Genomic DNA, 112481 nt, shown 5'->3' with positions numbered 1-112481 from the left:
GTCGCCGAGGAAGCCGAGGGCGTGGAGGGCCCAGCTGTCCTTGGCCGGCATGCCGTGGAACCGCCACGTCTCGAAGAGGGCCCAGGCGAACTCGGCGAGGGAGCCGGCGTCGCAGTGCTCGGTGACGGTGGCGAGGCCGGGGTAGACGTCACCGGGTTTGGCGATCTGCAGCATGGTCGTCACGTGGCGGACGGCGTCGGCGGGCAGGGCGCCGCGGCCGCCGGTGAGCCGGATCTGCGGGAACAGGGCGGGGTCGGCCCAGGTGCAGGGGGACGGCATCCTCGCCGGGAGGGCGGCCTCCAGCGGATCGCCGGCGAGGAGGTCGGCGACGATCTCCTCGGCCTCGGCGCCGCAGCCGGCGGCGATCTCCCGCACGGCCTCGGCGCCCACCTCCGCGGCGAGTTGCCGCAGGGCGTGTTCGGCGTGGGTGCGGGGCATGCCCGCCGGGCCGACGGCGTCGGGAACGAGGAAGGCGGCCGCGGCCCGGCCGTGGCGGCGGAGCCAGGCAAGAACCGTGGGCCTCAGCGACTGGCGGCGCACCAGCCACTCGGCCATCTGCCGGGCCACCTCGACGCTGCGGTAGGGCAGCAGCAGGCCGCAGGCGGTGGCCGGGTAGCGGGCGGCGAGCCGGCTCAGCGTCGGCAGGGCGTGCAGGCCGTGGCGGGCGGCGACGGGCCTGAGGTAGCTCTCGGTGTCCCAGACGTGCGCGGGTGCGAAGGCGTCGAGCAGGGGGCGTACGACGTCCTCGGGGCCGGTGACGAAGAGGCGGGCGGCTCGGATGTCGCCCCGCCACGTCCCCTGCTGCATCTGCCGGATCTCGCGGGACCAGTCGTGCTCACGCCACCAGGGGGTTTCGGCGACGGCGGTGGCCGCCCAGGCCTCCTGCTCCCCGGGCTTCCAGGCCATCTCGGCCTGCGGCGCCCCGGGGACGTCGCGGGCCACACGGGCCTTGCGGCTGGTGCGTTTCCGGGTCCACGGCGGGGCGGCCAGCAGGGCGGGGAGCGTCTCAGCAGGCGCCTCCGTGTCCCGTTCGCCTCGCTTCAGCAGCGGGGCGACGACGGCTGCGGACGCCTCGGGCAGGGCGGGCAACGTCTCCTTCGTGAGCTCCGGGTGGGTCACCACGTGCAGGGGCAGCAGCATCCGGGAGAGGGACGCCTGTTCGCTGTCGCCCGCCGCGGCGGCGGAGAGCAGCCGCAGGGCCCGCCGGGGGTAGCGGTTCATGGCGTTGAGCAGGGCGGGGCGGACATTGCGGTCGCCGCCCTTCTTCAGCAGCAGGCGGAAGGAGTCGTCGGTGGGCAGTTCGGCGGCCCAGCCCGCGACGTCCCGGTGTCCGTCGGATCCGTAGGCTCCGTCGAACGCGTCCTCCAGCAGGGACCCGACGTCGGGACCGAGCCGGTTCGCGAGGGTGGCGAGCAGTGGGAGGTTCCAGCCGTTCCAGCCGAGTCGTGCTCCTTCGCCGATGCGGGCGATCTGCTCCGGCCGGTACAGAGAGAGGAGGAGCATGCGCCGCAGGACGGGGTCGTTCGGTATCGGGCCGTCGCAGCACTCGTCGACCCAGGCATGCTCCTCGGGCACCAGGTAGGAGACCACGATGCGGCGCTCGGCGCTGTCCCGGAGGCCGGCGAGGGCCTCGACGGCCCGCCGTCGGGTCTCCTCGTCGACCCCCGCGAGCAGGTCCCGGATACGGGCGGCGGTCTCCCGCACGTAGTAGGTCTGGTAACCGGTCGTCCTCCGCAGCGCCGCATCGTACCGTCGGGAACCTGCCTGCATGTAATGGGGGTTGACGCATCCCAGCTCCACGACGGCACGAGCGGCGAACGGCAGGCCGTGTTCGCTCACGCAGGCGTCGACGAGCACGTCCACCATCGCGTAGTGCCAGCCGACGGCGATCTGCACGGCGGCTCCGAGCGGAGAGGGACTGCCCTCCCGGTGGGCCCGGCCCTCCTTCACCAGCTCCGGGTCGCTGCCGGAGGAGGAGAACATCTCCTCGAACCAGGCCGCCTCCTGCGCGTAGCGGCCAGCGGCCTTCTGCACCGCGTCCTCGGCCGGCTTCGCGGCGGCCCGGAGCGCGGGCAGGGCCCGCAGCCAGGTGGCCGGCATCTCGAACCGGTCCTCGTCGGCACGTTCCTGGTGCATGGCGCTGTTCCTCCCCGTCACCCGTTGCACGGGGACCTCATGAGCAGTTGTCGATCACGTTAGACCTCGGCACTGACAACGGTCGGGCCCGTGCACGCCTGGCGGCGGCACATCCGCATCGCAGGCTCCCCTGGCCCTCACGATCAACTTTCTTGTGCTGCTCGCGCTTTCGACCTGCGTCAGGTGTACGGGGCGCCGTTTTCCCGCAGATCGCCTCCTGCACCGATCGCTGCACCGGCGAGGTGCTGTGCGACTGGAAGGCCAACGGGGCTCCGGCACGGCTGTACGAGGCACGTCCACGGGCCGACGACAGGTGGGCCGCCGATGTGCCTTCATCGGCGAGGATGAAGCCCGCCGGCCAGGGGACGGGGCCGGGGCCGGAGCGGTCGGAAGTTCACGTAAGGGCGTGCGGCACCTCGTGGGACGCCAGTCTCCGTACCCGGAGGAGTTCCGAAGGGACGCCGTCGCGCTGTATCGCGCGGGCGGCGGCAAGCGCACGTACGCGGCCGTGGCCGCCGAGCTCGGGATCACCGGGGAGGCACTGCGCACATGGGTCCGCAAGGACACCGGGGCGAACGTGTCGGGCGTCCGGGACGGGAGCGGCCCGGAAAGTCAGGCCGATGAGTCGGCCCGGCTGCGGGCCGAGAAGGCCAGGATCCTGCGCCGGGCGGCCGCCTGTGGTCGCGTCCCGCGAGGTGGTGTAAGCGATCAGGCGCTTCGCCCTCCGGTACCCGGCTCGCGATGATCTCCACGTCGGCGCGGCACGTGAAGTGGCCCGGTCAGGCGCCGGGAGTGCCCCAGCCGGTCGACGTACCCGGCGTGACCTGCGAGTCCGGTCCGTTGATCGGCTACACCACCCGGCGGGACGCCATCCCGCCTGTTTCGCCAGGGAGGCGAAGTGAGGACCCGCCGCCGGGACTTCAGCTCCGACCACCGCGCCGACTTCGGCGTCAAGCGGCTGTGCCAGGTCCTGGGGGTCACCCGTCGTCACACGAGGCAGGGGAGAAGTCGTTGGGTACCAAGAACTTCCGGCACCCGGTGATCAGCCACGTGAGTCCCTCATTCCGCGCCGACACGTGGAGGTGGTGCGGAACCTCCGGGCCATTGGGCCGCCTTCCGTCAACCGACGCGGTGGATGGGCGGGCATTGCCATCGCGCGTCGATGACCTCGGGGCGCGGGAGGTACATGCGCAGCGCGACGAACCAGATGCCCTGCTGCGGCGTGGGCAGCCAGTTGGCCTCCCGCTCCGGCCCTGGCGAGTCCGGCTGCAGATAGAGGGTCAAAGCCCCGTCATCGTCTGTGCCCAACCCTCCGGTGCGGTCTCCGACGGAGTACCGGTCGATCGGATTCGGGATCAGGTTTCGGTCCTCGTCGTAGGCGGTCAGCGACCAGAACGCGTCGACCGGGGGCAGCGTCCCCGCGTCGAAGCGCAGCTCGTAGCGGCCGGTGGTCAGCGTCTCGCCGGCGTCGTCGGTGAAGGCCGTCAGATAGAACGCTTCCTCGGGATCGTTGACGGCGATGCCTACCAGGGACTGCTCCGCGGCCCGCCTGAGAAAGTCGTCCCCGTAATGCCCGACCTCCCCGGGAGGGTAGCGCCAGCCATTGACCAGATCGGCCCACTGGCCGCTGAACAGCTGCTGTTCGAGCATGGGCGAAGCGGTGGCGGCGGCCCGGATCAGGCCCTCCTTCACCGGCTCCGGCTGTGCCTCGACGTCCAGCCCCGGGCCGATGCCGATCTCGGCGAACTGCCGGAGCAGGACATCGTGGTGCTTCGGCGGAGGGTTCTCGGCCAGCGCCGCGTTGAGTGTCTTCCACGGACCGAGCGGATCCTCGGCGGGGTCGACCGGTACCGGTACGTCGCGGCGTTCCGGGACCGTGGCGTCCTCCTTGCCGAACAGGTGGAGCGGCGTCAGCCGGTACTGCTGCTGCAGCGCGTGGACGGCCGGGAGGTCCTCATCGCCCTCGACGAGGGTTCGCCCGACTATCAGGACCCACGGGGTGGGGGCGGGCGCCGTGCGGCGTACGCCCTCCGGAAGGTCCCCGCTCCAGCCCGGGCCGATGAGGGCGAAGTCACCGGCCTGCGATCCGGTTGCCCGCATGCCCACGTAGTCGTAGTTGTCGGAGGTGAAAGCGACCAGTTCGAAGGTGAAGTAGCGGGCGTCCATGTCCGGGTGCGAGAGGATGAGGGGCTCCTCGCGCAGGTCCACCCATGCCCAGGAATACAGCGTGTCGATGTTGGGTGACACGCCCTCCCGATCCGAGACGTCCCAGAGTTTGCGTGCATGCCAGAAGTGGTTGACGGCCATGTAGGGCGTCGTTTCCGTCTCGGGCTTCTGGGTCACCCACCGGTGGCGGAGCTCTGCGTTGTAGATGTAGGGGAAGCCGTAGATGAAGGCCTGCTCCCCCAACGTGTACGCGTACTCGCGGCGCCAGTCGTCCACCCGGCCGGTCAGCGCCGGCTTCACCGAGTGCCATGCCACGGGCAGGGCCCGCGTCACCTTCCTGGCACGGTCGATGGTGTCCCCCGGGTGACGTACGGCCGCCGCGGTGGCCTTTCCGGTTGCGGCCGCCACTTGGCCGATGCCGGCTGCCGCCACGGCGAGATCGTGGCGCAGACCTCGCCCGGGGTGGTTACTTTTGGCTGAGGATGCCATCACCGCGTCCTCTCCTGAGGCTGAACGGCACAGCGTGCAGCCACCACGCGAACTGGGGAAACCGGCGACCGTCGACGACGCGTCCCGCCTCCTCCCGGTCCGCCGCGCGGCGGCATTCTGCGCCCTGCTTCGTGGGGTTACCGGGCCGGTGTTCGAACAAGCACCTACTCTTCGAGTAGATCACCGCCTCCACACCCCGGCAAATGGGGCTCGTAGGTCACGACGGCCCCGATCCGTCACTCAGCGTGTTCACGGGTCGGTCGCGTGGTGTGAAGGCGATCCGGGCGGAGGGTCACGTGCCGGGGGTGCCGGGACAACGAGCGCGCGGGCCGACCCCGGACGCGAGCCGCGTGCAGCCCGACCATTCGCCCCGCTCGCCGCGCCCGCGACGCGAACGAGCCCGCGGCGACGGCCACCGCGGACGGGTCACGCACCAGCGCCAGATCCACCAGCGACACGCCGTCCTGGGACGAAGAGGACGGGCACGGCGCACCCCTGCCTGCGGCTTCATCGTCACCGCATGCAGTCGGCACCCTCGTCACGCGAGGAACGACAACCGCACCTGGCGGCGGGGGTTGTCCTTGTTCGTGTCGACCAGGCACACCGACTGCCAGGTGCCCAGCTCCAGTTGTCCGTTCACCACCGGCAGCGTCGCGTGGGGCGGCACGAAGGCGGGCAGGACGTGGTCGCGGCCGTGGCCGGGGGTGCCGTGCCGGTGCTGCCAGCGGTCGTCCGCGGGCAGCAGGGTGTGCAGGGCGGACAGGAGGTCGTCGTCGCTGCCGGCGCCGGTCTCGATGACGGCGATCCCGGCCGTGGCGTGCGGCACGAAGATGTTCAGCAGGCCGTCGCGGCCGGCCGCCGCCTCCCGCAGGAAGGCCGCGCAGTCGCCGGTGAGGTCCACGACCCGCTCGTCGGAGCCGGTGGCGATGTTCAGGACTCGGGTGGTGAAGGCATCGGACATCCCCCCATCCTGACCGACGCGGCGGGCTTCGCGCGCGAAGGCCCGGGAAGATCCGCGGCCTCGGCACTGTTGGTGGAACCGTGAACACGGTGCGCGAGGTCGAGGTGGTCGTCACAGGCGCCGGTCAGGCCGGTCTGTCGAGCGCCTATCACCTGCGGCGGACCGGCTTCGAGCCGGACCGCGACTTCGTGGTGCTGGACCACTCCCCCGGCCCCGGCGGCGCCTGGCAGTCCAGGTGGCCCTCACTGACGTACGGCACGGTGCACGGGATGCACGCGCTGCCCGGCATGGAACTCGTCGGCGCCGATCCGGCGCGGGCCTCCTCCGAGGTGATCAGCGAGTACTTCGACCGCTACGAGCGGACGTTCGACCTGCGGGTACGGCGACCGGTGGACGTGCGGGCGGTACGTGAGGGGCCCGGCGGGCGGCTGCGGGTGGAGACCTCGGACGGCGACTGGACGACACGGGCGCTGATCAACGCCACCGGTACCTGGGACCGGCCCTTCTGGCCTCGCTACCCGGGTCAGGAGACGTTTTGGGGACGGCAGTTGCACACCGCGCGATACCCGGGGCCGGAGGCGTTCGCCGGGCAGCGGGTGGTCGTGGTGGGGGGTGGTGCCTCGGGCACCCAGCACCTGCTGGAGATCGCCCCGTTCGCGGCGGCCACGACGTGGGTGACCCGGCGGCCCCCGGTCTTCCGTGAGGGCCCCTTCGACGCGGAGGCCGGGCGGGCGGCGGTGGCTCTGGTCGAGGAGCGGGTGCGCCAGGGACTGCCGCCGCGCAGTGTGGTCTCCGTGACGGGGCTGCCGCTCAACGACGCGATCCGCCGGGGCATCGCGGACGGCGTGCTCGACCGGCAGCCGATGTTCGAGCGGATCACGCCGGACGGTGTGGAGTGGGGCGACGGGCGACGGGTGGCGGCCGACGTCATCCTGTGGGCCACCGGATTCCGGCCCGCCGTCGATCATCTCGCGCCGCTGCGACTGCGGGAGCCCGGAGGCGGGGTCCGGATCGAGGGCACGCGGGCGGCCGCCGACCCGCGCGTCCACCTGGTCGGTTACGGCCCCTCGGCGAGCACCGTCGGGGCCAACCGGGCGGGACGCGCGGCGGTACGGGACATCAGGCGGCTGCTGGCACGGGAGGAGCCGGTCGCGGCGTGACGGGCGGGGTCGCGCGGCTCACTTCCTCGCCGCTTCGTCCGCCTTCTTCCGCTCGGCGTCGGACTCCGCCACATTGCGCTCGTGCTCCGCGAAGTCGGCGGTGAAGCGGGTGTCGCCCGGCTTGACCGTCACGAAGTAGAGCCAGTCACCCGGAGTCGGGCTGATGGCGGCGCGCACGGCGTCCTCGCCGGGGTTGTCGATGGGAGTCGGCGGCAGTCCCATGCGCTGGTAGGAGTTGTAGGGGCTGTCGATCTCGGTGTCGGCCTGCGTCGTGCGCGGTGTCGAGCGGTTCAGGGCGTAGGTGACGGTCGAATCCATCTGGAGCGGCATTCCGCGCTCCAGCCGGTTGAAGATCACCCGGGCCACCTTGCCCATGTCGGCCTTGGTGGCGGCCTCGGCCTGGACGATGCTCGCGACGGTGACCGCCTGATAGACGTTCATCGCGTTGCGCTGCGCGCCGGCGGCGATCGGGGCCCCGTTGAACTTCTTGTTGGCCGTGTCGACCATCCGCGCCAGCAGTTTCTGCGGGGTCGGCTTGTCCTGAAGCGGATAGGTGGCCGGGAAGAGATAGCCCTCGGGATTGCCCTCGGCCTCGTTCGGCAGCTTCAGCTCCGCCTTGGCGAGGGACTTCTTCGTCGAGCCCGGCGGCAGATCGAGGGTCTTGTCGATGGCGGTGTACACCTGGCTCGCCCGCCAGCCCTCAGGGACGATCAGGGCCGTGGGGCGGGGCTCGTCGTCGGCGTTCATCAGCAGCAGCGGCACCGCCACGGCGGTGCCGGCCACGACGGCCCCGAGCGCGGCGAGGGCGAGACGGCCCCGGCGCGTCAGTCGGATCGTGCTCCGTGACGGAGTGTTCGTCTGCATGCGGGCACGGTAACCCGCATATCGTCATAAACCCGGCATATCTTCATCTTGTCGGCTCCAGTCGGGCGTCTCTGCGCACCAGCGCCGCATAGCGCCCGTCCCGCTCGAGCAGCTCTTCATGAGTGCCGCGCTCGACCGCCCGGCCGGAGTCGAGGACCACGATCTGGTCGGCGCCTCGAACGGTGGACAGCCGGTGGGCGATGGTGATCGTGGTGCGGTTGGCCGACAGCGCGTCGATGGCCTGCTGGACGGCGGCCTCGGTACGGGTGTCCAGGGCGCTGGTGGCCTCGTCGAGCACCAGGACCGGCGGATCGCGCAGGATGGTGCGGGCGATCGCCAGGCGCTGCTTCTCGCCTCCGGAGAACCGGTGACCGCGCTCGCCGACCACCGTGTCGTACCCCTCGGGCAGTGCGGCGATGTGGTCGTGGATCTGGGCGGCCCCGGCCGCCGCACGCAGTTCCTCGTCGGTGGCGTCGGGCTTGGCGAACCGCAGGTTGTCCGCGATCGAGGCGTGGAAGAGGTAGGTCTCCTGGGAGACGACACCGACCGCGCGGGCCAGCGTGTCGAAGTCGAGGTCGCGCACGTCGACCCCGTCGAGAGTGACCCGGCCGCCCGTGACGTCGTACAGCCGCGGCACCAGATGACCGAGCGAGGACTTGCCGGCGCCGGTCGGGCCGACGACGGCGAGAGCGCCTCCCGGCGGGACGGTGATGTCGATGTCGTCGAGCACGGGCCCGCTCGTGTCGTCGTAGGCGAAGGTGACGTTCTCGAAGCGGACCTCGCCCTTGATCCGGTCCAGACGCACCGGGTCCTCGCGCTCGGTGATGTCCACGGGGAGGTCCAGATACTCGAAGATGCGCTGGAAGAGCGCGAGCGAGGTCTGGATCTGGACCCCGGTGGACAGCAGGCTCACGGCCGGCCGGAACAGGCCCTGCTGGAGCGAGACGAAGGCGACGATCGTGCCGATGGAGACCTCAGGACCGCCCGTCCGCATGGCGATGCCGGCCGTCCAGTAGATGACGGCCGGCATCGCGGCCATCACGATCGTGATGACGGCCATCCGCCAGCGGCCGGCCATGTTCGACCGGACCTCCAGGTCGACCAGTCGCTCGGACTCGTCCGAGAAGGCGCGGGTCAGTGAGTCGGAGCGGCCCATGGTGCGACCGAGCAGGATGCCACTGACCGAGAGGGACTCGGTGACCGTGGCGGCCATCACCGCCATCTGCTTCTGGCGCTGGGTGGTGATCTTCTTGCGTTCGTTGCCGACACGGCGGCTGATCCAGACGAAGACCGGCAGCAGCACCAGCGACACGACGGTCAGCCGCCAGTCGAGTGCGAGCATCGCGACGACGGTGGCGACCACGCTGGTGAGATTGGAGACCAGGGAGGTCGCCGTGGAGGTCACGGTGGCCTGCATACCGCCGATGTCGTTGGCGATGCGGGACTGGACCTCACCGGTGCGGGTGCGGGTGAAGAACGCGAGCGACATGCGCTGGAGCCGCCCGTAGACGGCGGTGCGCAGGTCGTGCATGACGCGCTGGCCGACGGTCGTCGAGATCAGGGTCTGCAGTACGCCGAAGACGCTGGTGAGGACCGCACTGAGGATCATGCCCAGCGCGAGCAGGCTGAGCAGCCCGGTGCGGCCTTCGGGGAGGGCGACGTCGAGGATCGCCTTCAGCAGGAATGGGGTGGCGACCGAGACCAGCGAGGCGGCGCCGACCAGCAGGCCGACGATCGCCAGGCGGCCCCGGTAGGGGTGGAAGAGCCGCAGGATGCGCCGCACCTGCCGGGGCCGCTCGGCACCGGCCGGCGGGGTCCAGCCGGTTTCGTGGTCGGGGTGCATGGTCTCCTTCGGGACGGACGCCCGGAGGACGTGCCCCCGGTCGGGTGGAACCCAGCTCATTGTTACCTGGATTCATAATGAACGTCATCCTGATAATGTTCCCGCATGACCGCCCCCGATCCCGACGGCCTGCTGGCCGAGCAGTTGCTTCGGCTCACCCGCCGGGTGCACCGCATCCAGAAGCGGCATCTGGAGCGGCGTGAACTCGGAGTCACCCCTGCCCAGTCCCGGCTGCTGCGCACCCTCGCGCACTACGGTTCACCGCCGCGCATGACCGATCTGGCCGAACGGCTCGAGGTGGTCCCGCGGGCCGTCACCGCACTGGTCGACGGGCTGGAGGCGAACGGCAAGGTGCGACGGGTGCCGGATCCGGCCAACCGGCGCGTGATCCGGATCGAGCTCACCGACGACGGGCGCGCGGCACTGCGGGAACTGCGGGTGGCACGCCGGTCCGCGGCGGAGGAGATCCTGGCCCCGCTCGACGGGGAACAGCGCGAGGCACTGGGCCGGCTGCTGGACACCCTGATCGACGGGAAGACCGCCCCTCCGTGCGGCGAGACGTCCCTCTGATGCCCGTCGGGTGACGGCCCGGCCGGCCGGGCCGCCGCCGGTTCTGTGCGGTGGCGCGGAAAACCGTTTGCCTCCCCGTCCCTGACGGCGTCAACCTGTCACGGTTTGCTGCGCGCCGTCCACGGACGGCGCGCGGGCGTGCCGGGAGACCCCTCACGGCACCGTTCCACCCCTCCGTCACCCCTCCCCCCTTCCGCCGCATCCTGATCCGAGCCGCTGGGACGTCATGCAGATCCAAGACCTTCCGTATCCCGACCCGGGTGCACCCGACGCGCGCTCGGGTCCCCGATTCCTGTGGTGGCTCTTCCGCAACCAGCTGTCCGGACAGCTCAGGTCGCTGGCCTGGGGCCTGTTGCACTTCATCTCCGTCGCCTCACTGCCGTTCTGTGTCGGTGCCGCCGTCCAGGCCGCGGTCGACCGCTCCGGCGGCCGGCTCGCGATGGCAGGGGGTCTGATGGCGCTGGCCTGCGCCGGCAACGCGGTCGGCGACACCTTCCTGCACCGGGCCGCCGTCACCAACTGGATCACCGCCGCCGCCCGGGTGCAGCAGCTGCTCGGCCGCAAGGCCGCGACGCTGGGATCAGCACTGACCCGCCGGGTCGCCGCCGGTGAGGTGGTGGCCGTGTCCACCGGTGACGTCGAGAAGATCGGCTGGTTCGTCGAGGCACTGTCGCGGTTCACCGCGGCGGCGGTCACGATCGTGCTGGTCTGCGCCGGTCTGGTGATCTACCAGCCGGCACTCGGGGTCGTCGTCGCCGTGGGACTGCCCGTGCTGGCGATCGCGGTACTGCCGTTGCTGCCCCGCGCCACACGGCGGGCGGACGTCCAGCGGGAGAAGGCGGGGCGGGCCACCGAACTCGCCTCCGACACCGTCGCCGGGCTGCGCGTGCTGCGCGGCATCGGCGGCGAGGACCTCTTCCTTGACCGCTACCGCCGCGCCTCCCAGGAGGTACGGCACGCCGCCGTACGCAGTGCCCGGATGTGGTCGCTGATCGCCGCGATCCAGGTGCTGCTGCCGGGTCTGCTGCTGATCACGGTCGTCTGGTACGGCGTCCGTCTGGCCCGCGAGGGCCGGATCACCGTCGGTGAACTGGTCACCGTCTACAGCTCGGTCATGCTGCTCACCTATCCGATCCGGCACTTCGAGGAGATCGCGATGGCGTACTCCTTCTCGCGCCCGTCGGCCAGGCGGGCCGCGCACGTGCTGTCGCTGGAACGGGCCACGGACTCCGGGGGATCACGTGCCGCCGGGGCTCCGGCGGGTGACCTGTACGACCCGGCGACCGGGCTGCTCGCCCCCGCGGGCCGGCTCACCGCCGTGGTCTGCGGGGATCCCGACGCGGCGGGACGGCTGGCCGAACGGCTCGGCGGGCACGCCTCGCAGCAGGGCACCCCGGTGCTGCTCGGTGGCGTACCCCTGGACGAACTGCCCCTGGACTCCGCCCGCGAGGCCGTGCTCGTGCAGGACAAGGATCCGGTGCTGCTGTCCGGCACGCTGCGCGAACTGCTCGACGTGCCCGCCTCCGGTGCGGTCGGCCCGCGCGAGGCGCTGGACGCCGCGCAGTGCGGGGACGTGCTGGCGGCGCTGGTGCAGGGCTCACTCGGCTCCGACGACCCCATGGACGCCCGGATCACCGAGCGCGGTCGGTCCCTGTCGGGCGGACAGCGCCAGCGGCTCGCACTGGCCCGGTCCCTGGTCACGGACCCGGAGGTCCTGGTCCTGGACGAACCGACCTCGGCCGTCGACTCGCACACCGAGGCGCGGATCGCCCAGGGCCTGCGCGGCCTGCGGGCGGGGCGCACCACCGTGGTGTTCACCTCGTCCCCGCTGCTGCTGGACCGCGCCGACCAGGTGGTGTTCCTGCACGGCGACACGGTCGCGGTGGTCGGCGGCCATCGCGAACTGGTGCGCGGCGAACCCCGGTACCGGGCCGTGGTGACGCGCGAGACCGAGGACGAGGCCGCGCCGGCCGGGGCCCGGGTCCGTCGCGACGAGGGGCTTCTGCCCGACGACGGAGTACTGCCCGACGACGGGGTACTGCGGCGACTGGAAGAGATCGAGGAGACGGCATGATCGGCGTGGCTGCCCCGGCCTACGACCCGGCGGCCCCGACCGCGGCCGCCACCCTGCCCGTGGGCGCGCCCGCCACCGTGCGCGCCTATGTCGCGGAACTGCTGCGCCGGCACCGGCGGGCCTTCCTGCTGCTGATCACCGTGAACACGGTCGCCGTGGTCGCCTCCATGGTGGGTCCGTATCTGCTGGGCGGACTGGTGGAGGGGGTCTCGGACCCCGGGCGGGAGCTGCGTGTGGGGCTCACCGCGGGGATTTTCGTGCTCGCGCTCGCGGTCCAGGCGGCGTTCGTCCGGCAGGTCCGGCTGCGCGGGGCGATGCTCGGTGAACGGATGCTGGCAGATCTGCGCGAGGACTTCCTGGTGCGGTCGGTCGGACTGCCGCCGGGCGTGCTGGAGCGGGCCGGTACGGGTGATCTGCTGTCCCGGATCACGACCGACATCGACCGGCTGGGCAACGCGATGCGCGAGGCCGTGCCGCAGCTGGTCATCGGCGTGGTGTGGGTGGTGCTGCTGCTGGGCGGACTGGTCGTCACGGCGCCCGGGCTGGCACCTGCCGTCCTCGTTGCCGTGCCGCTGCTGGTGGCCGGCTGCCGCTGGTACTTCCGGCGGGCGCCGGCCGCGTACCGCTCGGAGGCCGCGGGGTACGCCGCCGTGGCCGCCGCGCTCGCCGAGACCGTGGACGCGGGACGGACCGTGGAGGCGCACCGCCTCGGCACGCGTCGCATCGCGCTCACCGACCAGCGGGTCAGGGAGTGGACGGCCTGGGAGCGCTACACGCTGTGGCTGCGGTCGGTGCTCTTTCCCGTCGTCAACATCACCCATGTGACCGTACTGGGCTCGGTGCTGATGATCGGCGGGGTGTTCGTCCTGCAGGGCTGGATCGGCGTCGGTCAGCTGACCACGGGCGCGCTGATCGCGCAGATGCTCGTGGACCCCGTGGGGCTCATCCTGCGGTGGTACGACGAGCTGCAGGTGGCGCAGGTGTCGCTGGCCCGGCTGGTCGGGGTCCGGGACATCGAGCCCGAGGCCGGGGACGCCGCTCTGGTCCCGGAGGGGCGCCGGGTGCACGCGGACCGGGTGCGGTTCGGCTACCAGGAGGGCGTGGACGTCCTGCGCGAGGTGTCCCTGGAGGTCGCACCCGGGACCAGGCTGGCGCTGGTCGGCCCCTCGGGAGCGGGCAAGTCCACGCTGGGCCGGCTGCTCGCCGGGATCTACGCGCCCCGGGATGGGCGGGTCACCCTGGGTGACGCCGAGCTGTCGCGGATGACCGCCGAACGGGTCCGGGCACATGTGGCCCTGGTCAACCAGGAGCACCACGTGTTCGTGGGATCCCTGCGCGACAATCTGCGGCTCGCCCGGAGAGACGCCGAGGACGCCGAGTTGTGGGCGGCGCTCGGGGCGGTCGACGCGGACGGCTGGGCGGGCGCCCTCGACGACGGTCTGGACACCGAGGTCGGCTCGGGCGGGTTCTCGCTCACCCCGGCCCAGGCCCAGCAGATCGCGCTGGCCCGGCTGGTGCTGGCCGACCCGCACACCCTGGTCCTGGACGAGGCGACCTCGCTGCTCGACCCGCGCGCGGCACGCCACCTGGAGCGCTCCCTGGCCCGGGTCCTGGACGGCCGGACGGTGGTCGCCATCGCCCACCGGCTGCACACCGCCCACGACGCGGACGTCATCGCCGTCGTGGAGAACGGCCGCATCAGTGAACTGGGCAGCCACGACGAACTCGTCGCGGCGAACGGCGCGTACGCGGCCCTGTGGCGGTCCTGGCACGGATGACCCGGCGCGGTGCCCGCCGGGCCGGGCGGCGCGGTGGGGACGACCCCGTCCTTCCCCCGGCGCCTGCCCAGCGGGCTTCGCCGGCGGCGTCGCGGGTGCGGTGGGCGGAAGGCCTCGGGGCAGCCCCGGGACGTGCTGTCAGGCGCATGCCCGCCGGCACGTACCGCGGGAAGACCGTGGGAAGGGCGTCCCCGTGGGCCGGAGTGGAGTGCCGACGCGGCGGGCGGTTGAGGCACGCATGCGCGGCACGGGGCGGTGCGAGGTGTCACAGGGCAGGGCGGGGCGGACCGGCGCGGGGCGACTGACCAGAGGCCCGGCTCTCCCCCGGGATGCAAGGGAGGGCCGGCGCTCCGACCCGGCGGGAGGGGTCTTCGCGCGCGAGTGCGGAAGGTACCGGCTCCTTTCCTGGCGTCGGCCGACGAGCGACGTGCCTCGGGACGTTCCCGTGCGCGACGGACCACTCCCGCGTGCCGACCACCCGGCAGGGGCGCGGGCAGCCCTCCCGGCCCCGGTCCGATGCCCGAGAGGGTGTCCCGTTGCGCGGTGGGGAGCTCCGGTGGAAGGCTGGAGTCAGGCACCGGCTCGGGGAACGCCCGGATCCCGCGGACCGGGAGCGGGCGGCGCCAGTGCCCCGTTCGGACCACCCGGCGCGGGCCGCGGCGGGAACGGGTCCGTCCCCATGCCCTGGAGGTAGCCGTGAACAGCGCCGACGGTTGGGGAGACGATGTCTACCAGCCCGACGCGTCCGAGGTTCAGGACGACGCCGGACTGCTCGACGCCGAGGACACGCTGGAGAACGACGGCGTCGCCGACCCTCTCGACCGGGGGTGGTCGCCTCCCGAGCGGCCGCTGGCCGTGGAGCACTACGGCGTGACAGCGGCCGAGCGCCATGAGGGGGAGACGCTCGACCAGCGGCTTGCCGAGGAGCTGCCGGATCCGACCGTCGGGGACGGCGACGGACTCGGGGATTCACCTGGAACCGACGGGGAACTTCTGGACAACGAGGTCGGCGCCACGCGCTCCGGCCGGCTCGTGGCCCCTGACGAGGGGGCCCACGAGGACGACGAGGAGGCCCTGGTGGCCCTGGACGTCGGCATCGACGGCGCCGCCGCCTCCGCCGAGGAGGCCGCCGTGCACGTCGTCGACGAGGACACTCTGCCCGGCTGACCCCGTCCCTCCCCCGCCACCGTGCGGGCCCGAGCCGCCCGAGGAGCATTCATGCAGCAGGACAAGCAGCCCGACTACCGTCCGGTCGTCTTCCGTGACCGTTCCGCCGGTTACGCCTTCCTCACGCGGTCCACCGCGACCAGCGACCGGACGATCGAGTGGGACGACGGCGAGACCTACCCGGTGGTGGACGTGGAGATCTCCTCGGAGAGCCACCCGTTCTACACGGGCAAGGCGCGGACCGTGGACGCGGAAGGCCGTGTGGCCCGCTTCGAGCGCCAATACGGCGGTGAGGGCACCGGCTGAGTCCAGGTGGGGGACGCCCCTCAGATCACGTTCAGCGCCGCCACGCAGCCCACTCCGCCCAGCAGCATGAACGCGGGCATCAGCACCTTCAGTTCCACCCAGCTGCCCGCGCGGAAGCGCATGGCCTTGGGCGGGCCTATCGGATACCAGCGCTTGCGGCCCACCGGTATGGGCCACAGGATCGGGCAGCCGGAGACGGTCAGCGCGTCCCCGATGTCGTGCACCAGCGCGCCCAGCACGATCGGCAGTCCCAGCCACAGGTACTCCTGGCCGGGCGCGGTGAACAGCCAGTCCGAGCCGTTGCCGGGCTGGTCCAGGATGTCCGCGATGATCCAGGCGCTGGCCGCCGCCAGCAGCCATACCAGGACGTCGCTGCTGGACCCGCGGGTCGCCCGCCACAGCAGGCCCTCGATGGCGAGCACCATGTGCACGAAGAGGATGGCCAGCACCGCCCAGCGGCCACCGGCGATCGCCAGGGCCGCGGTGCCGCCGCCGATGAGAACGGCCCACAGCCAGGTGTGGGTGAGGGTGCGGTGCCCGCCGGTGCGGCGTGGGTCGCCCGGTTTCCTGGTGGCCTTGTAGACGGCGTACGACAGCTTGTCGACGATCTCGCACATCCAGCGGGACAGGGGACCGAAGGCTCGCGAGATGGTGGCGGCCTTGTGGTCCAGATCCGGGGCGAGCGCGGCGCCGGCGCAGATCAGAGCGCCGGCCAGCAGCACCGGCCAGGGCATCGGGTGCCCGGCCGCGGCCGTCGCCGCACCGACCCCGAGCCAGGCCGCGGCGCCCGACAGTGAGTGTGCTGGTCCCATCATCGTCGTTCCCCGCCCCATTCCTCGTTCGCCACTGCCCCGTTGACCGGTCGCGTGGACGTCCCTCCGGCGACACAGCGTAGCGTTCGCGATCTTCGGGCCCGAAGCCGATTCCCGCATCGAGTGGACGGGCAGGCAAGATGGGGGCGTGACCCTCATCGATCAGCTGCCGCCGACCGCCGACCCCGACGCCCTGTACGAAGCCTTCGAGTCGTGGGCCCGGGAACGCGGTCTCACGCTCTATCCCCACCAGGAGGAGGCGCTGATCGAGGTGGTCTCCGGCGCGAACGTGATCGTGTCGACGCCCACCGGTTCCGGCAAGAGCATGATCGCGGCCGGGGCCCACTTCGCCGCCCTGGCCCGCGACGAGGTGACCTTCTACACCGCACCCATCAAGGCGCTGGTGTCGGAGAAGTTCTTCGAACTGTGCAAGATCTTCGGCACGGAGAACGTCGGCATGCTCACCGGCGACGCGTCCGTCAACGCCGACGCCCCGGTCATCTGCTGCACCGCCGAGGTGCTGGCGTCGATCGCGCTGCGCGACGGCAAGCAGGCCGACGTGGGCCAGGTGGTGATGGACGAGTTCCACTTCTACGCGGAGCCGGACCGCGGCTGGGCCTGGCAGATCCCCCTGCTGGAGCTGCCCCAGGCGCAGTTCGTGCTGATGTCGGCGACTCTCGGCGACGTCTCCTTCTTCGAGCAGGACCTCGCCCGCCGCACGGGCCGCCCCACCACCGTCGTCCGTTCGGCGACCCGGCCCGTTCCGCTGTCCTACGAGTACCGGTACACACCGCTCACCGAGACGCTCACCGATCTGCTCACGGTCCGGCAGGCTCCGGTCTACATCGTGCACTTCACCCAGGCGCAGGCGGTGGAGCGGGCGCAGGCACTGATGAGCATCAACATGTGCACGCGCGAGGAGAAGGAGCGGATCGCCGAACTCATCGGCAACTTCCGCTTCACCACCAAGTTCGGCCGTAACCTGTCCCGTTACGTCCGGCACGGCATCGGTGTGCACCACGCCGGCATGCTGCCGAAGTACCGGCGGCTGGTGGAGAAGCTCGCCCAGGCAGGTCTGCTGAAGGTCATCTGTGGCACGGACACACTCGGTGTGGGGGTCAACGTCCCCATCCGCACAGTGCTGTTCACGGCGCTGACCAAGTACGACGGCAATCGGGTACGCACTCTGCGAGCCCGTGAGTTCCATCAGATCGCGGGCCGTGCCGGACGCGCGGGCTTCGACACCGAGGGCTTCGTGGTGGCGCAGGCCCCCGAGCATGTGATCGAGAACGAGAAGGCGCTGGCGAAGGCCGGCGACGATCCGAAGAAGCGCCGCAAGGTGGTGCGCAAGAAGGCACCCGAGGGGTTCGTCGCCTGGAGCGAGCAGACCTTCGACAAGCTCATCGGCTCGGAGCCGGAGCCGCTGAACTCCCGCTTCCGGGTCACCCACACGATGCTGCTGTCGGTGATCGCCCGGCCCGGCAACGCCTTCGAGGCGATGCGCCGGCTGCTGGAGGACAACCACGAGCCGCGCAAGCAGCAGCTGCGGCACATCCGGCGGGCGATCGCCATCTACCGCTCGCTGCTGGACGGCGGCATCGTCGAGAAGCTGGACCGTCCGGACGCCGAGGGCCGCATCGTCCGGCTCACCGTGGACCTGCAGCAGGACTTCGCGCTGAACCAGCCGCTGTCCACGTTCGCGCTGGCCGCGTTCGAGCTGCTGGATCCCGAGTCGCCGTCGTACGCACTGGACATGGTCTCCGTGGTGGAGTCCACGCTGGACGATCCGCGCCAGATCCTCGCCGCCCAGCAGAACAAGGCGCGCGGTGAGGCCGTCGCCGCGATGAAGGCCGACGGGGTGGAGTACGAGGAGCGCATGGAGCGCCTCCAGGACGTCACCTACCCGAAGCCGCTGGAGGAGCTGCTCTTCCACGCGTACAACACGTACCGCAAGAGCCACCCCTGGGTCGGTGACCATCCGCTGTCGCCGAAGTCCGTGATCCGGGACATGTACGAGCGGGCGATGTCCTTCACGGAGCTGGTGTCCCACTACGAACTGGCCCGCACCGAGGGCATCGTGCTGCGCTACCTCGCGGGTGCGTACAAGGCGCTGGAGCACACCGTTCCCGACGACCTGAAGTCGGAGGACCTGGAGGATCTGATCGCCTGGCTGGGCGAGATGGTGCGCCAGGTCGACTCGAGCCTGCTGGACGAGTGGGAGCAGCTGGCCAATCCGCAGGAGATGACCGCCGAGGAGGCGCAGGAGAAGGCCGACCAGGTCAAGCCCGTCACCGCCAACGCGCGCGCCTTCCGGGTCCTGGTCCGCAACGCCCTGTTCCGCCGGGTCGAACTCGCCGCCCTCGACCAGGTGCGGGAGCTGGGCGAACTGGACGCGGAGGGGGGCTGGGACGCCGGTGCCTGGGGCGAGGCGATGGACAAGTACTGGGACGAGTACGAAGAGCTGGGCACCGGCCCCGACGCTCGCGGCCCGAGGCTGCTGCTGATCGAGGAGGAGCCGGAGAACCGGCTGTGGCGGGTCCGGCAGATCTTCGACGACCCGAACGGGGACCATGACTGGGGCATCAGTGCCGAGGTCGACCTCACCGCCTCCGACGCGGAGGGCCGCGCCGTCGTCCGTGTCACCGACGTCGGCCAGTTGTGAGCACAGGAGCATCCCACCCATGAACAATCCGGCCGAGAGCCTCGTCGCCCTGCTCGACCTGGAGCAGATCGAGGTCGACATCTTCCGTGGCCGCAGCCCGCAGGAGTCGTTGCAGCGGGTGTTCGGCGGGCAGGTGGCCGGGCAGGCGCTGGTCGCCGCCGGCCGCACCACCGACGGCGACCGTCCGGTGCATTCCCTGCACGCGTACTTCCTGCGTCCGGGCCGGCCAGGGGTGCCGATCGTGTACCAGGTCGAACGGGTGCGGGACGGCCGCTCGTTCACCACGCGCCGGGTCACCGCGGTGCAGCAGGGTCGCACGATCTTCAATCTGACCGCCTCCTTTCACCGGCCTGAAGAGGGGAGCTTCGAGCACCAGCTGCCGCCGGCCCGCAAGGTCCCGGACCCGGAGTCGCTGCCGACGGTGTCGGACGAGATCCGTGAGCATCTGGGCGCGCTTCCGGAGCAGCTGGAGCGGATGGCGCGCCGGCAGCCCTTCGACATCCGGTATGTCGACCGGCTGCGCTGGGATCCCGCCGAGGTCGAGGGCGCGGAGCCGCGCAGCGCGGTGTGGATGCGCGCGGTCGGCCCGCTCGGCGACGACCCCCTGGTGCACACCTGCGCCCTGACCTACGCGAGTGACATGACCCTTCTGGACGCGGTACGGATCCCGGTGGAACCGCTGTGGGGGCCGAGGGGCTTCGACATGGCCTCGCTGGACCACGCCATGTGGTTCCACCGCCCGTTCCGGGCGGACGAGTGGTTCCTGTACGACCAGGAGTCGCCGATCGCCACGGGCGGACGGGGTCTGGCCCGTGGACGGATCTACGACGTCGAGGGCCGGATGCTGGTGTCCGTCGTGCAGGAGGGCTTGTTCCGGCCGCTGTAGCTCACCGCTTTCCGCGGCGCCGGCGGGCGAGCAGGCCCCGGCGCGTCCTGCGGGCCGGTGCGACGGCGGGGCCGGTGGCTCGGGTGAGGGTCCGGTGTCCGGGCATGCTGGGCTCCCCCGTGGAGTGTCCGCGGCCGGCGCCGGGTGCGCCCGCCCGGAAGAACCGTAGCCGCTTCGTCACTTTCCGTGGCGATCCTGTGGACAACTCCGCACGGGGACGCGAAGCCCCAGGTCAGATGCCGGATTCGGGTTCCGGTCCGCGGGTGTCCACGTCCAGGTGCTCGCCGACCCGGTTGACCAGCAGGGTCATCTCGTAGGCGATGTGGCCGATGTCGGCCTCGGCGCCGCTGAGCACGCACAGACAGCTGCCGGTGCCGGCGGCGGTGACGAAGAGCACCGCGTCGTCGAACTCGATCATCGTCTGGCGCACCCCGCCCGCGCCGAAGTGCCGTCCCGAGCCCTTGGCGAGGCTGTGCAGTCCGGACGACACGGCGGCGAGGTGCTCCGCGTCCTCACGGCGCAACCCCGTGCTCGCGCCCGTCACCAGCCCGTCGTTGGACAGGACCAGTGCGTGCCGCACGTGGTTGACGCGTTGGGTCAGGTCGTCCAGCAGCCAGTCGAGTCCCTGGTTCTGCCCCATGTCGTGTGTCTCCCCCTGATGTTGCCCGTGGTCTGCCCCGTGTGGCGTCCCCTCCGGTCGGGAGGGTCCCCGCGCCAGCCTTCCCCACGACCGGGCGCCGGGCAAGGAGGATGGAAGCCATGGGACACAAGATGACCGAGGAAGAGTGGCGGCGGTTCGTCTCGTACGGAACCCGCACCGCCAAGCTGTCCACCGTCCGTGCCGACGGCAGCCCGCACGTGGCGCCGATCTGGTTCCTGCTCGACGGGGACGACATCGTGTTCAACACCGGGGAGCGGACCGTCAAGGGACGCAACCTGGCACGTGACGGGCGGGTCGCCCTCTGCGTGGACGACGACCGGCCCCCGTTCGGCTTCGTGGTGCTGTGGGGAAGGGCACGGCTGTCGGAGGACCCCGGGCAACTCCGGTACTGGGCCACCCGGATCGGCGGGCGATACATGGGAGAGGATCGTGCCGAGGAGTTCGGGGAGCGCAACGCCGTGCCCGGCGAACTCGTCGTCCACGTCACCGTCGAGAAGGTCGTGGCGGAGACGGGCGTCGCGGACTGACCCACGGCGGCGGCGCCGCGGACCGACCCACGGGGGCGACGCGGGCTCCCGCTGTCGTCGCAAAGGGTGGAGCAGCCGGGCGGTGTGCGTCCGCCCGGCGTACTCGACGAGCCGGATCCGCCCGTCCCGGTGGGGGATCATGCGGAGCATGAGCGACGACCACACACACGTCCAGGAATTCTTCACCGCGCGTGCCGCCGACTGGGACCGTCGTTTCCCCGACGACGGCCCTGCGTACGCGGCCGCGGTCGCCCGGCTCGGGTTGCGGCAGGGCGACCGGGTACTCGACGCGGGCTGCGGCACCGGGCGGGCGCTGCCTCCGCTGCGGGCGGCCGTGGGACCCACGGGAGTGGTTCTCGGCGCCGATCTGACCCCGGCCATGCTGCGGGCGGCGGCACGGGCCGGGCGGGACCGCGACGGGACGCTGCTGCTGACCGACGTCGCCGCGCTGCCGCTGCGTTCCTCCTCCCTGGACGCCGTCTTCGCGGCGGGGCTGATCGCGCATCTGCCCGACCCTGCGGGGAACCTCCGGGAGATCGCGCGGGTGGTGCGGTCCGGCGGCGTGCTGGCGCTGTTCCATCCGGTCGGCCGGGCGGCGCTCGCCGCCCGTCAGGGCCGCACGATCACACCGGACGACCTCCGCGCGGAACCGAATCTGCGTGCCCTGCTGACGCGTTCGGGCTGGCGCATGACGTCGTACACCGACGAGGACAGCTGCTTCCTGGCGCTGGCCGCGCGCACGGACTGAACACCCGCCGTCCGGCGGTCAGTCCGGATGCCGTACGGGACAGCCCCGCAGGCCGGGTACGGGGCTGGTGCCCAGGTCCGCCGTCCGGTAGCCGTCCGGGTAGCTCTTGATCTCCCGGTTCTGCCGGGCGAAGTGCGGTGCGCGGCGAGGCGGCAGCAGCCGGACCGCGCGGCCCCGCAGCCGCACCGCACGGCGCACCCATGCGCGTGTGGCCGCGCTCGGCGGGGTGTAGCGGAAGGCGCGCAGAAGGGGTTCGTCGAGCAGGGCGAGCGTGGCCGTGCGCAGTACGGGGGCGAGCGGGCGCGGGTACCAGGAGGCCATGAGGTCAAGGGTGGCGTCCGAGACCCGCCGGGCGCCCTCGTCCCAGCCGAAGTGGGCCGCCTCGTAGGCGTCCAGGCAGCGCTCGAACTCCTCGTAGGTCCGGGGGATGTCCTTGATCCCCATGTGCCTGCCCAGGGTCCGGTAGTGAACCGTACTGGCGACGATCTCGTGCCGCGACAGCCTGCGCCATCCGTAGGCGTCGATCCACCGCCTGGGCATCACCACGAACGTGCACAGCACGTACCGCATGTCGTCGTCGGGGATGTCGTAGGCGTGGTGCATCCGGTTGATGCGGCGGATCGCGGTCCTGCCCTGCTCGCTGCCGAATCCGTGCTCCACGACGGCGTCCAGGAGGAGCGCGGTGTCGTCGTAGCGCTTCTGGGAGCGGTCGGTGAGTTCCCCCGTCACGGCGAGCAGCCGGCCGATCCGGGGGACGGCGTAGGTGCGGTAGAGGGCGAGTTCCAGAGCCCGGGTGTGGTCCCAGGGGAACTCGTAGGCCGTGCTGAGCCGGTAGATCTCCGTGGCCTCCCGGTAGGGGTCCATCCGCCGGATGCGTTCCAGCCGTTCGAAGCGCCGCACCGTGCCACCCTTCTCCCGCCGCGAGCGACCACTCTACGGTGGGTGATGAGGCATGCGCGGTCGGCGAGGGAACTTCCGGGGAAGTGGGCCGCATGTGGGGAGGACCCGGAGGATCGCGAGCGGAGTGAAGGCCCCGGCGGCCCTCGCGCGGGCGCCGCTGAGGTCTCCGGCCGTCGGAGCCTCCCGCCCACGCGTGGTCGATTCGCCCCGTCCGACCGGAAAGCTGCAGCTCCGGGCGCGGCTGCGGGGTCGTGACAAGGGGCTCGGGGTCGGCATATGGTGCGCGCCGATGGACGAACCGATGGGGAGGCTGGGATGGCCGGGACGGACGAGGAAGCCGTCGCCGCCGCGGACGACGCGCTCTACGTACTGACGGCGGCGCTGCTCACGCCGGCGAAGTACCCGAGCGTGCTGGGCGACGACTATCCGGAGGCGTGCGCGGCGCTCGGCCTGCCGCCCGTCGCGGACGGGTACGGTCTGGTGCTCGGCCAGGACGGCGAGGGCGCCCGGTGGACCGTCGTCGTCGACGACGTCTCGCTGGTCGCCGTCGCGATCGCCTCCTGGGACTGTGGCATGGACCACGATCTGTCGCCCGACGAGCGCACGGTCGTCACCGCGCTGCCCGGCTGGCCCCTCGCGGTCGCCGTCGCGGCGCCGAACGTGCCCGCGCCGCACGATCCCGGCCCCGACATCACCGACGCCCCCCTGCTGACGCCGCCGGACACCGGTGCCTGGGGTCCGGCCCAGCGACGTCTGGGAGCCGACGAGATCGCGCTCCAGTGGGCGACCTGGCGGGAACAGGTCGACGACTCGGCGTTCGCCGCGACGGGCAGCTCGGCGGAGGCGGCCGAACGCCCCGAGGGCCCCGCGGAGGACGGCCGGAAGGACGACGCGGAGGACGACGCGGAGGACGAACGGAACGGGACGGGCGACGGCCGGGACACGCCGTCGGGCGGCCACAGCGGAATCCGGCGGGTCCTGGCCGAGGCCCGCGCCTATGTCGACTCGCCGCCACCGCTCGGCCGAGTCCGCTCGGCCTTCGCTCCGGGCGGGGCGCGCACGCTGCGCGCCGACGGCCCCGGCTGGTCACTGGTGGCCAGGACGGACGACATCGCCTTCGTGCTGCTCGACGACGAACCCGGCGAGGTCCTGCCGGTGGGCCGGGGAGCGGAGCTGCCGGGCCTCCTCGAAGCGCTCGACCAGATGGCCGTACGACCCCTCTGAGCAGGCGCGGCCTGCGGCAGCGGGACGGGTGCCGGACGTTAGCGTGGGCTGCGTTCCCCGGCGCGGGCGCCGTTCCGCGGGGCGCCGACCCAGCGACGACGGCGAGGTCGGACGCCCACCGCGGGGCAGTTCCGCGATCGACCGCTTGCCCCTTTGCCCGCCTGTCCCTTCGGAGGCCGTCATGCGCCCCTCCCGTGGCTTTCCGCTGCTCACCGCCCTCCTCGCCGCGGCCGCCCTCACCGCTCCGGCTCCGGCCGGTGCGACCGGTGCGACCGGTGCGGCCGGTGCGGCCGGGGACGGTCACTGCGCGCGTCAGGAGCGGGTGCGCGTGCCCGGCGCCGCGCATCAGCGCACTGCCTGCCTGGCCGATCTGACCACCACGGGTCTGGCCGGTACCCCGTACACCGACATGGCGGACCAGGCAGGGCTGACCGCCGCGGCCACCCGGTCGCCGTCCGGCGTGCCCGGGGTGCAGATCGACGGCTACTTCCCGGACTCCTCCCGCTTCAACGACACCCATGGCTGGGCGCACGACGCACAGTTCGTGATCCGGCTGCCCGACCGCTGGAACGGTGGGCTGGTGGTCACCGGCGCGCCCGGCAACCGCAGGCAGTACGCGACCGACGGGGCGATCTCCGACCGGGTGCTGGCACAGGGCTACGCCTACGCGGCGACCGACAAGGGAAACAGCGGCGTCGACTTCTATCGCGACGGCGTGCGGCCCGGTGACGCGGTCGCCGAGTGGAACGCGCGGACCACACAGCTGACCCGGGCGGCGCGACGTGCCGTGGCGCAGCGCTACGGGCACGCCCCGCGCCGTACCTACATGACCGGGGTGTCCAACGGCGGTTACCTCACGCGCTGGCAGCTGGAGAACCACCCGGAGCTGTACGACGGCGGAGTGGACTGGGAGGGCGGCTTGTGGGCCGGCGGAGGCCGGCAGCCGCTGACCTCCCTGCCGGTGGCGGTGGCCAGGACGTTCGGCAGGGCGACCGACGACGACATGTACGCGGCGGGCTTCGCGCGCGGGTCCGAGTTCCTGTGGCCGTACCACGAGAAGGCGTACTGGGGCATCACGCAGAAGATCTACCGGGCCGAGTTCGACCCGGCCTACGACCCGGACTGCCCCGGTTCCTCCGCGGGGTCGACACCTGAGCAGATCCTCGCACCCTGTCCCTCCGACGCCGTCTACGACTACGCCTCGCGCCCCGCCTCCGTGCACCGGGCCGTGAACCGGGTGGCGCTCACCGGGCGGATCGGCCGGCCCCTGATCACCCTCCACGGTGATCTGGACGCGCTGCTGCCCAAGGCCGTCGACTCCGATGTGTACGACGACATGATCGAGTCGAGCGGACGGGGGCGGCTGCACCGCTACTACACGGTGCGGGACGGCACCCACGTCGACGGCCTGTACGACGTCCATCCGGACCGGTTGCGGCCGATCCTGCCCTGTTACCGCTCCGCGTTCGACGCTCTGGTCGCCTGGGTGGAGCGCGGGGTCACGCCGCCCGCGGACCGGACGATCGAAAGGCCCGCGGACGGCGATGTGGTCGACTTCTGCGCGCTGGACGCCGGCGAGGCAGTGACGCGGTAGCGCCTCAGCGGCCCAACTCCTTGCGCGAAACGCGGCGCAGCCTGCGCCGCTGGGCGGGATCGAGGGTGAGATAGGCGGCGGCCGGGACTCCCAGGATGATCAGAAGCGCGGCCCACCAGGGCAGCCAGATGAGCAGGATCAGTCCGGCCGCCACACCCCCTGCGGCAATCTTGGCGTTCTTCGACATGAGTGTCGCCTCCTTCGCGGCCACTGCCGCTCTCTGTCGTGAAAACGGGCCCGCCCTTCCGGCGGTTCCGGACCGCGCCCCTGAGACTTCCCTGAGATCGGACCTCAGGGTCTCCCCGGACCCGTCGGAAGCCGCTGACGACAGGTCCCGCGAAGGCGCACGACGCGTCTTTCATGGTGACTCGGCTCACAGCGCACGCATACCCGGTCGCCGCTGCTCCTGTTGTACCCTCGACGGCTCCGGCTCCACTAGTCAAGTTTGAGGACTCCCGTCATCGCCGCACAGACGACTCCCCGGGCTTCGGCCTCCGCGCTCTCCGAACTGATCCACTGCTCTGCCGTATTCATCCCCGGTGACCCCGCCCGCACCGGCCGGGTCGCCTTCTGGCACCCGGACGGTTCCGTTCCTCCGGCCGTGGATCCGGAGTCGGCCGCGCACCTGACCGTCGTGGTGCCCGGCGACGACGGCGTCGACGCCGTGCGGGTGCCGGCCGCCCTGCTGCCGGTGGACACCGCGCTCGCGGTCCTCGCGCGGGCGCGGGCCGCAGCCGGCGGGCACCGGGCCGCCCGGTTCTGGGGTGTCGCCGCCCTCCACGCCCTCCAGTTGGTGGCGCGCGGTCTGCTGCTGCCCGGGCTGTCCCCCGCCGACCACGACGTCTGGCGTGTCGGCCCGCTGGACGCCGCGGACGTCGAGGCGATCCGGCGGCTCGCCGCCGCGATGCCGCCCGAGGCGCACGCGGTGCCCCTGGAAGGCACCGACAGCACCGGTCCCTGGCGTCTGCCCGATCCCGAACGGCTGCTGCACGCCTTCCTCGACGCCGTGGCCGACACCCTCCCCCGCTCCCCCGCCGCCCGCCTGGTCACCGGAACCGCGGCCTTCGCGGTTCCGGAGCCCCAGCGGCTGCCAGGACTGCGGCCCTGGGCCGCCGGTGTCGCCGCGGGCCACGACGCGGGCGTACGGCTGTCGCTGCGGATCGAGGTGAACGGACTCCCCGACAGGACGGACGACGCGTCCGGCGACCCGCCCGGCAGCACGCCCGAGACCGCGGACGTGTCGTTCCGGGCCGTCCTGCAGATGCACGGTGTGAGCGATCCCGCGCTCGTCGCGGACGCCGCCGACGTGTGGTCCGGGAGGGCGGGTGGGGCCTTCGACTCCTCCGCGCCGATGAACGCCCTGCTCGCGCTGCGTCGCGCGGCGCGGGCCTGGGCACCACTGACGCCCCTGCTGTCGTCGGCCGTGCCGGACGCGGTCGACCTCGTGGAGGAGGAGATCACCGATCTCCTCGGCGAAGGCGGCCGGGCACTCGCCGCCTCGGGCGTCGACGTCCACTGGCCCAGGGAACTCGTCCGCGCACTCACCACCCGCGCGGAGGTCGGTCCCGCCGACGACGACCGGCCGGAGCCCGCGAGGGCCGGCTTCGCGGAAGGATTGTCGTTCCTGTCCGCCGACGCGCTGCTCACGTTCGACTGGTCGTTCGCGCTGGGCGACCGGAGCCTCACGCGCGAGGAGCTCGACCGGCTGGCCGAGCTGAACCGTCCTCTCGTACGGCTCCGCGACCAGTGGATGCTGATCGACCCCCGGGAACTGGCCAGGGCCCGCGCCCGCCGGAAACACCGGATCACCCCCGTCGACGCGCTCGGCGCGGCACTCACGGGATCCGTGGAGGCGGACGGGGACCGGATCGAGGTGCGGCCCACCGGGTGGCTGGCGGCTCTGCGGGACGAGCTGGCGGACCCAGAGGCCCAGGAACCGGTAGCGCAGCCCGCCGCCCTCGCCGCCACCCTGCGCGACTACCAGCGGCTCGGCCTCGACTGGCTGGTCCGGATGACGTCCCTGGGCCTGGGCTGCTGCCTCGCCGACGACATGGGCCTGGGCAAGACCGTCACCCTGATCGCGCTCCATCTGCACCGCCAGACCGATCCCGCGTCGGCGGGGCCCACCCTAGTGGTGTGCCCCACCTCCCTGATGGCCAACTGGCAGCGTGAGATCGAACGCTTCGCGCCCGGCACCGCCGTACGCCGCTTCCACGGCGCCCGCCGGTCGCTGGACGATCTCCTCGGCGGCGAGGTCGTGCTCACCACGTACGGCACCATGCGGCTGGACGCCGCCCGGCTGGGCGGCGTCCCCTGGGGCATGGTCGTCGCCGACGAGGCCCAGCACGTGAAGAACCCGTACGCGTCGACGGCCCGGCAGCTGCGTTCCATCGGCGCACCCGCGCGCGTGGCGCTCACCGGCACACCGGTGGAGAACAACCTGTCGGAGCTGTGGGCGATCCTGGACTGGACGACGCCCGGACTGCTGGGCCGGCTCGGCACCTTCCGGACACGGTACGCGGCCGCCGTCGAGAGCGGACGGGATCCGGCCGCCGCGGACCGGCTGGCCCGCCTGGTACGCCCGTTCCTGCTGCGTCGCCGGAAGTCGGATCCGGGAATCGCGCCCGAGCTGCCGCCGAAGACGGAGACCGATCACGCGGTGTCGCTCACCCCGGAGCAGACGGCGCTGTACGAGGCCGTGGTGCGCGAGGCGCTGGCAGAGATCCCGGGCGCCGACAGCATGGCGCGGCGCGGCATGATCGTGAAGCTGCTCACCGGCCTGAAGCAGATCTGCAACCACCCGGCGCAGTTCCTCAAGGAGGAGCGGCCGGTGATCGCCGGACGGTCCGGGAAGCTGGAGCTGCTGGACGAACTCCTCGACACGGTCCTCACCGGAGGGACCGGCGTCCTGGTGTTCACCCAGTACGTGCGGATGGCCCGGCTGCTCAAACGGCATCTGGCCGCGCGGGGCGTCCCGGCCCAGTTGCTGCACGGCGGCACGACGGTCCCCGCACGCGAGGCGATGGTGCGCCGCTTCCAGGACGGCGAGGTGCCGGTGTTCCTGCTGTCGTTGAAGGCGGCGGGCACCGGGCTGAACCTCACCCGCGCGGAGCATGTCGTGCACTACGACCGCTGGTGGAACCCGGCCGTCGAGGCGCAGGCGACGGACCGGGCGTACCGCATCGGCCAGACACGGCCGGTTCAGGTGCACCGCATCATCGCCGAGGGGACCGTCGAGGACCGCATCGCCGAGCTGCTGGTGCGCAAGCGCAAGCTGGCCGACGCCGTGCTCGGCTCCGGCGAGGCGGCGCTCACCGAGCTGACGGACGCCGAGCTGGCGGAGCTGGTCGCACTGCGAGGGGGATCGCGATGAACGCGTACGACGGTGACGAGGCCGGCGGGGAACGCACCTTCGCCGCGCTGCCGCCCTCCCAGGGCCGTGGTTTCGCGCGGACCTGGTGGGGCCGGGCCTGGCTGACCGCGCTGGAGGGCACGGCCCTGGACTCCGGGCAGCTCAAGGCGGGCCGCCGGCTCGCCCGCGCGGGAGCGGTCGGCGCGGTGTCGGTGCGGCCCGGCCGCATCACCGCGGTCGTACAGGACCGGGACAGCACGAGGCACCGCGCGGATGTCCTGTTGCAGGAGCTGTCCGGGGACCAGTGGGACCGGTTCCTGGCCGTGGCCGTGGAGCGGGCCGGGCATGTCGCGGCGCTGCTCGACCGCGACATGCCCACGCATCTGGTCGAGGACGCGGAGTCGGCCGGCGTCGAGCTGCTGCCCGGCCTCGGAGATCTCGAACCGGAGTGCGACTGCGGGGCCTGGGACCACTGCGGTCACACGGCGGCGCTGTGCTACCAGCTGGCCCGGCTGCTGGACCAGGACCCGTTCGTCCTGCTCCTGCTGCGGGGGCGGGGCGAACGCGCCCTGCTGGACGCGCTCCGGGCGCACGGCGACGCGTCCGCCGGGCAGCCCGCGGAGGACGGTGCGCAGGGCGTGGACGCGGCCGAGGCGTATGCGACCGGGGACATCCTGCCGTCGCTTCCCGGCCCTCCGGTGCTTCCCGCGGAGCCCGGGGTTCCGCCGTCGCTCGACACGGAGGACGGACCGGCGGAGGGCATCGACCCGTCCGCGCTGGAGTTCCTGGCCGCCCGGACCGCCGCGCGGGCCCACCGGCTGCTGGCGCGGGTGCTGCGGGACGGGCAGGTGGGGGAGCCGGAGACGACGGTGTCCCGGGACGCCGTACGGCTGGCCGCCGGTGAGCCCGCCGGCGTGGTGGCGGACCGGCTCGCCGAGGGGTCGGGGCGCGGCCGGGACGACCTGGCCGTGGCGGTCCGTGCCTGGCGGCACGGCGGCGCGGCGGCACTGGCCGTGCTCGACGAGGAGTGGACGGTGCGCGGGGACAGCCTCGCACGCGCGCGTGCCGCCCTGGATTCCGCCTGGGACGGGGACGAACGGCCGGCTCTCCGGGCCCGCGCCAACCACTGGACGGTCGTCGACGCTCCCGTGCAGCTGCGTCTTGGGCGCGACGGCCGCTGGTGGCCGTACCGGAAGGAGTGCGGCCGCTGGGTTCCGGCGGGTGGCCCCGCCCAGGACCCGGCGACCGCTCTGGCCTCGGCGGAGCGCGCCGACGGGGAGTGACGCTCCGCCCCCGTCCGCGTCAGGGCAGTGCGGCGGCCCCCAGGGACGGCAGCAGCGACTCCAGGCCGCTCGGGAGGTTGCTGGGCACCCCGCTCGGCAGTCCGGTGGGGAAACCCGAGGGCAGTTCGGTCGGAAGACCGGAGGGGAGCGCGGTGGGGAAGCCCGAGGGCAGAGCGGTGGGAAGAGCGGAGGGCAGCTCACTGGGAAGTCCGCCGGGGCCCGTGGTCGTCCCACTGGGCTCCTTGTCCGGTGAATCGTCGCCCTCCGAGGCCATGAGCACGATGAGGGAGACGGCCGCGACGGCCACCATCACGGCGAGCAGGATCAGCAGGGGCCTGCGTCCGCCGGGGCCGCGTCCGGGACCGCCGCCGTGGTCCGCGGGCGACGGAGGCGCGGGCGGAGGCGCGCCCCCGTACGGGGGCGGGCCGAAGCCGCCGCCCGGGGGCGGCGGTGTGTCCTCCGGCGGGCCGGGCGGCTGCTGAGGCGGTACGGGTGGCATGGCCATACGCACCATGGTCGCCGTGGACACGGTGCCCGCGCGAGGGCGCCGTGCGGAAGTTGAGACGCGGTCGGACCTTCCGTGCCATGAGGGTGGCGTACTCCGCGCGGAGAGCACGCGGCGTGCGCACGGCGCGTGAGAGCGTGAACGGGCGCGTCCGGGGCCGTTTCCGTGTCCGGCGTGCAGGGGCCGAGCCGTGCGCGCGGGGACACGGCCGTGCGGCGGCCGAGCCGTGCGCACGGGGACACGGCCGTGCCGCCCCTGTGCGGGGGCGGCATCCCTTCCGGGGACAGCACGGGGCGCGGCCGTCCCGGACACGCCCGGGTCGGCCGCGCCCCGCGCGGTGGGAGGTTCAGCCCCGGGCGCCCAGCAGGTGGTCCATCGCCAGCTGGTCGAGACGCTCGAACGCCATGCCCCGGGCGGCGGCCGCGTCCGGGTCGAAGTCCTCGAAGGCGGACCGGTCGCCGAGCAGCGACTGGAGGCCGTCGGCCGCCGTGGGCTGCGCCAGCTCGTCCAGACGGGCCGCGCGCAGCGCCTCCTGCACCTCCGGGTCCGCGCGGAAGGCCGCCGCGCGCTCCTTGAGGATCAGGTAGTTGCGCATGCAGCCGGCCGCCGAGGCCCACACTCCGTCGAAGTCCTCGGTCCGCGGCGGCTTGAAGTCGAAGTGCCGCGGGCCCTCGTACCCGGCCGTCTCCAGCAGGTCCACCAGCCAGAACGCGGCACGCAGATCGCCCGCGCCGAAGCGGAGGTCCTGGTCGTACTTGATCCCGGACTGGCCGTTGAGGTCGATGTGGAACAGCTTGCCCGCCCACAGCGCCTGCGCGATGCCGTGCGGGAAGTTGAGCCCGGCCATCTGCTCGTGGCCGACCTCCGGGTTCACGCCGTACAGCTCAGGCCGCTCGAGGCGCTCGATGAACGCCAGGGCGTGGCCGATGGTGGGCAGCAGGATGTCGCCGCGCGGCTCGTTCGGCTTGGGCTCGATGGCGAAGCGGATGTCGTAGCCCTGGGAGGTGACGTACTCGCCGAGCAGGTCGAAGGCCTCCTTCATCCGGTCGAGGGCGACACGGACGTCCTTGGCGGCACCGGACTCGGCGCCCTCACGGCCGCCCCAGGCGACATAGGTCTGCGCGCCGAGCTCGACCGCGAGGTCGATGTTGCGGATGGTCTTGCGCAGCGCGTAGCGGCGCACGTCGCGGTCGTTGGCGGTGAAACCGCCGTCCTTGAACACCGGGTGGGTGAACAGGTTGGTGGTGGCCATCGGCACCTTCATGCCGGTGTCGTCCAGCGCCTGCCGGAACCGCTTGATGTGCTCCTCGCGCTCGCTGTCGCTCGAGCCGAAGGGGATGAGGTCGTCGTCGTGGAAGGTCACGCCGTGAGCGCCCAGCTCGGCCAGGCGCCGGACCGACTCGGCCGGGTCCAGGGCGCTCCGCGTGGCGTCGCCGAAGGGGTCCCGTCCCTGCCAGCCGACGGTCCACAGGCCGAAGGTGAACTTGTCCTCGGGGGTGGGCTGGTAGTTCATGCCGCGGCTCCTTGCTCGCTGAGACTATTTCGTCATGGCGGTTTACAAATTAGTATGCAGGAACATTTCTGGGAAGAGAGACACCCGCCACGGCGCGGAAGAGGGAGAGACCGATGTCAGCAGCCGAGGGTCCGCTCGTGGTCGGCGTGGACACATCCACCCAGTCCACCAAGGCCCTGGTCGTCGATGTGGCGACCGGCAGGGTCGTCGCGAGCGGCCAGGCGCCGCACACGGTGACCTCGGGGCCCGGCCGGGAGAGTGATCCGCGCCAGTGGTGGGACGCTCTGTCCGAGGCGCTGCGCCAGTGCGGCGAGGCGGCGCACGAGGCCGCCGCGGTGTCGATCGGCGGGCAGCAGCACGGCCTGGTGACCCTGGACGGGCAGGGGGATCCGGTCCGTCCGGCGCTGCTGTGGAACGACGTTCGTTCCGCGCCGCAGGCCGCCCGGCTGGTCGAGGAGCTGGGCGGCGCGAAATTCTGGGCCGAGCGCACCGGCAGCGTGCCGACGGCCTCCTTCACGGTCACCAAGTGGGCGTGGCTGGCGGAACACGAGCCGGACGCGGTACGCGCCACCAGAGCGGTCCGGCTCCCCCACGACTACCTCACCGAGCGGCTCACCGGTGAGGGCACGACCGACCGCGGCGACGCCTCCGGGACCGGATGGTGGGCGTCCGGGACGGAGGCGTACGACGAGGAGATCCTCGCGCGTGTGGGCCTCGACCCGGCGCTGCTGCCGCGCGTGGTGCGGCCCGGCGAGGTCGCCGGGACCGTGCGCGACGGCCACGACCTGCCGTTCTCCAAGGGCACCCTGGTGGCCTGCGGCACCGGCGACAACGCCGCCGCCGCACTGGGTCTCGGGGTGCGCCCCGGCACCCCTGTGATGAGCCTCGGCACCTCGGGCACCGTGTACGCCGTCTCCCGGCACCGGCAGGCCGACCCGACCGGTACGGTGGCGGGCTTCGCCGACGCGCGCGGCGACTGGCTGCCCCTGGCCTGCACCCTCAACTGCACACTCGCCGTGGACCGGGTCGCGGCCCTGCTGGGTCTGGACCGCGAGGCCGTCGAAACCGGCCGGGGCGTGACCCTGCTGCCCTTCCTGGACGGCGAACGCACCCCGAATCTCCCCCACTCCTCCGGCCTGCTGCACGGCCTGCGGCACGACACCACCGGGGGCCAGCTGCTCCAGGCCGCCTACGACGGCGCCGTCTACTCCCTGCTGGCCGCGCTGGACCTCGTCCTCGACGAGGACGCCGACCCGTCGGCGCCCCTGCTGCTGATCGGAGGCGGCGCCCGGGGAACGGCCTGGCAGCAGACCGTACGGCGGCTGTCGGGGCGGCCCGTACAGGTGCCCGAGGCCAGGGAACTGGTCGCGCTCGGTGCGGCGGCGCAGGCCGCCGGTCTGCTCACCGGTGAGGACCCGGCGGCGGTCGCCCGGCGCTGGAACACGGCCGCGGGGCCGGTGCTGGAGACGGTGGAGCGGGACGAGGAGACCCTGTCCAGGCTGGCCGGGGTACTCTCCGACGCGGCCCCGCTGCTGGAGCGGGCCCCGGACACCGACTGACGGCACCGGCCGGCGCGTCCGCCGGCTGTCCGTGCCCCGCCCGACGGCCCGACGCCGGCGGGCGGACGCGGACCGGCCGGCGGACGCGGACCGGCAGGTACGGCCCCGCCGGAGCGACCGGCCGGCACCGGACCACGGGCTGCGGCCCACGGAAACGGGCCGGGCGCTTCCGGTCCGCAGGCGCGGGACCGGACGGCGGGGGCGACGGACAGCGCACCGACGACAGCAGAGACCGAGGAACGACGGAGGAATGAGCGCACCGCCGCACAAGACCCGGCCGGCCGGCCCGGGACGCGCACTGCCCGACACCCAGCAGGGCATGCGCCGCCGCAATCTCGCGCGGGTGATGCACACCGTGAGCGCGGAGGGGCCGCTGTCCCGGGCCGCCGTCGCCTCACGCATCGGCCTGACCCGCGCGGCGGTGTCCACACTGGTCGACGAGCTCATCCGTTCCGGTCTGCTGGAGGAACTGGGACCCGAGCGGCCCGGACGCGTGGGCCGTCCCGGTTCGGCCCTCGCCGTCAGCGGGCACGGTCCGGCGGGGATCGGCGCCGAGGTCGGCGTCGACCATCTCGCGGTCTGCGCGGTCGATCTGCGCGGCCGGGTCAGGGCGCGGGCGGTTCGGCACGTGCCGAACCGGGACCGCTCCCCCGAGCCCGTCCTCGGGGAACTCACCGAGCTGATCCACCGGGTCCTCGCCGGGACCGAGGGCGAGGGACTGTGGCCGGCGGGTCTGGCCGTCGCCGTCCCGGGTCTGGTGGCCCGCGACGCCCGGACCGTCGTACGCGCCCCGAACCTCGGCTGGCTCGACAGGGACCTCGGTGATCTGCTTCCCGCGCGGTTCCCGCTCACCGTGGCCAACGAGGCCAACTTCGGCGCGCTGGCGGAACTGTGGCTCGGGGAGGACACCCCGCGCGACTTCCTCCACGTGTCGGCCGAGATCGGTATCGGTGCCGCCATTGTGGTGGACGGACGACTGCTGCACGGAAACCGCGGCTTCGCGGGCGAGTTGGGTCATGTACCGGTGTGGCCCGACGGGCCGGCGTGCGCCTGTGGCGGACGGGGCTGCCTGGAGCAGTACGCCGGCGAGGAGGCGGTGCTGCGCGCCGCCGGGCTGGAGCCGGGCGAGGACCGCGTCGGTCTCCTCGCCGGCCGCGCCGGGCAGGGGGACGCGGGCGTACGACGTGCCCTGCACGACGCGGGGACGGCCCTCGGGATCGCTCTGACCGGGGCGGTGAATCTGCTGGACCCTCAGAGCGTGGTGCTGGGCGGAGCCCTGTCCGGGCTCGCGCCGTGGCTGCTGCCTTCCCTGCGGTCCGAGCTGGCCCGCCGTACCGCGGGACCGGCCTGCCCCGTCTCCGTGTCCGCGCTGGGCCCCGAGGGCCCGCTGCTGGGCGCGGCGCACTCGGTGGTCCGGGGGATCCTGGACGATCCGGCGGCCGTGGCGGAGCGGGTCTGACCCGCGGTCCCCGGGCGCCGCGTCACCCCCGCGCGCCCGGCGGGCAGGCCGACACCACCTGATCTCATGTCAGCAGCCCGCGGCCACCGGGACTTCGGCCGCTCGGCCACCTCACCGCTCGATTACGGAACGTCCAACTCATGGTGTACGGAGGTTGAGCAGGCAACCATGAGGGCATGACACCGGCACAGCGAGCCATGGAGCAACTGCTCACCTGGTCCGACCTTTCGTCCTGTCCGGCCGGATGCGGCACGGGCCAGGCGCTTCGTACCACCCGTGACGAGATCCTCCACTTCCACTCCGCGCGGGACGTGGACCTCCACCTCACCCACCGCGCGATCCAGCGTTTCCACTACGACCTGGGGGGATCGAGCGCGATCAGGCTGATCCCCGGTTCCTGCTGGGTGACGGTGCATCTGGACTGCGCCACGGACGTGGACCTGCTGCTGAGCCTGGTGAGCGTCGCCCTGAAGGCACACCAGAACCGGCCCCCGTCCGCGTCGCCGACGTCGTCCGGGTGCAACTTCCACCGCGTGGCCGTGCTGCCGCGGGACGTGGCGGCCGGCCGCTGAGCGACGGTCGGCACAGTGGCCTCACGGCCGCAGACCGCCGACGATGTCGGCGGTCGCCGTGAGGCCACTGTGGATCGTGGGCGCGATGCTGGTGCCTGCCAGGTAGAACCCGAGCAGCAGACAGACCAGCGCGTGGGAGACCTTCAGCCCGCTGTTGCGCAGGAAGATCACCGCCAGGACCGAGAGCAACAGCACCACAGAGATGGAAACGGCCATCGTCAACCTCCTCCGCCACATCCGTTTCGCGGCGTTCGGCCGCAAGTGTGGCGTAGCGGAGGGTTCGTCCGGGCTGCTGACCTGTCCGCCGAACGTGTGGTGTCACGTCCTGCGACGGACGTCGAGGAAGGACTCCAGCCCCGCGAGGTCGTCGGTGTTGAGGTGGTCGACGTCCGCCGCGAGCAGTTCGCTCCACAGCGCGTCGCGGGCGGGACCGGGCTGGTCGGGGGTGGCCCAGAAGCGCACCCGTTGCCCGCGCGTGTGTGCGGTGCGCACGATGCCGTGCAGTCTCCCGCGCTCGGCGGAGGGAAAGTCCCCGACCCCCCGCCAGGTGAAGTTGAGCGTCCAGTTGTCGCTGATGAGCGGGACGAAGGAAGCCGGTGCGGGGGTGCCGAGGTCGGTGAGCCGGCCGTCGTAGAAGGCGCGGCGGACCCGTTGGGCCTCCATGGGGACGCGGGCGGCGCGGTCGCCGGAGACGACGGCCGTGACGGGGCCGGGGAACACCCTGCCGTGCGCGTAGGTGGTGAACAGGTGGCGGTGGCGGCGCAGTCGGCGTTCGAGTTCGAGGTAGGTGGCCGTGCCCTCGGTCTTGATGTCGATCAGCAGTTGGAACGGCCCGCGGTGCCCGCGGTACACGGATCCGCGGTTCGCGCGGACCCGGGCGGCGAGCGGGTCGAGATAGAGGGATTCGAGGGTGCGGGACGGGTCGAGGTCCTCGGGGTCGTGGGCGACGAGGAGTTGACCGTCGACGAGATAGATGTCCGCCTCGACGCTGCCGAAGCGATGGCCGAGGGCGTCGAGGAGGGGCCGGGGGTGCTCGTAGTCGTTGTGGGCGTGGGCGCGCCACAACGGGCGGGGGCGGTGCCTCTGTTCGCCGGCCGGGGCCGGGGCCGCGGGGAGGGCGACGGTACCGGCGAGGGCGGCGCCGAGGGTGCCGAGGGCTCTGCGACGGGTGGTGAGGGCCATGCTCTGCCTCCCTGGAGATGCCGTACGGGGTCCCCGCGAGTATGGGGTCCCGGCAGAGCAAGGAGGAGTGTCGTGCGGGGAGTTGGCCGATCCGCCGTCGGGGGTTCACCTCATCGGTGCGGGAGGCACGGGAGAAGCCCGCCCCTGGGGGGACGGGCTTCTCCGGTGTGGTCGGGCCGGTCAGGGTGCGCGCAGGTCGACCAGCTCGGCGAGCGCCTCGCGATGGGCGCCCGCCGTCCCGTAGGCGATCGAGTCGGCCTTGGCCCGCTTGAGGTAGAGGTGCACCGGGTGCTCCCAGGTCATGCCGATGCCGCCGTGCAGCTGCAGCGCCTCCTCCGCGGCGCGGACCGCGACGGGCGCGGCGTAGGCCTGGGCGACGGTGACCGCGATGTCGGCGTCCGCACCGGCGGTGAGCGCGTCGGCCGCGTTGCGGGCGGCGGCGCGGAGGCCGGCGACATCCAGCCACAACTGGGCAAGCCGGTGCTTGAGCGCCTGGAAGCCGCCGACGGGCCGGTTGAACTGCTTGCGCTCCTTGAGGTAGCGCACGGTCTCGGTCAGCGTCCAGTCGGCGAGGCCGAGTTGCTCGGAGGCCAGCAGCCCGGCGCCGGCCCGCAGGGCGCGGCGGACGGCGGGTTCCGCGTCGCCCAGCCTGCGGCCCGGGGCACCGTCGAGGGTGACGGCGGCGAGCGGCCGGGTGAGGTCGAGGGACACCTGCGGGGTGATCGTGGCGTGGGCGGCGGCGATCGCGTACAGCCCGCCGTCGTCCGCGGGCACCAGCAGCACGTCGGCGACGGCGGCGTCGGCGATGCCCGTCAGCTCCCCGTGCAGCGCACCGTTCTCGAGGCGTACGGTCCGGAAGGCGGCGTCCGGCGCGGTGTGCAGGCCGACGGCGAGCGCGCCGATCTCCGTGGCGGACGCGAGTCCGGTGAGCAGGTCGTCGGCGCCGCAGGCCAGCAGCGCCTCGGTGGCGACGACCGCGCTCGTCAGATACGGCACCGGCGCGACCGCCCGCCCCAGTTCCTCCAGCACGACGGCGGCTTCCCGGTGCGTAGCGCCCTGCCCGTCCAGTTCCTCCGGCACCAGCAGACCGGCGAGGCCCATGCCGTCGGTGAGCGCCTTCCACAGCTTGATGTCGTGCGGGGCGTCCGACTCGGTGCGCGCGATGACGCCCGCCGCGTCGCAGTGGTCCGCGAGCAGGGCGCGGACGGCGGCGCGCAGCGCCTCTTCCTCCTCCGAGTACAGAAGATCACTCATCGGGCCAGGTCCTTCCAGGCGACGTCCTTGTCGGTGCGCGGCTCGGCCGGCAGGCCCAGGACGCGCTCGGCGACGATGTTCAGCAGCACCTCGCTGGTCCCGCCCTCGATGCTGTTGCCCTTGGAGCGGAGGTACCGGTAGCCGGCGTCCCGGCCGGTGAAGTCGACCAGTTCGGGGCGGCGCATGGTCCAGTCGTCGTACAGCAGGCCCTCCTCGCCCCGGAGTTCCACCTCCAGGCCGCTGATCTCCTGGTTCAGGCGGGCGAAGCCCAGCTTCATTCCCGCGCCCTCGGGTCCTGGCTGCCCGGCGACGAGCTGCTGGCGCAGGCGTTCACCGGCGAGCCGGGCGACCTCGGCCTCGACCCAGAGCCTCAGCAGCCGCTGGTGCAGATCATGGGTGCGCAGCTCGGGGCGTTCGCGCCAGGTCCTCGAGACCGGGCCGATCATGCCGCCCTCACGGGGCAGCCGCATGCCGCCGATGGCGACGCGCTCGTTGTTGAGCGTGGTCCGGGCGACCCGCCAGCCGTCGCCGATCGCACCGAGCCGGTGGGTGTCGGGAATCCGGACGCCGGTCAGGAACACCTCGTTGAACTCGGCCTCGCCGGTGATCTGGCGCAGCGGGCGCACCTCGACACCGGGGTCGGTCATGTCGCAGACGAAGTAGGTGATGCCCCGGTGCTTGGGCACGTCGGAGTCGGTACGGGCGATGAGGATGGCCCAGCGGGCGAGATGGGCGCTGGAGGTCCACACCTTCTGCCCGTCGACCACCCAGTCTCCCCCGTCCTCACGCACGGCGCGGGTGCCGAGCGCCGCCAGGTCGGATCCGGCGCCCGGCTCGCTGAACAGCTGGCACCAGACCTCCTCACCGGTCCACAGGGGCCGCAGGAAACGCCGCTTCTGCTCCTCGGTGCCGTACTGGAGGATCGTCGGCGCGGCCATGCCCAGGCCGATGCCGATGCGGCGCGGATCGTTGTCGGGCGCGCCGGCGGCCGCCAGCTCGGCGTCCACGACGGCCTGGAGGGAGCGGGGGACGCCGAGGCCGCCGAGTCCTTCGGGGAAGTGCACCCAGGCGAGCCCGGCGTCGAAGCGGGCCCGCAGGAAGTCCAGACGGGCGGTCTCGGCGGACGAGTGGGGCGGGCCCGCAAGGCCGTCGGTCGAGGAGGGTGACGGCGGACGTGTGGGCGGGTGCGTGGCCAGCAGCTCCCGGGTGAGGCGGCGCAGTTCGGCGGCGTCCCTCATGCGTCGGCTCCCTTCTCGGGCGAGGGCAGCACCGCGACGCGCCCGGTGGTGACACCGTCGGCCACCCGCTGCACGGCGTCGGCGGCCGCGGCGAGCGGGACGCGCTCACTGACCAGCGGCTTGATCGCGCCCCGGGCGGCGAGATCGGTGAGCCGTTCGTGGCAGTCCCGGACCAGCGCGGGGTTCTTGGTGTTGTACAGGCCCCAGTGCAGGCCGAGGATCGCATAGTTCTTGATGAGGGCGTGGTTCAGGGCGGGGCTGGGAATGGTTCCGCTCGCGAAGCCGACGACCACGATCCGGCCCTCGAAGGCGACGGCCTTGGCGGACTGGGCGTAGGCCTGACCGCCGACCGGGTCGTAGATCACGTCGGCGCCCCGGCCGCCGGTGGCCTCCTTCACGGCGGCCACCACGTCCTGCTCGCGCCGGTCGATCACCACGTCGCAGCCCAGCTCGCGGGCGACGGCCGCCTTCCCGGCACCGCCGACCACCCCGATGACGGTGGCGCCCGCCGCCTTGCCGAGCTGCACGGCCGCGCTGCCGACCCCTCCCGCGGCGGCGTGGACGAGCAGGGTCTCGCCGGCGCGCAGGGCGGCCCGGCGGTGCAGTCCGAACCAGCCGGTCTGATAGCCGATGTGCAGCGCGGCCGCCTCGGCGTCGTCCAGCGCCTCCGGCGCGGGCAGCAGCGCGGCGGTGTCCGCGACGGCGTACTCGGCGAAACCGCCGTACGGCAGTGCGGGGCTGGCGATCACCCTGCGCCCGTCCTCGGTCTCGCCGCAGATCTCGACACCGGGGGTGAACGGCAGCGGGGGCCTGACCTGGTACTGGCCCCGGCACATCAGGGCGTCCGGGAAGTTGATGTTGGCGGCCCGCACCTTCAGCAGGGCCTGCCCCTCGCCGGGGGTCGGCCGCGCCACGTCCGCGAGGCGCATCACCTCGCCCGGCTCGCCGAGCTCGTGCACTTGCCATGCCTGCATGCGGGGCCTCCACGGGACGGTGAACGTCATGTCCGGCTGACCGGTCCACCGCATACTAAGCGGTCGCTTGCCCATCGGGGAACAGTTTCGTCCGTCACGCCCGGCGGTCCTCGCATCACCCCCGCCCGGGCCGCGCCCGTACGTGCATCCGTTCCCCCTGCGGGCCGAACAGGCTGAGGAACTCCACGGGCCCCTCCCCCGTCGACCCGAACCAGTGCGGCACCCGCGTGTCGAACTCCGCCGCCTCCCCCGCCGCGAGCACCACGTCGTGCTCGCCGAGCACCAGCCGCAGCTTCCCCGACATCACGTACAGCCACTCGTAACCCTCGTGCGTGCGCGGGTCGGGTTCCAGCCGCCGCTTCGGTTCGAGCACCTTGTACGCCTGGAGCCCGCCGGGCCGGCGGGTGAGCGGCCAGTGGGTACGGCCGTGACGCACGATCGGCCCGGACGCGCGGATCCGCGGATCACCGACCGGCGGCGCGTCGACGAGTTCGTCCAGCGGCACCTGATGGGCCTGCGCGATCGGCAGCAGCAGCTCCAGGCTGGGCCTGCGCAGCCCGGACTCCAGTCTCGACAGGGTGCTCACGGATATGCCCGTCGTCTCCGAGAGCGCCGCGAGGGTCACCTCCCGCTCCTTCCTGATCCGCCGCAGCCGGGGGCCCACATTCGCGAGAACGTCGTCCGTCGTCATCCCGCTATTGCAGGAACGGCAAGTTTGTTTGTCAATGCCGCATCGTCTCAGGGACGGTGGTCGTGGAGGTGGTCACGATGAACGCATGGGACCGGAACGAGATCTATGACGTGGTCGTCGTCGGCGGCGGCGCGGCGGGGCTCTCCGCCGCTCTGGTACTGGGCAGGGCCCGGCACCGCACACTCGTCGTCGACGCGGGCGAGCCCCGCAACGCGCCCTCGTCGCACATGCAGGGCTATCTGACCCGGGACGGAATGGCACCGGCCGACTTCCTGGCGCGGGGACGGGAGGAGATCGCACGCTACGGCGTCGAGCTCGTCCGGGACCGGGTCACGGACGTCACCGGGGACGGGGACTTCACCGTCACCCTCGGCTCGGGAGGAACCGTGCGCGCCCGGCGGCTGATCGTCGCCACCGGGCTGAAGGACGAGCTGCCCGGGGTCCCCGGGATCGCCGAGCGGTTCGGGCGGGACGTGCTGCACTGTCCGTTCTGCCACGGCTGGGAGGTGCGCGACCGGCCCTTCGGGGTGCTCGCCTCGAGCGCGACGAGTGTGCACCAGGCGCTGATGGTGTCCCAGTGGTCGCAGGACGTCACCTTCTTCCTGCACCGGGTCGCCGAGGCCGAGCTGTCCGACCAGGACCTGCGGCGGCTGGCCGCCGCGGGCGTCGACGTGGTGCCCGGCGAGGTCGCGGAGCTGGTGGTCGAGGACGACCGGCTCACCGGGGTGCGGCTGGCCGACGGCAGCACGCACGCGCGCTCGGTGCTCTTCGTCGGCCCCCGCCCGGTGCCGCGGACGGGTCTGCTGGAGCGGCTGGGCGCCGAGCTGGACGAGACCCCGTTCGGCGCCTACCCGGTCGTCGACCCGACGGGGCTGACGACGGTGCCCGGTGTCTGGGCGGCGGGCAACGCGATCGGCTTCGCCGAGCAGGTGGTGCACGCCGCGAGTGGCGGCTACCGCGCGGCGGCCGCGATCGTCGGGGACCTGCTCATGTCCCGCCTGGACGCCGCCGTGAACACGTAAGCGTTCGGGCGGCCGGGGTGTGGAGCGCCCGCCTCCGTAGCACCATGGCCGCATGTTGCTGTCCCGCCTGGCCCGGGTGTCCCAGGAGGTCGCCGCCACCTCGGCGCGGTCCCGGAAGATCGCTCTGCTCGCCGAGCTGTTCCGGGAGGCGGAGGCGGACGACGTGCCGATCGTCATCCCGTACCTGGCGGGCCGGCTGCCGCAGGGGCGGATCGGCGTGGGCCGGCAGGTGCTGAGCCGTCCGGTCGCCCCCGCCGCCGAGCCGTCCCTGACGGTGCGCGAGGTCGACGCGCTGCTCACCGGACTCGGCAAGGTGTCGGGCCCGGGCTCGCAGGCCGAGCGGGCCCGGCTGGTCGGCGAACTGCTGGGCGCCTGCACCGGGGACGAGCAGCGCTTCCTCTCCGGACTGCTCACCGGTGAGGTCCGGCAGGGCGCCCTGGACGCGGTCGCCGTCGAAGGGCTGGCGCAGGCGACGGGGGCGCCGCCGGCGGATGTACGGCGGGCGGTGATGCTGTCCGGCTCGTTGCAGTCGGTGGCCGGAGCACTGCTGGCGGACGGCGTCGGGGCGTTGGAGCGGTTCCGGCTCACCGTCGGCCGGCCGGTGCTGCCGATGCTGGCGCACAGCGCCTCCTCGGTCGCGGAGGCGGTGGGGAAACTGGGGGCGTGCGTGGTCGAGGAGAAGCTGGACGGCATCCGCGTCCAGGTCCACCGCGACGGCGGCACCGTGCGGGTGCACACCCGTACCCTCGACGACATCACCGACCGGCTGCCGGAAGTGACGGCGGCGGCCCGGGAGTTGCGGAGCGAGCGGTTCATCCTGGACGGGGAGGTGATCTCGTTCGACGAGAACGGCCGCCCCCGCTCGTTCCAGGAGACCGCCGGACGGGTCGGCTCCCGGGTGGACGTGGCCGCGGCCGCCCGGGAGGTCCCGGTCTCCCCGGTCTTCTTCGACGCGCTCTCCGTCGACGGCCGCGACCTGCTGGACCTGCCGTTCACCGGGCGGCACGCGGAGCTGGCCCGGCTGGTCCCGGAGCCGATGCGGGTACGGCGCGCCCTGGTGCCGGGCCCCGAGGACCTGGATACGGCGGAGGAGTTCCTCGCCGAGACACTGAGGCGCGGTCACGAGGGTGTCGTGGTGAAGGGCCTGGACGCCCCCTACAGCGCCGGCCGGCGCGGCGCGTCCTGGCTGAAGGTCAAACCGGTGCACACGCTCGACCTGGTGGTCCTGGCCGCGGAGTGGGGCCACGGCCGCCGCACCGGGAAGCTCTCCAATCTGCATCTGGGCGCACGGACGGCCGACGGCGGATTCGCGATGCTCGGCAAGACCTTCAAGGGAATGACGGACGTGATGCTGGCGTGGCAGACGCGGCGGCTGCGGGAACTGGCGGTCGAGGAGAGCGGGTACGTCGTGACGGTGCGCCCCGAACTCGTCGTCGAGATCGCCTACGACGGTCTCCAGCGCTCCACCCGCTATCCGGCCGGTGTGACCCTGCGGTTCGCCCGGGTGATCCGCTACCGCGAGGACAAGAGGTCCGAGGAGGCCGACACGGTGGAGACCCTGCTCGCCGCGCACCCGGAGGTACGGCCGTGAAGGGCTCCCGGAGCGCCGGACTGCTGCTGTTCCGGCGCACCGGCGACGGCATCGAGGTGCTGCTCGGTCATATGGGCGGTCCGTTCTTCGCCCGGCGGGACACCGGGGCGTGGACCGTACCGAAGGGCGAGTACGACCCCGACGAGCCGGCCTGGGAGGCGGCACGGCGCGAGTTCCAGGAGGAGCTGGGACTGCCGCCGCCGGACGGGGAGGCGCTCCTGCTCGGGGAGGTCCGGCAGTCCGGCGGGAAGACGGTCACGGCGTGGGCGATCGAGGCCGATCTCGACCCGGCGACGGTCGTGCCCGGCACGTTCGAGATGGAGTGGCCGCCGAAGTCGGGGCGGACGCGGGAGTTCCCGGAACTGGACCGGGTCGCGTGGTTCGCCCTGGACCGGGCCCGGGAAGTGATCGTCTCCGCGCAGGCCGCGTTTCTCGACCGCTTGGCGGAGCACTCGCCCTGAGGAGACCTCCCGCGTTGCGCCGCCCACCGCCGCGCGGGAAGGTCGGAATGCACAGCCCGTCCCCAGGGAGGTCAGCGATGCACATCGCCACGGTGAATCCGGCGACCGGCGAGACCCTCAAGACGTACCACCCCATGGACGAGGAGGAGGTCGAACGCCGGCTCCAGCTCGCGGAGGCCACGTTCCGTACGTACCGGACGACGGCGTTCGACGAGCGGGCCCGCCTGCTGCACCGGGCCGCCGAGCTCCTCGACGAGGACCGGCGGACCATCGGCCAGGTGATCACCACGGAGATGGGCAAGCCGGTCAAGCAGGCCCGCGCGGAGGCCGCGAAGTGCGCCAAGGCGATGCACTGGTACGCCGACCACGCGGCAGAGCTCCTCGCCGACGAGGAACCCGAGGCCTCCGATGTGAAGGACTCCGGTGCCTCCCGGGTCCTGGTGCGTTACCGCCCGCTGGGCCCGGTGCTCGCCGTGATGCCGTGGAACTTCCCGCTGTGGCAGGTGGTGCGGTTCGCCGCGCCCGCGCTGATGGCGGGCAATGTGGGACTGCTCAAGCATGCCTCGAACGTGCCGCAGACAGCCCTGTACCTGGAGGACCTCTTCCACCGCGCGGGCTTCACCGAGGGCTGCTTCCAGACACTGCTCATCGGCTCCGCCGCGGTCGACGGCATCCTGCGGGACGAACGGATCAGGGCGGCCACCCTCACCGGGAGCGAGCCCGCGGGCCGCGCGGTCGCCTCCACGGCCGGGGAGATGATCAAGAAGACGGTGCTCGAACTGGGCGGCAGCGACCCGTACATCGTCATGCCCTCGGCCGACCTGGACCGGGCCGCCGAGGTCGCGGTCACCGCGCGGACACAGAACACGGGGCAGTCCTGCATCGCCGCCAAGCGGTTCATCGTGCACACGGATGTCTACGACGCGTTCGCCGAGCGCTTCACCGCGGGCATGAGGGCGCTGAAGGTCGGCGACCCGATGGACGAGGACACGGACGTCGGGCCGCTGTCGAGCGAACGGGGCCGCGACGACCTGGAGGAACTGGTCGACGACGCCGTACGGGCCGGTGCCACCGTGCACTGCGGCGGCGAGCGCCCCGAGGGGCCCGGCTGGTTCTATCCGCCGACGGTGCTGGCCGGGATCGGGCGGGAGATGCGCATCCACCGGGAGGAGGCGTTCGGACCGGTCGCCACGCTGTACCGGGCCGCGGACCTGGACGAGGCGGTGCTGATCGCGAACGACACCGACTTCGGGCTCAGTTCCAACGTCTGGACCCGCGACGCGGCCGAGGTCGACCGGTTCGTCCGGGACCTGGAGGCGGGCAGTGTGTATGTGAACGGGATGACGGCGTCCCACCCGGCGTTTCCGTTCGGCGGGGTGAAGCGGTCCGGGTACGGACGTGAGCTGTCCGGGCACGGAATCCGCGAGTTCTGCAACATCACCACGGTTTGGCAGGGTGCGTGACGCCCGCGCGGTTACGATCCCGACTGTGAACCGCGAAGTGACTCTGCCTCTGATCGTCGACGACCGCGGGACCTTGCAGGTGTCCGCCGCCGATGTCAGCAAACTGCTGCGTACGGTGGGTGGGCGTTGGGTGCGGCTGGTCGAGGCCGGGGAGGACGGGCTCGACGAGGACACGGTCGCCGCGCTGACCATCGAACTGGCCAAACTCGCCGACCGCATCGACGTGGCGTGCATCGCCCACAGCAGTGGGGGTGCGCCGTAGCAGGCGGGGCTCATGGCCGGGTGCGGGCCGTGGGTGGCTCGTCGCGCGGTTCCCCGCGCCCCGGGCCGTGCTCCTCCAACGTCGACCAGAACAGCGCCTCGTAGGTCTGCAGCAGGCGGGCGTACCGGTGTGCGCGGTTCTCGTTCAGGCGCCCCTCCTCCAGACCCGTCCCGGCCGCTTGTACGGCCGCGCGGTCCAGGTCGGGGGACGGTTGTGCGAAGAAGTCGAAGAAGGCGCAGGCTTCGTCCCCGAAGCCGTAGTGGGTGCGCAGGGCCTGCGCGATCGTCGCGCAGTAGCCGCCCCAGGCCGAGAAGTTCGCCGCCAGGGCCAGGACCACGTCCGGCGGTTCGGCGTTGAGGGCCAGCCAGGCGACGTACGCGGGGTAGGCCTGGCAGCCCGGCAGGGGGGTGTACGCGTCCGTCCGCGCCTCGTCCACGCCGCATGCCGCCGTGAAGGTCCTCAGGTGCTCCTGGGCCAGTTCCTCGCCGTCGGCCAGTGCGGTGAAGTACGCGGCCGCGTGCGGGTCGGCGCGGTCCGCCAGGTGGAGGAAGGCGCGGCGGTCCGCGGGGATCACCCAGGTCTGCTCCAGGGCCAGCGTGGCGAGGACGGCGCGGTCCGCCTCGCCCCGGGCGATCAGGGGGACCAGCGGATTGGAGCGCGGGTCAGGGGCGAGTTCCCTGGTGGTCGTCTCCAGCAGTTCCCGGGCGGTGCGTGTCATCGCGTCCTCCGTCGCGTCGGTCCACGCGAGAGCGTTCCCCGGGAATGGGGCGCGGGTAACCCGGCGGTGCCGCCCGCACCGCCGGGTCACGTCCGGGTGGCCGGCCGTCAGCGGATGGGCATGCCCGACAGGGTGCGGGCGATCACCAGGCGCTGGATCTCGCTCGTGCCTTCGAAGATCGTGTAGATCGCGGCGTCGCGGTGCATCCGCTCGACCGGGTACTCGCGCGTGTAGCCGTTGCCGCCGAGGATCTGTATGGCCTGGGCGGTGACCTTCTTGGCCGTCTCGCTGGCGAACAGTTTGGACATCGAGCCCTCGGCCGCCGTGAACGGCTTGCCGTTGATCGCCATCCAGGAGGCGCGCCACACCAGGAGGCGGGCGGCGTCGATCTGGGTGCGCATGTCGGCGAGCTGGAAGGCGACGCCCTGGTTGTCGATGATCGGGCGGCCGAACTGCTCACGCGTGGTGGCGTACTCCAGGGCGACCTCGTAGGCCGCGCGGGCGGTGCCGACCGCCATGGCGCCGACGGCGGGGCGGGACGCCTCGAAGGTGGCCATGGCGGCGTTCTTCACTCGCTCGCCGCCCTTCCTGGCCTTCTCCCGGGCGCGGGCGAGGCGCTCGTCCAGCTTCTCCTTGCCGCCGAGGAGGCAGGAGCCGGGAACGCGCACGTTGTCCAGGATGACCTCGGCGGTGTGCGAGGCGCGGATGCCGTGCTTCTTGAACTTCTGGCCCTGGGAGCAGCCGGGGGTGCCCGGCGGGATGATGAAGGAGGCGTGGCCCTTGGAGCCGAGGTCCGGGTCGACGACCGCGACCACGACGTGGACGTTGGCGATGCCGCCGTTGGTGGCCCAGGTCTTGGTTCCGTTGATCACCCACTCGTCCTTGGCCTCGTCGTACACCGCGCGGGTGCGCATCGAGGCCACGTCGGAGCCGGCGTCGGGCTCGGAGGAGCAGAAGGCGGCGACCTTGACGTCATTGGCGTCGCCGTACATCTGGGGGATCCAGGTGCCGATCTGCTCCTCGGTGCCGTTGGCGAGGACGCCGACCGCGGCGAGACCGGTGCCGACGATCGACAGGGCGATGCCCGCGTCGCCCCAGAAGAGCTCCTCCATCGCCATGGGGATGCCGAGGCCGCTTGCGTCGAAGTACTGCTGGGCGTAGAAGTCCAGGGAGTAGATGCCCACCTTGGCGGCCTCCTGGATGACCGGCCAGGGAGTCTCCTCACGCTCGTCCCATTCGGCGGCCGCGGGGCGGATCACATCGGCGGCGAAGCCGTGCAGCCAGTCACGGACCTCCTTCTGCTCGTCGTTGAGCTCCATGGTGAACTCGGCCATGACTCCTCCAGCGGCGGCGCACGTGCATGTTACTTAAGGTAACCCCGAGTCTGTTACCGGTCGGTAGGGAAAGTCAACTCCCCAGGACCTGTCGGTATCCCGTTCGATGGCCGCAGGTCCTTCAGTGTTAGTTTGCCCAGGCGTCACCGAACCAGCACGGGTGGGGAGAGCTCATGGACACCACACAGCGGACCGGTCAGCAGCGGTCCGCCGACCGACGCCGGCGCGAGCTGCTGGAGGCTGCCGACCGGGTGGTGCTGCGCGACGGCCCGGGGGCCTCGATGAACGCGATCGCCGCCGAGGCCGGTATCACCAAGCCCATCCTCTACCGGCACTTCGGTGACAAGGGAGGACTGTACGCGGCTCTGGCCAAGCGGCACACCGACGCGTTGCTGGATTCCCTGCGGGCCGCCCTGGACGCCCCCGCCGAGCGGCGCCAGCGGGTCGAGGCCACGCTGGACACCTACCTGTCGGCGATCGAGGCGCGCCCCCAGGTGTACCGGTTCCTGATGCATCCTGCGGAGGGAGCGACGAGCGACCAGGGCTTCGACGTCGGCAAGCACTCGGCGCCGCTGCTGCGGCGGATGGGTGAGGAACTGGCCCAGGTGATCGGGGAGCGGCTCGACCTGGGGCCGGACAGCCAGCGGCTGGCCCGGGTGTGGGGGCACGGCATCGTCGGCATGATGCACGCGGCCGGTGACTGGTGGCTCGGCGAACGGCCCTGCTCCCGGGCGGATTTGGTACGCAGCCTGGCGGACCTGCTGTGGGGGCGGCTGGCGGCGGTGGGCGACAGGGTCGGCGGCCCCGGCTTCTGAGCCGCCGGCCCGGCCGGCACTCGGGCCCCCTGACCCAGCCGGTTCCCGCTCCCCGCGGCCTCCCTGCCCGGACGGTTCCCACCCCGCCGGCCGACGGACTTCCGGCCCGAGCACCCACGACCCCGGGCGGCCTCCAGCCCTCTGGCCCAGCCGGTTCCCGGTCGCCGCGGCCCCGTACCCGGGACGTTCCCGCTCCCCGCGGCCTCCCTGCCCGGAAGGTTCCCACCCCGCCGGCCGACGGACTTCCGGCCCGAGCACCCACGACCCCGGGCGGCCTCCAGCCCCCTGGCCCGGAGGACTGCGAACCCGGACCGCTCCCGCCCCACCCCCAGCCCGACCGGCCTGTGGTCCGGGTCATTCCCGCCCTCCGGCCAGGAGAACTCCCCTCGTGGTCCGGGCGCTGCCCGGCGTACGGCCGGGGCCGGGCTCTCAGCTCCGCCGGTTCCAGGAAGCCCGGTTCGCCCGGCGCATGAGTCTGCGGTGCCGCCACCCGGTGAGGCGGTCGGCGTAGATCCGGCCCTCCAGGTGGTCGCACTCGTGCTGCAGACAGCGGGCGAAGAAACCGGTGCCGTGGACGGTGACCGGTTCGCCGGTCACCGTGAAACCCTGGACCACGGCATGGTCGTACCGCTCCGTCCCCGCCTCCAGGCCGGGCAGGGACAGACAGCCCTCCGGGCCGCGCACCACCACCCCGTCCGCCTCGGCCAGCCGCGGGTTCACCACATGCCCCCGGTGCCGGACTTCCTCGTCGTCCGGGCAGTCGTAGACGAAGACCCTCAGTGACTCGCCGACCTGGTTGGCCGCCAGGCCCACGCCCTGGGCCGCGTACATCGTCGCGAACAAGTCCTCCACCAAGCGGGAGAGTTCCGGACCGAAGCCGGTGACCTCCCGGCAGGGCGCGTGCAGCACCGGGTCGCCGAGCAGAGTGAGGGGCCGAACGCGTCCCTGGACGCCGGGGATGGAGCCGTGTCGCATGGCGGCAAGGGTACGGTCCTTCCAGCAACGCCCGTCTCACGATGGTGCCGGGGTTCTGGAGTGCGAACGGATCTCGATAGGCTGAGCTCTCATCACGTGGCCGTCAGGCACAGACGCGGCGCGTACGCAAGGAGGATCGAGAACTGATGGCAGGCAACTCGGACCCGCTCTCGCCGCGGGCCAAGCTGGCCGTGACCGCGGGCAAGGCGGTCGCGGCGGCCTCCCGCGCCGCCGGACGCGGCAGCGGTTCGGTGATCGGCGGCCGGGTGGCACTCAAACTGGACCCCGATCTCCTCGCCCGGCTCGCGCAGAACCTGGACTGCGTCCTGGTCTCGGCGACCAACGGCAAGACCACCACGACCAGGCTCATCGCGGAGGCGCTGCGGGCCGCGGGACCGGTCGTCTCCAACGCGCTCGGCGCCAACATGCCGGCCGGCATCACCTCGGCGCTCGCCGGCGGCTCGGACGCGAAGTTCGGCGTCATAGAGGTCGACGAGAAGTACCTGGCCGGCGTGGCCCGGGACACCGACCCGAAGTGCATCGCGCTGCTCAACCTCTCCCGCGATCAGCTCGACCGCGCCGCCGAGACCCGGATGCTCGCGGAGAACTGGCGCGAGGGACTGGCCGGCTCCAAGGCCGTCATCGTCGCCAACGCCGACGACCCGCTGGTGGTGTGGGCCGCCTCCTCCTCCCCCAACGTGATCTGGGTCGCGGCCGGGCAGATGTGGAAGGACGACGCCTGGTCGTGCCCGTCCTGCGGCGGTGTGATGCAGCGCCCGGGCGACGACTGGTTCTGTGGCGAGTGCGGATTCCGCCGGCCGACCCCGAGCTGGGCGCTCTCCGGCGACCACGTGCTCGACCCGCACGGCTCCGCCTGGCCGATCCACCTCCAGCTGCCGGGCCGCGCCAACAAGGCCAACGCCGCGTCGTCCGCGGCCGTCGCCGCCGTCTTCGGGGTGCCGCCACAGGTCGCCCTGGAGCGCATGTACCAGGTGCAGGCGGTGGCCGGCCGCTATGACGTGGTCCAGTTCGAGGGCCGTGACCTGCGCCTGCTGCTCGCCAAGAACCCCGCGGGCTGGCTGGAGACGTTCTCGCTGATCGACCCGCCGCCGACGCCGGTGATCCTGTCGGTGAACGCGCGCGGCGCCGACGGCACCGACACCTCCTGGCTGTGGGACGTCGACTACACGCGGCTGACCGGCCACCCCATCTGCGTGGTCGGCGACCGGAAGCTGGACCTCGCGGTGCGGCTGGAGGTCGCGAACCAGCAGTTCCAGGTCTGCGAGAACCTCGACCAGGCGGTCCAGCTGTGCCCGCCCGGCCGGATCGAGGTCATCGCCAACTACACCGCGTTCCAGGACCTGCGCCGCCGCGTCGGCAACTGACCACGACACCTCAGGGGACTTGAAGTGAGCGACAACCAGCTGCGGGTCGTCTGGATCTACCCGGACCTGCTCAGCACCTACGGCGACCAGGGCAACGCTCTCGTCGTCGAGCGCCGGGCGCGGCAGCGCGGCCTCGACGTGGCCCGGCTCGACGTGCGCAGCGACCAGCCCATCCCGACCTCCGGCGACATCTATCTGATCGGCGGCGGTGAGGACCGGCCGCAGCGGCTGGCCGCCGAACGGCTGCGCCGGGACGGCGGACTGCACCGCGCGGTGGAGAACGGCGCGATCGTCTTCTCGGTGTGCGCCGGTTACCAGATCCTCGGCCACGAGTTCATCAACGACCTCGGCCAGCGCGAGCCCGGTCTCGGTCTGCTCGACGTGGTCTCGGTACGCGGTGAGGGCGCCCGGTGCGTGGGCGACGTACTGGCGGACATCAACCCGCGGCTGGGACTGCCTCCGCTGACCGGGTTCGAGAACCACCAGGGCGTCACCCACCTGGGTCCCACGGCGCGCCCGCTCGCCCAGGTGCGCTTCGGCAACGGCAACGGCACCGGGGACGGCACCGAGGGCGCGTTCAACGACACCGTCTTCGGCACCTACATGCACGGCCCCGTACTCGCCCGCAACCCGCAGATCGCCGACCTGCTGCTCAAGCTGGCGCTGGACGTCAACGCGCTGCCGCCGACCGACGACCACTGGTACGAGGCGCTGCGGACCGAGCGGATCGCGGCGGCGCAGCAGCCCGCCTGAGGCGTCCGCGGCCCCGGGAGCAACGGGCGTCGGACGGGTCCGGACGGCCCGTCTGACGCCTGCTCCGCACAGGTGAGCGGGGTCGTCCAGCAGGCGGACGTGAGATGCGGCAGAGCCCCCCGTAGCCGCTAGGGTGGCGGAGATCGAGCCGGACAGCGCGGTCCGGTCCCGGCCCACATCGAGAAGGTTGTTTCGGGCTATGCGCATTGGTGTCCTCACGTCCGGCGGCGACTGCCCCGGCCTGAACGCCGTCATCCGGTCCGTCGTGCACCGTGCCGTCGTCGACCACGGCGACGAGGTCATCGGCTTCCGCGACGGCTGGAAGGGCCTCCTGGAGTGCGATTACCTCAAGCTCGACCTCGACGCGGTGAGCGGCATCCTCGCCCGCGGCGGCACCGTCCTCGGCTCCTCCCGGGTCCGTCCCGAGCATCTGCGGGACGGTGTGGAGCGGGCCCGGGGGCATGTCCGGGAACTCGGCCTCGACGCGATCATCCCGATCGGCGGTGAGGGCACACTGAAGGCGGCCCGGCTGCTCTCCGACAACGGCCTGCCGATAGTCGGGGTACCGAAGACCATCGACAACGACATCGCTGTCACCGACGTGACCTTCGGCTTCGACACCGCCGTCGGGGTGGCGACCGAGGCCCTCGACCGGCTGAAGACCACCGCCGAGTCCCATCAGCGCGTGCTGATCGTGGAGGTCATGGGCCGTCACACGGGCTGGATCGCGCTGCACTCCGGCATGGCGGCGGGCGCGCACGCCATCGTCGTACCCGAGCGGCCCTTCGACATCGACGAGCTGACCGCGAAGGTCGGCGAGCGGTTCTCGGCCGGCAAGAGGTTCGCGATCGTGGTCGCCGCGGAAGGGGCCAAGCCGAGGGCCGGCACGATGGACTTCGACGAGGGCGGCAAGGACGTCTACGGCCATGAGCGGTTCGCCGGGATCGCCCGGCAGCTCTCCCTGGAGCTCGAGTCACGGCTCGGCAAGGAGGCGCGGCCGGTGATCCTGGGGCATGTGCAGCGCGGCGGGACGCCCACGGCGTACGACCGGGTGCTGGCGACGCGGTTCGGGTGGCACGCGGTGGAGGCGGTGCACCGCGGGGAGTTCGGGCGGATGACCGCACTGCGGGGGACGGACATCGTAATGGTGTCCCTCGCGGACGCGGTGGAGACCTTGAAAACGGTGCCGGACGCGCGGTACGCGGAAGCGGAGTGCGTGCTGTGACCCTCCGGGTGCGGCTCGGTCCCTGAGGTGGATCCCGGGGTGCGGGCCGTCGCCGGCCGATCGCGCCCACGCGGCGGAGCCGCACACCGATACGGTCCCGTGCCCCTTCAGGACGCGCCTGCCCTCCCCCGGTGACGGAAGTCGCCGGGGGCGGTTCTAGTCTGGTGCGGACGGATCGGGTACAACCTGCACGAAAATGGAGCCGGCGGATGGATCACAGCGGGCACGGCATGACCATGGATCTGCCGCCGTTCACGCTGGGGCGAGGACTCGCCTGGTCGGCGGATTCCTTCTTCCTCATCGCGTGTCTGCTGGGACTCGCGCTGTACGGCTGGGGCGTGGTGCGGCTGGTACGGCGCGGTGACAAGTGGCCGGTGGGGCGGACCGTCGCGTTCGTCACCGGTGTGCTGAGCATCGGGCTCATGATGTGCACCGCACTGAACGACTACGGCATGGTCATGTTCAGTGTGCACATGGTGCAGCACATGGTGATCAGTATGGTGTCGCCGATCCTGATCCTGCTCGGCGCCCCGATCACCCTGGCCCTGCGCGCGCTGCCGCCGGCCGGGCGGGGCCGCAAGGGGCCGCGCGAACTGCTGCTGATGCTGCTGCACAGCCACTACATGCGGATCATCACCCACCCGGTGTTCACCATCCCGATGTTCATCGCGAGCCTGTACGGCCTGTACTTCACTCCGTTGTTCGACTTCCTGATGGGCTCCCAGGTGGGGCACACCGCCATGATGGTGCACTTCCTCGCCGTGGGCCTGGCCTTCTTCTGGCCGATCATGGGCGTGGATCCGGGTCCGCACCGGCCGGGTTACCTGATGCGGATCCTGGAACTGTTCGCGGGCATGCCGTTCCACGCCTTCTTCGGCATCGCCCTGATGATGGCGTCGACGCCGATGGTCACCACCTTCCAGAACCCGGTCGCCTCGCTCGGCATCGACGCGCTGTCCGACCAGAACGCGGCAGGCGGCATCGCCTGGGCGTTCAGCGAGATCCCCTCCGTCATCGTGCTGCTCGCCCTGCTGTTCCAGTGGTACGCCTCGGACCAGCGGCAGGCGAAGCGCCAGGACCGCGCGGCCGACCGGGACGGGGACAAGGAACTCGAGGCGTACAACGCCTATCTGGCCTCTCTGCACACGCCCGGGAACTGAGTTTTCACCCCCGGCTCCCGTCGGCGCGCACCGGGGGAAACGCGGCGTGTGCGCGCGGTCCCGCCGCGTGACCGCGGTCGCACATGTCGTCGTGTGCCCCGCAAAAAGGCGGAACGGGGGCACCATGGAGGGAGCCGAACCATGAGGAGGGTGTCGCGATGCCCGGTACCACGAACGGTTCCACGTCGACGAAGACCATGGGAGTGCTCACCGTAGGCGCACTGGTCGCCGTGACCGCGTACACGGTGGCGCTCGGCAGCAACGGCTGGCTGTGGTTCGGCTGGGTGGTCCTGGGGCTGATCACCTTGGGAATGGTCGCCACCCGCAGCGCCTGAGAAGTCCGGGGGGGCGGGGCCTCACCTCGGAGTGAGCCGCCCCGCCAGGTGCACGCCCGGCTGGTACTTCGGCAGCCGGACGGTGATCTTCATGCCCGCGCCCACGGCGGTCTCGATGACGAGGCCGTGGTCGTCCCCGTAGACCTGGCGGAGCCGGTCGTCGACGTTGGACAGTCCGATACCGCCGGTGGGGCTGACCTCGCGGGCGAGGATGCGGCGCAGCAGGACGGGGTCCATGCCCGCGCCGTCGTCCTCGATGACGACGAGGGCTTCGGCTCCCGCGTCCTGCGCGGTGATCTGGATGTGGCACCGGTCGGCCTTGCCCTCCAGACCGTGTTTGACGGCGTTCTCCACCAGCGGCTGGAGGCAGAGGAAGGGCAGCGCGACCGGCAGCACCTCGGGGGCGATCTGCAGGGTGACGGCGAGGCGGTCGCCGAAGCGTGCCCGGACCAGCGCCAGGTAGTGGTCGATGGCATGGAGCTCGTCGGCGAGGGTGGTGAAGTCGCCGTGCCGGCGGAACGAGTAGCGGGTGAAGTCGGCGAACTCCAGCAGCAGCTCCCGGGCGCGCTCGGGGTCGGTGCGCACGAAGGAGGCGATCACGGCGAGCGAGTTGAAGATGAAGTGCGGGGAGATCTGCGCCCGCAGCGCCCTGATCTCGGCTTCGATGAGGCGGGTGCGTGACTGGTCGAGGTCGGCCAGCTCCAGTTGGACGGAGACCCAGCGGGCGACCTCCCCGGCGGCCCGGACCAGGACCGCGGACTCGCGGGGCGCGCAGGCGACGAGGGCGCCGTGCACCCGGTCGTCGACGGTGAGCGGGGCGACGACGGCCCAGCGCACCGAGCAGTCGGGGGTGTCGCAGGTGAGCGGGAAGGCCTCGCCCCGGCCGGTGTCGAGGGGGCCGGTGAGGCGTTCCATGATCTCGGTGCGGTGGTGGGCGCCGACACCGTCCCAGACGAGAACCTGATCACGGTCGGTGAGACACAGGGCGTCCGTGCCCAGCAGGGAGCGTAGTTTGCGGGCGGATTTCCGGGCGGTCTCCTCGGTCAGACCGGCCCGGAGCGGGGGTGTGGCCAGCGAGGCGGTGTGCAGGGTCTCGAAGGTGGCGTGCTCGACGGGAGTGCCGAGTCCGGCGAGGCTGGTGGGCCGGGCGGTGCGCCGGCCCAGCCAGAATCCGGCGGCCAGCAGGGGCAGGACGGCCACGAGCAGACCGGCGAGGAAGCCACTCATGAGGACACCTCCGTACGCAGTTCCTCCGGGAGGTGGAAGCGGGCCAGCACCGCCGCCGTGCCCGGCGGCACCCGGCCGGGGGTGGCCAGGGACACCAGGATCATCGTGAGGAAGCCCAGCGGCACCGACCACAGCGCGGGCCAGGCGAGCAGCGCGTGCCAGGGCCCCTCGCCCGGGTAGCCGGTCATGGTCGCGGCGACGGCGAGGAAGGCGGCGCCGCCGCCCACCAGCATCCCGGCCGCGGCACCCGGCGGGGTCAGCCGGCGCCACCAGATGCCGAGGACGAGCAGCGGGCAGAACGAGGAGGCCGAGACCGCGAAGGCGAGACCCACGGCGTCGGCCACCGGCAGTCCGCCGACCGCGACGCTCGCCCCGAGCGGCACGGCCATCGCGAGCACGGTGCCGAGCCGGAAATGCCGTACTCCGCGCGAGGGCAGCACGTCCTGGGTGAGCACCCCGGCGACGGCCATGGTGAGCCCGGAGGCCGTCGACAGGAACGCGGCGAAGGCGCCCCCGGCGACCAGCGCGCCGAGAAGTTCGCCGCCCACTCCCCCGATCATCCGGCCGGGCAGCAGCAGGACGGCGGCGTCCGCGCTCCCGGTGAGGGTGAGGTCGGGGGCGTACAGCCGGCCCAGGGCACCGTAGACGGGCGGCAGGAGGTAGAAGGCGCCGAGCAGGCCGAGGACGGCGACGGTGGTGCGACGGGCGGCGACTCCGTGCGGGCTGGTGTAGAAGCGGACGACGACATGGGGCAGGCCCATGGTGCCGAAGAAGGTGGCGAGCATCAGCCCGTACGTGGCGTACAGCGGGCGTTCCTCGCGGGATTCGGCGCTGGAGGGCGAGAGCGCGTCGACGGCGACGCGTCCGGCGGCGGGGACCTCGGCGCCCTCGGCGAAGGTGAGCCGGGTGCCGCCGTCGATACGGTGGGTGCCGGCGGACAGGCCGACCTCGGTGCCGGCGTGGTCGCGGCCGTCGACGGTGCCGTCCACGGTCACGGTGAGCGGCCGGTCGAGCCGTAGGTCGAGGGTGTCCTCGATGCGGACCACCCGCTGCTCGCGGAAGGTGGCGGGCTCGTCGAAGGCGTGGCTGGGGGCGCCGTCGCTCTGCCAGGCGAGGATCAGGAAGAGCGCGGGGACGAACAGGGCCGTGAGTTTCAGCCAGTACTGGAAGGCCTGCACGAAGGTGATGCTGCGCATGCCGCCGGCGGCGACGATGACGGTCACGACGACGGCCACGATGACCCCGCCGAGCCAGTCGGGCGTGCCGGTGAGCACGGTCAGGGTGAGCCCGGCGCCCTGGAGCTGGGGCAGCAGGTACAGCCAGCCGACGCCGACGACGAAGGCTCCCGCGAGCCGTCGTACGGTCTGCGAGGCGAGCCGGGCCTCCGCGAAGTCGGGCAGCGTGTAGGCGCCGGAGCGGCGCAGCGGGGCGGCGACGAACAGCAGCAGGACCAGATAGCCGGCGGTGTAGCCGACCGGGTACCAGAGCATGTCCGGGCCCTGCACGAGGACGAGGCCGGCGATGCCGAGGAAGGAGGCTGCGGAGAGGTACTCGCCGCTGATGGCGGCGGCGTTGAGGCGGGGGCCGACGGTGCGGGAGGCGACGTAGAAGTCGGAGGTGGTGCGGGATACGCGCAGGCCGAAGGCGCCGACGAGGACGGTCGAGACGACGACGAGCGCGACGGCGGTGACGCCGTAGGTGTAGTTCACGGTGCCGGGGTCCCCGGGTCTCAGCGGTCCTCGACGAGCCGGACGAAATCGCGTTCGTTGCGTTCGGCGCGGCGTACGTACCAGCGGGCGAGCAGGACCAGCGGGGGGTAGAGACCGAAGCCGAGCACCACCCACTCCAGACGGCGGACGTCCGGGGCGGCCGCGAAGACCAGCGGGAGCGGGCCGATGAGCAGGGCGAGGACGGCGAAGACGGCGAGCCCTTCGCGCAGCTGGATACGCATCAGGGAGCGGACGTAGGTGTGTCCGAGCGTGGTCTGCTCGTCGATCTCGGTGCGCGGCCGGTAGTAGCCGGAGGTGCGGCGGGCACGGCGGGGCGGGCCGGTGACGACCACACGGCGTTCGGACGGGTCCTGGGGCATGTGTGCCTCCCCTGTCTAGCTCGTGGTCCGGCGCATCAGCAGGTCCCTCAGTTCGCGGGCGTGCCGCCTGCTGACCTGGAGTTCCTCGGAGCCGATGAGGACACTCACGGTACCCGCGTCCAGACGGAGCTCGCCGATGTGGCGCAGGGCGGCCAGATGACGGCGGTGGATGCGGACGAAGCCCCGGGAGCGCCAGCGTTCCTCCAGGGTGGACAGGGGGATCCGGACGAGGTGGCTGCCGCGGTCGGTGTGGAGCCGGGCGTAGTCGCCCTGGGCCTCGACATGGGTGATGTCGTCGACGGCGACGAAGCGGGTGACGCCGCCGAGCTCGACGGCTATGTGGTCGGGATCGGGTTCGTGCACGGGGATGCGCGGGGTGGTCTCGCGCTGCGCGGTGGCGCGCGGGGTGGTCTCGCGCTGCGCGGCGACACGGCGGACGGCTTCGGCCAGCCGTTCCTTGCGGACGGGCTTGAGCACGTAGTCGACGGCTTTGAGGTCGAAGGCCTGGACGGCGAAGTCCTCGTGGGCGGTGACGAACACCACGAGCGGTGGCCGGGCGAAGCCGCTGAGCAGCCGGGCGAGGTCGAGGCCGTCGAGTCCGGGCATCTGGATGTCGAGGAAGACGACGTCGATGGCCTCGGGCCCGTCGGGGCCGGATTCCAGTGCGCGGTTGATGCGGCGCAGTGCCTCGGTGGCGTCACCAGCGCCCTCGGCGCTGCCGATGCGCGGGTCCGCGTTCAGCAGGTACAGCAGTTCCTCCAGTGAGGGACGTTCGTCGTCGACGGCGAGGGCGCGCAGCATGAAGGTGGAGTGTAGGGGTGATTTCCACATCTGGACATTGCCGGGTATCGGCGGCTTCGCCGGGGACCGGGTCCGGCCGCGGTACGCGGGGCGGCCGGGCGCCCCTGGATACAGTGCCCGCATGAGCAGCAGGCCCACGCCGTTCGACGAGCTCGACCGGAAGATCGTCACGGCTCTGATGGCGAACGCCAGGACGTCCTTCGCCGAGATCGGCGCGGCCGTCGGGCTGTCGTCGACGGCGGTCAAGCGCCGGGTGGACCGGCTGCGCGAGACCGGGGTGATCACCGGGTTCACCGCGACGGTGCGGCCGTCGGCACTGGGCTGGCGCACGGAGGCGTATGTCGAGGTGTACTGCGAGGGGGCGGCGCCGCCCCGGCGGCTGGCGGAGGTGGTGCGCAACCATCCGGAGATCGCCGCAGCGATGACGGTGACCGGGGGCGCGGACGCGCTGCTGCACGTGCGGGCGCGGGACGTGGAGCACTTCGAGGAGGTGCTGGAGCGGATCCGCCAGGAGCCGTTCATCCGCAAGACGATCAGCGTGATGGTGCTGTCCCACCTGCTGCCCGACAGTCCTGAGGCGGGAGTGAGTCAGCCCGCCCCGGACGGCGCATCGGACGTGCGTCGAACGGTGTGAACACGCAGCGATCCTGCGTCGACACGCAACTGTCGTCGCTTGTCGTCCGTCCCGGTGGCTTCCTACCGTGGAGGGGACCCCCTTCGGCACCGCGTGGAAGCGGAGGAACCCCTCTGTGCCCGGATCCCGTGTGGCGAGCCGGCGGCGCTATCTCGTCTGCGAACCCAGACATTTCGCCGTCCGGTACGCGATCAATCCCTGGATGCGTCCCGACCGTCCCGGCCATTCCGTCGATGTATCCCTCGCCCGACGCCAGTGGCGGACGCTGGTCGACACGTACCGCGACCACGGCCATACCGTGGAGTCCGTGGAACCGGAGCCCGGACTGCCCGACATGGTGTTCGCCGCGAACGCGGCGGTCGTCGTGGAGGGCCGTGTCTTCGGCTCCCGCTACCTCGCGCCCGAGCGGCGCCCGGAGTCCGTCCCGTACGAGGCCTGGTTCAAGGCCCAGGGCTACGACGTCCAGCACCCCGAGTCGGTGTGCGAGGGCGAGGGCGACCTGGTGCCCGCGGGGCGCTGGATCCTCGCCGGCACCGGGTTCCGCACCACCCGGGAGGCGCATCGCGAGGTGCAGGAGTTCTTCGGCGTACCGGTGATCGGCCTGACGCTGGTGGACCCGTACTTCTACCACCTGGACACGGCGCTGTTCGTGCTGGACGAGCAGAACGTCGCGTACTACCCGGACGCCTTTTCGCCGGGCAGCCGCGAGGTGCTCGCCCGGCTGTACCCGGACGCGGTGACCGCCACCCGTGAGGACGCGATGGCGTTCGGTCTGAACTCCGTCTCCGACGGACGCCATGTGTTCGTCTCACCGGGGGCGACGCACCTCGCCGGCCGGCTCGCCGACCGCGGTTATGTTCCCGTCCCCGTCGACCTGTCCGAGTTCCACAAGGCGGGCGGGGGCATCAAGTGCTGCACTCAGGAGATCCGCTCATGACCTCTGTCGTCCCCACGCGCACGTCCGCCGAGCTGATCGGCGCGGAGGAGCCGGTCCTCGCGCACAACTACCATCCACTGCCCGTGGTCGTCTCCCGCGCGGAGGGCACCTGGGTCGAGGACGTGGAGGGCAGGCGGTATCTCGACATGCTGGCCGGCTACTCGGCGCTCAACTTCGGCCACCGGCACCCCGCGCTGGTCGAGGTCGCGCACCGCCAGCTGGACCGGCTCACACTGACCTCCCGCGCCTTCCACAACGACCGGCTCGCGGAGTTCGCGGAGCGGCTGGCCGCCCTGACCGGGCTGGACATGGTGCTGCCGATGAACACCGGCGCGGAGGCGGTGGAGAGCGCCGTGAAGGTGGCCCGCAAGTGGGCCTACGACGTGAAGGGCGTCCCGGCCGACCGGGCGACGATCGTGGTGGCCGCGGACAACTTCCACGGCCGTACGACGACGATCGTGAGTTTCTCCACGGACGAGGTCGCGCGCGCCGGGTTCGGCCCCTTCACCCCCGGCTTCCGCGTGGTCCCGTACAACGATCTCGCGGCGCTGGAGGCGGCGGTCGACGAGACCACGGCGGCGGTGCTGATCGAGCCGATCCAGGGCGAGGCAGGGGTGATCATTCCCGACGACGGCTATCTGGCCGGGGTGCGGGAGCTGACCCGCCGCGCCGGGTGTCTGTTCGTCGCGGACGAGATCCAGTCCGGTCTCGGCCGTACCGGCCGCACACTCGCCGTGGAGCACGAGTCGGTGGTCCCGGACGTGGTCCTGCTCGGCAAGGCGCTGGGCGGCGGCATCGTCCCGGTGTCGGCGGTGGTGGCCCGGCGTGAGGTGCTTCAGGTGCTGCACCCCGGTGAGCACGGGTCGACCTTCGGCGGCAATCCGCTGGCGGCGGCGGTCGGCACGGCCGTGGTGGAGCTGCTGGAGACCGGTGAGTTCCAGCGCCGGGCCGCGGAACTGGGCGGCGTGCTGCACGAAGGCCTGCGGGCGCTGACCGGCCGGGGTGTCGTCGGCTTCCGCGCCCGTGGCCTGTGGGCGGGCGTGGACATCGACCCGGAGATCGGCACCGGCCGCGAGATCAGTGAGCGGCTCATGCGGGAGGGCATCCTGGTCAAGGACACCCACGGCTCCACCATCCGGCTGGCCCCGCCCCTGACCATCACCGCGCAGGAGCTCCGGGGCGCCCTCGGCACCCTGGAGAAGGTACTGACCGGCAACGCGTGAACCGCCGCGCCGTCCCCCGCCGGCCGCGGTGGGGGACGGCACCGTCCTGCCACGCCCGGGGAGCCCCCGCCCCGCTCCCAGGGTGAAGATGGGGACAAGAGGTGGTGGACCACTCCACAGACAGAGAGGTCGCCGTGGGCGGACACAAGCAGCAGGACGGTGCCCGGCAGGGGTTCGACGTGGCCGACGCCGCTCCCCTGCTGCTCGATCCGCACGGCGTCGTGTCGCACTGGACCGGTCGCGCCGAGCGGCTGCTGGGGTACGGCGCGCCCGAGGTGGTGGGCCGGAAGTTCGGCGAGCTGCTCACCCCCGACGACGCCGCGCGGATGCCGGACCTGCTCGAACGGTGCCGTTCCGACGACGGCTGGGCGGGACTGATGACCGCCCTGCACCGGGACGGGCGTCAGGTCCCGGTGATGGTGCGGATCACGCCGGCCACGGCACCCCGGAGCGGTACGTCGCTGCTGGTTCTGCTGTCCGGGCTGGCCGGTTCCGCGGGCTGGGACATGAGCCGCTCCGTGCTGGAGCAGATGGTCGCCGGGACACCGATCGGCATCGCGATCGTCGACACGGACCTGCGCTACGTGTGGTCCAACGCGGCGCTGGAGCAGTTCGGCGGCGGCCCGGCCGAGCGGCGGCTGGGCCTGCGGTTCGGCGACGTCCAGCCCGGTCTGAACGCCGACCCCGTCGAGGCGCAGATGCGCCACGTGCTCGAGACCGGCGAACAGGTGGTCGGCTACGAGCATGTCGGCCGCGTACGGTCCGCGCCGCTGCGCGAGACCGCGCACATGCTGTCGTTCACCCGCCTCGACGACGAGCGGGGCAGGGCGATGGGCGTGTACTACACCGTCGTGGACGTCACGGAGCGGCACCGTGCCCGACAGCGGCTCGCCCTGCTCGACCGGGCCGGTCAGTACATCGGCCGCACCCTGGACATCATGAACACCGCGCAGGAGCTGGCGGACGTCGCCGTGCCGGGGCTCGCGGACTTCGTCACCGTGGACCTGCTGGAAACGGTGCTGAGGGGCGCCGAGCTGCCGCCGGGCCCACTCGGCGACGCGGAGCGGGTGCCCCTGCGCCGGGCGGGACACCGCTCGCGGTACGAGGACCTGCCGCGGACGGTCGTGGACACCGGCGCCGAGGTGACCTACCTGGCGGATTCGCCGCCCGTGCGCTGTCTGACCACGGGCCGGTCCTGGCGTCAGGAGCGGCTCGACCCGCTCGCCCCGGAATGGCTCGTCAGGGCGCCGGGTGACCGGGAGTCCACCTTTCTGGAGCTGGGACTGCAGAGCGTGATGATCGTCCCGATCCAGGCCCGGGGCGTCACCCTGGGCGTCACCCTGTTCTTCCGCCGCCGCCCCGAGGACCCCTTCGACACGGACGACCTGGCGCTGGCCGAGGATCTCGTGTCCCGGGCCGCCGTCAGCGTGGACAACGCCCGGCGCTACAGCCGCGAGCGGGACGCCGCGCTGGTCCTCCAGCGCAGCCTGCTCCCCCGCCGGCTGCCCGAGCAGGAGGCCGTGGAGGCATCCGCGTGCTACCGCCCCGCCGACGAGCTGAGCGGCCTGGGCGGCGACTGGTACGACCTGATCCCGCTGTCCGGGTCCCGCGTCGCCCTGGTCATCGGCGAGGTGCCGGGGCACGGCATCGACGCCGCGGCGGGCATGGGACGGCTGCGCACGGCCGTACAGACGCTGGCCGCGATCGATCTGCCACCCGAGGAGGTACTCGCCCATCTGGACGACCTGGCCTCCCGTACGGCGCGGGACGAGGGCGAGGGGGAGGGGGAGCCCGGGGAGCACCCGCCCGCACGGTCCCTCGGGGCCGGCTGTCTGTACGTCGTCTACGACCCGGTGGACGGCCGGTGCACGATGGCCGCCGCCGGGCACCCCGCGCCCGCCGTGGTCGCACCCGACGGCACGGTCACCTTCGTGGACCTTCCGCAGGGCCCGGCGCTCGGTGTGGGCGGTCCGCCGTTCGAGGCGGTGGAGCTGACCCTGGCCGAGGGCAGCACGCTCGCCCTGCACACGGACGGTCTGCTGGCCCGTGAAGGGGCCCGGCACACCGCTACGGACCGGGAACGGCTGCGGCGGGTGCTCGCCGAGGCCCCGAGGGCGCTCGAGCCGACGTGCCGGGCCGTCGTCGACGCACTGGTGCCTGCCCACCCGGACGACGACGTGGCGCTGCTGATGGCCCGTACCAGGCGTCTCGCCCCGGAGCAGGTCGCGGTCTGGGACCTGCCGTCGGATCCGGCCCTGGTGGCCGAGGCCCGCCGGAACGCCGCGGGGCAGCTGGCCCGCTGGGGGCTGGACGAGCTGGTGTTCACCACGGAGCTGATCGTCAGCGAACTGGTCACCAACGCCATTCTGTACGCCTCGGGACCCGTCCGGCTGCGGCTGATCCGTGAGCGCGCGCTGGTGTGCGAGGTACTCGACAGCGGCGCCACGGCACCCCATGTGCGCCACCCCCGTGCGATGGACGAGGGCGGGCGCGGACTGCTGCTGGTCTCCCAGCTGGCGCAGCGGTGGGGTACCCGGTTCGTTCCCGAAGGGAAGATCATCTGGGCGGAGCAGCCGTTGACCTGATCCGGTGACCGACGCGCGCGGTCAGCGGTGTCCCGACGTCAGGTGCCGGTGCGCGTGCGGTCGAGGCGTGCCGTACGTTCCACGTTCCGCCGGTCCTCGGGGTCGTCGCTGGGCGAGGCCGCGAACCAGGCGTCGAGGATCTCCTTCAGCAGCGGAGCGGACGTCAGCCGCAGACTGAGGGCCAGGACGTTGGCGTCGTTCCAGCGGCGCGCGCCGTCCGCCGTGTAGGCGTCCGCGCACAGCGCGGCCCGTACGCCGGGCACCTTGTTCGCGGCGATCGAGGCACCCGTGCCGGTCCAGCAGCAGACCACCGCCTGGTCGGCCTCCCCGTCGGCGACCTCACGGGCCGCTGCCTCGGAGCAGACCGCCCACTGCGGGTCGTCCCCGGGGCTGAGGGCGCCGTGCGCGCGTACCTCGTGGCCGCGCTCGCGCAGCTCGGCGAGGAGGACGTGGGCCACGGGTTCGTCCATGTCGGAGGAGACGGAGATCCGCATACGGGCGAGCCTACTCCGGACCGTGGACACGCTGACGGGCGCTCAGCCGTCGTCCGGCTCAGGCGGCTCCCGGTGGCGTCGAACGTGGTGCCGGGCCGCGCCGCCCAGTTCTAGACTGGCACTTCGTGACGTGCCGGATGACCTGCTGGAACGCGGCGGCACTGCCCGTTCGTCAGAGTCGAGGAGCGTGCTTTTGTTCTACTACCTGCTCAAATATGTGCTGCTGGGCCCGCTGCTGAGACTGGTCTTCCGGCCGCGAATAGAGGGCCTGGAGCATGTTCCGTCGTCCGGCGCCGCCATCGTCGCGGGGAATCATCTGTCGTTCTCGGACCACTTTCTGATGCCGGCCGTACTCAAACGGCGTATCACCTTCCTCGCCAAGGCCGAGTACTTCACCGGCCCCGGCCTCAAGGGCCGGCTGACGGCGTTCTTCTTCCACAGCGCCGGCCAGATACCCGTCGACCGCTCCGGCAAGGACGCCGGGCAGGCCGCCATCCGGGAAGGGCTGGGGGTGCTGGGCAAGGAGGAACTGCTCGGCATCTATCCGGAGGGCACGCGCTCGCACGACGGCCGCCTGTACAAGGGCAAGGTCGGTGTGGCGGTGATGGCCCTCAAGGCCGGCGTCCCGGTGATCCCCTGCGCGATGATCGGCACGTTCGAGGCGCAGCCGCCCGGCAAGGTGATCCCCCGGATCCACCCCGTGGTGATCCGCTTCGGCGAACCGCTGGACTTCTCGCGCTATGCCGGGATGGAGAACGAGAAGGCGATCCTGCGTGCCGTCACGGACGAGATCATGTACGCCATCCTCTCCCTCTCCGAGCAGGAGTACGTCGACCGGTACGCGGCGGTCGCCAAGGCGGAGGACGCCGAGCGCAAGGCGGAGGAGAAGCGCCGCTTCCCGCGTCTGCCCGGCGGCTGAACCCGCGTGAGGGGCGGGCCGGAGCGCTCCCGACCCGCCCCTGGTCAGCCGGACGCCGGGGTGAGGGAGGACAGTGCCTCGTCGAGAAGGCCCCGCAGCCGTAGGGCGTCCGGCGCCACGGCGGTCACGAGCACCGCGGGGCCGGGCAGCGGCAGGACCGCGGCGTCCTGCCCCAGCGCTCGCGCGGCGACCGGCTTCTCCTCGAACTCCGGTCGCGCGACGACGATCTGGCCGATGGCCCGGTGTCCGCCGAGCACCGCGGGACCGTCCCATCCGCCGGGTGCTCCGGGGCCGCAGGCCAGTTCCTGGTCAAGGACGGTTCGCCCCGCGATCCGTACGGTCAGACGGGAGCTGAGCCTTCCTGGTGACTCCCCCACCCGCCCCAGCACCTGTTCCTCACGGAGCACGAGCCGGGCCCCCCGGGCCAGGCGGACCTCCGTGGTGAGACGCAGGCCGCTTCCCCTGACGGAGATCAACTGCTGGGGAAGCCAGTGCAGTTCGCCCCCGGCCGCGACGGTCAGGCGAACGTCGTAGCGCGCCTCGTCCGAGTGCCGGCCCGGGAGCGCGAGGGTGGCGGCGGCCGACCCCAGCCGGAGCCGGGCCCCCGGCTCCACGTCCGCCCGTACGGCGAGACGGTCCCCGCCGAGAGGGCCGCTCATCGCACCGACCAGCAGGACGTGCGCCTCGTCCGGGCTCCCCCGGGTCCGCCTCAGGGCCAGCGGCCCGTCGCTCTCCAGCACCGGCAGGCAGGTACCGCCCCGGCCGTCGGCGCGGGCGCGGACCCGGGCGGCGGCCCGTACTCCGTCCGTGTTCACGCGGTCCATGCGGCGAGCCGCTGCCGCACCCAGCCGGCCACGGCGCTCACCCCGGCCTCGCCGCGCAGCGACTGGAAGACCACGGGCAGGTGACCCCGCTGGTCCCTGGCGTCGGCGGCCATCCGGGCGAGGTCGGAGCCGACGTACGGGGCGAGGTCGGTCTTGTTGACGACCAGGAGGTCCGCGGTGGTGACCCCGGGGCCGCCCTTGCGCGGGATGTCGTCCCCTCCGGCCACGTCGATCACGAAGATCTGCGCGTCGACGAGCCCGCGCGAGAAGGTGGCGGTGAGGTTGTCCCCACCGGACTCGACGAGGATCAGGTCCAGCGGGCCGGTCTCCTCCTCCAGGTCCTCCACCGCTTCAAGGTTGGCGGAGATGTCGTCCCGGATCGCGGTGTGCGGGCACGCCCCGGTCTCCACGGCGCTGATCCGCTCGGGCGGCAGCACTGCCTCGCGGAGCAGGAACTCGGCGTCCTGGCGGGTGTAGATGTCATTGGTGACGACGGCCAGGGACACCTCGCCGCGCAGCGCCCGGCACAGCGCGGCGACGGTGGCGGTCTTCCCTGACCCGACGGGCCCGCCGAGCCCGATCCGCAGCGCCCGCCGCGAACCGTCGGGCCGCCGGGCATCGGCCCCGATGGCGCCGGGTCCGTCGTACGGAAGAACATGGTCACGATGCACAGTGCCTCCAACTCGCGGCCCGTCCGGCGATGAGGGACGGGGCCGTTCTCAGGCCGGTCGGGGTCCGAGGGCGGCGCCCCCGGAGACGGGACGGGAAGGGCGACGCGCTCCGGCCGCGTTCTCCTCGCCGGGCCGTGGAGGAGGACACCCTCGGCACCTGCGCCCCGCTACGTCGCGAACAGCCGTACCTCCCGCCCCGCGTGCGCCTCCGCGAACACCTCCAGCAACGGAGCCGACGCCGCGGGCAACGCGTCCACCCCCTCCGCGGCCGTTCTCGCCGCCGCGTCCACCGCGGCCCGCACCACCCCGTCCATCTCCGGCGCCAGCCGCGCCAGCACCCCCGTCGCGTCGAACGGATCGAGTCCAAGCAACCGCACCACCGCCGTCGCCGGCCCGCTCACGCTCTCGTAGGCGGCGCAGTACGCCGCGTCGGCCGCCCCCAGCCCTGCCGCCCGCGCCGTCACTCCCAGCACCACCGGCTGATGCGCCCCCTTGGGGAACGACCTTGCGAGAGCGTCGAGTTCACCGGATGGCCAGACCACGCGCGCCGCCCGCGTCAACTGCCGCCCCAGTCTGCGGCCGGCGACGCGCAGGGCGGGTGAGGGCGTACGCGCGTCCGCCGCCGCGTCGAGCGCCCCCGGGTCCGCGCCCGCCGCCGTGGCCGCGGCCAGCGCGGCCGCGACCAGGCCCGTCGTGTGCAGCCGGCCCCGGCAGAAGTCCTCCAGGCTCGCGGCCCCCGTCACGCGTCCGGCTCGGACGGCCGCCTCCGCGCCGCCGGAGTGCGCGTGCCCACCGGCGGGGAACCGGCCGTCGGCCAGGACGAGAAGCGCGGCCCTGGACATCAGAAGAGGAAGTACCGCTGGGCCATCGGAAGTTCGGCGGCCGGTGTCGCCTCGACCGGTTCCCCGTCGATCCGCACCGCGAAACTGTCGGGGTCGACCCGCACCTCCGGCAGGGCGTCGTTCTCACGCATGTCCGTCTTGGTCACCCCGCGTGTGGAGTCGATGGTCACGAACCGCTTGCCCAGAGCGAGCCGCTCCGGCAGCCCGGCCTCGACCGCCGGTTCCGCCACGAAGTTGACCGAGTTCGCGGCGGGCGCCCGGCCGGCCGCCCCGAACATGGGGCGCGGCAGGACCGGCTGCGGGGTCGGGATGGAGGCGTTGGCGTCCCCCATCTGCGCGTACGCGATCTGGCCGCCCTTGATGACGAGGAGGGGCCTGACTCCGAAGAACGCCGGTTCCCACAGCACGAGATCGGCGAGTTTGCCGCTCTCCACCGAACCGATCTCGCGGGCCAGCCCCTGGGCGAGCGCCGGGTTGATGGTGTATTTGGCGACATAGCGACGCACCCGGTGGTTGTCGGCACGGCCGTCCCCCGCGAGAGCACCGCGCCGGCGCTTCATCACATGGGCCGTCTGCCAGGTCCGCATGATCACTTCGCCGACCCGTCCCATGGCCTGGGAGTCGGAGGAGATGATCGAGATGGCCCCCATGTCGTGCAGCACGTCCTCGGCCCCGATGGTGGACGGCCGGATCCGCGACTCGGCGAACGCCAGGTCCTCCGGCACCGCCGGGTTCAGGTGATGGCACACCATCAGCATGTCGAGGTGTTCCTCGACGGTGTTGACGGTGAACGGCCGGGTGGGGTTGGTGGAACTGGGCAGCACATGCGGTTCACCGACCACGGTCATGATGTCCGGTGCGTGCCCGCCGCCCGCGCCCTCGGCGTGATAGGCGTGGATGCCGCGCCCGGCGATCGCGGCGAGTGTGTCGCCCACGAATCCGGCCTCGTTGAGCGTGTCGGTGTGGAGGGCGACCTGGACACCCGTGCGTTCGGCGACGGTCAGCGCGGCGTCGATGACAGCCGGGGTCGATCCCCAGTCCTCGTGCAGTTTCAGCCCGACCGCGCCGCCCCTGATCTGGGAGAGCATCGCCTCGTGGGAAACGGTGTTGCCCTTGCCGAGCAGCCCGATGTTGAGCGGGTACGCCTCCATCGCCTCCAGCATCCGCGCCAGGTGCCAGGGGCCGGGTGTGACGGTGGTCGCCTTGGAACCCTCGGCGGGGCCGGTGCCGCCGCCGACCAGGGTGGTGATGCCGGACGCCAGCGCCTCGTCGGCGAGTTGCGGGCAGATGAAGTGGACGTGCGCGTCGATGGCGCCGGCGGTCAGGATCCGTCCGTTGCCGGCGATGATCTCGGTCTCGGGACCGATGACGAGGCCGGGGTGGACGCCGTCCATGGTGTCGGGGTTGCCGGCCTTGCCGATGCCGGTGATACGGCCGTCCCGGATGCCGATGTCGGCCTTGACGACGCCCCAGTGGTCGACCACGACCGCTCCGGTGACGACGGTGTCGGGGGTGCCCTCCGCCCGGGTGGCGCGGGACTGGCCCATGGACTCCCGGATGACCTTGCCGCCGCCGAACACGGCCTCGTCGCCCGCGCGTCCGGGGCCGCCGGAGCGGTCCTCCTCGATCTCGATCAGCAGGTCCGTGTCGGCGAGCCGGATGCGGTCGCCGGTCGTCGGGCCGAACAGGTCGGCGTAGGCGGCTCGGGAGATCTCAGGCATCGAGGGCACCTCCGGTCTCCCCGCGCAGTCCGGGCACCACCCGGGCTCCGGCGAGTGGGACGAGTTCCACCTCGACCGGGATACCGGGTTCGAACCGCACGGCGGTGCCGGCGGCGACGTTCAGCCGTTTGCCGCAGGCCGGCGCCCGGTCGAACGCGAGGCCCGGATTGGCTTCGGCGAAGTGGTAGTGGGAGCCGACCTGGACGGGCCGGTCGGCGGTGTTGAGGACGGTCAGCCGGGTGACCTCGCGGCCCGGGTTGTAGGCAATCGGGTCGTCGTCGAGCAGGATCTCTCCCGGGATCACGGCGGGCCTCCCCGTCAGACGATCGGGTCGTGGACGGTGACCAGCTTGGTGCCGTCCGGGAAGGTGGCCTCCACCTGGACGTCGTGGACCATCTCCGCGATGCCCTCCATGACGTCGTCCCGGGTGAGCACGCTGCGTCCGGAGGCCATGAGTTCGGCGACGGTGCGGCCGTCCCGGGCACCTTCGAGGACGTGCGAGGTGATGAGGGCGACGGCCTCGGGGTGGTTCAGCCTGAGCCCCCGGGCCCGGCGCTTCTCGGCAACGTCGGCCGCCACATGGATCAGCAGCCTCTCCTGCTCGTGCGGGGTCAGTCGCACCGCGCCCACCTCACAGTCCTCGCTCCGGGCCGTGCGGGGCCCGGTGGCCGCACCCTCGGGCAGGTCCCGGTGGCGTGGACCCGGAGGCTAGCCTGATGGCGTTTCAGGGACGTTAACCGCGCGGCGAGCCGGTGCCGGCAGGCGGGACCGTCGGCTCCACGCCCATCAGGGTCCGCAGCCCCTCCCGCAGCGGCACTCCGGAGATCCCCCCGGACAGTGCCGTCCGGGCCTAGGAGCCGGCCGTCCCCCGGTGCTCCGCGGCGATGCCGAAGCGCTGCCGTTCGCGGGGAGCGGACGCGACGTCACGCACCCCGGACACCGTGCTGATCACCTGCTCCTCGGCAGGCTGCCTCGGCTCCTGGAGTTCTTCGAGTCGTCGCAGGTCATCGGCGGACACAAGGGCGACGAGGGGCTTGCCGTGCCGGGTCACCACGACGCGCTCACCGCCGTAGACCACGCGGTTGATCAGGTCGGCGAGCTCAGCCCTGGCTTGGGTCACCGGAATCTCGTAAGCCATGTGCCCATCATAACGTCACGTACGTCCTGTACATTTTCTACAGAGACAACCTGACAGGAGGGGCCCTCATGATCCGACCGTCCGCCCGCTACGTCCTGCCCGGGTTCACCGAACGCACGGCGTCCGGGCACCGGACGTCGGACCCGTACGCGAAGCTCCTCCAGGAGCGGATCGTCGTTCTCGGGACGGAGATCGACGAGTCGGCCGCCAACGACGTCATGGCTCAGCTCCTGTATCTGGAGCACCACTCCCCCGACCGGGACCTCTCGCTCCACATCAACTCCCCCGGAGGTTCCTTCCACGCGGTGTCGGCGATCCACGACACGCTGCGCTTCATCTCCTGCGACGTGCAGACGGTCTGTCTGGGCCGGGCGGAGGGTGCGGCCGCGCTGCTGCCGGCCGCCGGCACCCCGGGCAAGCGGCTCATGCTGCCCGGCTCCCGTCTGGTGCTCCGTCAGCCTGCCTTCCCGGCGCCGGTCGAGGGGCGAACGAGTGATCTGGCGATCCGGGCCGCGGAGCTGACCCGGGAGCGGGGCCTCATGGAGGAGATGCTCGCCCGGTATTCGGGGCGCACCCCGGAGCAGGTCCGGGCGGATGTCGAGCGGGACCTCGTCCTCGACGCGAGGGCCGCGGTGGACTACGGACTGGCGGACCGGATCCTGCCCCACCGCGGGAGCGCGTACCCCGCCGCCGGTGCGAGGTGAGCCACGGATGCTGCCACCGGAACTGCCTCCGCTGCCGGCGCTGACCCGCGCGGAGGCCGAGTTGATCGATCGTTATCTCGAGGTCGTCGATCTGCTCGGCCGGGTCAACCCGGCGCTGGGCGGCGACACCTACAGCGGTCTGCGCGCGGCCCAGGCGCTGGTCGGCAAGGCCGTCGCCCTGCGTGACGCGCTGACCCTGATGCACCGGCGCGGCGAAAGCGATCTGCACTCCGCCACGCTGGCCAGGGCCCTGCGGGTGCTGGACGGCGAGCGGCGTACCGCCAGGGTCACACTCCCGCCGGATCCGGGCAGTTGACACCCACGATGTTCACGCCCGCACTCCCGTCGGCGGTGTGCGGCGGCCGGCGTTGAAACGGACCAAACGGCGTACCACCATCCGGCGTAGACGAACCTCCTGTTTTGGGGCCGTTCAAGTTGCGCAACACGCGTGACCCGAAGGCGGAACGTGACATTCCGTCGCTGGTCCGGGGCTCACCCGAGCCCTGGGCCGCAGTTCGAACAGCCCGGCGTCCACCCGAACGGATGAGTGGTGAGTAACAACACAAACCCCCCGTTCCGTTGGGATTTCGATCGCGTCATGAGCCAAGATCCCTGACTGACGACAAGACCCCGCCGCCGCGGCGGGGCGATCCGGGCGGACGCCGAGTCCTGCCGCCGCCCGGATGACCGGTCGACAGGAGTGGATCGGCAGGAGTGGAGGACCCAGGCACGACGGGTCGCCGGAACCCCGGTTCCGAGCAGCCCTTGGGGTGAAGCCGCACGCGTGCGGCCGGGCAACTTCGCCAGCCCGAATCCGACAGGTCATCCTTCACAGGCGGCTGACGAAGGGTTGCGCATGACTGCGCTCAATCGTGTCCCGTCTCTCATGGCCCGTGCCGGCACGGCCTCCGCCCTCACCCTGGCCGCCGTGGGAAGTTCCCTCGTGGTCCCCGGAGCCGCCTCGGAGGCGGCTGCCGCCACCCACGCCACCCAGGCACTGCGTATCGCCGCGTCCAAAAAGGGCTCGCCGTACCAGTGGGGGGCCACCGGACCGAACCGGTTCGACTGCTCGGGCCTGACGCTGTACTCGTTCAAGAAGGCGGGCAAGAAGCTGCCGCGCACCGCCGCGCAGCAGTACAACAAGACGCGCCACATCTCCGCCGGCAGCCGCAAGGCCGGAGACCTGGTGTTCTTCCATTCGGGCGGCTACGTCTACCACGTCGGCATCTACGCGGGTAAGGGCAAGATCTGGCACGCCCCGAAGACCGGGGACGTGGTGCGTCTGCAGAAGATCTGGACCCGGAGCGTCTCGTACGGCCGCGTGAGGTGATCGGCGGGGGCGGCGGCGCCCATGAGGGCCGCCGCCCCGTCGCCTCGGCCGGAGGCGGCCGCTACGGCTCCTGCTGTCCCGCCGTGACCGCTTCGGCGGCCTGGACGGCCCCTGTCCACGGAAGGTCGACCGAGACGGTCTTGCCGCCCTCACGCGTGGGGCGGATTCTGAGTCTGCCCCCGCATTCCGCGGCCAGCCAGCGGATGATGACCAGCCCCCGCCCGTTGTCCTGCTGGACCGCGGCGGGCAGCCGCTTGGGGAACCGGGGGTGACTGTCCGTCACCCCGATGTGCACCCGTTCGTCGCGGACCAGAACGACGTCCACCGTGAAGCTGGGTGACTGGCCGAATGTGTGCTGCACCGCGTTGGTGGCGAGTTCGGAGACGATCAGCCGGACGGTGTCGGACAGCTCCGCGTCCGCCGGCATGCCCCATTCCACGAGTGTGCCCACCACATGGGCCCGTGCGGCGGAGACCGAGGCGGGATCGCTCGGCAGAGTGACGGATGCTTCCAGATGGTCTGCCATGGCGATGTCGTCCCTTTCCCACGGGGCCCGCGGTCCGACACGGAGCGGTTGGTTCGAGTACGGTCCCGCACTGGTGCTTCGTCGCCAGACTGCCATCACCGCACGGCTCCGGGCGGCGATCCACCAAGATATGCATATATCTGTCGCTCAAAGCGGTGAACTCTGCCACGGGAGACCGTATCCGGGCGGCCCGGAAGGAGTAAGGAGAGCCCATGCAGCACGGGCCCGCGGTGCGCCGCCGCAAACTGGGCGCCGAATTGCGCGCGCTGCGCAACTCGGCGGGACTCACCAGCGGTGAGGCGGCCAGGCTGGCGGGCTGGCACCAGTCGAAGGTGAGCCGGATCGAGACGGGCACGAGCGGGGTGAAACCGGCCGATGTGCGGTTACTGCTCGATGTCTACGGCGTGGCCGATCCACAGTTGCGGGAGTTGCTGCTGGTGCTGTCGGGCACTGGTGACCGCGACGGCCGGCATCACTGGTGGCACGCCTACCGCGGCGTCCTGCCGCCGACCTACCGGGACTTCATCAGCCTGGAGTCACAGGCGAGCACGATGCGCACCCTGGAGACCACGGTCATCCCCGGGCTGCTGCAGACCCCGGAGTACGCGCGGGCGGTGACCGCGGCGGCGACGGAGGGCGCGTCCGAGGAACGGCTGGACGCTCTGGTGGAGGTACGGCTGGCCCGGCAGGACGTGCTGCGGACGGAGCCTCCCCTGGAACTGAGCGCGGTCCTGGACGAGGCGGTGCTGCGCCGGGAGGTCGGTGGGCCCGGGGTGATGTCCCGTCAGCTGACCCGGTTGGTCGAGGCGGCCCGGTTGCCCCAAGTGCGGTTGCAGGTCATGCCGTTCACCGCCGGGGCGCACATCGGGGTCACCGGCCCTTTCGTCATCTTTTCGTTTTCACGCAGGTCTGATCTCGATGTCGTTGTTCTCGACCACTTGACGAGTAGCCTCTATCTGGAGGGGAAGGAAGACCTCCGGGCGTATGTGGATGCCTTCGACACTCTGTCCCGTCACGCCCTTTCACCCGAGGACTCGCTGGATCTCATCGCCGGCGCAGCAGCCGGCGCGTAAGGAGGCACGATGCCCGTACCGCCTCGGACCATCCCTTCCAGCCTCGCACTGCACGGTGTGCCGTGGCTGCGCAGCAGCTACAGCACGGGGGCGAACAACTGCGTCGAGACGACCAGGCCGCCCGCCGGTCCGCTGGCCGGACTCCTCGCCGTGCGCGACTCCAAGGCCCCCGAAGGACCCGCGCTGCTCTTCTCCCCCGGGAGCTGGGCGGAGTTCGTGACCGCGGTCCGCTGACGGGGCCTCACATCGAGGGACCGAACCGGCAACCCGTCGTCGAGCGACACACGGCCGTGCCCCGCCGACTCATGGCCGCGTCTCGCCAATCACTCGTACAGCGCGTTCGATCTCTGCCCCGGACAGGTCCGCGCGGGCGGTCAGCCTGAGCCGTGAGACGCCGTCGGGCACGGAAGGAGGACGGAAGCAGCCCACGGACAGGCCGGCCGCCCGGCAGTCGGCCGCCCATCGCACGGCCTGCTCCGGGGAAGGGGCACGCACGGAGACGACCGCGGCGTCCGGGCGTACCGCCTCCAGACCCGCGGCCGTCAGCCGGTCGTGCAACTCGCGCGCCACCGTTCCCGCCCGCGTCGCGCGCCCGGGTTCGCGGCGCAGCAGCCGGAGCGCCGCCAGGGCCGCACCCGCCGCCGCCGGGGCGAGTCCCGTGTCGAAGATGAACGTTCGTGCCGCGTTGACCAGGTGCCCGATCACCCGGGCAGGACCGAGCACCGCCCCGCCCTGGCTGCCGAGCGACTTGGACAGCGTCACCGTGACGACGACGTCGTCGGCGCCCGCGATACCCGCCGCGTACGGGGCGCCCCGGCCGCCGTCGCCGAGGACACCGAGGCCGTGGGCGTCGTCGAGGACCAGACCGGCACCGTACTCCCGGCACGCCTCGGCCAGCCCACCGAGCGGGGCGGCGTCGCCGTCCACCGAGAAGACGGTGTCGGACACGGCAACGGCGGGCCCCTCGTGCCCGTCCAGCGCCTTGCGCACGGCATCGGGGTCACGGTGCGTCACGACCCGCGTCGTACCGCGGGCCAGCCGGCAACCGTCGATCAGGGACGCGTGGTTGCCCGCGTCGGAGACGATGGTGGAGCCGTGCGGGGCCAGCGCGGTGACGGCGGCCAGGTTGGCCGCGTAGCCGGAGGAGAAGACCAGGGCCGCCTCGAAGCCGCAGAACCCGGCCAGCTCACGTTCCAGCTCGGCGTGGAGTTCGGTGGTCCCGGTGACGAGCCGGGAACCGGTCGCACCACCGCCCCAGGTCCGGGCCGCCCGCACGGCGCCCTCGGTGACCTCGGGGTGCCGGGCCAGACCCAGATAGTCGTTGCTCGCCAGATCGAGCAGCGGCGTGTCGGCGGCCCGTGGACGCAGGGTCCGTACGAGTCCGGCCCGGCGGCGCAGTTCCGCCTGCTCGTCGATCCAGCCGAACACCATGGGTCCTCCGGGGATTTTGTAGGCAGTGCACAGACAGTAGCGGGAGGCCCGTCGGGCCACTGTGTGGCGATACCCACACCCCCGAGCACCTCTGTTGTACGAACGCTCCTTGGCCCGAGCGGGTCGGGTAGGACAGGATCGGCTCCCATGGACCTGCTGAACACGCTGGTGGACAAGGGGCTTCGGCGCGAGACGCCGACCCGCGCGGAAGCACTGGCCGTCCTCGCGACGTCCGACGACGACCTGCTCGATGTGGTGGCCGCGGCCGGAAAGGTGCGCAGGCACTGGTTCGGCCGACGGGTGAAACTGAACTATCTCGTCAACCTCAAGTCCGGCCTCTGCCCGGAGGACTGTTCCTACTGTTCCCAGCGGCTCGGCTCCCAGGCCGACATCCTCAAGTACACCTGGCTCAAGCCGGACCAGGCGTCCCGGGCCGCCGCCGCCGGGCTGGCGGGCGGCGCCAAGCGGGTGTGCCTGGTGGCCAGCGGGCGGGGCCCCACCGACCGCGACGTGGACCGGGTCTCCGACACCATCAAGGCCATCAAGGAGGAGCACGAGGACGTCGAGGTGTGCGCCTGTCTCGGTCTGCTGTCCGACGGTCAGGCGGAGCGGCTGCGCGAGGCGGGCGCGGACGCCTACAACCACAACCTGAACACGTCCGAGTCGACGTACGGGGACATCACGACCACGCACACGTACGCCGATCGGGTGGACACGGTCCGGAAGGCACACGCGGCGGGGCTGTCGGCCTGCTCGGGCCTGATCGCGGGCATGGGCGAGAGCGACGAGGACCTGGTCGACGTGGTCTTCTCGCTGCGCGAGCTGGACCCGGACTCGGTGCCGGTCAACTTCCTGATCCCGATGGAGGGGACACCGCTCGCCAAGGAGTGGCACCTGACCCCCCAGCGGTGTCTGCGCATCCTGGCGATGACCCGGTTCGTCTGCCCGGACGCCGAGGTGCGGATCGCCGGCGGCCGTGAGGTGCACCTGCGCACGATGCAGCCGCTGGCGCTGCACCTGGCCAACTCGATCTTCCTCGGTGACTACCTCACGAGTGAGGGGCAGGCAGGCCGGGCGGACCTGGAGATGATCGCCGACGCCGGGTTCGAGGTCGAGGGCACCGGAGAGGTGACCCTGCCGGAGCACCGCGCGGGCGGCGGCTGCGGGTCGCACGAGGGCGCCGGTGCATGCGGTTCGGCCACCGCGGACCCCTGTGGGAGTGCGGCCGAGGAGCCTCGTACGGATCTGGTCGCCGTGCGCCGCCGGGGTGCGGGAACGGACCTCGCACCCAATGCCTGAGCGGTCCGTCGCCGAACTGCTGGAGCTCGACCGCCGGCATGTCTGGCATCCGTACGGGCCCATGCCGGGCCGTCAGGAGCCGCTTGTCGTGGAGTCGGCGAGCGGGGTGCGGCTGAGGCTCGCCGACGGCGCGGGGGAACTGGTCGACGGGATGGCGTCCTGGTGGTCGGCGATCCACGGCTACCGCCACCCGGTGCTCGACGAGGCCGCGCGCGAGCAGTTGGAGCGGATGAGCCATGTCATGTTCGGCGGGCTCACGCACGAGCCCGCCGTACGGCTGGCGAGGCTCCTTGTCGACATGTCGCCGGAGGGTCTTGAGCATGTGTTCCTGGCCGACTCCGGGTCGGTGTCGGTCGAGGTCGCGGTGAAGATGTGCCTGCAGTACTGGCGCTCGCTGGGCCGGCCGGAGAAGCGGCGGCTGCTGACCTGGAGGGGCGGCTACCACGGCGACACCTGGCAGCCGATGTCGGTGTGCGACCCCGAGGGCGGGATGCACGAGCTGTGGTCCGGGGTGCTGCCGCGCCAGGTGTTCGCCGAGGCCCCGCCCGCGGAGTACGAGGAGTCCTACGCCGGGCATCTGCGGGAGATGGTCGAGCGGCACGCGGGAGAGGTCGCCGCGGTCGTCGTGGAGCCGGTGGTGCAGGGCGCGGGCGGGATGCGCTTCCACTCGCCCGCGTATCTGCGGGTGCTGCGCGAGGTGTGCGACGCGCACGACGTACTGCTGGTGTTCGACGAGATCGCGACCGGGTTCGGCCGCACGGGCGCGCTGTTCGCCGCGGACCACGCGGCGGTGACGCCGGATGTGATGTGCGTGGGGAAGGCGCTGACGGGCGGCTATCTGACCATGGCGGCGACCCTGTGCACCGCGCGGGTGGCCGGGGGAATCTCGCGCGGTGAGGTGCCGGTGCTGGCGCACGGTCCGACGTTCATGGCCAATCCGCTGGCGGCGGCCGTGGCCTGCGCCTCCATCGGGCTGCTGCTCGGGCAGGACTGGCTCGCGGAGGTCGAACGGATCGAGACGGGCCTGCGGGAAGGGCTGGCCCCGGCGGCCGGGCTGCCCGGGGTACGGGACGTACGGGTGCTGGGCGCCATCGGGGTCGTGCAGCTCGATCACGCCGTCGACATGGCGGCGGCCACCCGGGCGGCGGTGCGTGAGGGCGTGTGGCTGCGGCCGTTCCGCGACCTGATCTACACCATGCCGCCGTACGTCACGGGCGACGCGGACGTGGCGCGCATCGCGCGCGCGGTGTGCGCGGCGGCGGAGGAGGGATGACATGCCGGTGATGGTGATCACGGGGACCGGCACCGAGGTCGGCAAGACGGTGGTGACGGCGGCGGTCGCCGCGACCGCCCTGGCGGCCGGCCGGTCGGTCGCCGTGCTCAAGGCGGCGCAGACCGGCCTGCGGCCGGACGAGCCCGGGGACGCCGAGGAGGTCGCACGGCTGGCTGGTGCGGTGACGACGGCCGAACTCGCCCGCTATCCCGATCCGTTGGCGCCGGCCACGGCGGCCCGACGGGCCGGCCGGGCACCCGTGCATCCGCACGAGGTGGCGGAGCGGGCCGCCAAGCTCGCCACCGAGCACGATCTGGTGCTGGTGGAGGGCGCGGGCGGGCTGCTCGTACGGTTCGACGCGGCCGGCGGGACACTGGCGGACGTGGCGGCGCTGCTGTCCGCGCCGGTGCTGGTGGTCGCGCCGGCGGGCCTCGGCACCCTGAACGCCACGGAGCTGACGGCCCGGGAAGTGCGCGGGCGAGGGCTCGACCTGGCGGGTGTGGTGATCGGCAGCTGGCCCGACGAGCCGGATCTGGCGGCGCGCTGCAATCTGCTGGACCTGCCGGACGTGACGGGGGCTCCACTGCTGGGCGCCGTACCGGCCGGGGCGGGCGCCCTGGACCGGAACGGGTTTTGCACGTCGGCGCCCGGCTGGCTGGCTCCCCGCCTGGAGGGAACCTGGGACGCCGAGGTCTTCCGGGTACGCGAGGCCCCCTGTCGGCGGTGGGGCGAGGACACCGTCCCGGCAGGGAGGGCCGACACCCTGGCCGCCCCGGCATCCGGACACCGGCGCCCGGCAGGGACGAGCCCGGGCTCCGGCGACATGACGGACACACCGGGCCCGTGACAGCGGCGAGCCCCCGGCGACACCACGCCCGGGGGCTCGCGGTGATCGGCACGGGGGGTACGGCCCGCGCGGACCCGGGTGCACGACCGACCCCCACACCTGGCCGGACGAACCCGGATGAGCGCATGCCCTCCGCCGCACAGCTGCCGGACAGCGGAAGGGCCCGGGTGCCGTGCGCGGCCGAGGCCGGCGCCCGCCGCCCCGTCGAGTTCCCCGCGGCGACGCTCCACCGGCCGGTGCCCCGCCCGGAGGGAACCTGGGGCGGCCGGCCGGGCCGGAGGAGCCGTGCGGGCGGGGCACCGGCAGGGGCCGCGGGTGCCGGCCTCGGTGCGGTCCTCCTCCCGGTGGTACGTGGCGGTGCCGCGGTGAGGACCGGGGGTTCGCCGGACGGGTCCGGGGGGAGAATCGCCATAGGTACGTCCTCGGGAGGTCCCGATGCACCTGCGGTCCGCCCGCTCCGCGAGAACGACGCGGGATCCCGTGCACCACCCGGTGTTCGCCCGCTACTACGCCCGGGCCAGTGTCGCCGCCGAGACCCGCCTGGGGATGGCGGACGTGCGCGGCAGGCTGCTCGACGGGCTGTCCGGGCGGGTGATCGAGGTCGGTGCGGGCAACGGGCTTAACTTCGCGCGCTACCCGGACGCCGTCTCGGAGATCGTCGCCATCGAGCCGGAGCGGGCGCTGCGCGCGCTGGCCGTGGAGGCCGCACTGCGCGCCGAGGTGCCGGTCGATGTGGCGCCGGGCGTGGCGGAGGCGCTGCCGGTCAAGAGCGAGGCGTTCGACGCGGTGGTGCTCTCTCTGGTGCTGTGCAGTGTGCGGGACGTGACACGGGCGCTCACGGAGGTCCGCCGGGTGCTGCGGCCGGGCGGCGAGGTGCGGTTCTTCGAGCACGGCCGGGGCGGCGGCCGGATCATGCACCTCACTCAGCGGGCACTGGACCGCACGGTGTGGCCGCCGCTGGCGGGAGGATGCCATGTGGCGCGGGACCCGGTCGGGGCGCTGCGGGAGGCCGGGTTCGACCTCGGCCCCTACCGGCGGATGATGATGCCCGAGAAGGGACCGGCCCTGCCCCAGTCGTACTGCGTGCTCGGCACCGCGTGGCGGCCGGCGGACGACACCGCCGCCGGCGACTGATCACCCGGTCCAGCGGCGCGGACGCGCCACCGCCGCCTCCCCGCTCTCGGCCGGCCGGCCCGGATCGCGCATCCGCTCGGGCGGGACGACGACACGCCCCTCTGTCCACCGGCCACGGGACCGGCGTACGCGACGGCAGCGGCGAAGGCACCCCCATCCGTGATCCGGGGTGGGTCCTCGCCCTCTCCCTCCCTCGAAGCCCGGCGCGGGGACGCGGGCGGCGGCACGTGCCGCGACCCGGGCGAGAAACGTGCCCCTTACACCGGTATCGGGGACCAGACCTGGGACGGAGACGGTCCCGCACTCACGGGGGATATCGCCTGTGGGTGGCATCACACTACCCTCGGCGCGACACACGACCGGATGTCCCTGCGCGAGGAGGCGGCCTTGTCCACATCAGCTGCGGAGCACGCACCCGGCGTCGCGCCGGGTGACGGGATCGCGGCCCGTGCCCGTGGCCTGACCAAGGCGTACGGCTCGGGCGAGACAGCCGTGGTCGCCCTGGACGCGGTGGACGTGGACATCGCGCGTGGACGGTTCACCGCGGTCATGGGGCCGTCCGGCTCCGGGAAGTCCACGCTCATGCACTGCCTGGCGGGCCTGGACACCGTCTCCGCCGGACAGGTGTGGCTGGGAGACACCGAGATCACGGGGCTGAAGGACCGCGAACTGACCCGGCTGCGGCGGGACCGGATCGGGTTCATGTTCCAGTCGTTCAACCTCATCCCGACCCTGAACGCGCGGGAGAACATCACCCTGCCCATGGACATCGCGGGCCAGAAGCCCGACGAGAAGTGGCTGGACCAGGTCATCGACACCCTGGGCCTGCGGGACCGCCTCCGGCACCGGCCCGCTCAGCTGTCGGGTGGCCAGCAGCAGCGGGTGGCCTGCGCGCGGGCGCTGGCCTCGCGACCCGAGCTGATCTTCGCGGACGAACCGACCGGCAATCTCGACTCACGGGCCGGTCTCGAGGTGCTGGGCTTCCTGCGCGAGGCCGTGGACGGGCTGGGCCAGACCGTCGTCATGGTCACCCATGACCCGGGCGCCGCCGGCCACTCCGACCTCGTGCTCTTCCTCGCGGACGGCAGGATCGTGGACGAGATGCCCCGGCCCACGGCGGAGTCGGTACTGGAGCGGATGAAGCGCTTCGACGTGACCCGCGCACCCGAGAAGGACTGACGCCGTGCTGAAGGCAACGCTGAGGAGCTTCCTCGCGCACAAGGGGCGGCTGGTGCTGTCCGCCCTGGCCGTCGTGCTGTCCGTGGCGTTCGTCGCGGGCAGCCTGATCTTCTCCGACACGGTCTCCCGCACCTTCGACCGGCTGTTCGCCTCCACCTCCGCGGATGTGACCGTGGCCCCCCGGGACGACCTGGAGTCGTCGGTGCCCACCGGAGCCGTGCGGACCCTGCCGGCCGCCCTCGCCGGACAGCTCTCCCGGCTCGACGGTGTCGAGTCGGCCCACTCCGACGTCGATGTCCAGAACCTCACGGTCGTCGACAGCGAGAACGAGCCGGTCGGACCGACCACGGGCGCGCCCACCATCGCGGTGGACTGGCACGTCACCGAGCTCAGCGTCGTGGAGCTGACCTCCGGCCGCGCCCCGCGCGGTGGCGGCGAGGCCGTGCTGGACGCGGACACCGCCGCGTCCAAGGACGTGGAGATCGGCGACACGCTGTCCGTCCAGGCCCAGCCCGGCACCTTCCGGGTGGAGGTTGTCGGCATCGCCACGTTCACCACCACCAACCCGGGCGCCGCCCTGGTCTTCCTGGACCCCGAGGTCGCCGCCGCCCAGTTGCTGGGCGCCGCGGACCGGGCGACCTCCATCTCGCTCATCGCCGCGCCCGGTGTCTCCGACGAACAGCTCAAGCGGCAGGTCACCGCGGAACTGGGCGCCGGTGCCTACCAGGTGCGGACGGCCGACGAGACGGCGGAGACGGCCGCCGAGGAGCTCGGCGGATTCCTCGACGTGATCAAGTGGGTGATGCTCGGCTTCGCCGGGATCGCGGTGCTCGTCGGGATCTTCCTGATCGTCAACACCTTCTCGATGCTGATCGCCCAGCGCACCCGTGAACTCGGCCTCCTCCGCGCGCTCGGCGCGGACCGGCGGCAGGTGCGCCGGTCGGTGCTCACCGAGGCGGTGCTGCTCGGCGTGGTCGGCTCGACGCTGGGTCTGGCGTCCGGCATCGGGCTCGCCTTCGGTCTGATCCGGCTCATGAGCGCGTTCGGCATGAACCTGAAGAGCACGGAGATGGTCGTCGGCTGGGCCACACCCATCACGGCGTACGCCGTCGGGGTGGGCGTCACCTTCGTCGCGGCGTATCTCCCGGCCCGCCGCGCGGCGGCCGTGTCACCGATGGCCGCGCTGGCCGCCGCCGACACCGCCGGTGCGGGACGGCCGCTGCGCACCCGCGCGGTGGCGGGATCCGTGGTGGGCGTGCTCGGCGTGGGGGCGCTGGCGGGCTGCGTGCTGGCCTCCGACACCTCCTCCGCGGCCTCGCTGCTGGGGCTCGGGGTGGTACTCACGCTGATCGCGACCGTCGTCGCGGGTCCGCTGCTGGTACGGCCGGTGATCCGGGTGCTGGGCGGGGCCTTCCCCGCGCTGTACGGCTCGGTCGGGCGGATGAGCCAGCGCAACGCCCTGCGCAATCCGCGCCGCACCGGCGCGACGGCCGCCGCGCTGATGGTGGGGCTCGCCCTGGTCGGCGGGATGTCCGTGGCCAGCGCCTCGATGTCCGAGTCCTTCGACGAGCAGATCGACAGCACTCTGGGCGCCGACTTCGTGATCCAGAACGCCAACTTCATGCCGTTCCCCCAGGAAGTCACCGACCGAGTGCGGGACACGGAGGGTGTGGGGCTGGTCGTCCGGCAGCGGTTCGCGCCGGTGGCGGTGCGGCTGCCGGACGGGGAGCGGATCGAGACCACCGCGGCCGGGTACGACGACCGGGTGGACGACGTCGCGCGCGTGACGTACACGAGCGGCGACACCGCGGCGGCCCTGGCGGACGGCGCGATCTCCATGGACGCCGGCTTCGCCGAGGAGCACGACGTCCGTATGGGCACCACGGTCCCGGTCGAGTTCCCCGGCGGCAGGAGCACCGAGCTGACGGTGGCCGCTCTCACCGATGTGGAGGGCGGCGAGGGCTTCGGGATGCAGGGCGGGCTGGTCTTCGGCATCGCGACGGTCGAGGAGTACGTGCCGGGCGGGCAGGACTCCGCGCTGTACGTCAACGCGGCCGACGGGACGAGCGTGGACGACCTGCGCGACCGGCTGGACGCGGCGCTCGACCCGTATCCGCAGGTGAAGGCCCGTGACCAGGCCGACTACAAGGAGCTGGTGCACGAGCAGATCGCCGTCCTGCTGTACCTCGTCTACGCGCTGCTGGGTCTGGCGATCGTCATCGCGGTACTGGGCGTGGTCAACACCCTCGCGCTGTCGGTGGTGGAGCGCACGCGCGAGATCGGCCTGCTGCGGGCGATCGGCCTGTCCCGTCGGCAGCTGCGGCGGATGATCCGGCTGGAGTCGGTGGTGATCGCGGTGTTCGGCGCGATCCTCGGCCTCGGCCTGGGGCTGGTGTGGGGGCTGTGCATCCAGCAGGTCCTGGCACTTCAGGGCATGACCGCCCTCGCGATCCCGTGGGGCACCGTCGCCGCGGTGGTGATCGGGGCGGCCGTGGTGGGCATCGCGGCGGCTCTGCTGCCGGCGCTGCGCGCGTCGCGGATGAACGTGCTGGAGGCCATCGCCCACGAGTGAGCCGCGCGGCGGCCGGTCCGGATCGTGGAATTCCGCGTCGGCCGCACCACCGGGTGGCGAGAATCGGCGCATGAGTGAGCTGCGGATACGGGCCGCCGGGCCCCAGGATCTCGACGATGTGCTGGCGTTCTGGAAGGTGGCCGCCGAGGGCACGAGCATCAGCGACGACCGGGCCGGGGTGGAACGGCTGGTCGCCCGTGATCCCGGAGCGCTGATCCTCGCCGAGACCGACGGTGGACTGGCCGGCACGGTGATCGCGGGTTTCGACGGGTGGCGGTGCCACCTCTACCGGCTGGCGGTGCACCCGGACCGCCGTCGTCGGGGGGTCGCCTCCGCGCTGCTGAGCGCCGCGGAGGAGAGGTTTCTGCGCCTCGGCGGGCGCCGGGCGGACGCGATGGTGCTCCAGCGCAACGAGACCGCGCATCATGCGTGGGGCGCCGCGGGGTATGCGCCGGAGGAACGGTGGCGGCGCTGGGTGAAGCCCCTCACCGGCTGATCCACAGTCCGACGGCCATTCTTTGCCGGTCCTTTACCCTTGGATGGCCACCCGGTCCTCCATGAAAGGTTGTGTGCGTCCACCCATGGGCGAGCCTCCCGGTCCGCGACACCGCGCATCCACTCCCGTTCTGTCCGACCATGGGACAGGGGTGACCCGATGACCGAAGTGCTCCTCCTTCTGGCGGCGATCCTGCTCTCACTCGCCTGCGGCGTGTTCGTGGCGGCCGAGTTCTCCCTCACCACGGTCGAACGGGCAGAGCTGGAACGAGCCGTCGAACGCGGCGAGCGGGGCGCCGCGGGCGCGCTCAAGGCCGTACGGAACCTGACCTTCCAGCTCTCCGGCGCGCAACTCGGCATCACGGTCACCAACCTGGTGGTCGGCATGCTCGCGGAGCCGTCGATCGCGGCACTGATCGCGGGCCCGCTGGAGGACATCGGCGTATCCGGCTCGGCGGCGCGCTCCCTGGCACTGGTGATCGGCACGGCGCTGTCGACCGTCTTCCTGATGGTGGTGGGCGAGCTGGTGCCGAAGAACTGGGCGATCTCGTCACCGCTGGCCGTGGCGAAGCGGGCGGGCAACGTGCAGCGCTGGTTCAGCGCCGCGTTCCGCCCGTTCATCACCCACCTGAACAACACGGCCAACCGCATTGTGCGCCGCATCGGTGTGGAACCGGCCGAGGAACTGGAGTCCGCGCGCGGGCCCCAGGAACTGGCGGCGCTCGCCCGGCACTCCGCCAGGGAGGGCGCCCTGGAGCCGGACACCGCCGAGCTGTTCGTGCGCACGCTGAACCTCGCGGACCTCACCGCGGAGAACGTGATGACCCCGCGTGTCCAGGTGATCGCCCTGGAGGTGCGGGCGACCTGCGAGGACGTGGCGAACGTGACCCGGGCGACCGGGCTGTCCCGGTTCCCCGTCTACCGCGAGACCCTCGACGCCGTCGTCGGTACCGCACACGTCAAGGACGTACTGGCGCTGCCCGCGGAGCGCCGTGCCCTGACCCCGGTGTCGGAACTGATGCGCGAACCGCTCCTGGTCCCCGGATCGCTCACCGTCGACCGGCTCCTCGACCGGCTCTCCGGGCGGCGCACCATGGCCGTCGTGATCGACGAGTACGGCGGCACGGCGGGGGTGGCCACCCTGGAGGACATCGTCGAGGAGGTCGTCGGCGAGGTCCGCGACGAGCACGACCCGCACGAGACCCCCGACCTGGACCGGGCCGGCACCGACCAGGACGGGCGGACACTGTTCTCGGCCGACGGCGCCGCGCGCGTGGACCAGCTCGCCCGGGTCGGGCTGCGCGCGCCGGAAGGGCCCTACGAGACCCTCGCCGGGCTGGTGGCCGCCCAACTGGGCCGGATCCCGGACGTCGGCGACACCCTTCAGGTCGCGGGCTGGCGGCTGGAGGTGGTGGACGCCTCCGGCCACCGCGCGGCACGCGTCCTGCTGCACGCGCCCCCCGGTGACCGGACCGGCACGGAGCGGCGCACGGAACGGACCGTGGACGACGAGGGAGCGCGGCGATGACCGTCGTACAACTGCTGATCGGTCTGGCGACGCTGGTCGTCAACGCCTTCTTCGTCGGCGCCGAGTTCGCTCTGATCTCGGTCCGCCGCAGCCAGATCGAGCCGTACGCCGACCGGGGCGAGCGTCGCGCCAAGAGCGTGCTCTGGGGCCTTGAGCATGTGTCCGCGCTGATGGCGGCCGCGCAGCTCGGCATCACGCTGAGCACGCTGGTCCTCGGCATCGTCGCCGAGCCGGCGATCGCGCATCTGCTGGAACCGGTGTTCCACGCGGTGGGCGTCCCGGCCGGCGCGGGGCACGCCGTGTCCTTCGTGATCGCACTGGTCGTCGCGACGTATCTGCACATGCTGCTCGGCGAGATGGTGCCGAAGAACGTCGCGCTCGCCGAACCGGTCCGCAGCGCGCTCGTCCTGGGGCCGCCCCTGGTGGCGCTGTCCCGTGCGCTGCGACCGGTGATCTTCACGATCAACGCCTTCGCCAACACGCTGCTGAAACTGTTGCGGGTCGAGGCGCGCAACGAGGTCGTCGCGTCGTTCTCGGACGCCGAACTGGCCCAGATCGTGAAGGACTCCGGTGAGGCCGGACTCATCGACGACCGTGCGCAGGAGCGGCTGCACGACGCGCTGGAGCTGGGCCGGCGGCCGGTGCGGGACGTGGTGATGCCATTGAAGCGCGTGATCTACGCGCGCGTGGGCGTCACCCCGGAAGGTCTGGAGCAGCTGTCGGCGGAGTTCGGGTTCTCCCGCTTCCCGGTGGTGGACGAGCAGCGCCGGATCGTGGGCTATCTGCATGTGAAGGACGCCTTGGACGCCTCACCCCGCGACATGCCGTTCCGGCTGTCGGACATGCGGTCCATCGCGCGCGTGCGGGAGAGCACCCCGATGGACGACGTCCTCACCGCCATGCGCGGCGGCCGTACGCATCTGGCGGCCGTCCTGGGGGCCGACGGACGGCTGGCGGGGCTGGTGACGATGGAGGACGTCCTGCGGGAGCTGTTCGGGCAGCGGGCCTGACCCGGCGGTCCGCCCGACCGACCGCTGGGTATGTGCCAGGGGATACCATCTCTGTCGCCATGCAGACGAATCCCACCCACAGCAGCCTCGTCGCCCTGGGCGACTCCTTCACCGAGGGCATGTCGGACCTGCGCCCCGACGGCACGTACCGCGGCTGGGCCGACCTCCTGGCCGCCCGGATGGCGGCCACCGCTCCCGGCTTCCGGTACGCGAACCTCGCGGTGCGCGGAAAGCTGATCCGGCAGATCGTCGACGAGCAGGTCGAGGTCGCCGCGGCCATGCGGGCCGATGTCGTCACCCTGGTCGGCGGGCTCAACGACACCCTGCGGCCCACGTGCGACATGGTGCGGGTGCGGGATCTGCTGACCGAGGCCGTGGAGCGGCTGGCCCCGCATTGCGGGCAGTTGGTACTGATGCGCAGCCCGGGCCGTCAGGGGCCGGTCCTGGAGCGGTTCCGGCCTCGCATGGAGGCGCTGTTCGCCTGTATCGACGAGCTCGCCGAGAAGCACGGCGCGCTGGTCGTCGACCTCTACAGGGCGCCCGCGCTCGGCGACCCCCGGCTGTGGGACGTGGACCGGCTGCATCTGACCGCGGACGGGCACCGCAGGGTCACCGAGGCGGTGTGGCAGGCGCTGGGCTACGCACCGCAGGACCCCGAGTGGCATCTGCCCCCGGAGGCGACGCTGCCGCCGCGCTGGGTGGCGCGCCGGGCCGCGGACGCCCGCTTCGCCCGTCAGCACCTCCTGCCGTGGATCGGCCGCCGGCTCACCGGCCGTTCCTCGGGCGACGGCCTGCGGCCCAAGCGGCCCGACCTGCTGCCCTACGAGACCCCGTAGCCGGTCCGCGCCCTTGTGGCTTCCTCCGAACCACCCGGTGGCGCCGGCCTGCGGGAATCGCCAGTAAACTCCGTACACGTGACTGCTGCGCCCGCCAAGCCCCGTATCCCGAACGTCCTCGCCGGACGCTACGCCTCCGCCGAGCTCGCCACGCTCTGGTCGCCCGAGCAGAAGGTGAAGCTCGAGCGCCGGCTCTGGCTCGCCGTGCTGCGGGCCCAGAAGGACCTCGGGATCGAGGTGCCCGACGCGGCGATCGCCGATTACGAGCGGGTGCTCGACACCGTCGACCTGACCTCGATCGCCGAGCGCGAGAAGGTCACCCGCCACGACGTGAAGGCCCGGATCGAGGAGTTCAACGACCTCGCCGGGCACGAGCACGTGCACAAGGGGATGACCTCCCGCGACCTGACCGAGAACGTCGAGCAGCTGCAGATCCGGCTCTCCCTGGAGCTGATCCGTGACCGCGCGGTGGCGGTGCTCGCGCGGCTGGGCCGGCTGTCCGGTGAGTACGGCGAACTGGTCATGGCCGGCCGCTCGCACAACGTGGCCGCGCAGGCCACCACGCTCGGCAAGCGGTTCGCGACCGCCGCCGACGAGCTGCTCGTCGCGTACGGCCGGCTGGAGGAGTTGCTGGGCCGCTACCCGCTGCGCGGCATCAAGGGCCCGGTCGGTACGGCTCAGGACATGCTGGACCTGCTCGGCGGGGACGCGGAGCGGCTGGCCGAGCTGGAGCGGCGGATCGCCGCTCACCTGGGCTTCGCGCAGGCGTTCACGAGCGTCGGCCAGGTCTACCCGCGCTCGCTTGACTACGAGGTCGTCACCGCGCTGGTGCAGCTGGCCGCCGCGCCGTCGTCGCTGGCGAAGACCATCCGGCTGATGGCGGGGCACGAACTGGTCACCGAGGGCTTCAAGCCGGGCCAGGTCGGCTCCTCCGCGATGCCGCACAAGATGAACACCCGTTCCTGCGAGCGGGTCAACGGTCTGATGGTGATCCTGCGCGGCTACGCCTCGATGACGGGCGAGCTGGCGGGCGACCAGTGGAACGAGGGCGATGTGTCCTGCTCGGTGGTGCGCCGGGTCGCGCTGCCGGACGCGTTCTTCGCCCTCGACGGACTGCTGGAGACATTCCTGACGGTGCTCGACGAGTTCGGCGCCTTCCCCGCGGTCGTCGCCCGCGAGCTGGACCGCTATCTGCCGTTCCTGGCCACCACCAAGGTACTGATGGGCGCGGTTCGCGCGGGCGTCGGCCGCGAGGTCGCCCACGAGGCGATCAAGGAGAACGCCGTGGCCACGGCCCTCGCCATGCGGGAACAGGGCGCGGAGCGCAACGACCTCCTCGACAAGCTCGCCGCCGACGAGCGGCTGCCGCTCGGCCGGGCCGAGCTGGAGGCGCTGATGGCGGACAGGCTGTCCTTCACGGGCGCCGCGAGCGACCAGGTCACCGCCGTGACCGGCCGTATCGACGAGATCGTGAAGCGGTACCCGGAGGCCGCCGGATACGCCCCCGGGGCGATCCTCTGACGCGCTTCACCCAGCAGGAGCTCCAGGCCGCCCGCGACCGCCTCGTACCGGACGTGGTCGCGGACGGCCTGCGTGTGCTGTTCTGCGGCATCAACCCGGGCCTGATGACGGCCGCGACCGGCCACCATTTCGCGCGCCCCGGCAACCGCTTCTGGCCGGCGCTGCACCGCTCCGGATTCACTCCCGTGCTGCTGCCGCCCTCGGATCAGCGGGAGCTGCTGTCGTACGGGCTCGGCATCACCAACGTGGTGGCGCGGGCGACCGCGCGGGCCGACGAACTGAGCGCCGAGGAGTACCGGGAGGGCGGGCGGCTGCTCGCCCGGAAGGTGGCCCGGATCCGTCCGCGGTGGCTGGCCGTGCTGGGGGTCACCGCGTACCGGGCGGCGTTCGACGACAGGAAGGCGCGCGTGGGACCGCAGGCGCGGACCATCGGCGAAACGCGCATCTGGGTGCTGCCCAACCCGAGCGGGCTGAACGCGCACTGGACGCCGGCCACGCTGGCGGAGGAGTTCGGCCGGCTGCGGGAGGCCGCGGCGCAGGGGTGACGGCGCTCAGGGCGGGGCGGTGTCCGTGACCACCGCCAGCAGGTGGACCTCGTCGCCCGGGTCCCGGTCGGCGACCGCCACCACGGCCCAGCGGCCGGTACCCCCGACCTCCCACAGCCACGCCACGTCCGCGCGGGCGCAGAGCCATGCCCAGGGCTCGGGTATCTCCTCCCCGTCGGTGCGCAGCAGGACCGTCTGCAGGTTGAAGGGGCTGACGTCCCCCCAGCGCGAGGCCAGCACCTCGTGGACGGCGTCCCGGTCCTTCTCGAACTGGTCCACCGTGACCGCCCGCTCGGCCGGGTCGCCGTCGCACGGGCCGGGGCCGCTCTCCAGGATCGCCACATGGTGACCGGGCGCCCCGAAGCCGACGTCCGACGGGCCGTGCTCCGCCGGGAAGGGGCGGAAGCACAGCTCGTCGATGAGGGCGATGTGCTGTGCGATGTTCATCGGTATTCCCCTTCGTGGATACCCCATCCTTTGGGGCGAGGAGGAAACGAAGCCCCTGCGAAGCAGGACAGGGAAAGAGCAATCGCCGCCAAGGCGACTGGTCGTCTCCACCCAACTATGCACGCTCCGCCACAAACTGATGCGGTAGTATGTGAACCGTGAAGACCACCCACGTGAAGCGGGCGTTCAAGTACCGCTTCCATCCGACCGACGCGCAGGCAGCCGAGCTGTCCCGCACGTTCGGATGCGTGCGGAAGGTCTACAACCTCGCCCTCGCCGCGCGCACCGAAGCGTGGACGCGGCAGGAACGGGTGAACTACAACGCCACGTCGGCGATGCTGACGGCCTGGAAGAAGACTGAGGAACTCGCCTACCTCAACGAGGTCTCCTCCGTCCCGCTCCAGCAGGCCCTGCGGCACCTGCAGACGGCATTCACCCACTTCTTCGGCAAGCGTGCGAAGTACCCGCGCTTCAAGTCGCGGAAGAAGTCGCGGAAGTCGGCGGAGTACACCACCAGCGCGTTCCGGTTTCGGGACGGCAAACTGACCCTGGCGAAGATGGCGGAGCCGCTCGACATCGTGTGGTCCCGTCCCCTCCCGGAGGGGGCGTCGCCGTCGACGGTGACCGTGTCCCAGGACGCAGCCGGGCGCTGGTACGTGTCCCTGCTGTGCGAGGACCCGTCCGTGAAGCCGCTCCCCGCCACCAGCGCGGCCGTCGGCATCGACGTCGGGCTCGACCACCTTCTGACTCTGTCGACCGGTGAGAAAGTCTCCAACCCCCGCTACGAGCGCCGCGACCGTGCCCGTCTCGCCAAGGCCCAGCGGCAGCTTGCCCGTAAAGCCAAGGGTGACGGCGCAAACCGTCGCAAGGCCCGGCAGAAGGTCGCCAAGGTCTACGCCCGTATCACCGACCGCAGGCGTGACCACCTGCACAAGCTCACCACTCGGCTCGTTCGTGAAAACCAAACGATCGTGATCGAGGACCTCACCGTCCGGAACATGGTGAAGAACGGCAGCCTGGCCCGGGCCATCAGCGACGCGGCATGGTCGGAATTCCGGAGCATGCTGGAGTACAAGGCCCGATGGTACGGCCGCGAAGTGATCGCGATCGACCGGTGGTTCCCCTCCTCCAGGCTGTGCTCGACCTGCGGCACCTTGCAGGACAGGATGCCGCTGAACGTCCGCACCTGGACGTGCGACTGCGGGACGACCCACGACCGGGACGTGAACGCGGCAAAGAACATTCTGGCCGTCGGGCTGACGGCGTCTGTCTGTGGAGCTGGTGTAAGACCTCAACGGAGTACTCCGGGCGGGCAGTCGGCGATGAAGCAGAAAACCCCACGGCGCGAGCCGTAGGAATCCCCCTCCTTCAGGAGGGGGAGGAAGTCAAGGGTCCAGTAAACCGGCCGCCACTGACACTTGGCGGTACGTCAGCTCACAGCCGGTCAGGCGTCCCTGCGGCGCAGGCTCCACGCCCCGGCCAGCAGGGCGGCGGCCGCCCCCAAGGCGGTCACGGCAAGTCCCGACCAGGGGCCCAGTGTTCCGTCGGGGGTCTGCTGGAGGACGACCTGCCCGGCCCGGTCGGGCAGGAAGTCGGTGGCGGTGCCTGCCGCGCCGCCGATCACGAAGGACACCACCAGGACGAACGGGATCAGCACGGCCAGGGTGGCCACTCCGCTGCGCAGCAGGGTGGCGAGGCCGGCCGCGAGGAGGGCCATCAGGGTCAGGTAGACGCCGCAGCCGGTCACCCCGCGGATCTGCTCCGCCGTGGTGAGGCCGTTCGCCGCGTCCCCGAGCCCCGCCCGCCCCGCGAAGAGGGCCGCCACGGCGCTCAGCAGCCCGACGGGCAACGTCGAAGCGGCGATCGCCGTGACCTTCGCGGCGAACCAGCGCCCCCGCCGCGGGACGGCGGCCAGCGAGAGCCGCAGCGCGTCGTTGTGGTACTCCGTCGCCACGGCCATGGCGCCGAAGGAGATCGCGGCGATCTGTCCCGGTGCGGCCCCGGACAGCGCCGTGAACAGAAGGTCGGACTCCGGGTCCGAGGCGTTGTCCGCTCCGGCCACCGCGGAGAACGCCGTGGTCACGGCGAACAGCGCGAGCAGCGCGCCCGGAAGCGAGCGGACGGTGCGGATCTTCAGCCACTCGGCGTGGAGCACGGGTGCGAACCACATGGTCAGACCTCCTGGGGCTGTGCGGTGAACTCGGTCTCGGCGGCGGTCAGATCCAGGTAGGCCTGCTCCAGCGTGCCCTCGTCCGGCGCGAGTTCGAGAAGCGGCACCCCCGCGGCGAAGACGAGGCGCCCGATGTCGTCCACCCGCGCGTCCGGCACGGTCCAGTGCCCCTCCGGATGCTCCACGGCCTCGTGTCCGTGCCGCGCGAGGGCGCGCACCAGGGCGGTGGGATCGGTGGTACGGATCCGGACGGCGGGCCGCACGCGCGCGTCGATGAACTCCCGCAGGGGGGTGTCGGCCAGCAGACGCCCCCGTCCGAGGACGACGAGGTGGTCGGCGAAGGAGGCGGTCTCGTTCATCAGATGGCTGGAGACCAGGACCGTCCGCCCTTCGTCGGCCAGTCGGCGCAGCAGGCCGCGGATCCACACGATGCCCTCCGGGTCCAGGCCGTTGGAGGGTTCGTCGAGCATCACGACCCCGGGGTCTCCCAGCAGTGCGGCGGCGATGCCCAGCCGCTGGCGCATGCCCAGCGAGTAGGTCCGCACCCGGTGGCCCGCGGCCGTGCCGAGGCCGGTCTCCGCCAGCACCTCGTCGACCCGGCGGTCCGGGATGCGGTGGGTCGCGGCCAGGACACGCAGATGGTCGCGACCGGTGCGGGCCCCGTGGGCGGCCTGGGCGTCCAGCAGGGCACCCACCCGGCACAGGGGGTCGCGCAGGGCGGCGTAGCCGCGGCCCCCGATCGTGGCGGTGCCGGACGACGGACGGTCCAGTCCGAGCACCAGACGCATGGTGGTGGACTTGCCGGCGCCGTTGGGCCCGAGGAAGCCGGTGACCCGGCCGGGCAGGACACGGAAGGTGAGGTCGTCGACGGCTCGCCGGGTGCCGTACTCCTTGGTGAGGTTCTGGACGTCGATGCTGGTCATGTGTGTCAGCGTGGCCGCCGGGCCGGTACGGACGCCTCCCCCGGGCGTGGAGATCCGCTCCCCCGTGCGGGGGAGGCGGTTGTCCGTGGGCGCTGACACGATGACGGAATGATCCGCCTGCTGCGTCCCCTCCGGCTGGGGACGACCTACACGCGCCTGCTGCATCTCTGGGTGCCCGGGCTGCCGTTCAGCGTGTGGATGTTCATCGACCCCACGACACCCTGGGTGCCCGCGCTCGTGCTGGTCCCCCTGGGGCTGGTCTCCTCGGTGCGCAGGGGCGAGGGTGTGCAGGCCCGGCTGCTGCTGACGCCCGGTGAGCGGGATCCGGAGATCTCCGAGGAGCCGTCGGCGACGTGGCGGGACCGGAGGCGTACCGCGCTGTGGCTGGCGGTGCGCTTGATGCTGGCGGTGGTGACGGTCTTCCTCACGGTGTGGCTGCCGCTGCTCGCCTACTCCCTGGTCCAGGTGGCCACGGGAACGGTGCCCGGTGGTGTGCCGGTGCTGGAGGACGCCGAACACCACTGGGCTTACGCCCTGTTCGTCCCGCTCCCCCTGATCGTGCTGTACGCGGCCGTGGTGGGTCTCGGCGAACTGGTCACCGCGATCGCGCGCCGACTGCTCGGCCCCTCCCCCGCCGAGCGTCTGGCCGCCATGGAGGTCAGGACCGAACAGCTCCTGGAGCGCACGCGCATCGCGCGGGAGCTGCATGATTCCATCGGCCATGCCCTGACCGTCGCCGTCGTGCAGGCCGGCGCCGCCAGGGCGGCGGGTGACGCCGCCTTCACCGACCGGGCGCTGGGCGCCGTGGAGGAGGCCGGACGGGCGGCGCTGGAGGACCTGGAGCGGGTCCTGGGCATCCTGCGCGAGCCCGAGAAGCCGGTCGGCGGCCGTCCGACGCTCGTGGACGCCGACCGTCTGCTGGAGTCCGCCCGCGCCTCCGGGACGACGGTCGACGCCGAGGTGACGGGCCCGCTGGAGAAGGCGCCGGGGCCGGTGTCCCGCGAGGGCTACCGCATCCTGCAGGAGTCGCTGACGAACGCGCTGCGGCACGCCGGAGCGGTCCCCGTGCGGGTCCGGATCGGTGTCGCCGACGGCACGCTGCTGCTGGAGATCCGCAACCGGCTGACGGAGGACATACCGGGCCCCGGGCGGGGCAGCGGACTGCGCGGCATACGCGAGCGGGCCGCGCTGCTGGGCGGTCGCGCGTGGACGGGGCCCGACCGGGGCGACTGGCGGGTGCGGGTCGAGCTGCCGCTGGGCTGATCTAGGCTGGCCGGATGCCGGTGACCGTACTGCTCGTCGACGACGAACCTCTGGTACGCGCCGGTCTGCGGGCCGTGCTGGAGGCGCAGCCGGACATCGAGGTCGTCGGGGAGGCGGCCGACGGGGCGGCGGTGATCCCGCTGGTGCGGCGCCTGCGGCCGGACGTGGTGGCCATGGACGTGCGGATGCCGTTGATGGACGGCATCGACGCCACGCGCGCACTGCTGCGGTCGGTCGACGCGCCGCCGAAGATCCTCGTCGTGACGACCTTCGAGAACGACGAGTACGTCTACGGGGCGCTGCGCGCGGGGGCCGACGGGTTTCTGCTCAAGCGGGCGCGCCCCGCGGAGATCGTGCACGCGGTGCGGCTGGTCGCCGAGGGCGAGTCGTTGCTGTTCCCCGCCTCGGTGCGCCGGCTCGCCGCCGAGTACGGCGACGGGGGCGGCAACCGGGCGGCGCGATCGGCGCTGGAGCGGGCGCGGCTGACCGGGCGCGAGGGCGAGGTGCTGCGGCTGATGGCGCGGGGCCTGACCAACGCGGAGATCGCCTCCCGGCTCGTGGTGGGGACGGAGACGGTGAAGTCCCATGTGAGCTCCGTACTGGCCAAGCTCGGGGCACGCGACCGGACCCAGGCGGTGATCGCGGCCTACGAGTCGGGGTTCGTGGCGCCGGGATGAGCCGCGTCCGCGGGGCGGGACCGGGACGTGCTCGCCCGGATGTCGCCGGGGTCCGCCCCGCCGAGTACGATCCGCCCCACACACGCACGAGCTCGGAGGACGGACGGTGGGTCGGCTGACCGGCGGGGACCCCTCGCTGCTGCGAAGGATCAACTCCGCGGTGGTGCTGCACGCTCTGCGGGCCACGGACTGCGCGACGCTGACCGAGGTCACCCGGGTCACCGGGCTGTCCCGGCCGACGGTCGAGGGCGTCGTGGAAGGACTCATCGGGGCGGGGCTCGTCGTGGAGACGGCGGCCGAGGAGGGGACCGCGCGGCGCCAGGGGCGGCCGGCACGGCGGTTCCGGTTCCGGGCGGAGGCCGGTCATGTGCTCGGCCTGGAGATCGGAGCGCACCGGGTGGCCGCGCTGCTGGCCGATCTGGACGGCCGGGTGATCGGCGCGCAGGCACGGGAGGTCGACGAGCGGGTCGACGCGGACGAGCGTCTGGAGCGGCTGCGCGCGGCTGTCGCGGAGCTGCTGCGCCGGGCCGGTGTCCCGCGTGGCTCCCTGCGGGCCGTGGGCGTCGGCACCCCGGGGATCGTCGAGGCCGACGGCACGGTGCGGCTGGGCACCGCCCTGCCCGGCTGGACGGGGCTGGGCCTCGGCGAGCGGCTGAGCCGGTCCTTCAAGTGCCCGGTGCTGGTGGAGAACGACGCCAACGCGGCCGTCGTCGCCGAGCACTGGAAGGGCGCCGCCAGGGACACCGACGACGTGGTGTTCGTGCTGGCCGGCCTGAGTCCGGGCGCCGGTTCGCTGATCGGCGGACGGCTGCACCGAGGGTACGGCGGGGCGGCCGGGGAGATCGGCGCGCTGCATCTGCTGGGCCGGGAGGCGACGCCGGAGACGCTGCTGTCCACCACGGACGAGCCGCTGCACCCGCTCGACGAGCAGGCCGTCGCGCACGTCTTCGCCCGGGCCCGCGAGGGCGACGCACGGGCACGCGCGGCCATGGACCGCTTCATCCACCGGCTGGTCCACGACGTGGCGGCGCTGGTGCTGGCCCTCGATCCGGAACTGGTCGTGATCGGCGGCTGGGCGGCGGGGCTGGACGGCGTGCTGGAGCCGCTGCGCGGTGAACTGGCCCGCTACTGCCTGCGCCCACCGAGGGTTTCCCTGTCCCTCCTGGGCGAGGCGGCGGTCGCCACGGGCGCGGTACGGCTCGCCCTCGACCACGTGGAGGAACAACTGTTCGCGGTGGAGGGCACGGTGACGGCCCGCCGCTAGGCCCGTCCGGCGGACCAGCGGGGGCCGTGAGGTCAGGATGCCTGCTGTTCCGGGCCGTGGTGGATCTGCACGCCGCCGAAGTCGCCGAACGTCAGCCGGCAGGTGTCCGCGCGGTAGGTGGCCACCGAGAGCGCGGCGGTGCGGCCGCGGGCGATGAATCGCGTGGTGACGACGAGAACGGGCGCACCGGGCAGCCGGTCCAGCTCCCTGGCGTCGTCCGCGCGGGCGGAGCCCAGCTCCACGGCGTTCTCCTGCCGCTCCAGCTCCAGGTGCTGCAGTTCCCGCAGCACCGCACGCGCGCGTGCCGCTCCGGACGGCGCGTCGATGCCGGACAGGTCGGGCACCGAGTCCGCCGGGACGTACAGCAGTTCGGCGGCGACGGGCTGACCGTGGGAGACACGGGAGCGCCGCACGACGTGCACGGGCTCGTCGCGGCCGGTCACCAGCGACTCGGCGACGGCGGCGGGCGGCGTTTCGAGGGCGCAGTCGAGGGTCTGCCAGGCGTCGCGCGGCCCTCCCGGCCAGGCGTGTGTCTCCGCCCCGACGGAGACACCCATCCGGGGCGGGGCGACCGTGGTGCCCACCCCGCGGCGGCGCTGCAGTCTGCCTTCCAGTTCGAGCTGCTCCAGTGCCTGCCGGAGCGTGGCGCGGGCGACGCCGAAGCGGGCCGCCAGGTCACGCTCGTTGGGCAGGATCTCGCCCACGGAGAACTCCGAGTCCAGCGCTTCGCTGAGCACGGTCCTGAGGTGCCAGTACTTCGGTTCCGGCACCGTTTCCAGCTGCGGGGTCCCCACCCTGTCCTCCACGATCGCCGTGTCCGGCGGCGTTTTAGCGCCCTTGTTTATTAAAGGTTGTTTCACTTCTCAGCGACCATAGGGCGGCCCTCACCCTTGGTCAATACCAATCGGCACGACGAGGGGCGCGACAGGATGGAACCCGGAAGGAGGAGCGAGGGCTACCCGTCGGTAGCAATTGCTGACAAGCTGTCCACGGCGTCAGGCGGCGTCCGTTTCCGCGAGTCCCCGACGAGGAGCACCTCATGTCCGCGACCGTCTCGTTCAAGGTCACCTCCCCCCTCGGCCCGCAGACCGTGACCCTGTCCTACACGCGCGTGGGCCGGGGTGAGCCGCTGCTCCTGCTGCACGGCATCGGTCATCACCGTCAGGCCTGGGACCCGGTCATGGACATCCTCGCGACCGAGCGCGAGGTCATCGCCGTGGATCTGCCCGGATTCGGCGCCTCCCCGTCGCTGCCCGACGGCCTCGTCCACGACCTGCCCACCATGAATGCCGCCCTCGGCGCCCTGTGCGAGGCGCTGGAACTGGACCGGCCGCATGTGGCCGGCAACTCGCTGGGCGGTCTGCTGGCCCTGGGGCTCGGCCGTGACCGGCTCGTCCGCTCCGTCACCGCTCTCTCCCCGGCGGGCTTCTGGACCCAGGCAGAGCGGCGCTACGCGTTCACCGTGCTGCTCGGCATGCGCCGGGTCGCGGAGCGCATGCCGTTGCCCCTGGTCGAGCGCCTCGCCCGTTCCGCGCCCGGCCGGGCGGTGCTGACCAGCACCATCTACGCCCGTCCCGGGCGCCGTTCGCCGGAGGCCGTGGTCGCCGAGACGCTTGCACTCGCCGGGGCCACCGGTTTCACCGAGACGCTCCGCGCGGGCACCACCGTACGGTTCACCGACGACGTGCCCGGCATCCCCGTGACCGTCGCCTGGGGCGCGCGGGACCGGCTGCTCATTCCCCGGCAGGGGGTCCGCGCGAAGCGGATCATCCCCCGCGCGCGTCTCGTCCGGCTGCCGGGCTGCGGCCATGTCCCCATGAACGACGACCCGGCGCTGGTCGCCCGCGTCCTCCTCGACGGCAGCCGCTGACCTCCGGCCGGCCGCCTTCCGACGGGCGATCGCAGGGACACACGTACCCCTGCCACGACGTCACCGGGGACGTACCCGGGGGGCCAGGCCCACCGCCTCCCCGGGCCGGAGCATATCGCCGCTTGTCACGGTCCACGAGGCGGAGGGCGCGGGGCGTACGCCCACGGACCACGCGTACGGGCGCAAGGCACGGCGGCGGCCGGCGAACGGATACCGGCCGTGCTCGACGAACCGGTAGGGCACGTGCCCGAAGGCGTACGTGTGCCACCCGCGCCGAGCCACGGGGGCGTGCCCGCCCCACGGACGAGGGCGCGGATCGGGTGTGGTCCCGGTAGGGCGGCCCACCGCGCGGGGACCGGTTGTTCACCTCGGGTTCGCGTGCGAGCCGCACCGGCCGCGTAGGTGTGGCAGCGCACACTGGCCGGAGCCCGTTCCTGGAGGCGCATCCATGACACACCGTCCGTTCCCTGGCCGTCGCGCCGTGTTGCGCGGCTCGCTCGCGGCCTCGGCGGCCCTGACCCTGCCCGCCGCGCTCGGTGCGGCGCCCGCGTTCGCCCGCTCCGGACGCCCGGAGGCCGCCTGGGGCGTACAGACGGGCGAGGTGACCCGCGACTCCGGGCTGGTGTGGGTGCGGTCCGACCGCCCGGCCCGGATGATCGTCGAGACCTCGGCGACCGAGTCGTTCCGCAACCCGCGCAGATGGCGCGGTCCGCTGCTCGGCCCGGGCACCGACTTCACCGGCACGACCCGGCTGCGCGGGCTGCCGTCCGGTGAGCAGATCCACTACCGGGTCCTGCTCACCGACCCCGACGACCCGCGCCGCCGCGGTGAGCCGGTGGCCGGCACCTTCCGTACTGTGCCGGACCGGCGCCGCGACGGCGTGCGGTTCCTGTGGTCGGGCGACCTGGCCGGACAGGGCTGGGGCATCAACCCCGATTTCGGCGGCTACCGCATCTTCGACGCGATGGCCGGGCTCGACCCCGACTTCTTCCTGTTCAGCGGCGACACGGTCTACGCCGACGGGCCCATCGCGGCGACCGCCGCGCTCCCGGACGGCGGCCTCTGGCGGAACGTCACCACCGAGGAGAAGTCCAAGGTCGCCGAGACCCTCGCCGAGTTCCGGGGGAACTTCCGCTACAACCTGCTCGACGAGAACCTGCGCCGGTTCAACGCCCGGGTGCCCTCGATCGTGCAGTGGGACGACCACGAGGTGCGCAACAACTGGTACCCCGGCCAGCAGATCGCGGACACCGACACCCGCTACACGGAGAAGAGCGTCGACGTCCTGGCGGCCCGGGCCCGGCGCGCGTTCGGTGAGTACTTCCCGACGTCGACGACACCGCGGCCGGGCTCCCGGGAGGGCCGGATGTACCGGGTGCTGCGGCAAGGACCGCTGCTGGACGTGTTCGTGCTGGACATGCGGACGTACCGGGGTGCCAACTCCTCCGGTGACCAGACCGTGGACCCGCAGGGCATCCTCGGGCGTGAGCAGTTGGAGTGGCTCGAGCGGGAGCTGGCGCGGTCACGGGCGGTGTGGAAGGTGATCGCCGCAGATATGCCGATCGGGCTGGTCGTGCCGGACACCACCGAAGGCCGGCAGCACGTCGAGGCGGTGGCGCAGGGCGACCCGGGGGCGCCGCTCGGCCGGGAGCTGCAGATCGCGGAGCTGCTGCGGTTCGTCAAGCGCCGGCGGATCACCGGAACGGTGTGGCTGACGGCCGATGTGCACCACACCTCGGCACATCACTACCGGCCCGAGCAGGCCGCGTTCGGTGACTTCGAACCGTTCTGGGAGTTCGTCTCGGGACCACTGAACGCGGGCGCCTTCCCGGCCAACGCCCTGGACGGCACGTTCGGTCCCGAGCGGGTGTGGGTGAAGGCGCCGAGCGCGTCGAACGTCTCGCCCGCCGGCGGCTTCCAGTTCTTCGGCGAGGTCGACATCGACGGCGACAGCGCCGAGTTGACGGTGCGGTTGCGCGAGCAGGACGGCACCGTGCTGTTCACGAAGACACTGCAGCCGGGCCTGGTCGGTCAGTAACCAGGCAAATCAGACAGAAGCATGTCTTTACCCGTCAGTCACAGCTCGTTCGTGATCACGAAACACAGTTCCTTCACAGTGGCTGTATGAGTCGAGACATGTCTGACGTGACGAACACCCCGCAGGACGGCCCCGCGCACGGCCGAACCGACCCCGCCGGTCTCACCGGGCGGTGCACCGCCGCGTTCCAGGCGTGGTGGGCACGCCGCCACGGCCACGCCCCGCCGGCGGACGATACCGGGGATGCCCCGCCGCGCTCCGCCGTTCCCGCGGAGAGCGTGCTGTGGCGGATGCGGACGACGGTGAAGGACGAACCGGGCGCGCTCGCCGCGCTGTGCACGGCGCTGGCCGAGCGGCGGGTCGACATCCTGAGCCTGCAGACGCACCCGCTGGGCGAGGACACCGTGGACGAGTTCCTGCTGCGCGCACCGGCGGGCACGGACCTGATCACCGCGGTGTCCCTCGCCGGGGGCACGCACACCTGGACCGAGCGGGCCGACGCCCACGATCTGGTGGACGCACCGACCCGGGTGCTGGGGCTGGCCGCCCGCACCGCCACGGATGCGGCGGAACTGCCCCTGGCGCTGCGCCAGTTGCTGGGACGGTGCACGATCCGCTCCCGGCCCGCCGTACGAGCCTTCGGTGCAGCGGCGGCCGGGACCGTACCGGCGGAGGGATCCCTGGAGGACACCGTGATCCGGCTGCGTGATCCCGAGGGCGGGGTGCTCACCGTGGAGCGGCCGTATCTGCCCTTCACGCCCACCGAGTTCGCCCGCGCCCGGGCGCTGGTGGAGCTGGACGCCCGGCTCGGGCCGCGGATCCCACGCGGCCACGATGTGCTCACGCTACCCGAGGGCAGTGACCTCTCCGTGCGCCGGGCGGACACCCGCGATCTGGCAGCCGCGCGGGCGATGCACGAGCGGTGCTCCCCCGAGACCCTGCGCAGGCGCTACCACGGACCGGTCGGTGACGCCGACCGGTATCTGAACCATCTGCTCAGCCCTCGCTTCGGGCGGACGCTCGTCGCACAGACCTCCGCGGACCGGATCATCGCCCTCGGTCATCTCCTGTGGGACGGCGACGAGACCGAGGTCGCGCTGATCGTGGAGGACGCGTGGCAGCGCCGGGGCATCGGCGCCGAGCTCCTCGGGCGTCTGGTGGCGATGGCGGCCGAGGCGGGCTGCGCCCAGGTGTACGCCGTGACGCAGGCGTCCAACACCGGCATGGTCGCCGCGATGCGCGGCCTGGGCCTGCCTCTCGACTACCAGATCGAGGAGGGCACCCTGGTGATCACCGCCCGCCTGGACTCCGTAGCGGCGCACCACGTGCGGGAGTCCGGCGAGCGGATCGGCCGGTCGTAGGGACGTCGTTCGGATCACCGGCGCGGCCGCCCGGCTCCGGTGCGCGGTGCCTCTCAGCCGGGCCGGGCACGGTTCCCTGCTTCGGGTGTCGAAGAGGTGTCGAGGAGGTGCCGAGGAAGGTGCCGAGGAAGGTGCCGAGGAAGGTGCCGGATCGGGGAACGGCCCGGCGGAGGTCACCGGGCCGCGCCTCGTGGGTGCCGTACGTCAGCCCTGGGCCAGCGCCTCCGCGCGGTCGGGCGTCCCGGTCGGCGTCCCCAGCGCCGCGTCCAGATCGGCCCACAGGTCCTCGACGTCCTCCAGGCCGACCGAGAGCCGCAGCAGCCGGTCGCTGACCCCGGCGCCCCTGCGGTCGTCGGCGTCGACGATGCGGTGGCTGATGGACGCGGGGTGCTGGATGAGGGAGTCCACGCTGCCGAGACTCACCGCCGGGGTGATCAGGCGTACGCCGGCGATCACCTCGTGCGGGTCACCGTGCACCTCGAAGGACACCATCGCCCCGCCGATGCTGGGGTAGTGCACCCGGCTGACGCGCGGGTCGGCGGCGAGCCGGGCGGCGAGCTCCGCGGCTCCCGCGGACGCCGCGCGCACCCGTACCGGCAGGGTCGACAGGCCCCGCAGCAGCAGATAGCCGGCCAGCGGATGAAGCACGCCACCGGTGGCGAACCGCACCTGCCGCAACTGCCCGGCGAACTCCTCGTCACAGGCCACCACGCCCGCCAGCACGTCCCCGTGGCCGCCGAGGTACTTGGTCGCGCTGTGCAGCACCAGCCGCGCCCCGTGTTCGGCCGGGCGCTGGAGCACCGGAGTCGCGAAGGTGTTGTCGACCAGCAGCGGCACGGAGCCGCACGCGTGGGCGACGGCCCGCAGATCGACCTCGGCGAGCGTGGGATTGGCCGGGGACTCCACCAGCACCAGACCGGTGTCCGGCCGCAGCGCGTCGGCGACCCCGGCCGGGTCGGTCCAGGTCACCTCGGAGCCGAGCAGCCCGGCGGTCAGCAGATGGTCGCTGCACCCGTACAGGGGGCGTACGGCGACGACATGGCGCAGCCCCATCGAGCCGCGGACCAGCAGTGTGGCGCTGAGCGCCGCCATCCCGCTGGCGAACGCCACCGCCGACTCGGTGCCCTCCAGCCGGGCCAGCGCGGTCTCGAAGCGGGCGACGGTCGGGTTGCCGAGCCGCCCGTAGACCGGCGGGCCGTCCGGTTCGGCGCCGGTGGTGGCGAAGGCGTCGATGCGGGCGGCCTCGGCGCGGCTGTCGTACGAGGGGTAGGTGGTGGACAGGTCGATCGGCGGGGCGTGCAGTCCGAGTCCGGCGAGATCGTCCCGGCCGGCATGCACGGCCTCGGTGGCGAGTGCTCTGGTGGTGCGTCGCGTGTCCATGCCCAGTTCCATACCGGCAGGGTGAACACCGGGCGGACCTGTGGCGGACATACCCGTGCTACGTTCGACGGATGGCCGAATCTGTCGTACTGGATCCGGTGGACCTTCATCTGCTGCGGCTGTTGCAGAACGACGCCCGGACGACGTACCGGGATCTCGCCGCACAGATCGGGGTCGCACCGTCGACCTGTCTGGACCGGGTGACCCGGCTGCGCCGCTCCGGCGTGATCCTCGGGCACCGGCTGCAGCTGGACCCCGCCAAGCTGGGCCGGGGTCTGCAGGCACTGCTGTCGGTGCAGGTCAGACCGCACCGGCGAGAACTGGTGGGACCGTTCGTGGAGCGGATCCGGGTGCTGCCGGAGTCGCTGACCGTGTTCCATCTGACCGGCCCCGACGACTACCTGGTGCATGTGGCGGTCGCGGACATGACGGATCTGCAGCGGCTGGTGCTCGACGAGTTCACGTCACAGCGCGAGGTGGCGCGGGTGGAGACCCGGCTGATCTTCCAGCAGTGGGACTGCGGCCCGATGCTGCCGCCTTCGCCCTCGGCACAATCCGGGTGACGTGCGGCGGGCCGCGTACCAGGATGGTCCGCATGTCACAGACCAGCAGCGCCCTCCCCCGTCAGGTCGCCGACGCCTACGTCGACGAGCTCATCGCCCTCGACCCGATCACCGGCACGTTCCTGGGAGTGAAGGAGAGTTCCTCCCGGCTGCCCGATCTCTCACCGGCCGGGCAGGAGGCCCACGCCGAGCTCATCCGGGCCACGCTCGGACGGCTCGACGAGGCCGAGCGGCAGCCCGGAGCGGACAGCGGCGTCGAACGCCGCTGTGCCCGGCTGCTGCGCGAGCGGCTCACCGCGGAACTGGCCGTGCACGAGGCCGACGAGGGTCTGCGCGCGGTCGGCAACCTGGGCACGGTCGCGCATTCGGTGCGTGAGGTGTTCACGGTGACGCCCGCGGAGACGGAGGCGGACTGGTCGGCGATCGCCGGGCGGCTGCGCGCGGTCCCGGCCGCGCTGGCGGGCTACCGCGAGTCCCTGGCGCTGGGCCTGGAGCGCAAGCTGTACGCGGCTCCGCGCCCGACGGAGACGTTCGTCGGACAGCTCACCGAGTGGACGGACACGGGCGAGGGCCGCGGCTGGTTCGAGGACTTCGCGTCCGCGGGGCCCGACACGCTGCGTGCGGAGCTGGACGAAGGCGCCCGCGCGGCGACCGCGGCCGTGGTGGAGCTGCGGGACTGGATGCGCGACGTGTACGCGCCGGCCGTCGAGGGCGCGCCGAACACCGTGGGCCGGGAGCGCTACGCCCGCTGGTCCCGCTACTACAACGGCACCGATCTCGACCTGGACGAGGCGTACGCGTACGGCTGGTCCGAGTACCACCGCCTGCTCGGCGAGATGAGGAAGGAGGCCGAGAAGATCCTTCCCGGCGCGGAGACACCGTGGGTGGCGCTGGCGCACCTGGACGAGCACGGACGGCACATCGAGGGGGTCGACGAGGTCCGCGAGTGGCTCCAGGGCGTGATGGACCGGGCGGTCGAGGCCCTGGACGGCACGCACTTCGACCTCGCCGAACGGGTACGGAAGGTGGAGTCACGGATCGCCCCGGTGGGCAGCGCGGCCGCGCCGTACTACACGCCCCCGTCGGAGGACTTCTCCCGGCCGGGCTGCACCTGGCTGCCCACGATGGGGCTGACCCGCTTCCCGGTCTACGACCTGGTCTCGACCTGGTACCACGAGGGCGTTCCCGGGCACCACCTCCAGCTGGCGCAGTGGGTGCACGTGGCCGAGAACCTCTCCCGTTACCAGGCCTCGGTGGGCATGGTCAGCGCCAACGCCGAGGGCTGGGCGCTGTACGCGGAGCGGCTGATGGACGAACTCGGCTTCCTCGCGGACGCGGAGGAGCGGCTGGGCTATCTGGACGCGCAGATGATGCGGGCGACCCGGGTCATCGTCGACATCGGTATGCACCTGGAGCTGGAGATCCCGGCAGATTCGCCGTTCCACCCGGGTGAGCGCTGGACACCGGAGCTGGCCGAGGAGTTCTTCGGCCGGCACAGCAGCCGCCCGGCGGACTTCGTGGAGAGCGAACTGACCCGCTATCTGACGATCCCGGGGCAGGCCATCGGGTACAAGCTCGGCGAGCGGGCGTGGCTGCTGGGCCGGGAGAAGGCCCGTGAGCGGCACGGCGACGCCTTCGATCTCAAGGCCTGGCACATGGCGGCCCTCTCCCAGGGCCCGCTGGGCCTGGACGACCTGGTGGACGAACTGTCGGCGCTCTGAGCCGGGCCGGCGCCGGTCGGCGCCGGAAGCGGCCCTCCGAGTCGACGACCTGACCGGTGATCCGGCCGGCCTCGTCCGTGGCCGGCCGGGCGATGAGGCGGGCCGGGTCGCCGGGCACGCCCCGGCGTCCCGCGGGGAAGAACGCGGCGACGGCGCCGCGGGTCCCGGGCCTCGGGTGACCGGTGCCCACCGGACCGGGGTCGACGGTGTCCACGGCGACCGCGTGCCCGGCCGGCGCGGTGCCGGGCGTGGGCCTGGACCGGCGGCGGCACCGAGCGCGCGTCGACGGAGCAGTGCGCGTCGCGCATGGCGACGTCGATCGCGCCGAGGCCGCCGTCGGGGCCGCCGAGGGCGTGGCCCGTGACGAGGATGTCGGGCCGTCGAACTCCTCCCACCCGGCACGGGAGTTCAGCATCCGCAGTCGTCTGCGCCCACGGGTGCGGTCAGCGGGTCGGGGGCGCGGCGCTCGCGGCCCCACCGGGTCTCGAACTCCAGGCCCTCACGGACCCAGTACTCGAATCCGCCGAGCATCTCCTTGACCTGGTAGCCGAGTTCGGCGAGGGCGAGCGCGGCGCGGGCGGCACCGTTGCAGCCGGGGCCCCAGCAGTAGGTCACGACCGGCACCGAGGGATCCAGGAGCCGCGCAGCCCGCTCGGGAACGAGCGCGGTGGGAAGGTGCACCGCGCCGGGGACATGACCCTGGTCCCAGGCCTCGGTGGAGCGGGAGTCCAGCAGGACGAAGCCGGTGTCGTCGTCCGCCGCGAGCGCGGCGGCCACGTCGGAGACGTCGGCGTGGAAGGCGAGGCTCGCGCGGAAGTGGGCGGCGGCCTCGGCCGGGACGGCGGGGGCGACACGCAGGACGGGGTTCACGGGGGTGGTCATGGGAGAGAAACTACGGCCACGCCGTTCGGGTCTGAAGGAGAGATCCCCGGCCGTTGCCTTGATCGGCCGGGGGATCGCCTGCTACTTCTCGGGTATGACCGTGTATTCACCGGACGCCACGGACTGGCGCATTCTCGAAGTCCTCCAGCGTGAGGGACGGGCCAGTTACGCCGAACTCGCCCGCGCCGTCTCGATGTCCGCCAGCGCGGTCACCGAGCGGGTGCACCGGATGGAGGAGGCCGGCGTGATCCGGGGCTATGCGGCGGTGGTGGACCCGGAGCGGATCGGGCTGCCGATCCTGGCCTTCGTACGGCTGCGCTATCCGACCGGGAACTACAAGCCGTTCCACGACCTCGTCGCCGCGACGCCCGAGATCCTGGAGGCGCACCACGTGACGGGCGACGACTGCTTCGTCATCAAGGTCGCCGCCCGTTCGATGCGGCATCTGGAGGAGGTGTCGGGCCGGATCGGCACGCTCGGCTCGGTGACCACCAGCGTCGTGTACTCCTCGCCCCTACCGCGCCGCCCGCTGGGGCAGTGACCGTCCTCACCGCGTTCCGCGCTGGCGCAGTCGCGAACCCGAGCGGTCCTTCACGACCTCCAGCTGGGCGTGTATCCGCCGGCGCAGATCGGCGACATGGCTGACGATGCCGACGCTGCGGTCGCGTTCGCGCAGGGAGTCCAGGACGTCCAGGACCTCGTCGAGGGTCTGGTCGTCGAGGCTGCCGAAGCCCTCGTCGATGAAGAGGGTGTCCAGCCGGACCCCGCCCGCCTCGTCGGTGACGACGTCCGCGAGGCCGAGTGCGAGGGCGAGGGAGGCGAAGAAGGTCTCGCCGCCCGAGAGCGTCGCGGTGTCGCGCTCCCGCCCGGTCCAGGCGTCGACGACGTGCAGTCCGAGGCCGCTGCGGCCGCGGCCGGTACGGTCGTCGGAGTGGACGAGGGTGTACCTGCCGGACGACATGCGGTGCAGCCGTACGGTCGCGGCGGCGGCGACCTGTTCGAGCCGGGCGGCGAGGACATACGACTCCAGCCGCATCCGGCGTTCGTTGTCCGCGGAGGTGCCGGCGGCGAGGCCGGCCATGCGCGCCACCCGGTCGTACTCCTCGCGCAGCGGCCCCAGCCGGCGCACCGAGGCGGTGGCCCGCGTGGAGAGCCGGTCGAGTTCGGCGCAGCGCCGGACGGCGGCGTCATGGGCGGAGGCCGCTCCACGCGCCCTGCGGCCTGCTTCCTCGGCGGCCCGCCGCGCGGAGGCGAGGTCGGCGGGCGGCCGCCCCGCGGCGGCAGCGACCTCCGGCTCGGCGAGGACGGCCCGTACGGCCGCCTCTTCCTGCTGCCGGGCGTCCAGGCGCCGTTGCAGTGCGCGATGGGCGGCGTCGTCGAGGAGGGCGTCGGCGGCGGTCTGCGGGGTGTCGAAGCCCGCCCTGAAGGCGGCGTCGGCCAGCCGGGCGTCGGCCTCCTTGAGCCGCCGGGCCGCGTTCTCGGCGGCGCGGACGGTGTCGGCGGCGTCGGTGAGCAGCGCGACGCTCCGTTCCAGCTGCGCGGCGCGCGCGGTCACGCTGGCGGCGTCCCCCCGGGCCTGCGCCAACTCCGCTTCCAGGCTCGCGCGTTCCCGGTCCAGCCGCTCACGGTGGCCCACGCGGGAGGCGGCCCGGACGGCCGCCTCGCGCTGGGCGGCGACCCGAAGTTCGTACTCGTGCTCCGCGCGGCGCAGGTGCTCCTGCGCGGAGTGCAGTACGGAGGCGGCCTCCCGCTCCCGCGCGTACTCCCGCTCCAACTCGTCTACCGTGCAGGAGAGTTGTTCGGTGGCGCCGTCCCCGGCCTCGGCGCTCGCGGCGGCCAGTGCCTCCCGTGCGGCACCGAGCCGCCGCTCGGCCTCCGCGCGGCGCTCGTCCGCGCTCTGGTGATCGGCAAGGGCGCGCTCCTCCGTCTCGCGGTCGACGTGCCCGTCGACCTTGCGGGCGGGGGCGGGGTGCTCGGTGGCACCGCAGACAGCGCAGGGTTCGCCGTCGGTGAGACCGGCGGCCAGTTCGGCGGCGATGCCGTTCAGCCGCTGTTCCTTGAGATCGAGCCACCGCTGCCTGGCCGTGAGCGCGCGCTCCCGGGCGGCGCGGGCCTTTTCGGCGGCCGTGTCCGCGTCCTCGGCGAGCCGGTCGCGCAGGCGCGCGGCGTTCAGCCGCTGCTGTGCGAGGTCGCGCCGCACGGCCAGTTCACCGGCCCGGGTCGCGGCCTGCTGCGCGGACTCGATGCGGCTCTTCAGACCGGTCCGGGTCTCCTCCCAGTCCGCGAGCCAGGACTCCGCGTCCCGCTGGGCCTCCGCGTCGGCGCGTTCCTGCCGGTCCATGCCTGCCCGCTCGCCGAGGAGATCCGTCAGGCGCCGCTCCGCGCGGCGGGCCGACTCCAGCCCGCCCAGTTCCTCGGCGGCCCTGCGGGCGGCGACCGCGAGTCCGTCCGCTCCCGCGTCCGACAGGGACGCCGGGAGGAGGGCTCGCGCGCGCAGCTCGGCGGCAGCCGCGCGCCGGTGCTCGGTCTCGGCGGAGTGCCGCAGGTCCAGCGCGGGGGCGACGGTCTCGGCCTTGCGCGCCCGCTCCATGCGGGTCCGTGCCTCCCGGTGGGCGCCGGTCTCCTCCTCCAGTCGCGCCGCCCGTTCCCGCGCCTCGGCGAACCGCCTTTGCAGCCGGTCCCGTTCGCGTTCCTCGTCCAGGATCCGGTCGGCGTCGGCCAGGGCGGACTCGGCGGCGGTGAGACGGCAGCGGGCGGCCGTGAGCTGTTCCCGCGCGGTGCTGCGGGCGACGGCCGCAGCACCCAGCACGACCTCGGCCAGTCCCGGTTCACCGGGCGTCAGTTCGGGCAACTCCATGGTGCCGTCCGCGGCCTGCTGCATCCGGTGGGCGTCGGCCAGCAGGTCCGCGTCGCCGTCGCGCACCCGGGACTCGGCGGCCCGCCTGCGCTCCGCGAGGCGCTTCTCCACGTCGGCGAAGCGGCGCGTGTCGAAGAGGCGGCCCAGCAGCTTGCCGCGGGCTTCGGCGTCGGCGCGCAGGAAGCGCGCGAAGTCACCCTGCGGCAGCAGCACGACCTGGCAGAACTGCTCCCGGCTCATGCCGAGGAGCTGGGTGATCTCCTCGCCGATCTCCTGGTGCGAGCGGCTGAGGTCCTTCCACGCGCCCGAGACCGCGTCGCGTTCGCGCAGCCAGGTCTGGGCCTTGTCCACCGTGGTGCCCGTGCGGCGGCCCTTCTTGGGCCGTTCCCAGGGCGGCTGCCGGGTGATCTCCAGCCGCCGGCCCGCGACGGTGAGTTCGAGGGTGACCTCCGTCCGCGTGCCCGGGGCGGCATGGTCACTGCGCAGCGCCATCCCCTGGCCGCTCTGCCGGGCCCCGGGGACGGAGCCGTACAGCGCGTAGCAGACGGCGTCCAGGACGGAGGTCTTGCCGGCGCCGGTGGGGCCGTGCAGCAGGAAGAGCCCCGCGGCGGACAGCTCGCCGAAGTCGACGCTCTGCGTGCCTCCGAAGGGCCCGAAGGCGGTGATGTCCAGCCGGTGCAGCCTCATCGCGCCACTTCCCGTACCGCGTCGTCCGCGCGGACCGCGTCGAAGGCGTCCCGCAGGACGGCCCGTTCGTGCGGGTCGGGGCCGGTGCCGCGTACGTGGGTGACGAAGTCCTCTGCGATCTGCTGGTCGTCGCGGCCGGCGAGGCGGCGGGCGTAGGAGATCCCGGGGTCGTCGGCGGGGCGGACCGGGTCGAAGACGAGGCTGAGGGTGTGCGGGAAGCGCTCGGTGAGCCGGGCCATCGGCTCGGCCGGGCGGACCGGGTCGGTGAGCGTGGCCTCGACCCACGCCTCCTCGTGCCGGGCCAGCGCGGGGTCGGCGAGCAGGTCCTCCAGGGTGCCGCGGATCCGGGCCAGCGCGCGCGGCACGGGGCAGTCGACGCGCTCGGCGGTGACGGCCCCGTCGGCGGCCAGGTCGACGATCCACAGGGTCTTGCGATGGGTGGTCTCGGAGAAGGAGTACGGCAGCGGGGAGCCGGAGTAGCGCACGCGGTCGGTAATGGTCTGGCAGCCGTGCAGATGGCCGAGGGCCACGTAGTCGACTCCGTCGAACACCCCGGCGGGCACGGCGGCCACCCCGCCGACGGTGATGTCCCGCTCGCTGTCGCTGGGTTCGCCGCCGGTGACGAAGGCGTGGGCGAGGACGACGGAACGGGTGCCGGGCGGGCGGCCGGCGAGGTCCGCGCGCACGCGGTCCATGGCGGCGGCGAGCACCGCCTCGTGGCCGGCCCGCTCCACCGCGAACTCGTCCCTCACGAGGGCGGGTTCGAGGTACGGGAGTCCGTAGAAGGCGACGTCCCCGTGACCGTCGGACAGCACCACGGGCGTGCCGCACGCGGACGGTTCGGTCCGCAGATGGATACCGGCCCGCCCCATGAGTCCGGCACCGACGCCGAGGCGGCGGGCCGAGTCGTGGTTCCCGGAGATCATCACCGTCGGCACGCCGAGGCCGGCGAGACGGTGCAGGGCGTCGTCGAACAGTTCGACTGCGGCGAGCGGCGGCACGGCACGGTCGTACACGTCTCCCGACACGACCACCGCGTCGACCTCGCGCTCACGCACGGTGGTGACGAGGTGACGGACGAACTCGGCCTGCGCCCCGAGCATGCCGACCCGGTGGAAGGACCGGCCGAGGTGCCAGTCGGACGTGTGCAGAACTCTCAAGACGCCGCTCCGACCTGCATGTTCCCCCTTGCTCAGCCCCTGTAGTCAGCACCGACCACGCTAGCGCCTGTCAGCACCTGATCCATCACGGACCTCAGTCTGCCACCAGCGTCCGGAGTCAGATGGCCATAGATGTCGGCCGTGATCTGGATGGTGGAGTGACCAAAGCCACCTCAGGACTTCGAGGAGCGACACGCCGCCGGCGACGGCGCTGCCTGCAAAGGAGTGGCGCAGCGTGTGCGCGGTCCACGGCTCATCACCGTATCCCGCTCTCCTCGCTGCGGCCTTGAATTCGGTTCGATAGTTCGAGTCGAGCACTTCCCCACCATGATGGGCATGCAGGAGGTAACCCTCGCGACTTCTCATCCGTCTTACACTTTCTGGAAAACGCTCGCCATAAAGCCCCTCGGTATGGAGCAAAACGCCCACGCGTCAGCCGTATCGGGAATCCAGATATGCCGCTATGTCTCGCTCAGGAAATCTGAGCAGCCGACCGACCTGACTTCCCGCTGGCGTAAGAAGGCGATTCCCCCCGGGCATTAATTCCTCGGATCTGCATTGCACGTCAAGTGCTCTTGCGTAAAGCTCCGCGTTCCGACATGGCGCGGTCCGCTACGGCGATCGGGGTCTGTGTTGCGCGCTGCATCACGAACCCCACGTCGGCTTGTGCTCGCTGTCAGCAAGGGCAAGTCGACATGAGCGCAGGGCTCGGGTACGCCATCCCCAACAACCGCCGGCAACTCGTCTGTGCGGACCGTTGAGATTCCTTGTCGCGCGGCGCTCGCTGAGCACGAGGGCCTATTGATCAGAAACTCATGGGGTTCTCGTCCAGGCTGTAGCGGACGTGCGGGCCTCCGAAGCAGCCGCGGACGATGTGCGGTTGTCGTTGGCGTTTCTGCGGAAGAAGCGGCGGGTCTCGGCGGCGAGTTCGGCCTGATCGCGGGCCCGTTGCTGTTTGGGCAGGCTGTGTTCGAGGTCGGCGTTGACCAGCTCATCGGGATTCAGCTCGGGTGAGTACGGGGGCACCCGCATGACCAGCGCCTCCCACCCGCCGGCCTGCCACTTCGCCCACCACGTATCGACCGCCTTCAACGACACCCCGAACACCAACGTCGCTTCCGTAGTGTGATCTTGGTCGGGTAGGGTCCTGATCTTGTGGCGAGCGGGCACATAGCTGGTGAGACGTATCCCGAGCGGACGC

General features: G+C 72.4%; 101 protein-coding genes, 4 pseudogenes and 1 riboswitch (1 of these 106 running past the window's edge). Of the genes and pseudogenes, 61 read left to right on the top strand and 44 right to left on the bottom strand.

What is annotated here, in order from left to right:
• Nucleotides 1-2136 carry the 5' portion of a DUF4132 domain-containing protein gene (locus ACIF9R_RS25890; RefSeq protein ID WP_399984553.1) on the bottom strand. Its footprint begins 1164 nt before the window's first position, so only the first 2136 of its 3300 coding nucleotides appear in the window; the start codon lies at nucleotides 2134-2136; its stop codon lies beyond the left edge, outside the window.
• Between the two features lie 418 nt (nucleotides 2137-2554).
• Between ACIF9R_RS25890 and ACIF9R_RS25885 the strand changes: the two are divergent.
• A pseudogene (locus tag ACIF9R_RS25885) lies at nucleotides 2555-2832 on the top strand (transposase); the annotation flags it as partial.
• A 423-nt stretch (nucleotides 2833-3255) separates the two neighbouring features.
• Here ACIF9R_RS25885 and ACIF9R_RS25880 read toward each other — a convergent pair.
• Both ACIF9R_RS25880 and ACIF9R_RS25875 read right to left on the bottom strand, forming a co-directional pair.
• Nucleotides 3256-4791: a DUF1254 domain-containing protein gene (locus tag ACIF9R_RS25880; RefSeq protein ID WP_399984550.1), complete on the bottom strand. Its 1536-nt coding sequence runs from the start codon at nucleotides 4789-4791 to the stop codon at nucleotides 3256-3258.
• A gap of 538 nt (nucleotides 4792-5329) precedes the next feature.
• On the bottom strand, nucleotides 5330-5752 hold the full coding sequence (locus ACIF9R_RS25875) for a YjbQ family protein (protein WP_399984548.1): 423 nt from the start codon (nucleotides 5750-5752) through the stop codon (nucleotides 5330-5332).
• Nucleotides 5753-5832: 80 nt separating this feature from the next.
• Between ACIF9R_RS25875 and ACIF9R_RS25870 the strand changes: the two genes are divergently transcribed.
• Nucleotides 5833-6912, top strand: coding sequence for an NAD(P)-binding domain-containing protein (locus ACIF9R_RS25870; protein ID WP_399984546.1), 1080 nt, complete (start codon nucleotides 5833-5835; stop codon nucleotides 6910-6912).
• A gap of 18 nt (nucleotides 6913-6930) precedes the next feature.
• Here ACIF9R_RS25870 and mltG read toward each other — a convergent pair whose 3' ends face one another.
• Complete coding sequence (gene mltG / locus ACIF9R_RS25865; protein WP_399984543.1) at nucleotides 6931-7776, bottom strand: endolytic transglycosylase MltG; 846 nt, start codon at nucleotides 7774-7776, stop codon at nucleotides 6931-6933.
• 43 nt (nucleotides 7777-7819) lie between these two features.
• Nucleotides 7820-9619, bottom strand: a complete 1800-nt coding sequence (locus tag ACIF9R_RS25860; protein WP_399984541.1) for an ABC transporter ATP-binding protein — start codon at nucleotides 9617-9619, stop codon at nucleotides 7820-7822.
• A 105-nt stretch (nucleotides 9620-9724) separates the two neighbouring features.
• On the opposite strand from ACIF9R_RS25860, the gene ACIF9R_RS25855 reads away from it, so the two are divergent.
• The 5 genes from ACIF9R_RS25855 (at nucleotide 9725) to ACIF9R_RS25835 (ending at nucleotide 15514) form a co-directional block, all read left to right on the top strand.
• A complete protein-coding gene (locus ACIF9R_RS25855) occupies nucleotides 9725-10189 on the top strand; it encodes a MarR family winged helix-turn-helix transcriptional regulator (RefSeq protein WP_399984538.1) in 465 nt (154 codons plus the stop codon).
• A gap of 226 nt (nucleotides 10190-10415) precedes the next feature.
• Complete coding sequence (locus ACIF9R_RS25850; protein ID WP_399984535.1) at nucleotides 10416-12263, top strand: ABC transporter ATP-binding protein; 1848 nt, start codon at nucleotides 10416-10418, stop codon at nucleotides 12261-12263.
• Nucleotides 12260-14041 carry an ABC transporter ATP-binding protein gene (locus ACIF9R_RS25845; RefSeq protein ID WP_399984532.1) on the top strand — a complete coding sequence of 594 codons (1782 nt, stop codon included), beginning with the start codon at nucleotides 12260-12262 and terminating at the stop codon, nucleotides 14039-14041. Before ACIF9R_RS25850 ends, ACIF9R_RS25845 begins: the two co-directional genes overlap by 4 nt.
• Nucleotides 14042-14737: 696 nt before the next feature.
• The gene (locus ACIF9R_RS25840) at nucleotides 14738-15208 is read left to right on the top strand and encodes a DUF5709 domain-containing protein (RefSeq protein ID WP_399984529.1); all 471 of its coding nucleotides are present in this window, start codon (nucleotides 14738-14740) and stop codon (nucleotides 15206-15208) included.
• 51 nt (nucleotides 15209-15259) lie between these two features.
• Nucleotides 15260-15514 carry a type B 50S ribosomal protein L31 gene (locus tag ACIF9R_RS25835; protein ID WP_399984526.1) on the top strand — a complete coding sequence of 85 codons (255 nt, stop codon included), beginning with the start codon at nucleotides 15260-15262 and terminating at the stop codon, nucleotides 15512-15514.
• 20 nt (nucleotides 15515-15534) lie between these two features.
• Here ACIF9R_RS25835 and ACIF9R_RS25830 read toward each other — a convergent pair whose 3' ends face one another.
• On the bottom strand, nucleotides 15535-16329 hold the full coding sequence (locus tag ACIF9R_RS25830; protein WP_399984523.1) for a metal-dependent hydrolase: 795 nt from the start codon (nucleotides 16327-16329) through the stop codon (nucleotides 15535-15537).
• A gap of 145 nt (nucleotides 16330-16474) precedes the next feature.
• On the opposite strand from ACIF9R_RS25830, the gene ACIF9R_RS25825 reads away from it, so the two are divergent.
• Together ACIF9R_RS25825 and ACIF9R_RS25820 are read left to right on the top strand one after the other, a co-directional pair.
• Nucleotides 16475-18988 (top strand): DEAD/DEAH box helicase, encoded by a 2514-nt coding sequence (locus tag ACIF9R_RS25825; protein WP_399984520.1) that lies wholly within the window; start codon nucleotides 16475-16477, stop codon nucleotides 18986-18988.
• A gap of 19 nt (nucleotides 18989-19007) precedes the next feature.
• Nucleotides 19008-19874, top strand: coding sequence for an acyl-CoA thioesterase (locus tag ACIF9R_RS25820; protein WP_399984517.1), 867 nt, complete (start codon nucleotides 19008-19010; stop codon nucleotides 19872-19874).
• 232 nt (nucleotides 19875-20106) lie between these two features.
• Here ACIF9R_RS25820 and ACIF9R_RS25815 read toward each other — a convergent pair whose 3' ends face one another.
• Nucleotides 20107-20514, bottom strand: a complete 408-nt coding sequence (locus ACIF9R_RS25815) for a roadblock/LC7 domain-containing protein (protein ID WP_399984514.1) — start codon at nucleotides 20512-20514, stop codon at nucleotides 20107-20109.
• Nucleotides 20515-20633: 119 nt separating this feature from the next.
• Here ACIF9R_RS25815 and ACIF9R_RS25810 point away from each other — a divergent pair, with 119 nt between their 5' ends.
• Nucleotides 20634-21062, top strand: coding sequence for a PPOX class F420-dependent oxidoreductase (locus ACIF9R_RS25810; protein WP_399984512.1), 429 nt, complete (start codon nucleotides 20634-20636; stop codon nucleotides 21060-21062).
• A gap of 148 nt (nucleotides 21063-21210) precedes the next feature.
• Complete coding sequence (locus tag ACIF9R_RS25805; protein ID WP_399984509.1) at nucleotides 21211-21810, top strand: class I SAM-dependent methyltransferase; 600 nt, start codon at nucleotides 21211-21213, stop codon at nucleotides 21808-21810.
• Between the two features lie 18 nt (nucleotides 21811-21828).
• Here the strand turns inward: ACIF9R_RS25805 and ACIF9R_RS25800 are convergent, their stop codons facing one another.
• Nucleotides 21829-22710, bottom strand: a complete 882-nt coding sequence (locus ACIF9R_RS25800) for an oxygenase MpaB family protein (RefSeq protein WP_399984506.1) — start codon at nucleotides 22708-22710, stop codon at nucleotides 21829-21831.
• Nucleotides 22711-23025: 315 nt separating this feature from the next.
• On the opposite strand from ACIF9R_RS25800, the gene ACIF9R_RS25795 reads away from it, so the two are divergent.
• Both ACIF9R_RS25795 and ACIF9R_RS25790 read left to right on the top strand, forming a co-directional pair.
• Nucleotides 23026-23934 (top strand): hypothetical protein, encoded by a 909-nt coding sequence (locus tag ACIF9R_RS25795; protein WP_399984503.1) that lies wholly within the window; start codon nucleotides 23026-23028, stop codon nucleotides 23932-23934.
• 181 nt (nucleotides 23935-24115) lie between these two features.
• Nucleotides 24116-25528: a tannase/feruloyl esterase family alpha/beta hydrolase gene (locus tag ACIF9R_RS25790; protein ID WP_399984500.1), complete on the top strand. Its 1413-nt coding sequence runs from the start codon at nucleotides 24116-24118 to the stop codon at nucleotides 25526-25528.
• A 4-nt stretch (nucleotides 25529-25532) separates the two neighbouring features.
• On the opposite strand, the gene ACIF9R_RS25785 is transcribed toward ACIF9R_RS25790, so the two are convergent.
• Nucleotides 25533-25715: a hypothetical protein gene (locus ACIF9R_RS25785; protein WP_391791992.1), complete on the bottom strand. Its 183-nt coding sequence runs from the start codon at nucleotides 25713-25715 to the stop codon at nucleotides 25533-25535.
• 258 nt (nucleotides 25716-25973) lie between these two features.
• Here ACIF9R_RS25785 and ACIF9R_RS25780 point away from each other — a divergent pair, with 258 nt between their 5' ends.
• Both ACIF9R_RS25780 and ACIF9R_RS25775 read left to right on the top strand, forming a co-directional pair.
• A complete protein-coding gene (locus tag ACIF9R_RS25780) occupies nucleotides 25974-28901 on the top strand; it encodes a DEAD/DEAH box helicase (RefSeq protein WP_399984496.1) in 2928 nt (975 codons plus the stop codon).
• Complete coding sequence (locus ACIF9R_RS25775; protein WP_399984493.1) at nucleotides 28898-30163, top strand: SWF or SNF family helicase; 1266 nt, start codon at nucleotides 28898-28900, stop codon at nucleotides 30161-30163. Before ACIF9R_RS25780 ends, ACIF9R_RS25775 begins: the two co-directional genes overlap by 4 nt.
• Nucleotides 30164-30182: 19 nt before the next feature.
• On the opposite strand, the gene ACIF9R_RS25770 is transcribed toward ACIF9R_RS25775, so the two are convergent.
• Entirely contained in the window at nucleotides 30183-30668 is a 486-nt protein-coding gene (locus tag ACIF9R_RS25770) for a hypothetical protein (protein ID WP_399984491.1), read from the bottom strand.
• Between the two features lie 346 nt (nucleotides 30669-31014).
• The gene (gene xylA, locus ACIF9R_RS25765; protein ID WP_399984488.1) at nucleotides 31015-32181 is read right to left on the bottom strand and encodes a xylose isomerase; all 1167 of its coding nucleotides are present in this window, start codon (nucleotides 32179-32181) and stop codon (nucleotides 31015-31017) included.
• A gap of 113 nt (nucleotides 32182-32294) precedes the next feature.
• Between xylA and xylB the strand changes: the two genes are divergently transcribed.
• From xylB to ACIF9R_RS25750, 3 genes are all read left to right on the top strand, one after another.
• The gene (xylB, locus tag ACIF9R_RS25760) at nucleotides 32295-33740 is read left to right on the top strand and encodes a xylulokinase (RefSeq protein ID WP_399984486.1); all 1446 of its coding nucleotides are present in this window, start codon (nucleotides 32295-32297) and stop codon (nucleotides 33738-33740) included.
• Nucleotides 33741-33990: 250 nt separating this feature from the next.
• The gene (locus ACIF9R_RS25755) at nucleotides 33991-35199 is read left to right on the top strand and encodes an ROK family protein (protein ID WP_399984484.1); all 1209 of its coding nucleotides are present in this window, start codon (nucleotides 33991-33993) and stop codon (nucleotides 35197-35199) included.
• A 176-nt stretch (nucleotides 35200-35375) separates the two neighbouring features.
• The gene (locus tag ACIF9R_RS25750; RefSeq protein WP_399984481.1) at nucleotides 35376-35771 is read left to right on the top strand and encodes a luciferase family protein; all 396 of its coding nucleotides are present in this window, start codon (nucleotides 35376-35378) and stop codon (nucleotides 35769-35771) included.
• Between the two features lie 21 nt (nucleotides 35772-35792).
• Here the strand turns inward: ACIF9R_RS25750 and ACIF9R_RS25745 are convergent, their stop codons facing one another.
• From ACIF9R_RS25745 to ACIF9R_RS25720, 6 genes are all read right to left on the bottom strand, one after another.
• On the bottom strand, nucleotides 35793-35987 hold the full coding sequence (locus tag ACIF9R_RS25745) for a hypothetical protein (protein WP_215208049.1): 195 nt from the start codon (nucleotides 35985-35987) through the stop codon (nucleotides 35793-35795).
• A 102-nt stretch (nucleotides 35988-36089) separates the two neighbouring features.
• Nucleotides 36090-36953: a phosphatidylinositol-specific phospholipase C/glycerophosphodiester phosphodiesterase family protein gene (locus tag ACIF9R_RS25740; protein WP_399984478.1), complete on the bottom strand. Its 864-nt coding sequence runs from the start codon at nucleotides 36951-36953 to the stop codon at nucleotides 36090-36092.
• Nucleotides 36954-37133: 180 nt separating this feature from the next.
• Nucleotides 37134-38207 carry an acyl-CoA dehydrogenase family protein gene (locus ACIF9R_RS25735; RefSeq protein WP_399984475.1) on the bottom strand — a complete coding sequence of 358 codons (1074 nt, stop codon included), beginning with the start codon at nucleotides 38205-38207 and terminating at the stop codon, nucleotides 37134-37136.
• The gene (locus tag ACIF9R_RS25730; RefSeq protein WP_399984473.1) at nucleotides 38204-39445 is read right to left on the bottom strand and encodes an acyl-CoA dehydrogenase family protein; all 1242 of its coding nucleotides are present in this window, start codon (nucleotides 39443-39445) and stop codon (nucleotides 38204-38206) included. Before ACIF9R_RS25730 ends, ACIF9R_RS25735 begins: the two co-directional genes overlap by 4 nt.
• A complete protein-coding gene (locus ACIF9R_RS25725; RefSeq protein WP_399984471.1) occupies nucleotides 39442-40419 on the bottom strand; it encodes an NADPH:quinone oxidoreductase family protein in 978 nt (325 codons plus the stop codon). The genes ACIF9R_RS25730 and ACIF9R_RS25725 overlap by 4 nt, the downstream gene beginning before the upstream one ends.
• 115 nt (nucleotides 40420-40534) lie before the next feature.
• Complete coding sequence (locus tag ACIF9R_RS25720; protein ID WP_399984468.1) at nucleotides 40535-41110, bottom strand: helix-turn-helix domain-containing protein; 576 nt, start codon at nucleotides 41108-41110, stop codon at nucleotides 40535-40537.
• Between the two features lie 77 nt (nucleotides 41111-41187).
• Between ACIF9R_RS25720 and ACIF9R_RS25715 the strand changes: the two genes are divergently transcribed.
• From ACIF9R_RS25715 to ACIF9R_RS25695, 5 genes are all read left to right on the top strand, one after another.
• Nucleotides 41188-42132 (top strand): NAD(P)/FAD-dependent oxidoreductase, encoded by a 945-nt coding sequence (locus ACIF9R_RS25715; protein WP_399984465.1) that lies wholly within the window; start codon nucleotides 41188-41190, stop codon nucleotides 42130-42132.
• A gap of 52 nt (nucleotides 42133-42184) precedes the next feature.
• A complete protein-coding gene (locus tag ACIF9R_RS25710; protein ID WP_399984462.1) occupies nucleotides 42185-43723 on the top strand; it encodes an ATP-dependent DNA ligase in 1539 nt (512 codons plus the stop codon).
• Nucleotides 43720-44184, top strand: a complete 465-nt coding sequence (locus ACIF9R_RS25705; RefSeq protein WP_399984460.1) for an NUDIX domain-containing protein — start codon at nucleotides 43720-43722, stop codon at nucleotides 44182-44184. The genes ACIF9R_RS25710 and ACIF9R_RS25705 overlap by 4 nt, the downstream gene beginning before the upstream one ends.
• A 77-nt stretch (nucleotides 44185-44261) precedes the next feature.
• Nucleotides 44262-45647 (top strand): NADP-dependent succinic semialdehyde dehydrogenase, encoded by a 1386-nt coding sequence (locus ACIF9R_RS25700; protein ID WP_399984458.1) that lies wholly within the window; start codon nucleotides 44262-44264, stop codon nucleotides 45645-45647.
• Nucleotides 45648-45672: 25 nt separating this feature from the next.
• Nucleotides 45673-45909, top strand: a complete 237-nt coding sequence (locus ACIF9R_RS25695; RefSeq protein ID WP_399447793.1) for a DUF6213 family protein — start codon at nucleotides 45673-45675, stop codon at nucleotides 45907-45909.
• A gap of 10 nt (nucleotides 45910-45919) precedes the next feature.
• Here ACIF9R_RS25695 and ACIF9R_RS25690 read toward each other — a convergent pair whose 3' ends face one another.
• On the bottom strand, nucleotides 45920-46627 hold the full coding sequence (locus ACIF9R_RS25690; protein WP_399984454.1) for a transcriptional regulator: 708 nt from the start codon (nucleotides 46625-46627) through the stop codon (nucleotides 45920-45922).
• A gap of 107 nt (nucleotides 46628-46734) precedes the next feature.
• Nucleotides 46735-47961 (bottom strand): acyl-CoA dehydrogenase family protein, encoded by a 1227-nt coding sequence (locus ACIF9R_RS25685; protein ID WP_399984452.1) that lies wholly within the window; start codon nucleotides 47959-47961, stop codon nucleotides 46735-46737.
• 173 nt (nucleotides 47962-48134) lie between these two features.
• On the opposite strand from ACIF9R_RS25685, the gene ACIF9R_RS25680 reads away from it, so the two are divergent.
• Nucleotides 48135-48776, top strand: a complete 642-nt coding sequence (locus ACIF9R_RS25680) for a TetR family transcriptional regulator (protein ID WP_399984450.1) — start codon at nucleotides 48135-48137, stop codon at nucleotides 48774-48776.
• Between the two features lie 429 nt (nucleotides 48777-49205).
• Here the strand turns inward: ACIF9R_RS25680 and def are convergent, their stop codons facing one another.
• The gene (def, locus tag ACIF9R_RS25675; RefSeq protein ID WP_399984447.1) at nucleotides 49206-49751 is read right to left on the bottom strand and encodes a peptide deformylase; all 546 of its coding nucleotides are present in this window, start codon (nucleotides 49749-49751) and stop codon (nucleotides 49206-49208) included.
• Between the two features lie 146 nt (nucleotides 49752-49897).
• Here def and ACIF9R_RS25670 point away from each other — a divergent pair, with 146 nt between their 5' ends.
• From ACIF9R_RS25670 to ACIF9R_RS25650, 5 genes are all read left to right on the top strand, one after another.
• Entirely contained in the window at nucleotides 49898-51136 is a 1239-nt protein-coding gene (locus ACIF9R_RS25670) for a MurT ligase domain-containing protein (RefSeq protein ID WP_399984444.1), read from the top strand.
• A gap of 24 nt (nucleotides 51137-51160) precedes the next feature.
• Nucleotides 51161-51889 carry a type 1 glutamine amidotransferase gene (locus ACIF9R_RS25665; protein ID WP_399984442.1) on the top strand — a complete coding sequence of 243 codons (729 nt, stop codon included), beginning with the start codon at nucleotides 51161-51163 and terminating at the stop codon, nucleotides 51887-51889.
• Between the two features lie 199 nt (nucleotides 51890-52088).
• Nucleotides 52089-53114, top strand: coding sequence for a 6-phosphofructokinase (locus ACIF9R_RS25660; protein WP_399984439.1), 1026 nt, complete (start codon nucleotides 52089-52091; stop codon nucleotides 53112-53114).
• Between the two features lie 209 nt (nucleotides 53115-53323).
• Nucleotides 53324-54274 carry a cytochrome c oxidase assembly protein gene (locus ACIF9R_RS25655; protein WP_399984437.1) on the top strand — a complete coding sequence of 317 codons (951 nt, stop codon included), beginning with the start codon at nucleotides 53324-53326 and terminating at the stop codon, nucleotides 54272-54274.
• Between the two features lie 158 nt (nucleotides 54275-54432).
• The gene (locus ACIF9R_RS25650) at nucleotides 54433-54609 is read left to right on the top strand and encodes a hypothetical protein (RefSeq protein WP_360405015.1); all 177 of its coding nucleotides are present in this window, start codon (nucleotides 54433-54435) and stop codon (nucleotides 54607-54609) included.
• Between the two features lie 21 nt (nucleotides 54610-54630).
• Here the strand turns inward: ACIF9R_RS25650 and ACIF9R_RS25645 are convergent, their stop codons facing one another.
• The 4 genes from ACIF9R_RS25645 to ACIF9R_RS25630 are packed head-to-tail and all read right to left on the bottom strand — an operon-like array spanning nucleotide 54631 to nucleotide 58726.
• Nucleotides 54631-55836, bottom strand: a complete 1206-nt coding sequence (locus ACIF9R_RS25645) for a sensor histidine kinase (RefSeq protein WP_399984435.1) — start codon at nucleotides 55834-55836, stop codon at nucleotides 54631-54633.
• Complete coding sequence (locus ACIF9R_RS25640) at nucleotides 55833-57545, bottom strand: cation acetate symporter (RefSeq protein ID WP_399984432.1); 1713 nt, start codon at nucleotides 57543-57545, stop codon at nucleotides 55833-55835. Before ACIF9R_RS25640 ends, ACIF9R_RS25645 begins: the two co-directional genes overlap by 4 nt.
• A 20-nt stretch (nucleotides 57546-57565) precedes the next feature.
• Complete coding sequence (locus tag ACIF9R_RS25635) at nucleotides 57566-57925, bottom strand: hypothetical protein (RefSeq protein WP_399984429.1); 360 nt, start codon at nucleotides 57923-57925, stop codon at nucleotides 57566-57568.
• Between the two features lie 15 nt (nucleotides 57926-57940).
• Entirely contained in the window at nucleotides 57941-58726 is a 786-nt protein-coding gene (locus ACIF9R_RS25630) for a LytR/AlgR family response regulator transcription factor (RefSeq protein ID WP_399984427.1), read from the bottom strand.
• Between the two features lie 121 nt (nucleotides 58727-58847).
• Here ACIF9R_RS25630 and ACIF9R_RS25625 point away from each other — a divergent pair, with 121 nt between their 5' ends.
• The 4 genes from ACIF9R_RS25625 (at nucleotide 58848) to ACIF9R_RS25610 (ending at nucleotide 64105) form a co-directional block, all read left to right on the top strand.
• Nucleotides 58848-59360: an Lrp/AsnC family transcriptional regulator gene (locus ACIF9R_RS25625; RefSeq protein WP_399984425.1), complete on the top strand. Its 513-nt coding sequence runs from the start codon at nucleotides 58848-58850 to the stop codon at nucleotides 59358-59360.
• A 115-nt stretch (nucleotides 59361-59475) separates the two neighbouring features.
• Entirely contained in the window at nucleotides 59476-60297 is an 822-nt protein-coding gene (gene ddaH, locus ACIF9R_RS25620) for a dimethylargininase (protein ID WP_399984422.1), read from the top strand.
• Nucleotides 60294-61520, top strand: a complete 1227-nt coding sequence (gene rocD / locus ACIF9R_RS25615) for an ornithine--oxo-acid transaminase (protein WP_399984419.1) — start codon at nucleotides 60294-60296, stop codon at nucleotides 61518-61520. Before ddaH ends, rocD begins: the two co-directional genes overlap by 4 nt.
• 134 nt (nucleotides 61521-61654) lie before the next feature.
• Nucleotides 61655-64105, top strand: coding sequence for a SpoIIE family protein phosphatase (locus ACIF9R_RS25610; protein WP_399984615.1), 2451 nt, complete (start codon nucleotides 61655-61657; stop codon nucleotides 64103-64105).
• A gap of 38 nt (nucleotides 64106-64143) precedes the next feature.
• Here the strand turns inward: ACIF9R_RS25610 and ACIF9R_RS25605 are convergent, their stop codons facing one another.
• Nucleotides 64144-64599 carry an RpiB/LacA/LacB family sugar-phosphate isomerase gene (locus ACIF9R_RS25605; RefSeq protein ID WP_399984417.1) on the bottom strand — a complete coding sequence of 152 codons (456 nt, stop codon included), beginning with the start codon at nucleotides 64597-64599 and terminating at the stop codon, nucleotides 64144-64146.
• 193 nt (nucleotides 64600-64792) lie between these two features.
• On the opposite strand from ACIF9R_RS25605, the gene ACIF9R_RS25600 reads away from it, so the two are divergent.
• Nucleotides 64793-65518, top strand: a complete 726-nt coding sequence (locus ACIF9R_RS25600; protein WP_399984612.1) for a lysophospholipid acyltransferase family protein — start codon at nucleotides 64793-64795, stop codon at nucleotides 65516-65518.
• A gap of 44 nt (nucleotides 65519-65562) precedes the next feature.
• Here ACIF9R_RS25600 and ACIF9R_RS25595 read toward each other — a convergent pair whose 3' ends face one another.
• The 7 genes from ACIF9R_RS25595 to ACIF9R_RS25565 form a co-directional block, all read right to left on the bottom strand.
• Nucleotides 65563-66342 (bottom strand): urease accessory protein UreD, encoded by a 780-nt coding sequence (locus ACIF9R_RS25595; RefSeq protein WP_399984415.1) that lies wholly within the window; start codon nucleotides 66340-66342, stop codon nucleotides 65563-65565.
• Nucleotides 66330-67013, bottom strand: a complete 684-nt coding sequence (gene ureG, locus ACIF9R_RS25590) for an urease accessory protein UreG (protein ID WP_399984413.1) — start codon at nucleotides 67011-67013, stop codon at nucleotides 66330-66332. The genes ACIF9R_RS25595 and ureG overlap by 13 nt, the downstream gene beginning before the upstream one ends.
• 167 nt (nucleotides 67014-67180) lie before the next feature.
• A complete protein-coding gene (locus tag ACIF9R_RS25585; protein ID WP_399984410.1) occupies nucleotides 67181-67855 on the bottom strand; it encodes an urease accessory protein UreF in 675 nt (224 codons plus the stop codon).
• Entirely contained in the window at nucleotides 67855-69576 is a 1722-nt protein-coding gene (locus ACIF9R_RS25580; RefSeq protein WP_399984408.1) for an urease subunit alpha, read from the bottom strand. Before ACIF9R_RS25580 ends, ACIF9R_RS25585 begins: the two co-directional genes overlap by 1 nt.
• Nucleotides 69569-69880, bottom strand: coding sequence for an urease subunit beta (locus ACIF9R_RS25575; RefSeq protein WP_399984406.1), 312 nt, complete (start codon nucleotides 69878-69880; stop codon nucleotides 69569-69571). Before ACIF9R_RS25575 ends, ACIF9R_RS25580 begins: the two co-directional genes overlap by 8 nt.
• A 14-nt stretch (nucleotides 69881-69894) precedes the next feature.
• Nucleotides 69895-70197 carry an urease subunit gamma gene (locus ACIF9R_RS25570; protein ID WP_399984403.1) on the bottom strand — a complete coding sequence of 101 codons (303 nt, stop codon included), beginning with the start codon at nucleotides 70195-70197 and terminating at the stop codon, nucleotides 69895-69897.
• A gap of 229 nt (nucleotides 70198-70426) precedes the next feature.
• On the bottom strand, nucleotides 70427-70714 hold the full coding sequence (locus ACIF9R_RS25565) for a type II toxin-antitoxin system Phd/YefM family antitoxin (protein WP_399984400.1): 288 nt from the start codon (nucleotides 70712-70714) through the stop codon (nucleotides 70427-70429).
• A gap of 68 nt (nucleotides 70715-70782) precedes the next feature.
• Here ACIF9R_RS25565 and ACIF9R_RS25560 point away from each other — a divergent pair, with 68 nt between their 5' ends.
• The 3 genes from ACIF9R_RS25560 to ACIF9R_RS25550 all read left to right on the top strand — a co-directional run bounded on the left by ACIF9R_RS25560 (nucleotide 70783) and on the right by ACIF9R_RS25550 (nucleotide 72748).
• Entirely contained in the window at nucleotides 70783-71418 is a 636-nt protein-coding gene (locus ACIF9R_RS25560) for an ATP-dependent Clp protease proteolytic subunit (protein WP_399984398.1), read from the top strand.
• A 7-nt stretch (nucleotides 71419-71425) separates the two neighbouring features.
• Complete coding sequence (locus ACIF9R_RS25555; RefSeq protein ID WP_399984395.1) at nucleotides 71426-71734, top strand: hypothetical protein; 309 nt, start codon at nucleotides 71426-71428, stop codon at nucleotides 71732-71734.
• Nucleotides 71735-72068: 334 nt separating this feature from the next.
• Nucleotides 72069-72271: riboswitch (cyclic di-AMP (ydaO/yuaA leader) on the top strand.
• Between the two features lie 3 nt (nucleotides 72272-72274).
• The gene (locus tag ACIF9R_RS25550; protein ID WP_399984393.1) at nucleotides 72275-72748 is read left to right on the top strand and encodes a C40 family peptidase; all 474 of its coding nucleotides are present in this window, start codon (nucleotides 72275-72277) and stop codon (nucleotides 72746-72748) included.
• 61 nt (nucleotides 72749-72809) lie between these two features.
• On the opposite strand, the gene ACIF9R_RS25545 is transcribed toward ACIF9R_RS25550, so the two are convergent.
• On the bottom strand, nucleotides 72810-73274 hold the full coding sequence (locus ACIF9R_RS25545) for an ATP-binding protein (protein WP_399984391.1): 465 nt from the start codon (nucleotides 73272-73274) through the stop codon (nucleotides 72810-72812).
• Nucleotides 73275-73486: 212 nt separating this feature from the next.
• Here ACIF9R_RS25545 and ACIF9R_RS25540 point away from each other — a divergent pair, with 212 nt between their 5' ends.
• The gene (locus tag ACIF9R_RS25540) at nucleotides 73487-74347 is read left to right on the top strand and encodes a helix-turn-helix domain-containing protein (protein ID WP_399984389.1); all 861 of its coding nucleotides are present in this window, start codon (nucleotides 73487-73489) and stop codon (nucleotides 74345-74347) included.
• Between the two features lie 9 nt (nucleotides 74348-74356).
• Nucleotides 74357-74581: a DUF397 domain-containing protein gene (locus ACIF9R_RS25535; RefSeq protein ID WP_399984386.1), complete on the top strand. Its 225-nt coding sequence runs from the start codon at nucleotides 74357-74359 to the stop codon at nucleotides 74579-74581.
• A gap of 69 nt (nucleotides 74582-74650) precedes the next feature.
• Here ACIF9R_RS25535 and ACIF9R_RS25530 read toward each other — a convergent pair whose 3' ends face one another.
• Nucleotides 74651-75778, bottom strand: coding sequence for an 8-amino-7-oxononanoate synthase (locus tag ACIF9R_RS25530; RefSeq protein WP_399984384.1), 1128 nt, complete (start codon nucleotides 75776-75778; stop codon nucleotides 74651-74653).
• 147 nt (nucleotides 75779-75925) lie between these two features.
• Here ACIF9R_RS25530 and bioB point away from each other — a divergent pair, with 147 nt between their 5' ends.
• The 12 genes and pseudogenes from bioB to mug all read left to right on the top strand — a co-directional run bounded on the left by bioB (nucleotide 75926) and on the right by mug (nucleotide 90017).
• Complete coding sequence (bioB, locus tag ACIF9R_RS25525) at nucleotides 75926-77077, top strand: biotin synthase BioB (RefSeq protein ID WP_399984381.1); 1152 nt, start codon at nucleotides 75926-75928, stop codon at nucleotides 77075-77077.
• Nucleotides 77070-78350: an adenosylmethionine--8-amino-7-oxononanoate transaminase gene (locus ACIF9R_RS25520; RefSeq protein ID WP_399984379.1), complete on the top strand. Its 1281-nt coding sequence runs from the start codon at nucleotides 77070-77072 to the stop codon at nucleotides 78348-78350. Before bioB ends, ACIF9R_RS25520 begins: the two co-directional genes overlap by 8 nt.
• A 1-nt stretch (nucleotide 78351) precedes the next feature.
• Nucleotides 78352-79065, top strand: a pseudogene (gene bioD, locus ACIF9R_RS25515) (dethiobiotin synthase); the annotation flags it as partial.
• A 567-nt stretch (nucleotides 79066-79632) separates the two neighbouring features.
• A complete protein-coding gene (locus tag ACIF9R_RS25510; protein WP_399984376.1) occupies nucleotides 79633-80331 on the top strand; it encodes a class I SAM-dependent methyltransferase in 699 nt (232 codons plus the stop codon).
• A 387-nt stretch (nucleotides 80332-80718) separates the two neighbouring features.
• Nucleotides 80719-81510: an ABC transporter ATP-binding protein gene (locus ACIF9R_RS25505; RefSeq protein ID WP_399984373.1), complete on the top strand. Its 792-nt coding sequence runs from the start codon at nucleotides 80719-80721 to the stop codon at nucleotides 81508-81510.
• A 4-nt stretch (nucleotides 81511-81514) separates the two neighbouring features.
• The gene (locus ACIF9R_RS25500; RefSeq protein ID WP_399984371.1) at nucleotides 81515-84082 is read left to right on the top strand and encodes an ABC transporter permease; all 2568 of its coding nucleotides are present in this window, start codon (nucleotides 81515-81517) and stop codon (nucleotides 84080-84082) included.
• Nucleotides 84083-84152: 70 nt separating this feature from the next.
• On the top strand, nucleotides 84153-84578 hold the full coding sequence (locus ACIF9R_RS25495) for a GNAT family N-acetyltransferase (protein WP_399984368.1): 426 nt from the start codon (nucleotides 84153-84155) through the stop codon (nucleotides 84576-84578).
• Between the two features lie 159 nt (nucleotides 84579-84737).
• Nucleotides 84738-86105, top strand: coding sequence for a hemolysin family protein (locus ACIF9R_RS25490; protein ID WP_399984366.1), 1368 nt, complete (start codon nucleotides 84738-84740; stop codon nucleotides 86103-86105).
• Nucleotides 86102-87115: a hemolysin family protein gene (locus tag ACIF9R_RS25485; RefSeq protein ID WP_399984363.1), complete on the top strand. Its 1014-nt coding sequence runs from the start codon at nucleotides 86102-86104 to the stop codon at nucleotides 87113-87115. Before ACIF9R_RS25490 ends, ACIF9R_RS25485 begins: the two co-directional genes overlap by 4 nt.
• Before the next feature lie 59 nt (nucleotides 87116-87174).
• Nucleotides 87175-87951, top strand: coding sequence for an SGNH/GDSL hydrolase family protein (locus ACIF9R_RS25480; RefSeq protein WP_399984360.1), 777 nt, complete (start codon nucleotides 87175-87177; stop codon nucleotides 87949-87951).
• Between the two features lie 78 nt (nucleotides 87952-88029).
• Nucleotides 88030-89472: an adenylosuccinate lyase gene (gene purB / locus ACIF9R_RS25475; RefSeq protein WP_399984358.1), complete on the top strand. Its 1443-nt coding sequence runs from the start codon at nucleotides 88030-88032 to the stop codon at nucleotides 89470-89472.
• Nucleotides 89469-90017, top strand: a complete 549-nt coding sequence (gene mug / locus ACIF9R_RS25470; RefSeq protein WP_399984609.1) for a G/U mismatch-specific DNA glycosylase — start codon at nucleotides 89469-89471, stop codon at nucleotides 90015-90017. The genes purB and mug overlap by 4 nt, the downstream gene beginning before the upstream one ends.
• Before the next feature lie 6 nt (nucleotides 90018-90023).
• Here the strand turns inward: mug and ACIF9R_RS25465 are convergent, their stop codons facing one another.
• A complete protein-coding gene (locus tag ACIF9R_RS25465) occupies nucleotides 90024-90464 on the bottom strand; it encodes a hypothetical protein (RefSeq protein WP_399984355.1) in 441 nt (146 codons plus the stop codon).
• Nucleotides 90465-90622: 158 nt separating this feature from the next.
• Between ACIF9R_RS25465 and ACIF9R_RS25460 the strand changes: the two genes are divergently transcribed.
• Complete coding sequence (locus tag ACIF9R_RS25460) at nucleotides 90623-91819, top strand: RNA-guided endonuclease InsQ/TnpB family protein (protein WP_399984352.1); 1197 nt, start codon at nucleotides 90623-90625, stop codon at nucleotides 91817-91819.
• 89 nt (nucleotides 91820-91908) lie between these two features.
• Here ACIF9R_RS25460 and ACIF9R_RS25455 read toward each other — a convergent pair whose 3' ends face one another.
• Nucleotides 91909-92634 carry an ABC transporter permease gene (locus ACIF9R_RS25455; protein WP_399984349.1) on the bottom strand — a complete coding sequence of 242 codons (726 nt, stop codon included), beginning with the start codon at nucleotides 92632-92634 and terminating at the stop codon, nucleotides 91909-91911.
• A gap of 2 nt (nucleotides 92635-92636) precedes the next feature.
• Nucleotides 92637-93557 carry an ATP-binding cassette domain-containing protein gene (locus tag ACIF9R_RS25450; protein ID WP_399984346.1) on the bottom strand — a complete coding sequence of 307 codons (921 nt, stop codon included), beginning with the start codon at nucleotides 93555-93557 and terminating at the stop codon, nucleotides 92637-92639.
• A 108-nt stretch (nucleotides 93558-93665) separates the two neighbouring features.
• Between ACIF9R_RS25450 and ACIF9R_RS25445 the strand changes: the two genes are divergently transcribed.
• The 3 genes from ACIF9R_RS25445 (at nucleotide 93666) to ACIF9R_RS25435 (ending at nucleotide 96761) form a co-directional block, all read left to right on the top strand.
• A complete protein-coding gene (locus tag ACIF9R_RS25445) occupies nucleotides 93666-94820 on the top strand; it encodes a sensor histidine kinase (RefSeq protein WP_399984344.1) in 1155 nt (384 codons plus the stop codon).
• Nucleotides 94821-94834: 14 nt separating this feature from the next.
• Nucleotides 94835-95497 (top strand): response regulator, encoded by a 663-nt coding sequence (locus tag ACIF9R_RS25440; RefSeq protein WP_399984341.1) that lies wholly within the window; start codon nucleotides 94835-94837, stop codon nucleotides 95495-95497.
• A gap of 106 nt (nucleotides 95498-95603) precedes the next feature.
• Nucleotides 95604-96761 (top strand): ROK family protein, encoded by a 1158-nt coding sequence (locus tag ACIF9R_RS25435; protein ID WP_399984338.1) that lies wholly within the window; start codon nucleotides 95604-95606, stop codon nucleotides 96759-96761.
• A 32-nt stretch (nucleotides 96762-96793) separates the two neighbouring features.
• Here the strand turns inward: ACIF9R_RS25435 and ACIF9R_RS25430 are convergent, their stop codons facing one another.
• Nucleotides 96794-97555, bottom strand: a complete 762-nt coding sequence (locus tag ACIF9R_RS25430) for a GntR family transcriptional regulator (protein ID WP_399984335.1) — start codon at nucleotides 97553-97555, stop codon at nucleotides 96794-96796.
• A gap of 245 nt (nucleotides 97556-97800) precedes the next feature.
• Between ACIF9R_RS25430 and ACIF9R_RS25425 the strand changes: the two genes are divergently transcribed.
• From ACIF9R_RS25425 to ACIF9R_RS25415, 3 genes are all read left to right on the top strand, one after another.
• On the top strand, nucleotides 97801-98631 hold the full coding sequence (locus ACIF9R_RS25425; RefSeq protein ID WP_399984332.1) for an alpha/beta fold hydrolase: 831 nt from the start codon (nucleotides 97801-97803) through the stop codon (nucleotides 98629-98631).
• A gap of 448 nt (nucleotides 98632-99079) precedes the next feature.
• A complete protein-coding gene (locus ACIF9R_RS25420) occupies nucleotides 99080-100669 on the top strand; it encodes an alkaline phosphatase D family protein (protein ID WP_399984329.1) in 1590 nt (529 codons plus the stop codon).
• 98 nt (nucleotides 100670-100767) lie between these two features.
• Entirely contained in the window at nucleotides 100768-102030 is a 1263-nt protein-coding gene (locus tag ACIF9R_RS25415) for a GNAT family N-acetyltransferase (protein WP_399984327.1), read from the top strand.
• A gap of 204 nt (nucleotides 102031-102234) precedes the next feature.
• Here ACIF9R_RS25415 and ACIF9R_RS25410 read toward each other — a convergent pair whose 3' ends face one another.
• On the bottom strand, nucleotides 102235-103410 hold the full coding sequence (locus tag ACIF9R_RS25410; RefSeq protein ID WP_399984325.1) for a trans-sulfuration enzyme family protein: 1176 nt from the start codon (nucleotides 103408-103410) through the stop codon (nucleotides 102235-102237).
• A gap of 71 nt (nucleotides 103411-103481) precedes the next feature.
• Here ACIF9R_RS25410 and ACIF9R_RS25405 point away from each other — a divergent pair, with 71 nt between their 5' ends.
• Both ACIF9R_RS25405 and ACIF9R_RS25400 read left to right on the top strand, forming a co-directional pair.
• Nucleotides 103482-103973: an Lrp/AsnC family transcriptional regulator gene (locus ACIF9R_RS25405; RefSeq protein ID WP_399984322.1), complete on the top strand. Its 492-nt coding sequence runs from the start codon at nucleotides 103482-103484 to the stop codon at nucleotides 103971-103973.
• A 32-nt stretch (nucleotides 103974-104005) separates the two neighbouring features.
• Complete coding sequence (locus ACIF9R_RS25400) at nucleotides 104006-105694, top strand: DUF885 domain-containing protein (RefSeq protein ID WP_399984320.1); 1689 nt, start codon at nucleotides 104006-104008, stop codon at nucleotides 105692-105694.
• On the opposite strand, the pseudogene ACIF9R_RS25395 reads toward ACIF9R_RS25400, so the two are convergent.
• Nucleotides 105615-106074, bottom strand: a pseudogene (locus ACIF9R_RS25395) (hypothetical protein); the annotation flags it as partial. The gene ACIF9R_RS25400 and the pseudogene ACIF9R_RS25395 overlap by 80 nt on opposite strands.
• Before the next feature lie 28 nt (nucleotides 106075-106102).
• Nucleotides 106103-106576 carry a rhodanese-like domain-containing protein gene (locus tag ACIF9R_RS25390; protein WP_399984317.1) on the bottom strand — a complete coding sequence of 158 codons (474 nt, stop codon included), beginning with the start codon at nucleotides 106574-106576 and terminating at the stop codon, nucleotides 106103-106105.
• A 94-nt stretch (nucleotides 106577-106670) separates the two neighbouring features.
• Here ACIF9R_RS25390 and ACIF9R_RS25385 point away from each other — a divergent pair, with 94 nt between their 5' ends.
• Nucleotides 106671-107117, top strand: a complete 447-nt coding sequence (locus tag ACIF9R_RS25385; protein ID WP_399984314.1) for an Lrp/AsnC family transcriptional regulator — start codon at nucleotides 106671-106673, stop codon at nucleotides 107115-107117.
• Nucleotides 107118-107123: 6 nt separating this feature from the next.
• On the opposite strand, the gene ACIF9R_RS25380 is transcribed toward ACIF9R_RS25385, so the two are convergent.
• The 3 genes and pseudogenes from ACIF9R_RS25380 to ACIF9R_RS25370 form a co-directional block, all read right to left on the bottom strand.
• The gene (locus tag ACIF9R_RS25380; RefSeq protein ID WP_399984312.1) at nucleotides 107124-110120 is read right to left on the bottom strand and encodes an AAA family ATPase; all 2997 of its coding nucleotides are present in this window, start codon (nucleotides 110118-110120) and stop codon (nucleotides 107124-107126) included.
• Complete coding sequence (locus tag ACIF9R_RS25375; RefSeq protein WP_399984309.1) at nucleotides 110117-111280, bottom strand: exonuclease SbcCD subunit D; 1164 nt, start codon at nucleotides 111278-111280, stop codon at nucleotides 110117-110119. Before ACIF9R_RS25375 ends, ACIF9R_RS25380 begins: the two co-directional genes overlap by 4 nt.
• An 813-nt stretch (nucleotides 111281-112093) precedes the next feature.
• Nucleotides 112094-112481 (bottom strand): annotated as a pseudogene (locus ACIF9R_RS25370) (hypothetical protein); the annotation flags it as partial.

The organism is Streptomyces sp. NPDC086080 (assembly GCF_044540255.1).
Taxonomy (GTDB): domain Bacteria; phylum Actinomycetota; class Actinomycetes; order Streptomycetales; family Streptomycetaceae; genus Streptomyces.
Note: the sequence above shows the minus strand (reverse complement) of the source record. Positions and strands in the feature narration are given on the sequence as shown.

Coding starts and splice junctions, on each gene's coding strand:
- rocD (WP_399984419.1), top strand. CDS start 60,294: ATGACCTCTGTCGTCCCCACGCGCACGTCCGCCGAGCTGATCGGCGCG.
- ACIF9R_RS25635 (WP_399984429.1), bottom strand. CDS start 57,925: ATGCCCCAGGACCCGTCCGAACGCCGTGTGGTCGTCACCGGCCCGCCC.
- ACIF9R_RS25560 (WP_399984398.1), top strand. CDS start 70,783: ATGATCCGACCGTCCGCCCGCTACGTCCTGCCCGGGTTCACCGAACGC.
- ACIF9R_RS25770 (WP_399984491.1), bottom strand. CDS start 30,668: ATGGCCATGCCACCCGTACCGCCTCAGCAGCCGCCCGGCCCGCCGGAG.
- ACIF9R_RS25875 (WP_399984548.1), bottom strand. CDS start 5,752: ATGTCCGATGCCTTCACCACCCGAGTCCTGAACATCGCCACCGGCTCC.
- ACIF9R_RS25755 (WP_399984484.1), top strand. CDS start 33,991: ATGAGCGCACCGCCGCACAAGACCCGGCCGGCCGGCCCGGGACGCGCA.
- ACIF9R_RS25650 (WP_360405015.1), top strand. CDS start 54,433: ATGCCCGGTACCACGAACGGTTCCACGTCGACGAAGACCATGGGAGTG.
- ACIF9R_RS25680 (WP_399984450.1), top strand. CDS start 48,135: ATGGACACCACACAGCGGACCGGTCAGCAGCGGTCCGCCGACCGACGC.
- ACIF9R_RS25845 (WP_399984532.1), top strand. CDS start 12,260: ATGATCGGCGTGGCTGCCCCGGCCTACGACCCGGCGGCCCCGACCGCG.
- ACIF9R_RS25625 (WP_399984425.1), top strand. CDS start 58,848: ATGAGCAGCAGGCCCACGCCGTTCGACGAGCTCGACCGGAAGATCGTC.
- ACIF9R_RS25730 (WP_399984473.1), bottom strand. CDS start 39,445: ATGAGGGACGCCGCCGAACTGCGCCGCCTCACCCGGGAGCTGCTGGCC.
- ACIF9R_RS25520 (WP_399984379.1), top strand. CDS start 77,070: ATGCCTGAGCGGTCCGTCGCCGAACTGCTGGAGCTCGACCGCCGGCAT.
- mltG (WP_399984543.1), bottom strand. CDS start 7,776: ATGCAGACGAACACTCCGTCACGGAGCACGATCCGACTGACGCGCCGG.
- ACIF9R_RS25670 (WP_399984444.1), top strand. CDS start 49,898: ATGGCAGGCAACTCGGACCCGCTCTCGCCGCGGGCCAAGCTGGCCGTG.
- ACIF9R_RS25545 (WP_399984391.1), bottom strand. CDS start 73,274: ATGGCAGACCATCTGGAAGCATCCGTCACTCTGCCGAGCGATCCCGCC.
- ACIF9R_RS25485 (WP_399984363.1), top strand. CDS start 86,102: ATGACCGTCGTACAACTGCTGATCGGTCTGGCGACGCTGGTCGTCAAC.
- ACIF9R_RS25380 (WP_399984312.1), bottom strand. CDS start 110,120: ATGAGGCTGCACCGGCTGGACATCACCGCCTTCGGGCCCTTCGGAGGC.
- ACIF9R_RS25585 (WP_399984410.1), bottom strand. CDS start 67,855: ATGTCCAGGGCCGCGCTTCTCGTCCTGGCCGACGGCCGGTTCCCCGCC.
- bioB (WP_399984381.1), top strand. CDS start 75,926: ATGGACCTGCTGAACACGCTGGTGGACAAGGGGCTTCGGCGCGAGACG.
- ACIF9R_RS25720 (WP_399984468.1), bottom strand. CDS start 41,110: ATGACGACGGACGACGTTCTCGCGAATGTGGGCCCCCGGCTGCGGCGG.
- ACIF9R_RS25685 (WP_399984452.1), bottom strand. CDS start 47,961: ATGGCCGAGTTCACCATGGAGCTCAACGACGAGCAGAAGGAGGTCCGT.
- ACIF9R_RS25660 (WP_399984439.1), top strand. CDS start 52,089: ATGCGCATTGGTGTCCTCACGTCCGGCGGCGACTGCCCCGGCCTGAAC.
- ACIF9R_RS25535 (WP_399984386.1), top strand. CDS start 74,357: ATGCCCGTACCGCCTCGGACCATCCCTTCCAGCCTCGCACTGCACGGT.
- ACIF9R_RS25440 (WP_399984341.1), top strand. CDS start 94,835: ATGCCGGTGACCGTACTGCTCGTCGACGACGAACCTCTGGTACGCGCC.
- ACIF9R_RS25405 (WP_399984322.1), top strand. CDS start 103,482: ATGGCCGAATCTGTCGTACTGGATCCGGTGGACCTTCATCTGCTGCGG.
- xylB (WP_399984486.1), top strand. CDS start 32,295: ATGTCAGCAGCCGAGGGTCCGCTCGTGGTCGGCGTGGACACATCCACC.
- ACIF9R_RS25455 (WP_399984349.1), bottom strand. CDS start 92,634: ATGTGGTTCGCACCCGTGCTCCACGCCGAGTGGCTGAAGATCCGCACC.
- ACIF9R_RS25630 (WP_399984427.1), bottom strand. CDS start 58,726: ATGCTGCGCGCCCTCGCCGTCGACGACGAACGTCCCTCACTGGAGGAA.
- ACIF9R_RS25425 (WP_399984332.1), top strand. CDS start 97,801: ATGTCCGCGACCGTCTCGTTCAAGGTCACCTCCCCCCTCGGCCCGCAG.
- ACIF9R_RS25820 (WP_399984517.1), top strand. CDS start 19,008: ATGAACAATCCGGCCGAGAGCCTCGTCGCCCTGCTCGACCTGGAGCAG.
- ACIF9R_RS25855 (WP_399984538.1), top strand. CDS start 9,725: ATGACCGCCCCCGATCCCGACGGCCTGCTGGCCGAGCAGTTGCTTCGG.
- ACIF9R_RS25655 (WP_399984437.1), top strand. CDS start 53,324: ATGGATCACAGCGGGCACGGCATGACCATGGATCTGCCGCCGTTCACG.
- ACIF9R_RS25850 (WP_399984535.1), top strand. CDS start 10,416: ATGCAGATCCAAGACCTTCCGTATCCCGACCCGGGTGCACCCGACGCG.
- ACIF9R_RS25775 (WP_399984493.1), top strand. CDS start 28,898: ATGAACGCGTACGACGGTGACGAGGCCGGCGGGGAACGCACCTTCGCC.
- ACIF9R_RS25465 (WP_399984355.1), bottom strand. CDS start 90,464: ATGAACATCGCACAGCACATCGCCCTCATCGACGAGCTGTGCTTCCGC.
- ACIF9R_RS25860 (WP_399984541.1), bottom strand. CDS start 9,619: ATGCACCCCGACCACGAAACCGGCTGGACCCCGCCGGCCGGTGCCGAG.
- ACIF9R_RS25555 (WP_399984395.1), top strand. CDS start 71,426: ATGCTGCCACCGGAACTGCCTCCGCTGCCGGCGCTGACCCGCGCGGAG.
- ACIF9R_RS25745 (WP_215208049.1), bottom strand. CDS start 35,987: ATGGCCGTTTCCATCTCTGTGGTGCTGTTGCTCTCGGTCCTGGCGGTG.
- ACIF9R_RS25740 (WP_399984478.1), bottom strand. CDS start 36,953: ATGGCCCTCACCACCCGTCGCAGAGCCCTCGGCACCCTCGGCGCCGCC.
- ACIF9R_RS25715 (WP_399984465.1), top strand. CDS start 41,188: ATGAACGCATGGGACCGGAACGAGATCTATGACGTGGTCGTCGTCGGC.
- ACIF9R_RS25815 (WP_399984514.1), bottom strand. CDS start 20,514: ATGGGGCAGAACCAGGGACTCGACTGGCTGCTGGACGACCTGACCCAA.
- ACIF9R_RS25495 (WP_399984368.1), top strand. CDS start 84,153: ATGAGTGAGCTGCGGATACGGGCCGCCGGGCCCCAGGATCTCGACGAT.
- ACIF9R_RS25645 (WP_399984435.1), bottom strand. CDS start 55,836: ATGAGTGGCTTCCTCGCCGGTCTGCTCGTGGCCGTCCTGCCCCTGCTG.
- ACIF9R_RS25735 (WP_399984475.1), bottom strand. CDS start 38,207: ATGAGTGATCTTCTGTACTCGGAGGAGGAAGAGGCGCTGCGCGCCGCC.
- ACIF9R_RS25830 (WP_399984523.1), bottom strand. CDS start 16,329: ATGATGGGACCAGCACACTCACTGTCGGGCGCCGCGGCCTGGCTCGGG.
- ACIF9R_RS25725 (WP_399984471.1), bottom strand. CDS start 40,419: ATGCAGGCATGGCAAGTGCACGAGCTCGGCGAGCCGGGCGAGGTGATG.
- ACIF9R_RS25805 (WP_399984509.1), top strand. CDS start 21,211: ATGAGCGACGACCACACACACGTCCAGGAATTCTTCACCGCGCGTGCC.
- ACIF9R_RS25750 (WP_399984481.1), top strand. CDS start 35,376: ATGACACCGGCACAGCGAGCCATGGAGCAACTGCTCACCTGGTCCGAC.
- ACIF9R_RS25565 (WP_399984400.1), bottom strand. CDS start 70,714: ATGGCTTACGAGATTCCGGTGACCCAAGCCAGGGCTGAGCTCGCCGAC.
- ACIF9R_RS25410 (WP_399984325.1), bottom strand. CDS start 103,410: ATGGACACGCGACGCACCACCAGAGCACTCGCCACCGAGGCCGTGCAT.
- ACIF9R_RS25385 (WP_399984314.1), top strand. CDS start 106,671: ATGACCGTGTATTCACCGGACGCCACGGACTGGCGCATTCTCGAAGTC.
- ACIF9R_RS25710 (WP_399984462.1), top strand. CDS start 42,185: ATGTTGCTGTCCCGCCTGGCCCGGGTGTCCCAGGAGGTCGCCGCCACC.
- ACIF9R_RS25880 (WP_399984550.1), bottom strand. CDS start 4,791: ATGGCATCCTCAGCCAAAAGTAACCACCCCGGGCGAGGTCTGCGCCAC.
- ACIF9R_RS25540 (WP_399984389.1), top strand. CDS start 73,487: ATGCAGCACGGGCCCGCGGTGCGCCGCCGCAAACTGGGCGCCGAATTG.
- ACIF9R_RS25480 (WP_399984360.1), top strand. CDS start 87,175: ATGCAGACGAATCCCACCCACAGCAGCCTCGTCGCCCTGGGCGACTCC.
- ACIF9R_RS25530 (WP_399984384.1), bottom strand. CDS start 75,778: ATGGTGTTCGGCTGGATCGACGAGCAGGCGGAACTGCGCCGCCGGGCC.
- ACIF9R_RS25785 (WP_391791992.1), bottom strand. CDS start 25,715: ATGTCGAAGAACGCCAAGATTGCCGCAGGGGGTGTGGCGGCCGGACTG.
- ACIF9R_RS25445 (WP_399984344.1), top strand. CDS start 93,666: ATGATCCGCCTGCTGCGTCCCCTCCGGCTGGGGACGACCTACACGCGC.
- ACIF9R_RS25835 (WP_399984526.1), top strand. CDS start 15,260: ATGCAGCAGGACAAGCAGCCCGACTACCGTCCGGTCGTCTTCCGTGAC.
- ACIF9R_RS25580 (WP_399984408.1), bottom strand. CDS start 69,576: ATGCCTGAGATCTCCCGAGCCGCCTACGCCGACCTGTTCGGCCCGACG.
- ACIF9R_RS25510 (WP_399984376.1), top strand. CDS start 79,633: ATGCACCTGCGGTCCGCCCGCTCCGCGAGAACGACGCGGGATCCCGTG.
- def (WP_399984447.1), bottom strand. CDS start 49,751: ATGCGACACGGCTCCATCCCCGGCGTCCAGGGACGCGTTCGGCCCCTC.
- ACIF9R_RS25595 (WP_399984415.1), bottom strand. CDS start 66,342: ATGGACCGCGTGAACACGGACGGAGTACGGGCCGCCGCCCGGGTCCGC.
- ACIF9R_RS25420 (WP_399984329.1), top strand. CDS start 99,080: ATGACACACCGTCCGTTCCCTGGCCGTCGCGCCGTGTTGCGCGGCTCG.
- xylA (WP_399984488.1), bottom strand. CDS start 32,181: ATGAACTACCAGCCCACCCCCGAGGACAAGTTCACCTTCGGCCTGTGG.
- ACIF9R_RS25790 (WP_399984500.1), top strand. CDS start 24,116: ATGCGCCCCTCCCGTGGCTTTCCGCTGCTCACCGCCCTCCTCGCCGCG.
- ACIF9R_RS25400 (WP_399984320.1), top strand. CDS start 104,006: ATGTCACAGACCAGCAGCGCCCTCCCCCGTCAGGTCGCCGACGCCTAC.
- ACIF9R_RS25690 (WP_399984454.1), bottom strand. CDS start 46,627: ATGACACGCACCGCCCGGGAACTGCTGGAGACGACCACCAGGGAACTC.
- ACIF9R_RS25810 (WP_399984512.1), top strand. CDS start 20,634: ATGGGACACAAGATGACCGAGGAAGAGTGGCGGCGGTTCGTCTCGTAC.
- ACIF9R_RS25490 (WP_399984366.1), top strand. CDS start 84,738: ATGACCGAAGTGCTCCTCCTTCTGGCGGCGATCCTGCTCTCACTCGCC.
- ACIF9R_RS25415 (WP_399984327.1), top strand. CDS start 100,768: ATGTCTGACGTGACGAACACCCCGCAGGACGGCCCCGCGCACGGCCGA.
- ACIF9R_RS25390 (WP_399984317.1), bottom strand. CDS start 106,576: ATGACCACCCCCGTGAACCCCGTCCTGCGTGTCGCCCCCGCCGTCCCG.
- ACIF9R_RS25450 (WP_399984346.1), bottom strand. CDS start 93,557: ATGACCAGCATCGACGTCCAGAACCTCACCAAGGAGTACGGCACCCGG.
- ACIF9R_RS25795 (WP_399984503.1), top strand. CDS start 23,026: ATGGCCGGGACGGACGAGGAAGCCGTCGCCGCCGCGGACGACGCGCTC.
- ACIF9R_RS25605 (WP_399984417.1), bottom strand. CDS start 64,599: ATGCGGATCTCCGTCTCCTCCGACATGGACGAACCCGTGGCCCACGTC.
- ACIF9R_RS25700 (WP_399984458.1), top strand. CDS start 44,262: ATGCACATCGCCACGGTGAATCCGGCGACCGGCGAGACCCTCAAGACG.
- ACIF9R_RS25550 (WP_399984393.1), top strand. CDS start 72,275: ATGACTGCGCTCAATCGTGTCCCGTCTCTCATGGCCCGTGCCGGCACG.